Below are 115,343 nucleotides of genomic sequence, written 5' to 3' on the forward strand. Positions count from 1 at the left end.
TACTGCCTACTGCCTACTGCCTACTGCCTACTGCCTACTGCCTACTGCCTACTGCCTACTGCCTACTGCCTACTGCCTACTGCCTACTGCCTACTGCCAATGGCCAATGGCCTCCCCCAAATCCCTCATGAACTGTCCCAGGATCGCTTCCTGACTCAGGTTCTCGACTGCGTACTGCCGCGCGGCTTTGCCGAGCCGCACGCGGGTCGTTTCATCAGCGGCCAGTGACTCAATCGCTTGCCGGAACGCATCGCCATCGTCGGGCAACACGACCCGCCCTCGGCCTGTCACCACGTCGGCGATCTGGGTGCCAGGGCTGGCACACGCCACCACGGGGCGTCCCGTCGCCAGCATCCCGGTCAACTTGGACGGCATCACCAAATCGGCTGCCCCGCCTCGCTGCGGCAACAAATGAATGTCGGCGCAGTTCATCAAGTCATTGAATTTCTCAAAGGGCTGGACCGGCAACATCTGCACGTTGGCGAGCGGCGCGCAGGCCTCCGCCAAGGAATCGTGCGAGGCACCCGTTCCACAGATCACATAGTGCAGCGGCAGCTCGCTGGACGCGTGCCGGGCGGCCTCCACGATCAGTTCCAGCCCCTGCTTGGCGCCGATGTTCCCGGCGTAGAGCGCCACGATCTTGCCCGCCGGGATCTGGAATTCAGAACGCAGCGCATCCATCCGCTCGCGAGCCGATGACATGGATGGCTGGTCCTCGGTCACCACCCGCTGCGTCAGCAAGGCCTTTTCATCACCCTCTCCCTGGGAGGGTCGGACCGTTTCGGGCCGGGGAGGGTGAAGGTGGGATTCGCTGGAGCTGGCAAGCTGAGCAAGCGGCACGGCTTCTTCCGCCGTGTCCGCCGACGCCTCGCCGGGCCAGAGCAGTGGTTTCATCGCGTCGCAGTCGACCCAGTTGGGGAACGAGACCACCCGTTTTTCATCCACTCCTTTTTGGACCACCTTCAACAGCATGTTCGGCGAGATGCTGCTGACACGATCGAAGCGGCGCATCAAGAAGGCTTCCGCCGCCAGCACCATCCGTTTGAGAATCGGTTGTTTCAGGATCCCCAATTCAAAGGCCGCATCGACCTCAAAGTCCTGGACATGCAACCAGCACTTCGCACCGCACAAACGGGACGCGATCCACGTCGTCGGCATGCACATCGCAGCGGGCTCGACCGTCAAAATCACCTCCGGCCGGAACGAGATGGCTTTCCAAAGCACAACCGGGACACTCGACAATCCAAAGGAAGCCAAGTGAATCACACGCTTCAGCCCCGAAACCTTCGCCGGCACCCACAAAGGGCACCGAATCACCGCGACACGCGAATCGCGTGACGACGGTGAGTCGTCAGTCGTCAGTTGGCAGTCGTCAGGGGCGCCCTTTGGGCTTGAGTTTTCTGCATCCAGTTGAAAGTCGTCAGAACCAGAGCGGTGACGGGCCGTTTCGTCCCCCACTGACAACTGCCCGCTGCCCACTGACAACTCCCTCTCCTCTGCCAACTGACAACTGCCTTTCCTCTGCCAACTGCCGACTGACAGCTCTCTCGTATACCTCCACCCCGAATACCCTTCGCCGATTTTCCAGCGTGGGTAATACGGCGGCGTGGTCACGACCACGACTTCGTGCCCCGCGGCGGCAAGCTCCGCGACCATTTCTCCCGAGTACTTCCCGATCCCGAACTAAACAAAAGGGAATTTTAATTCGCAAAGCCAAACTCTGAAGTGACGCGACCTCGTAATTGGAACCTACTGGACGTATAGCCGACGAATTCGAAGCGTGGCGTTAATCGGTTTACTATGCGACCAGTTTCCGCTCGGCCGGATGATTAGTTCATAGTCGCAGAATATCCGCTCGCCACTTGCTGAGCACGATCTCACGATCAAATTGCAGAACGGACTCGAAACCTCGCTTACCCATTGCATCCAGAGAGTCGCGCATCGACATCAGTTGCCGGATGCTAGCTGCAATTGATGACACGTCATCGTATGGGCTCACCAATCCACACTCGCTATCTGCAACAACTCTTGCTAGTTCCGACTCCGGGTCGGCGGCAACGAGCAATGGTTTCGATCGAGCCATTAGCCCCAACAACTTTGATGGAAAAAAATTATTTCCCGCACCGCTACGTTGCGCGACAAAAATCACGTCGACATCTGACAACATCGACTGATACTCAGCGGGATCAAGGAATGGCAAAAAGGTGACGTTTTTCACGTTGAGTTCAGCTGCCTGAGTCATCAAGTTCGATTTATCGGCCCCCTCTCCAATCATAAAGACATGTAAATTTGTCTCGGCTTCAAGCTTTTTCGCGACGCGAATCAATACATCGACGCCTTGTTTAACACCTATATTTCCAGCGTAGGCAACGGTGAATTTATTCGCTGCCTCGGGGAACCGAGGAAGGAAGTTTCCAGCCTCGGCTCCACGTGCTGCAGCGTGAGCATCAATCCAGTTTGGCACTAGGAAAAGACGCTCTGGCTTAACACCCTTGCTCGCGATGGTTGCCACCATCGAGTCCGAAATTGAACAAACCATATCCGCACGGCGATAGGTCCAAGCTTCTAAGCTTTCAAAGACTCGGGCTAAAAACCCACGCTTCATCATTCCCAAGGCGACCGCAGCATCCAGCGGCAAGTCTTGGACATTGATTACCAACTTCGCTCGCCAAAGCCATTTAAAAATAACAGCGACCAAAGCGAGAAAAAGAGGTGGAGTGAAGACAACGACTGAATCTGCTCGACCTGCGCGGAGAAAATTCAAGAATGCGAAAGCACTGAACGAAACCTCGTGCAAGAACCGCCTGACCGCATTTAACTTGCCTTGGGGAACATAAAGGTATCCTCGCAGGACACGTACGCCGTGATGCGATTCGGCCGCGAAGAGTCTGCGTTTGTCTTCCTCTCGTTTATGCCATCTTGGATAGTACGGAAACCCTGTGACTACTGTAACCTCGTCTCCGGACTCCTCTAGAAAAAGCGGGAAGTCAGAGCTATAGACGCCAATGCCAGCGTGGTCCGGCGAAAAATTGATGCTTGCAACAACTGTCTTCATTGATCCGAACCTGGTTTCAGAGCGGAGCCTTGTTTCGCTCGAGCATGCCAAGCCTCAACGATTTCTGATATCGTTTGGTCCAACGATTTCGTGATTCCCCATCCCGGATAATGAGCTTGCATCTTGCTAAGATCGGAATAGTAGCAGATGTGATCTCCAATGCGATTCCCGTCTTGGTATGCGTACTTCTGAGGTTTTCCCGTAATATTCTCAACGCGTGCGAAAGCCTCTAGAATCGACGTACTGTTATCCTTACCACCCCCGATGTTGTAAACCTCACCGCGGCGAGGCGAATCGACGAATGCGTGAATAAAGCGTGCGACATCGAGCGAGTGGATATTATCACGGACCTGTTTTCCCTTGTATCCAAAAACGGTGTACTCCTTTCCTTCTAAATTACACTTAACGAGGTAAGACAGAAAACCATGGAGCTCAACACCTGCGTGATTGGGCCCCGTGAGGCAACCACCTCGCAAACAGCAAGTTGGCATATTGAAATATCGGCCGTACTCTTGAACCATTACATCAGCAGCCACCTTTGACGCACCGAAGAGCGAATGCTTCGACTGATCAATCGTAAAACTTTCGGAGATCCCTTTTTCGAATTCGGGATCCGCATAGTCCCATCTTGTCTCCAACTCTTCCATCGCAATTTGATTTGGTGCATCGCCGTAGACTTTGTTTGTACTCATATGAACGAACGGAGCTTCGGGGCATGCTCGCCGAGCGGCTTCGAGGAGATTCAGCGTACCAACGGCATTCGTATCGAAATCGTCGAACGGAATATCGGCCGCCCGATCGTGAGACGGCTGAGCGGCAGTGTGGACGATCGCTGAGGGAGAGATCGACTCCATCAAGCAGATCACACCCTCTCGATCACGGATATCAAGTTCGTGATGTCTAAAGAGGCTTAGACTCGATTCCAAACGGCGTTGATTCCATCGAGTGTCTCCTTGCGGCCCGAAGAATTGCGCCCTTTGATTATTATCAACTCCGTGAATCTGATAACCCAGCTCGGAAAAATGGACACAAACCTCAGAACCAATAAGTCCAGAGGAACCGGTAACTAGAATAGACTTTTTCATTTGACTTCCCATAACCAAGGGCAACACAAAACATAACCTAGCAAACACTTCGAACCAAGACAGCTGTGATCATTGCTTAAAGAACCAGACTGTTGGACAGTGCGAAGCGCAATAACGACCTGGCAGAACAACCAAAAACACGAACCTAGTACAGCAGCGCATTGCAAGCGAATCGACGACCAACGCATTGCTGTCGGCTCCAGTGCAACAGCGTCGTTGACCGTGGACTTTGAAACATGCCGCAATTCAATAACGGCGCACAAGATGCCGCCTAAACACAGGCAACGTAGAGGCATATTTCGGTGAACGACTCATGCTTGTCAGTCGCCTTAACTCCTTAATCCTGTCACTGCGGATAAAACAACCGCGTGATCACAACAATGCAATGATCTCCCGCCTCAACCAATGTATCGACCATACCCCCGTAGCGTTGTCCGACCCCAATTTTCTCAGACGCGTAGTTCAGACCGTGCAACAAGATTTCCCAATGACCATCAGCCCGTTACGAGCAACCAAAACCAGAGAATCGAGCGAGGCATCCGTCCCTTGAACTCACAGATTAACAACAAAGAACAACGCAGAAATGCGGGTTACACCACCGTTGCCAACCGCTCGGACGAGGCAACCTCAAGCGACGCACTGGCAATCGACGGAGCGTCTGGTGCGCATTCCTCGTCACAACCCGCTGTGTCAGCCAGGCATCTTTTTCGATCACGTATATCCAACCACGAAACACACGAACAAGCAGCCACAATGATCGAGGTGCCGCGTGCGAACAGACTGGAACAGCACAACCGGACACAACACAAGCAAGAAACGAGCGACCCCTTTCGTGTTTTTCGCGTCTTAGACGTCACCATGGGAATCAGGCCCAGCTGCCTGGCGTGCTTCCCGAATCTTACAATACACCTGAGTGAAATAAGACATCTTCAAGAGCGCGAACACGAACCCGCGTGAGCCATCCAGAAAACCACGCAGAAAGAGATAGGCCCCGACAAAATAGACGGGCCCGGCGAGTGGCGATGTCACCATTCTGTACTTCAGCTTTTGTTTCCACGTCATCGACGCACGATCTTCCTCCGACCGAACTAGGAACCGCGCTGCTTCCCAAGAAGAATACTCGTTGTGCTTGGCAATATAGTGGTGTAGCGGACGAAAGTCCCGGTGATCGATCTTAGATCGAATAGTCCCCAACGTGCCATCCAAAATTGGATGTTCATGGATCTCCATGTCCAAGTGACTCCAACCGTCTTCCTCGATCCGCTCGTACTCACCCGCCCCGACCTGAAACAACGCCAGTTTGTCCAGCGGGTAACCATGCTTGAGTTCACGCCCCAGAAAATAAATTGTGTAGTGCAACCAGAACCCGACGTGCGAGGTTGATGGCAAGGTCTGGGAAAGCTCCGACTTAAAGGCGGGCGTGAGATGTTCGTCCGCGTCCAAGAACAGCACCCACTTAGTAGCAGGCGTATGCTCCCGTAAATACCAATTGCGCTTCTTCGGGAACTTCCCGTCCCAAACAAAACCAACGACCTCCGCCCCCCAGTCATTCGCGATCTGGCAGCTTGCGTCCGTGCTGCCTGAATCCACCACAACAACCTGGCTAGCGAAGTCCGTCCCAATCGAATCCAGGCAATCGCCGAGGGAATCTGCTTCATTCTTTACCGGAATCACGATTGTCAAATCAAGCATTCATTCCATCCGTTCCGGTACGACGTTTCCGAATCTCTCTCGCAGGATTCCCAACATAAATTCCGTTCGCATCTGCGTCTTTAAACAAGCACGCTCGTGCGCCAACGACAGCGCCAGCTTCAACAATTACTCCCGGCCCGATGAACGCTTCTGCCGCCACCCATGCACCACGTCCTATTTCAATCGGAGCCACTGTTAACTGAAAATGCTGGTCATCAACGTCGTGACTGGCCGCACATAGTGACGCATCTTGGGAAACAATGGCACCCTCACGCAGCGTGACATTCCCCATGCAATAGCAATTGGATCTCGGCCCCAGACAACTTCGTGATTCCATCTTCAAGTTACAGGGCAACCAAATCTTAGCACTGGCGTAGATATTGGCGTCCCACGCAATATCCCCACCAAAGAGACGAGTAAGCCAAACCCGATATTTACGCATCGGGGGCGGAGTCCACGAGGCCAATACTTTCCATGCTGCAATCCATACCACACGTTTCACACGGTTGGACAAAGAGTAGCTCGGCCCTCCTTCTAGCGGTCTCGTAGACTGAGCATCAAGAATTTCAGACTGAATCATTTGGCTCTCCTAATGCACTCAGAGCATGGCTTCCCGCAAACTCCGTGTGTCATACTGCACCACAAACACCGGGCAGTTTCTGCAACCAACTGCGGTTGCCGCGATACCAATCCACACATCGCTGCAAGCCCTCTTCCAGGCCAACTGTTGGCTCCCAGCCCAGCAAGGCTTTCGCATTGGTTGCATTAGCCCAAGTCGACTTCATATCCGCAACGTGCGCACCTTGACAATCTACGACCGCACTCTTACCCAACATCACCTCAAGACTTCTGACTACGTGACCAATGGAAAACGGCCGAATTCCTCCACCCAAATTAACAATCCCATAGCCCAACCTTTTGGCAGCAAGAACCGCCCCCCCCCTGGCGATATCATCAACAAACGTGAAGTCACGCGATCGTTCACCGTCGCCGCAAACGACAACAGGAGTGCCAGTCTCGATCGCATGGATAAATCGCAAATAGCTCATACCTGACCGTCCAGCAGGTCCGTACACCGCAAAGCACATCGCCACAGAGACATCGATTCCGCACAAATGATGGTAGGTGCAGGCTATCGACTCAGCGGCATTCTCCGTCGTCGCACTGGGCGATATTCGCGAGGCAACAGGCAATGACTCCCAAAACAGCATCGCCTGGCCTGAATTCAACGAAGAAGTGGAGGCAAGCACAAACTCCCCTGCTCCTTGCAACCGAGCCTCTTCAAGCAAATCCAAATTACCAGTAGCGTTTGCCTGAATGTACACATACGGATTCTCCATGCTATAGCGAACGCCAGCACGCGCAGCAAGATTCAACATGTCATCAAACCTATGCTCCCGAAATACGGCAGAAACAGCATTCCGATCCCGATATCGACGCAGCGGAACCGGACCCCCTTCGACTGCCTCAATGATCCTAATCGGTGAAATCCCAGAGCGACATCGCAGTAACCGTTGAGATTGTCAATCCAGACAATGCTGCCCCGCTCCAAATAGCGGTTCGCCACACGGGCCCCACTAAATCCGGCGCAACCAGTGACGAGTATCTCCTCGCTAAAAACCTTACTATTCATCACAACTCTCAGCAGCCATTCCAAGCCCCTACAATTCACACAGAATGAAAACCAATAAAAACACATGCTCCACAACAATCAAAGCATAGAAGACCATCAGACGCCATAGAGAAATCCCAAACCGTCATCTCTTCCGAAATCGCTAACCGCTGTGCGACCTGGAGACTACAACTCGTTCAACGGACGCCAAGTTCCTCATATTGATCGACAACTCGCTCCAAAGTAAAACGATTCTCCACCAAGCGTCTAGCCTCCTTCCCTGCCTGTTCAAGATCAGTACGCAAGCAAAAGTCTTCTAGTGCCTGGTACAGTTCCTCGGGTTTCAAAGTGGTTTGAAGCCCGGCATTTTCCGCGGCCACTTCGGGGAAGTTACAACCGGGAGTGACAATTGCTGGCACCTGCCAAGACAGGGCTTCTACAACTGCGTTTGGGAACCCCTCGCTGTGACTCGGAAGAACGAACCCATCGGCAATCTGGAAGCACGCATTTTTACGAGCACCGCTGACCTCGCCTAAAAAATGAATATTCGCGTCACTTCCACGTGCAAGTGTTTCAATTCGCTCCCGGTACACTGCGTCGCTATATGCCCCTGCAACAATCAAATGCCACTCTGGATTCTTTTGAATGAGCCGAGAGAACTGTGGCAGAAGACGATCGAGCCCCTTTTTGGGGTCAATACGCCCGAGGTACAAAAGCAATCGTGCGCCTTGCGGAATCTCAATCCCTAGCTGGCAACCGGCCGAATCTCGATCCAGCCGCTCGACGCCAGGCAACACCACACCATTCGGCACAACTTTCACATTAGCGTTTGGATACATTTCTTGGATATATTTTTGCTCGATAGCCGTATTGGCTAAAATCGACGCAGCGCGGCCCAGGTTTCGATCGACGTAACCAGCTCTCGCAAGCCGCTTCTTCCACGGCGACCTTGCTAAAATATAGTCTTCGAGCATTCCGCAGGATCGAATATAAAGCTTCGCCGATTCAACATCAGCCAGCCTCAATGCCAATCCGTCAATCGCCCCCCAAATCCCACTGACGACAATCACATCAGCCTGCCTTGCCAACTCCCGGATTCGTCGACTAGCTCCAAACGCGGAACGAACGCCAGCACCCTTAGAAACATACTCAACCGCAACGGCGGGTGACAACGCAACAGCTTCTGAATCAATTGGCACCGAAGCAATCGTGAGCTGATGTCCACGCTCAACCAACTGATTTGCGATCGCGGCTGCCACACGAGGAGGCCCCCCCGCTTTCACAGCGAGACTTTCCAACAGAAAACAATATTTCATACGACTACTTTTCACCACGTTTGCGCACAACCTTCGCAGGAGCGCCAACTGCGACACTAAAAGCTGGGACGTCGCGTGTAACTACAGAATTCGCGCCGATCACTGCCCCATCCCCGATACACACCCCCTTTGTAACAATCACACCTCGACCGATCCAAACGTCGGTTCCTATATGGATAGGCGCACCCAGAAACCCCTGCTCTCGTATGGGGATGGCAGGATCCTCAAAGGCATGATCGTAATCTCGAATACTAACAAATTCACCAATTCTCGTATCTCTACCAACACTAATTGAATGGACACTCGTAATCACACAATAGTCGTTCAGACCGACATTATCCCCAATTTCAATCACCCCCTTGTTAGCAAGCATATAGCACCCCACACCGATATGCGAACGATCACCTATTCTAATTTCGCCACACGGCCTACCGACACGCACTACCCCCTCAAACTTAACACCCTTCCCAATCTTACTAAACTTAAGTCGCCAATGAAGTTTGTGATAACACAACAACAACAAGTACTTAGCCTGAACGCTTCCAAACCAAAACGCCCAAACCATGCACCCAAGAGGTCCACAATCTTTGCTAACAGAAAGTGCGCGACCTAGCAATCTAAACACCATAAGCAATCACCACACGATAGAAAGCGACACCTTCGGCCCGCACGCACTTCTCGTAACGAACAGCCAACGCCCTAAAACAATTAACAACGCACGAACAAACAAAAAAGCGACAACTGGCCACAGCGCTACATCGAGAACATTGTCGCGATAGTCCTGATAGAATCAACTCCCGGACCCGCGTGACATTGGCGAACACAAGCAACTCAAAAACCTGCGTCTACAACGCATCCACAATACCTCTCAGTGACTGCGAGTAGTCCTCAAACTGAAACTTCTTGATAGCTGCCAGGGCATTCGCCGAAAGAAATGCGCGATGCTCCGCGTCAACTGATAGCCTCCGCAATGCCCGTTCAAACCCGTCCAAATCACCTGCCTGAAACTCGTACCCAGACTTGCCATTGGAAACAACCGCTCCTGCTTCACTGGTCGTGACGACAGCAAGGCCAAAGGACATCGCTTCGTACGTTGCGACTGAAGAGCCTTCGATATAGCTTGGCAGAAAAAACACATGAGACGCTCGGAGCTTTTCCGACAGATGGGAGTGCGACAATATTCCGGCATAAGTGACCCGAGCCTCAGGGAACTCGAGTTGCAGACGTCTAAACTCGTTTACAACCGAACCAACGATCTCAAACGTCATATTTGTCACTTCTCGTAAGCGATTGGCGACAACGAAAAGATCTCGCAACCCTTTTCGACAAGCGTCATTCCCTACAAAAAGAACCTTTATCTCCTGCGTATCTCTCTCAGGCAAAACAGCCAAAGGCGAAAAAGGTGTCCAATATGGCAATTTCACCACTTTACTTTTAGGCACCCCGAGTCGCACAAGTTCGTCAGTAACAAACTGCGATGGTGAGAGAATCGCATCTGCCAACGACCACTCAGCCTGTTCGGTTCTCGCTAGCGATTCGTAGTGCTTCCCCCAGTACTGCAGCTCTTCCTTGCTCCCATATTTGGCTAGCGCTTCAAACTGCGTTACACGAGGCGCCACACACTGCTCGAGTACCTTGAGCTTATCGCCACTATTTTCGAAACACTTCCTAGCCGCAGTATCAACGCAATACACTACATTCGCCGTACGTGGGCCGCGATCCCTAACACTGAGATAATACGATGCCAATTCATCCGCTGCCCACAGGTGTAACAAGTGCTTTTTCGAGTCCTCGATAGAATTCAATCTGATTTTATACCTTAGCCCGATACTCCGCCTGCATTTCACCCTGCCAGACTTCAGTCGCAAAACATACCTCTCAGCCGAAACACGAGAAGGAAGAATTTTCTTTGCAACATACTCTGATGCGAGAGCAAAATCTGTACACACTACATTCAATTGCCCCGTTTCGTCAAATGCTTTTGCCACATCAAAAGACCGTCGCGGCGTCAACTGAACCAGATCAACTTGTCGTGTCATAAAGAAACCATCCTGCAAAACCAAATAAACACCGGAGACGACTCCTACTTGACTGTTTTCTCTTGCTACCGCAAGAGCCGCGAGGACCGCCGCAAAAGGCTGCGTCCGCCCTCACTACTACCACTACCATGCACACAACCAAGGCTCTACTAAACATTTCTCGAGCCCGCTTTGGATCCTCTGTCCCTGACGCCGCCGGCGGACCGCCCGTGGATATGCTTGTGCCGCAGCAAAGCCAGCCCGTTGACGCGAAGCGCCATCAGCAATGCTCGGCAACCGCCACAATGACTCGGTTCAGCGACTCGCCCGCCCCAGATGCTCCCGGTCGTGGCGGCTAACGAAAGGTGAAGCGAGACACGCCTCCTAACAGGTCTGCCCCAACTCCGTACTGCAGAAGACCTAAACGCCTCGAACGCCACGCGAATGCCCCCAGACAACGAACCTTAATCCAATGGCCCCCTACCAGGCATCACGGCGAGGACGCACCCAGTAGACTTCGATTTCAGTATTATGGACGAGCGTATCATCGCCGACGAGATCGCCCTAGAACCGATCAGTGAACCGGACAACGAAATGGAACAACACCAAACAATTTTAATCGATTGAACCCCGCGAGGCTGTGAAGATTCGATGGCAGGCGCTGCGGCGGTTCATCGGCTCGGTTGCCCGAAATGCTCCGAGAACAATTCTTTACGCGGCAAAGATCGCCTCTATGATGAGCTTCCGAAACGATCCGACGTCAGGGCCGGCCATGGCGGAAGCAAAAACTAGCAGAAGCTGCAAAAATGACGCAGCAATGCGCACTAAAAAGTGCGTCTCCTCGCCTGCGCTTGAAAACACAGGCGAATTCCTGCAACCCGGAGGCGGCTTTCACAAGCATTCACTGCCAAATCGGATGAGAAGCAGGAAAGCCGAACCAAGAAAAGTGCTTCGCAGCAAATAAGAACGATCGCATGCAAGTCAGCCTCGAAGAACCCTCCTCGCGCTCATCAGCGACCGTCAGGCAAGACAGCGGAACCAGGACACCTAGCTAACTTGCGTCCCTTCCGTGCAACACGAGTCTTTGCCAAGTACTTCGGCACGAAATACAAGCAGAGATAGGAAAGCCCCCACCAAGGCAAAATCATGGGAATTGCACCCGAGATAGAATCGTAAACCGAAAAAGGTATAAAGAGCAGCAGCACGCAGTAGAGCATCCGCCTCCTGGGGTCGTTCCCGATAAAACAGTAGTTATAGAACTTACCGCAAGCAATTCCGAACACAAAAAAATACAAAGCGCCTAACCAGCCGAATGCGAGGAATGCCTGCCCAAACCCAAAACGCACCAAGTAGTTCTTCGATTCCGAATACGCTAACTGGGAGTTCGATGCTCGGTTTCTCACCTCGCCCATATTCGGCTCTGGTAGCGTAAACGCATCTTTGACGGCCTGACCAAAGATTGTCGAACTGACGTACTGAAACGTAAATTTATTTATAAACCGCACTCCATACGAGTACTCGCCAGTCCGGGCAACAGCATCCATGTCTTTTGCAACTTCAATAACTTCGTTTGTCCTGTCGCCTTCAATAGCCCGAGAGAGCTCTTCAGAGTAGCTTATCGAATACAGCTCTTCAAAGCTGAAATTCTTAGTGGATTCACGCATCACCGGAAGCAGAAAAAACACAGCCACCACGAAAAAGACCCCCAAGATCACCTGCTTTCGACTCACGACCACGCCGTTGAGTGCCCAAAGCGGCGCAAGGACAGACAGCGGCAAGAACAACGTATCACTGCGTCTTCCAGACACTAAAATAAACGGCGCTGTAACGGACAGGCAGATCGCAAAAACCAACAGGCAGTTCCTGCTTTTGGTTAGCGCGTAGCCACAGAAGGCCAAGACCTGTACAGGACGAAGCAACCTTGCGACGAACAAGAAAATCGCGAAGGAACCACCGCGGATATCTCCGTACTCTGTGGGATTAATCTGAGACTGTGCGAGCAATGCAAGGCACATTGGCGGGACTAAAGAGACGCCCAGGAGTTGCCCAGGAAATCTTGGCTCGCATTTACCGGGCGAGCGAGGGACATGCACGACGAGAGCATAGCCTAGCCTGGCCAAGGCCAGACACACCAGCATAAAACAGACGAAGCGAAGATACTCTGCATCTGACATATATAGACTGGTCGTGACATTCGCAGCCAGAGTAGGGAGAATCAACGCAGCGACCGTGGCCGATGTCAAGAACGGCAATTGAAACACTCGGCACCGATCCTTCAATGCAAGGTACATATCCGAAAGGATTAGCGATACAAGAAGCAGCAGGGGTGCGGCCTTTAGTGCACTGTCCATTGTGTTGTGTAACCTACCTCAAAACCACTCTTTACGACTTGCCACGCGACAGGAGCTTGCTTGTGCGAATTGCAGAAGATGCAATTCCTGTGCACCGACAGCAGAACTGCTGAAGAGTATCGCCAAGAATGCGAAGCGAACTCTGCAGTACAAAAACGGCCATAATCAACTCAAAAACGACTAGCCCAGTGGCGAGCCCCGAGACACCAAATGCCATACTCAAGTAGTACATACAAAACGCCGAACACGCAGCAGATGCAACCCCAAGGCTGTTTATCCTCCAGGGGCGATTAGACGCTCTGTGCACAACGCTACTCGTCCACCAGAATGAGTGGAGAACGAGCGACAGGCTCATCAGCCACCACGCAAATGGCGGGACGCTAAACATTCCCTTTGTCCAAACTTCATAAACCATCGGCCCAAAGAGCGACAAGGCAATGGCCATTGGAACAGACAGCACAATGGAAACCATGACGCCAGCTGAATGCAGCTCACGAGCTAATCCCACCTCATCTTTGGCGATTGCGTTTTGTAGCTCTGGTGCAATTGACTGGTTAACTAGGGTTAGCACCTGGTTTCCCGTACGGCATAGCGTTCTCAACGTCCCCCACTTAGCCGCACCTGTCGTGCCAAGCGTCAACGCGGCTACCCACAGAGTCCCCTGGAACAAAATCGCTTGCCAAACAGCACTAAGCTGGAAACCAATCCCCGAGACGAGCAGCTTTGACAAAACACCGAACGACACAGTCGCTCCCGCCCCCCGGTTCACCATGCTAAACGACAAGACCGCATAGAGAACTAGACAAGATAGCTTTGAGAACAGGATCCCGATCGAGACCGCGAATGCCATCCCACCTGACGCAACAACCGCCGCAGTAACTACAAGCTCCACAGCCACCTGTGTGCTGAGTATCATGCTTGAAGCAGCCGCTCGTTGTCCATGTATCCAATACGCTTCAAGCGGCGCACAGAGCTGCGTGGGAAAAACCGATCCGAGCAGAATTAGAAACACGGGCCAAGGGGCCCCAAGAAGCTCAAAGCTCGAAACGGGGAACTGAAAGCCCAGCAAAGCCAGAGAAGCCACGGCTAGCAGAAGAGGCCCCCCGAACAGCGCAATAAACACTATTGCAGTTAAGCAAAGCGAGTTTGCCTCGCGGTAGTTTTGAGCACCGAGCGCGAGCACTGCTCGAGTAGCGGCAGATGTCCCAACACCAAGGTTTGACATTGCCAAGAAACTCGGGATACTGCTAATAAGCAGCCACTCTCCAAAGTACTCTGGACCCCAAGCAGAGATAAACAGTGGCACGATTGCTAATTGCCTCGCTAGAATCAGCGACTTTGAATACATTCCGACGCTGAAATTCGCTGCCAAACGCCGCTTGCGAGTCATTTTGGGTATACCAGATTCATTAGTCTGCAATTCCGAATTCAGATGCTATCAGAGATGTTCTCCCAGCGAGCTTTCGAGGAATTGAGTCATAACAAAGAACTCTTTATCGAGAGTCGCTTGAGGAACCCGTATCTCACAGCCATAGCGAAGGTCGATGCCAAGACGCTCAAACACTCCGTTTCTTGCCGTCGTTCCATAGTACACGGCAGGATTCCCAAACGAAAGCGTCGGCAAAACAGCATGCACTCTATTTGAAACCGTAAGCTCGGTTTGCTTATACAACGAAAGATACGACAGTGGATTGTAGGACAGAAAGCTATTTGGCTTCGCGAAATTGAGGTGCGAAAACTTATAGCCAATATCATGCACAGGACGTATGATCTTCACACCATCTATATCCGATGGGTACCTTCGCATCCATTCAAGATGCCGCATCCATTTCCAGTGACGCTCTTTCTCAATACGCTTCCGCGGTGCATGTATTGCCCCGTCTTCACCAGCCTCAATTGGAGGCTCAAAGGCTTCGTAGAAACTGACGGTGACGTAACGCTCTGACTCACAGATATCTGCAACTGGACATGTCTTGGAAACCAGGGATGCAGCGCAAACTCCGTTCAGAGATTTCCCGCAACAGTCCTTATACAGTTCGTAGGTCTGGGGATCCCGGGATGAAAAAGCCACCGGAGAGTACCTGGACAGAAAATCCAGGTTCTCCTTTTGTGCCTTTCCGTTTCCGTGGACACTCAGAAGACAGTACTTCTTTCCGCTTGCAATTATCTTTTTAATTAGCCCACCATATTCCTCAATAAAAGATACGGACATAATGGGACCGGACAAGACAAATAAATCGGCCTCCTGTATCAGGTTCAGTTTAAAAGCGTTGTCTTTAAAATTCCGCGGGCGAAAAGCTCGTTCGATCGGCCCCTCTAGCATAGCAATATCAGCGTCAGCAAATACGCTCTTGAGCATGTAGTACAAACTGAATTGATAGAAACCATCACCTATATTGTTCCACGTTGAGTTTTCAACGAGCACTCTCATTATTCTTTCCGGTTAAAGGCGTGGTTGCACGCAAAGCGTATGCTTGCCCTGGGCGACCGATGTTTTGAACTTGGCTCTGCGGCCTTGGCTGAGATCCGCAACCCAGAGGCTGCGTTTCCATCAACGTGATCCACATGAGACTCATGCGTGTTAACTTGCGTCCACATGCAATCGCCTAGGCTGAAGATGGGATACCCAACAGCAGAACCTCAGGCTCCGACAGCCGCCTGATGTAGTGGTTCGAAAATCCATTCTAGCGACCTGTTTCATTGCCATCGGCCAGACGACTTGAGTTTTTTACTCTGCCGCTACATGAACGCTGTGCCCATGCTGCTTGAGCAAGGCATGTCGCCGGGCGATGTCGAGGTCGCTTACGACCATTTCGGCACACATTTCTTCGACGGTGATCTCGCATTCCCAGCCGAGCTTTTCTTTCGCTTTGGCAGGATCGCCGAGCAGGGTCTCGACTTCGGCAGGACGGAAGTAGCGGGGGTCGACTTTGACAATGATGTCGCCCACGGAGATCGCGGGGGCTTTTTCTGAATCAGTGATCTTGGTGACGGTGGCGATCTCGTCGACACCCTCCCCACTGAATTCGACTTCCATCCCAGCTTGCTCCGCGGACATGCGGACGAATTCACGGACGGTGATCTGCTTGCCAGTCGCGATCACAAAGTCTTCGGCCACCTCTTGCTGCAACATCATCCACTGCATTCGAACGTAGTCCTTGGCGTGGCCCCAATCCCTGAGCGCGTCCATGTTGCCGAGGTACAGGCAGGGCTCGAGGCCCTGAGCAATGTTGGCCATCCCGCGAGTGATCTTGCGGGTCACAAACGTTTCGCCGCGACGGGGGCTCTCATGGTTGAACAAAATCCCGTTGCAGGCATACATCCCGTAGGACTCACGGTAGTTGACCGTGATCCAGTACGCGTACATCTTCGCGGCCGCGTAAGGTGAGCGAGGGTAAAACGGCGTGGTTTCCTTTTGCGGGATCTCCTGCACCAAACCGAACAACTCCGACGTGCTGGCTTGATAGAACCGGGTCTTCTCCTCCAGCCCCAGGAACCGGATCGCTTCCAGCAATCTCAAGGTGCCCAAGCCGTCGACGTCGGCGGTGTACTCGGGGGATTCGAACGAGACCGCGACGTGGGATTGGGCCCCCAAGTTGTACACCTCGTCGGGCTGGACCTCTTGCATGATCCGGGTCAGGTTGCTGGTGTCGGTCAGGTCGCCGTAGTGCAGCTTGAAGCGAGCGTCTTTGGCATGAGGCGACTGGTAAATGTGATCGACACGCTGTGTGTTGAAGGAGGACGCGCGGCGTTTGATCCCGTGGACTTCGTAGCCTTTTTCCAGCAACAGCTCCGCGAGGTAGGAACCGTCTTGGCCGGTCACGCCGGTGATGAGCGCTTTTTTCATAGTTGCGAGTTGCGAGTTGCGAGTTGCGAGTTGCGAGTTGCGAGTTGCGAGTTGCGAGTTGCGAGTTGCGAGTTGCGAGGGGCGAGGGGCGAGGGGCGAGGGGCGAGGGGCGAGGGGCGAGGGGCGAGGGGCGAGGGGCGAGGGGCGAGTTTCTCGCGACTAGCCGCTCGCTACTTTTTCTAACCGCTACTCTCTTTTGTGTCGTTGAATCAATGCCCCCAGTATTCGGCCGAGCTGCAGGGCTTCGTCTGCCCATTGTTGACCGTCGGGCTTTTCAATGTAACCGGCTTCGATTCCGATCAGGATCTGCGTTCGGAGTTCGCCAGCCGAACCTTTGGCGTAGGTCAAGAATCTCGCAATCTCTTTGTCGCTGTCTCGCTCATAGCCCTCGGCGATGTTGGACGGGACTGAAAGTCCACTCCGAGTGAGCTGGTCTCGAAAACCAAAGTCCCGCAAGTCTTTCGTTTGCTGATAGAGCGTCGCCGAAAGCCGAGCCGAGCGTCGCCAGACGTCAAGGTCTTCGTAGGACACGGGAGAGGCCTTTGTTTTTTAGATAGCGGCGAGCGGCGAATTGGATGTAGCCGGATTCGCCGAGAATTCGGAAGGGAGAGAGGCAATTTCTCGTTTCTCGTTTCTCGTTTCTCTTAACACGCCCCCTCCCGAAAGAGGGCGGTTTTGATGGTTCGCCAGAGGATGAAGATGTCTCCGGTGACGGACCAGTTGTGGAGGTAATACCGATCGAAGTGGATTCGCTGCTGGTACGAGGTGTCGTTGCGGCCGCTGACTTGCCACAGCCCCGTGATTCCGGGGCGGACCATTTGGTACATCTCGAACACCTCGGGGTGCTCCTGGATGTACTCCCGGTCGTAGTTGCCGCAGTCGATGATCGGCCGGGGGCCGACCAGACTCATCTCACCACGCAGCACATTCCAAAGCTGCGGCAACTCGTCCAGGCTGGATTTGCGAAGGAAATCACCGATCCATGTGATCCGTGGATCGTTTCGCAATTTGTGAGTCGCTTCCCACTCGGCTTTCATCTCCGGCCGTGTGTCGAGGTACTCCCGCAACTTCTCATCGGCGTTGCAAACCATGCTGCGAAACTTCATGGCTTGGAATGGTTTTCGATAACGCCCCACTCGCGATTGGCAGTAAAAAACGGGGCCAGGATCCATGACCTTGATCGCCACACCGATCGCGGCCATTACGGGCAACCAGAATGGCATCGAACCGATCACCAGAATCAAATCCATCGCTCGCTTGACGACTTGCGCTTTCGGGCAGGTCAGCGTCGTCCGGCAGTGCATTTCGATCTTGCCGTCGGCTTCGATCAAGCGGACTCGCTCGGTGGGATGCCGTTCGATCTCGGTTGGAATTGCGACATGCGGGATGCCATGGAACTGCTGGAACGCGTTGCGGGCAGCTCGATTGCGTTCTGCGATCACGACGCGGCACGCCTGCGCGTCTTGTAGGATTTCTTCGAGGGCGCCGATTGGCCCAATGTGGACGCGGTGGTCGCCGCCGGCCCGCTGGGCGATGGATTGACACCACTGCATCTCTCGCTGCATCGATTGCCGCGTGTCGGCAACACCGCTTTCGTGGCGATCGGAATCCCAGTGCGGCATCGGATCGAAGACGATTCCCACGGGGCGGACGCCTTCTGTTTTGGCACCCGAAACACGCTCGAACAATCGCGCTGCCCGCTCGCCATTGCCAACCACAATCACGGGCTGGGTCCACCACTGAAACTGACACAACCAGCGTCGCATCATTGGCCGGACGGCGCTGAGCAGGAAGCACAATGAAACACTCAGGACCGACCATCCCAGCCAAGGGAATTCCAACAGGCCGGTTGTGAACAACATCCCCAGCCCCAGGGCCACGCAGACTTCCACCGTGGTTTTGAGAATCCGCCGGAATTCGACCGAGTAGGTGATCCCGACCCCGGGATACAGACCGTGCATGTGGTGCAGCATCACGGAGAGCGTCACCACGGCGACGGCAAACCAAGTCCCGGCCAGGGAACCGGTCCCGATCCCGGCCAGAATCGACAAACCAGCGGCGGCGGCGGCGGCGATCATGTCCGCCACCAGCAAGGGCAGCGTCGTCCGAACGTCGTACCAGGCTTGCAGCCGGCCCATCTGAATCGCAACCGGGGTGCTGATCCGTTGGGACTGGCCAGCCGGGCGGGGGCGAGCATGCTCCGCATGCCGCATGACCACGCGGCTCGGCGGCACATCCGCGTGAACCACACCGGAATCGGTCGAATCGTCTAACGCGATGGCGCTCATACTGTTCTCATCCTTGGATGAAGTGGAAGCGTGCTGACGGAAGAAGTTGGGGAGAAGAAGGCAAAGTTGCGAGTGGCGAGTTGCGAGCGGCGAGTAGCCGGATTCGCCAAGAATTCGGTAGGGCTAGTCGCTCGTGGTCTGTCAAAGTTGAAAGTGAGGGTTGATCGTAGTGGACGAGGCGACGAGTCCTTGGTTTTGACGCCAGTTCAGGACTCGTTGCCTCGTCCACTACCCTAAAAACAAGTCGTGACAGACCACTCGTTGGCGGTTGCGTGTAGCTGGATTCACGCAGAATTCGGAACGGGCTTGGTAGCCGGACTCGCGCAGAATTCGGATCGGCTTTGGTGGGACGCTGGGCCGAATGCTGGTGATGCGGGATTGCATCGGGGTGGGCTTTGGAATCACAGGCTGGAAGCCTATGCCGCAGGGGCCGAATTCTGGCGAATCCGGCTACGGGTGGGGAATCACTGTCAAAGCTAAAAGTGAGGGTTGGTCGTAGTGGACGAGGCCACGAGTCCTTGGATTCGACGCCAGTTCAGGACTCGTGGCCTCGTCCACTACCCTAAAAACAAGTCCTGACAGACCACTACGTGGTGGGGTGGCCGTTGGAGGATCCGTTGACGGTGGAACCGTTGGCGACGTGGCCGTTGCTGGAGGCGGCTTCGGGGATGGGAAGCGAACGGGTTGACGCGGCCGCAGTTCGTTTGCTGGATGAACGTTTGCGACGCGGGGCAGAGCCGGCATCATCATCGTCATTCGCTTCGTAGTACCGACGGTAATTGGCCACGTAGCCGTATTGTTTCTTGCCGTAGTAATCGTACGAACTGTACGCGTAATGGTTGCTACGCGAGTCACGGCTGTTGACGATCACGCCTTCGATCGCGATGCCTTTGTCGGTCAAGACTTCCGTGGCCCGTTCGACCAACGTGCGATTGTTCTTTTCGATTCGGACCGCCAGGAAGACACCATCGACTTCGTCCGCCACGATCGAGGGGTCGGCCACGGCGAGCAACGGCGGCGTGTCGATCAAGATCACGTCGTAGGTTTTGCGGGCCAAATCCAAGAACGCCACCCACTGGTCCGATTCCAGCAACTCCGAGGGCTCGGACGTCCGTGATCCGGAGGTGCACAGCGTCAGGCTGTCTTGCTCACTCGCCTGAACACATTCGGCGAGCGTTGCCGGGTTGATCGGGCCATCGTGACTGAGCAAATCCGACAGGCCAGGCGATCGTTCGACACCGAAGTTAGCGGCCACCGTCGGGCGACGCATGTCCGCGTCGATCAGCAGCACGCGTTTGCCCGTCTGGGCGACCGAAACGGCCAGGTTCGCAATCGTGGTCGACTTCCCATCCGAAGGACTGGGGCTGGTCAGCAAGAACACCTTCTTGGATTGGCTCTTGGTCAGGAACAACAGGGACGTCCGCAAAACTCGGAACGTTTCCGCCTCCGTGCCTCGGGGCAGGTGGAAAGTCGGGATCATCGCTGAGATGCCCGACCCTTCTTTGACCTTCTTTTTGAGAGCGGATTCCTTCAACCGGGGCACGTGTGCCAGAATGGAAGCCCCAACGATGCGTTCGACTTCCGCGGGATCGTGGAAGGTGCGGTCCGTCATTTCCGCCAGCAGGGCCAACGCCAGCCCCAACATCCCTCCGGCCAAAATCCCCAGGGCCGCAATTTTCGTTCTCGATGGCCAAACAGGAACACTCGCGGGCAGGGGCATCACAATCAAGTCCGTTGAGAAACCCGAGTAGTCATTGGTGAGGTTGATTTCGTGCAAGCGTTGAAACACCTCGTCATAGCGTGCTTGAGCACGATCCAGATTGGCTTTCAAGGAACTGCCGAGCAGAAACGTCGTTTCGACTTCTTTGGCCAGCTTGGACTCCTTTTCGGAAAGTTCCAGCAACTGCTCTTCACGCTTCTCCATCTCGGAGATATCGCTCTGAAGGACTTGATAGTAGCTAGCCAGAATATCAGCCGGCTTGGCTTCGACTCGCTTGTCTTCCTCGGGGCGGTTCTCCCGGCTCTCATCCACAAAACGCCGCATATTATCTAGTTCGGTACGCAGGGCACGAACGCTGGGGTGATTTTCACCGAACTCCGCCGCCATCAGACGTTCTTTGCTGGAGAGTGTAAGCAACTGTTGATACTCGGTCCGCGTCGATTCCTGCATGACCGCACGAGAGAGCATCTCATCATTGGTTTGATCATCGCGATTGGCAGAGATCGCCAAAAACGCATTCACCCGGTCAATTTCGTCAGCGTCCAGCAGCGACATCACGTGCACATCCGACAACGAATCCGGATCCTTGCCCTTCACAAACTCTCGAATCACAACTCGACGCGACTTCGCATGGGAAAGCGATTCACGAATCCCACCCAATTGCTGTTCGATGTTATTGAGGCGTAGTCGGTGGACATCTTCCAGAGAATCCCGGCCGTTGATGTTGCTGGAGATGAGCGCGGGGACTGACGCCACGAACTCACGGTATGCTTGATCCGCTTCTCGCAGGGCCTTCTCATTCTGAACCTGAGCTCTCGCAATCAATTCCGCCGCTTCGTTCCCGACACTGCTGGTTTGCTCGTCGATGTAGTCTTGGTAGCTATCGAAGATCGCTTGCAGAGCAGCCGCAGCCACCTCAGGATCGGGGTCCTGGTAAGTTGCCTTCAAAACACTTGCACTTTTTGCTAGTCCGTCCCCACCTTTGCTGACGGACAGATTCTCCGCCAAATCACCAACTTTGACGTTGAGACCAGCAATCTGAATCGCGTTTTCCAGAATTTTGGGACTGGCAAACAATTCCATGTGGGTCGAGAGCACGTCCTCCTGCATGGACGCCATGTCTTTGGCCCCGTTATTCACCCCCGTGTTGGCCACTTCCCCGGAACGCTGGCCCACTAAAACGGCAAGCTTGGATTCGTAGATCGGGACTTGGTTGACGAAGTAGATCGTCGCCAGGGTAACGCCGACAAAGATCCCCAGGGCGATCAGGTGGTAGCGTCGCCGGACAATCCCCAGCAGATCCAGATCAATGTCCAGTTCGTCGCCGTTGACGTCGTCAGCAGATGGGTTGGATCGAATCATGATTTTTAGAAACTCGATTGACTGGTCGGCGAAGAGCACTGACCGCGGCTCGCGACCAAGGAACTCTCAAGTCCGTTCCGTTCCGGCGAACAGATCACGCGAAAGGATGTTTGGAACTTGGGCAAGAGCCACACATCATTTGTACAGGTTGTGGAGCCCCCTCAGAAGGGAAACGCGTCAAATTCAACCCAGCACCGCACCTTTGGTCGCCAAGAAGAACTGCCGCTGCAGGGATTGCATCTCTGATTCTAGGTGCCAAACGAGCGTGAAGTATTGAAATGCCTTCATTTTGCGCGCACTTCGTGCTCTTGGGTGACACCACACCCCACCTTCGGCGGGCTCGTCTCCGAACCCCATCGAGTCGAAACGAGAATAGACCGGAATGACCAAGATTCAATCCCCATCTGGGGCCAATTGGGGGATTCAGGAATAAGGGCGACGATTTCGCAGCGTCGTGAGACAAGGGGGACTGATCCTCCCCAAATTCAGACGCGATTCCGATCCCACCAGCACGACACCCCCGTGCACATCCGCTCACTCCCCATTCGAGCTACGAGCTACGAGCTACGAGCTACGAGCTACGAGCTACGAGCTACGAGCTACGAGCTACGAGCTACGAGCTACGAGCTACGAGCTAACTGCTAACTGCTAACTGCTAACTGCTAACTGCTAACTGCTAACTGCTAACTGCTAACTGCTAACTGCTAACTGCCCATCACACCCCGAACGCGCAACGGCTTGTTGATTTAGTCAGCCGGAACGCGACAGCGTCCGGTTCGTTTCCGGTAACCGTGGGCTAGCGCTGGACTGCTGAACGCTTGGGCTTGGAGAGTATGGTCGCTTGCGCGAGTTTTCATCCCGGTAGGGATGCAAGATGGTAGCCGTCGGTAAGCGATCGCGCCACCGATGGACATGCAAACCCCACGCCGCCACTCTCCATCCCGCCGTGGCCGATGGCCACGGCGGGATGGAGAGTTTTTTGGGAGGCACGGTTTCCGGAAGTGCGCTGCTACGCAGCGCCCCCCAGCTACCATCTGACATCCCTACCGGGATGAAGAAAGACAGGATCTGCGAAACGTACTGAATCAACAGCCTGGTGAGCGATCGACCACCCCGAATTCCTCGCGAATTCGGCGACAGGGAGAAACGAAAAAAGCAGGGGCTGTTTCCAACCCCTGCTTGATCCACTCGAAGATTTGATCCCAGGCCTAGCAGGCCAATGCCTTCTGTCCTCGACGGCGTCGGTAGGCTACGACACCGGACCCGATCATTCCCAGCATGACAAAGCTGGCCGGTTCAGGCACGGCAGTCACGCTGATCGTACGAGCGGCGCCCAAGCTCGCGTCGAACTCGTTGAAGGGAAATGTCTCGCCATCTTCCGAGAAATTGGCGCTGTTACGCCCCACCCCGGCGACGAAATCAAAGGTGGTGTCGCCGACCGCACCGGCCACGTAACTGAACTCAAAGAGGCTGGTGCTGGTACCCGCCGAGAAACCGTACCCAGGAGCAATCCCCGCGAAGCCAATCCCGCCGACAGCCGTCAAATCGGCCCCGGTGGCGTTGGTGGAGGCAGCGAACAGCGGGTTGAACGCCACGGGCAAACCTATGTTGGGCTCTGCATTGCTGCTCGAAATCGTCGCCGTGAACGCTTGCAGCGTGTCATCGGTGAAGTCGGGATCCGATACACCAAGATCAACCAAGTTCACCCGCACGGTCACGACGTCGCCGGACACGAACGATGTCGTTGAATCGACGCCGTTGAGTGTATCAATCTCAAAAACAAAGGCAGCAAATGCATTGCTGGTCACCAGCGTCATGCTCAGCACCGTGAAGAATCGTATCATGTGCATCGAATAATCTCTTTGTGGGTTGGTGGTTATAAGTGACAATCATAGCCACCCGGGTAAGCCATGGCCCACCCGAGTGTCATTTTATTGCGAAATGATCGCTCGCCTTCAGTTCGCAGAATCGCTCAGCAGCAGCACTTCTGAATCCAGCTGACCATCCAGATCAGAAAGCACTTCATCCACGGCGGAGGCGTACTCTCCTAGGCTGGAACCTCCGGAAATGGCGTCCAAGTCGGATTCCGTTCCTTGGTTGGGTGCTGCTACCAAGGTTGACTCGGAAGCGGCGTCCAATTCAGGATCGCTCTCTTCTGATGCATCGATTCCCCCTGAAACACTTGACTGCAGACTTGCAATCGAACTGGGGAAACTGGCCGGTGGCATCCCATTGAACAAGAAGAACACAATCCCTGCGTCCGAGCCATTCAAGACCCCATTGCCATTGATATCAGAGAAAATCGAGTAGAAGACCTCCCCTGGCTTTTTGTCAAAGGCGAAGTAGATGTTCCCAGCGTCGCTCCCGTTGACCACGCCGTTCTGGTTGGCATCACCGGGATTGACCGAGAACTCAAAATTGAAAGCGAAACCTTCCATCAGGTCGCCTGACGGGAGCGAGTCCCCTGTATTGAACTCGCCATCAAGCTGGGCACCCGAGGTACTCAACACCGTGTCCAGCAATTCCAGACGCAGATTGGCGGCGGGAATTGCCTTGTTCAGCGTGAGGACCAGGGCACCATCCGTGTCAACGAAAGGCGTTCCCACAATGATCGGCGGAGTCCCTGCATTGACGGTGCTGTGCAGGATCACATTCGCGGACGCCCCGGCCACCACGACGGTCGACAGGTCGACATCTTCGGTGAACTGAACTCGCAATTGATTGATACCGCTCCATGGCAACACCTTTGTCTGATTCAGGCCCGTTGGGATGGTGTATCCCTTTCCATCGCCGCTGCCAATCAGATCCATGTCCGCGGCGTCTTTGAAGTCCGGAGCCCAGGTCGTTGAACTCACCTGCACACCTGACACTTGCAGAGTCGCCAGGCTGTCGTCATCCAGGATGGTCCCAAACGCGAGGTCGGACACATTTGCCACAATGCCAACCACACTGGTTGTTGCTGACATCGAGATGCCGAAGACTTCGATGGGCTCAACATCCCCGTTGTCAACGATCGGCACAGCGACGCTCTGAGTCAGGGAACTCAGGGAGTTGAAAGTCAAAGTCGTCGAGGCCGGGAGATTGAAATCACTGCCAAGGGTCGCTGTGAAGGCACTGTTTCCGGAGTCAAGGAAATTGAGTGTGACATCGATATCGCCAGCCGCAGCAGGAATCGCGTTGTCAACCGTCACGACGAAGACAGCCGTTCCGTCATCTTCGTTGACTTCGACATCCTCGATCGTGAATGTGAAGGGCGTCAAGACATCTTCGGTGGTCGTCCCTGCGACGACTCCTCCATCTTGATCGTCCACCTGCCAGTTGATCGTCAATGGTCCAGGTGCGCTGATCACCGATCCAGGGATGGTGAGAATCGGACTGAAACCAAAGTCATCAAAAATCAAATCGCCGTCCCAATCGACGCTGTAAATCAAATCCCCCGTGTCGGAGACAGAGGGATCCGTTGCCAAGATTTGGAAAGATCCGTCCTGACCAACCACAAAGGGGCTCAACGCTGCCGCTTGAGTGACACTGGGTGCGACATTGGCGACATCCAGGTTCTGTGTTCGGCTGTCGAGGAACGACCCAACGGCTTGGAACTGCAACAAGTTGCCCTGCGTGAAGGCGTCGACTTCCAGGTCAGGTGAATAGTCCGAGTCATCGTCGAACACATGATCCACCGTGATCGACAACCCGTTGTTCAGGTCATCAATGTCATCAACATCGTCAACCGTGGTCGTCGTCCCGTCGCCCCAGCGAATTAGAAGCGAAGTCAATGGGTCGACCAATCCATCGGCGTAACCGGTGATCGTCAAGAGGTAGTCACTCGGACCCTCATTGTGAACACCTGCGGTGCTGTTGTCGGACAAGGTCAAAGCGGGGGCTTTGTCCGTGACCACCAAATCGAGCGTTTCGGTGGTACTCTGAGCTCCGCCACTACCAACATTGCCAAGGTCATCGACCGTGAAGGTCAATGTCGCCGTGTCGCTTACCGCGGCACCTGGATCGACATCCCCAACCTCAAAGCGAAGCTCGGTTGCCAGCACGGTGTTGATGTCCGCTTTGGTCCCTGTCAGTCGGATGCCGCCAGCCACCGAAGACTCGGAGACCAGCCCAAGATCGGACGCCAAGCCAACCGCACCATCCGTGGAAGTGATGTCCAGCTGAATGACATTGGAGTTCAATGATCCCGCGTCATCGGAGTCGGCATCATCAACCGAGACTCCAGTGACCGTCAGAACATCGCCTTCGGTCCCCGTGGGCAGACCGGTCGTTGGGATTGTGATCGATGGAGCATCATTGACTGCTTCGTACGTGAAGTCGATCGTCGAAGAGGCGGCATTGCTACCGGTCACGGTGAAGTCGATCGACACCGAGCCAATGAAGTTGGCGTTCGGCGTGAACGTGTATTCACCTGATCCATCCGGGCCTGAAAGAACACCGTCGCTGCCCGCGTAATCGACATCTGTCACTGTGACTGTGCTATCCACATCAGTGGCTTGCAACTCCAATTCAGACACATTGAACGTCACCACCTCGTCTTCGTCGAATGGCCCCAGATTCAAGGCAACCACCGATGTCGGATCGTCGTCTGGCGTCACGGTGAAGGTGATCACGCTGGACGTCGTTGACTCAGCAGGCGTGCCCGCGTCTTCCGCTTTCACCTTGAAGGTTGCCGTTCCGTTTGCATCTGGATTCAGCGTGTAAACCAAGTCGCCAGCGGCATTGATGGTCGGCCCCGATGCGAACAGGCTCGAAGAGCTGTCATCCAAGTCGACGATCGAAAGAGCGACCGCTTCCATCTCATCGGCAGGACCAGCCAACACGTTGCTGACAAAGCCGGCGATTGGTCCGGCGGAGTCTTCGGCGACTGTCGGATCCGGTCCAACGTCAAACGTCGGAGCATCGTTGACCGGGGTGATGTTCACCGCCACGTTGCCAAGTGCGACGTTCGGCATCGCACCGCTGCCGGTGCTGCCGTTGTCGGTGACCGACACGTCAATCGAATCCGCTGGCAAGCCGTTGGCATCTGTGTCGCCGGTGAACTGAACCGCCGAAGCGTTGTCCAAGAAGGTGTTCAACGCTGCCGTGGTGCCCGTCAAAGTGATCGTTGACGTGCCTGTGCTGCCCACGGTGACGCCGCCGGCATCCACTGCTGACAGCGTTCCGCCGCCAGTGGTTGCCAAGGTCACCGTCAGCGAACCGCCACTGGCGTCGACATCGAACAGGTTGATCGCTGACAAGTCAACGTCGCCTGGCAGATCTTCGACAACGCTAACAGAAACAGGCAGCGTACCCAGGTTTTGCGGGGGATCGTTCACTGGAGTCACGATCAACCCAACCGAATCAGAAACCGAACCGGTTCCATCGGCAGCTGTGATGCTGAGTGTGTCGGTACCGTTGTAGTTGATTGTCGGTGTGTACAGCAGGCCATCCAGGGCTGCCGTGATGGCCGCTGGAGTTCCCGAGAAGGTCATTGTCGAGTCCGCTGTGCCATCACCGACAGTGAAGACTAGTCCCGTTGTCGAGGCCAGCGTCAGAACACCGTGGGCGACAGACAGGGTCGCTTCTGGAGATGAATCCACGTCGCTGACCGAGATCGCATTGGAATTTGCGACCGAGAACGTTTTCGAGGAGTCCTCCGCCAGTGTTTCTGCAGCAGGAACGGTAATCGCCGGGGCATCGTCGTCCGCCACCACGGAGATGTTCACCGTTTCCGAAACAGTTCCCGCTCCAGTGCCCGTGTTGCCGTTGTCATCCACATCGATGTCCAGCGTGGCTGGACCAAAGTAGTCCGCATCTGGATTGAACACCAAGGTCGCCAATGCCGCGTTGATGTCCGCCAGCGAACCGTCAAACGTCATCGTTGTGTCACTGTCCCCGTCACCGGTGGCAAATGCCAGTCCAGTGTTGTCCAGTGTCAGCGTGCCATTGGTCGCCGTTAAGGTGACCGTCGCGACCGCCGAAGCGGTTTCGTCAATATCGACATCGGCAATCGAAATGGCATCGCCAGCGGTGAAGCTCAGGGGCGAATCTTCGCCGACCGAGACCATCAAGGGAGCCGTGATCACAGGAGCGTCGTTGGTGGCCGTTAGGTCGACCTCAAACGTTCCCGCGGACACTTCGTATCCACCAACAGGTCCCGCACCGGTGTTGCCCTCGTCGCTGACGAGGACTTCGATCTCGGGAGCAGCCGCCGTGTTGATGTTGTTCTGGTCAGTGGGCCCTTGATACTGGATTTGGCCTGCCGTCGAAAGAATCGCATTCAGGGCCGCTTCCGTGCCGCTGAAGATCAGCGACGTGGGCGTCGACCCCGCTTCGGTGGCGAGCAGTGTCGACAACGTCCCGGCCGAAGCCGTGATTGTCATGGTCATCAAACCGCCTGCGTCATCCGAATCGTCGATTTGCAGCGTTCCGAAGTCCAGGTCTTCGGTGGCATCTTCCTCCATGGAAACGCTGGTTGGCAACGCGCCGGTGAACTCCGGTGGCGTGTTGATCGGTGTGACGTTCAACGAGATCGTATCAACGTCGTTGAGCGCACCTCCCGGTAAGACACTTGAACTGACTCCGGTGTTGCCAAGGTCATTCGTGGTAACGACCAAACTGTCGGGGCCTTCGTAGTTTGTCGTCGGGGTGTATTCCAAATTGGCAAGTGCCAAGTTGACATCGTCAAACGTCCCCATGATCGTCACGGTCGCCGATGCCTCGGCACCCGACGTGATCGAAACACCCGCTGGCAAGGTGCCCAGCGAAAGTGTGCCTTGGGCAACAGTCAGTTCGACTTCCACCGCATCGACTGCCGGATCAACGTCGACATCGGAAACGGTGATCGTGGTCAAAGCCAGCATCCCGTTTTCGTCCACGTCAATCGGCCCCGCCGGCACGGTATTGGTCGGATTGTCGTTGACCGCGATCACGTTGATGGGAATCGTCTCTGTGTCGGTCAAATCACCGCCCGTCAATCCGTTGTTGCCCTGGTCGTCGACGTCGATCGTCAGGGCGTCCATCCCGTTGAAGTTGGCCGACGGTAGATAGGTCAACGTTGCCAAAGCGGCGTTGATATCAGTCAGATCTCCAGTGAAGGTCATCGTCAAATTTGCTACCCCGTCACCGACGGTGAAATCCAAGCCTGTGCTTGTACCAAGCGTCAATGTTCCACTGGCAACGGCCAGGGTGACTTCCAAGTCATCGGCCCCTGCATCAACATCGCTGATCGAAACAGTACCAAAGCCGGTCGGAGTGGTTTCGTCTTCCAAAACCGAAACTGGAGTCACGACGGGACCTGTCATTGGCACGGAAATCTCCGGCGCGGAGTTCACCGATTCAATGGTGATCACAAATGTCATCGTCCCGGTGTCATTGCCACTGTGGGCAGACCCACCGTCATCGGACAGTGACACCGTCACCGTCGCGGTTCCGTTGGCGTCCAACGCGGGCGTGAAGGTCAGCGTCCCACTCCCATCGATGGCAGGTTGAACGGAAAATAGCAATGTGTTGTTGTTCGATACAACGACGGGATCCAACGTCTGAGGTTCCAACACTTCATCGGCCGGACCAACCGAAGCATTGCTCAAGAATCCGCTGATCGAAGCCGCACCGCTATTTTCATTCGCGGTTTGATCACCAAGCAAGTCAAATGTCGGGGCGTCGTTGACGGGGGTGACCGTGACATCGATGGAACCAAGGGCGACATCGGCTCCGCCACCAGCACCGTTGTTGCCTTGATCGTTGACCTTGACATCAATGGTGTCGAATGCAGGTCCGTTCGCATTCAGCACGACATTGGTGTATTGAACCGACGAAGAGTCGCCGAGGAACGTGTTCAGGTCGCCAACGGTACCCGTCAAAGTCAAAGTCGCAGTGCCATCACCACCAACCGTCACCCCACCACCGGTTGTTGCCGATAGTTGACCAGTCGCCGTCGATGAAATCGTCACGACGATTGGGTCGGTCCCCGCGTCGACATCCACCAAGTTGACCGAGGATAGATCCAAGTCCCCTGGTTCATCTTCGTTCACAGTCAATGTGGTTGGGAAACCACCCGAATTGCTGTCGCTCGGATCATCGTTGATCGGATCAACCGTGATATTCACGACTCGAGTGATCGTCAATGGATCAGCGACACCGTTGGTCGTCCCGTTGTCCTGCAACGTGATCGTGAACGTATCCGTGCCGTTGAAATTCAGGTCCGGCGTGTAGTCAATCTCACCACTGAGAAGGTCATAGACCACGGTGCCGTTTGCCGGCTGTGTACCACCAATCAGGGTCAACGACTGAGAGACTTCATTCGCTGGCCCTGGAGTCGCACCGACAAGCATGTCTGCATCTAGCAGCGGAATGTCTTCGTCCGTCGAGTACGCGTTCAATGGTGGTGCGATCGGAAGATCATTGACTTCGGTGACGGTGAAGCCGACTGACCCTGTGCCCGTCAGCGGCGTGCCGTCAAATCCGCTGGCGCCCCCGTCATTGACGGTAGCAGAGAGCGTTTCGGTGCCGTTGAAATCGCCGGTCGGCGAGTAGGTGACGTTGGCAGCCGACAAGTAGGCATTCAAGTCCGTTTGCGATCCGGTCAACGTGATCGTGCCGGTGCCAGAATCAGCGACCGTCACTCCGCCCGATCCAACCGCCGTCAGCGATCCGTTTGCGACCGAAAGTTCCAGGTCCAGTGGGGCCGCTCCGGCGTCAACGTCCGAAACGGTGATGCCAGTGATCGCATTGACAACGCTTGGCGAGAGACTGCCAATGCTGTCTTCGGCAACGTTTGGCAGACTGGCCGGCATCGTCACGGTCGGTGCGTCGTTGACCGCGTCAATGTCAACACTGATCACTCCGACAGTCACATCGAGTGCACCACCGATGCCGGTGTTGCCCAGGTCATCAAATTCGACCGTGATCGTGTCGGCGTCGGTGCCGATCGTGTCCGTTGCCCCGGTGTACTTGATCGCACCCACGCTTTGCAGCAGGGCATTCAAATCGGCCAAGGTTCCACTTGCAGTCAGAGCCTGTGGTGTTCCCCCCAGCGTAATCAAGCCGACGAGCGGGCCGGGAATCGCGATCGAGACCGCACCGTTCCCCGCACCTGTCGTGAGCGTCAGCATGGTCGTTCCAGCACCTGCATCGACGTCACTGATGACAGCGCCCGACATGTCGACTGCCGTGGTGGTTTCTTCGAACACGGTGATATCGGCTGGCAACGAACCCGTTACGGTCGGGCCATCATTGATGCCGTCAATCGAAACATTGACGGTGGCCGCGGTGATCGTCCCTGTTGCTCCAGTGCCCGTGTTCCCCAAGTCACTGAAGTCGACCGTGATGGTGTCGACGTTCGTTCCGACAACGTCCGTGGCTCCTTCGTAGCTAACTGCCGAAGTGTCTTGCAAAAGAGCATTGAGATCAGCCAGCGAACCGGTCAGGACGACCGACGTTCCCGATGCGGAAGCCGTCGCAACGTTTGTGTGTGATGCAAGATCAACGGAGATGATCCCGGCACCGGCACCCGATGAAATTGTCAATTCGGTGTCTTCACTGCCCGCATCAATGTCGGCCAACACAATCGAGGACAAGTCGACATTCGTATCGGTTTCTTCGTCCACGGTGATGTCCGCTGGCGTGCCAGTGGACGTCGGCGGATCGTTCTGCGGCAGAATATCAAGCGACAAGGTCAGATTGGTCACGCTGGGCAACGCAGCCCCGGGGTTGTGCCCCAAATCGTTCGCACTGACCGTGATGTCCACATCGGTGTCGTCGTTCGCGTCTGGCGTGAACGTGACCGCGCCGTTCGTGCCTGCTAGCAACGCATTGATATCGGCTCGTGAACCGGTGACCGTCAACACGCTGGCAGACCCGCTAACGGCTAGCGATGTGCCGGCAACCGAAAGTGATCCTGACGCAGCGGACAACGACAGTTCCATGTCGTCGGTCCCCGCGTCGACGTCTTGCAGTGTGACACCGGACAGGTCGAGTGCGGCACTGTCGTCTTCGCCAACCGTTTGGCCGGTCGGGAAGCTGCCAGTGAAGGTGGGGGCATCATTGACGGGTGTGATATTGATCGGGACGGTTCCCAGGATCACGCTACCACCACCGCCAGCACCCGTGTTGCCGTTGTCCGTGACAATCAACGTCAAGAAGTGTGTTGGCGACCCGTTGGCGTTGAGTGCACCTTGGAACTGGAGTGATCCTGTAGATCCTGCCAAGAAGCTGTTCAAGTTCGCGAGTGTTCCGGTGACGTTGACCGTTGAACTTCCGCTGCCGGTGATCGTCAGTGCAGGATTGGTCACAAACACCTTGCCACCAGCACTGGATGAGAATGTGACGGTCAGATTTCCAAGGCCGACATCCACGTCGTCAAGTTGAGCCGTGTTCAACCCGATGGTCGTTAACACATCTTCGTCAACGGTGATCGTTGCGGGGAGTGACCCGACGAGGTAAGGATCGTCGTTGACCGAGGTGACATTGAAACTGGCGATCGCCGTGTCATTACCACCGTTTCCGTCACTGACCGCGAACGAAAGTTCGACGAGGCCTTTGAAATTGCCAGCGGGCGTGAACGTCCAGTTGGGGCTTGAACCTGAGATCGATCCAGAGCCAGTCACCACGTTGACTGCTGTCACGGTTAACGTGTCGCCTGGCAAATCAATGTCGTCCGTATTGGCCAGCAAATCGATGTCGGTGAAGGTCAACGCGTTGTCTTCGGTCGTGTCCGACAGCGTTACGTCGCCCGCATCGGGATCATCATTGGCAGGGGCAACTTCGATTTCAAAGGTGTGGGTTGTCGAGTCAAAGCCGCCATTGGAAGTCGCACCATCATCGCTGACCACAACCGTCACAACCGCTGTGCCGTTTTGATTATCCGCTAGTTCGTAGGTCAGTTCCCCGGTCACCAGACTGATTGCTGGTTGTCCGGTTGCTGTGAACAAGCTTGAACTATCGTTGGAAACCGCGACGGTGAGCGTCTGGGACGACTCATTCGCAGCCCCGGCATCCAGTCCTGTCAAGAAACCTGGAACTGAAATGGATCCATCGTCTTCCGTATTGGACTGATCAGCCCCCAGTGTGAAGTTGGGAGCGTCATTGACCGCTGCGATGTTGATATCGATCGATGGCAGCGCGACAGCCGCCGCGACTCCATCGCTCAACGAGATGGTAAGCGTATCGCCGGGTGCCCCAAAGTCATCGGCCGCACCCTGATAGACAACCGCTCCAGGGCCATCCAGGAACGCATTGATGGCGGACTTGGTACCCACCAGCGTTACAGTGCTGGTGCCGGGGTTGGTCACCGTCACACCACCGCCAGTGGTGGCCGTCAGGATTCCGGAGCCGACTGCAAGGATCACGGAAAGATTGGTGGAATCCACATCCGCGACTTCAATTGCCGCCAAGTTCAATCCCGATGCAATGTCTTCGTTGACGCTTTGAGCCGCGGGCAACGTCCCCGCATTGTAGGGAGCATCATTGACAGCATTGACTGTGAAGCTGGCGGTCGCCGTGTTGGCCGAAGTCGCCGCCGATGGGGTTCCATCGTCCGTCACCTGGAACGTCAACTCGACCGGCCCGTTGTAATCGGTTGCCGGCGTGAAGGTGAATCCAGTGAGTGCGTCGCCGCTGATCGATCCAGACCCTACCGATATGACTGGCGTGGTCGCGATCAAGTTATCGAATTCCGGATCGGTGCTATTGGCCGTCAATTCGGCGCTGGTGATTGCCAGCGGGGTGTCTTCGTTGGTGTTGGCAAGCGTGACATCGACAGCGACCGGGGCGTCATTGACCGGATCGACAACCACATTGAACGTGCTATCGACCGTCAAACCACCACTGTCCTCTGCGGTCACTGTGACCGTGGTCGCCCCGTTCTGGTTCGCTTGGAAATCCAAGATCAGATCGGTGCCAACAATGTTGGCCGTCACGAGCGAGCCGTCCGCACTGATCGCCGTCAATGTCAACGGTGTGGACATTGCGTCGTCTTCCAAGTCAGCGAATACACCGCTTAGATCAATCGTCACGTCAGCGGAGTCTTCATTCACGGTGACGTCTGTGATTGGATTCGCGACCGTCGGATCGTCATTCACTGGGGTCACTGTGATTGCGACAGTGTCCGTATCAACCAGGACATTGACAACATCGCCGGTGTTGCCCAGGTCGCTGGTGACAATCGTCAGCAGGTCGGCGCCGTTGTAGTTGGCGGTTGGGCTGTAGGTCAGCCCTTCCAACGCTGTGTTGATTGCCAGTGCCGTCCCTTGGAATGTCATCGCCGAATCGGCAGATCCTGTACCACTGGAGAGGAACAATCCACCGATCCCGCTCAACGTCAGGGCACCATGAGACACGGACAGCGTGACTTCCAACAGATTGGTGCCGGCCACGACATCCACGTCCGAAACCGTGATTTCATTTGAAGTGAGGCTTTCGAATGTCAGCGTCCCATCTTCAACAACCGTTTGTGCCCCAGGAACGTCGTTGACCGGCGAATCGTTCACTGCTGCCAAGTTGAAGCTGGCCTGCGCGGTATCCGATCCCATCGGGGTACCATCATCGCTGACCGTGAAGCCCAACACGACAGGGCCGTTGTAATTGGCCGCTGGTGTGTAGGTCCAAACACCAGGACTGGTCAGTGCAATGTCTCCCCCGCCACTGAAAACCACGACCGAACCGACCGACATCGTATCGCCTTCGGTATCCGAAGAACTTGCTAGCAGTTCGGCTTCGGTGATTGTTTTCGCCGTGTCTTCTGTTCCTGACGTGAGCGTCACGTTCCCGGCATCCGGGGCATCGTTGTCCGCCGTGATGTTGATATCGAACATTTGTGCGTCGGCAGTGTCATCGGCGCCGACATTGGCAGTCCCGCCATTGTCGCTCAAGACAACGGTGACGGTCGCGGTACCAAAGGCATCGGGTGCCAAAGTGTAGGTCAAATCACCCGTCACCGAGTCGATCGACGGCTGGACGGTAAACAGCGCGTTGTCGCTATTGGTGACGGTGTAGGTCAGCACCTGCCCACTTTCGTCAGCAGGTCCCGCCGATTGGGCAGAGACAAAACCGGGGACCGTTTGAGGCGCCGCATCTTCGGTCACCGTTTGGCTGCCCCCGATCGTGAAGCTCGGTTCATCGTTGACTGCGGTGACATTGATGACGAACGTTTGCGTGGCTGTCGTGTCGAAACCACCGTTCAGGGTCCCGCCGCTATCCATCAACTGGACGGTCACCGTCGACGTGCCGTTCGCATCCGCAGTTGGCGTGAACGTCAAGTCACCGGTCACGGGATCAATCGCTGGCTGAGCACTGAACAATCCAGCGTTCGTGTTGCTGATGATGGTCGTCAGCGACTGCCCTGACTCGTTGGACGGTCCCTTCGAAATCGCCCCCAAGAAGCCGTTGACGGTCGTGGGGCCGGCATCCTCCAGAACGGTTTGGTCGGGACCGACCGTGAAGCTAGGCACGTCGTTGACCGGCGTCACGGTTACGAATGCGGTGCCCACCAGGCCACTGGCCAGGGTGAACCCAAAGCTGGCGGGCCCAAAGTAATCGCTGTCGGGCACGAAGCGTACGGTGCCACTGCCAAGGTTGAACAGTGTTCCATGGGTCGCGGCAGTGGAATCAAAAGCAGTGATGTTGGTGCCGTCAACGCTGATGTTGAAATCGACCGATTCCTCTTCCAGAACCGTCGCATAGACGTAACCCGCTGTGTTGATCGAGAACGCATCGGTTTCGGTATATGCCGCTTGAACGTTGCCAGCGATGTCTTGGCCGTCCGCGACGGCAATATCGACATCCGGCGTGAATTCATCGGCGTCCGTGACCGAGTAAACCAACGTCAGCGTTGTATCGGCGGCTGACCAAGTGCTGGATGTTTGCGTTGTCGTGCCAGTGATCGACGGGGAGACGAACGAGATATTCGGTGCAACCGCGGTGTCCATGGTGGTGTCGAAGACGATGACAACTTCCAAGCCACTGCCCACATTCGAATCGTGAATCGTGATCGGCGTGGCCGTCACGCTGGTGACGGTAGGCGTGTCCTTGTCCAACACCGATGTGTCGGTTGCAGCGACGCCTTCGTTGCCGAACGAATCGGTCAGGGTCAGGCTGTAAGTCAGATTGCCATTGTTGAGGCTGCTGACGTCAACGGGAATATTGAACGCGGCAGAAACGACAGTTCCCGACGCGACAACGTCTGTTCCACCACCGTCACTGCTGACCGTCAACGTGTAGCCGGTGCCGACCTCAGCGCCTGTCACATCCACGCTGTCGGCGGCCGCTTCGGCCGCGGTCAGGTTGCCATCGCCGGCGGCCATGATTCCATAACCCGCGGGGGCGATCGTATCGATTGCCGATGCAAGAGTTGTGGAGAGGCCCGTCACGGCAACCATCTCGTTGCCCGATCCAGCACCGCCAATGCCAGCGGCGTCTTTGGCACCGGAAATATCGAATTGAACGTCTGCTAGTTCAACGTCTGCATCAACGACGGTGTAGGCGACTTCGTACTTCTTGGGAGTGGCCCAGGAGCCCGAACCAAGCGTCAAAGTCGTGCCAGCATTCGAGGTGACCGTTGGAAGCACACCTGTGTCCATCGGCTCACTGAATGTAACCGTCAGCGTCGCTGTGTTTGAATCATCTGCCTCGCTGATGGCAGTGTCATCCAAAGACAAACTGCTAATCGTTGGTTTCACGCCATCGACTTGCAATCCAGCGAAGTCCTGGTTCAGGAAGTACAGGTTGGTGGCAACTGTTGCCAGGTTGTTGCCGGCCGCATCGGTGATGACGGATCCTTGCAGGAACTCATTGACCTGAACCAAATCGGATCGCAGCCCACGACGACGAACGCCATCTGTGTCCAAATCGCCTTCGACAACCGTGTACTGGAACGTTGCTGAGGTGGCAGTGGAAGACGTCATCGCCATGACTCGATTGTCACCGCCAAATCCACTTCCGAAGAACATGTTCAGTTGAGGCGAACCACCGGTTTCGTCAATCGTCACGGGCTCAGCAAAGTTCACAACAAACTCAATGGTGTCACCGATTTTGTAGGTGCCCAGACCGCTGGTGAGGTTGACCGAACCGACATCGGGCGCTTCGGTGTCAACGGCCTGAACGGCTTGAGTCGCGGCTAGATTGGGATTGCTAGCAGCATCCACTGCCACGCTGGCGGCGACATCGACCGTGATATCCGTGGTTGAGCCAGCATCGGGCGTTACAGCGAGCGTGTACGTGTTGCCGTCGACAGCCGTGAATGTGCCCTTGGTGCCACCGACAACATTCACATCGGATGCGTCAAATCCAGTCATGTCTTCGCTGAACTCAAACGTGAAGATCACATCACCACCAGCGATGTTGGCAACGCCCGCTTCGTCATCAGTGATGGCGACGGAAGGCGCCGTTGTGTCGACCGCCTGTACCGCTTGGGTTGCCGTAACATTGGGATTGCTGGCTGCGTCTGCAGCCACGCTGGCAGCAACATCCACGGTGATGTCCGTGGTCGAATTCGGATCGGGCGTCACAGCCAGCGTGTAAGTGTTACCGTCAACAGCCGTGAACGTGCTCTTGGTTCCTCCGGCAACGACCACATCGGTTGCGTCAAATCCGGTGACATCTTCGCTGAACTCAAACGTGAAAACCACGTCTCCACCAGCGATGTTTGCAACTCCGGCCTCATCGTCGGTGATGACGACCGTTGGAGCAACGGTATCAACGGCCTGAACGGCTTGAGTCGCGGCTAGATTGGGATTGCTAGCGGCATCCACAGCCACGCTGGCGGCGACATCGACCGTGATGTCCGTGGTCGAGCCGGCATCGGGCGTTACGGCAAGCGTGTACGTGTTACCGTCGACAGCCGTGAAGGCGCCCTTGGTTCCGCCGGCAACAACCACATCAGTGGCATCAAAACCAATCACATCCTCGCTGAACTCAAACGTGAAGACCACGTCACCACCTGCGATATTGGCAACGCCCGCTTCGTCATCAGTGATGGCGACGGATGGCGCCGTTGTGTCGACCGCCTGTACCGCTTGGGTTGCCGCAACATTGGGATTGCTGGCTGCGTCTGCAGCCACGCTGGCAGCCACATCCACGGTGATGTCCGTGGTCGAATTCGGGTCAGGTGTCACAGCCAGCGTGTAGGTGTTGCCGTCGACAGCTGTGAACGTGCTCTTGGTTCCTCCGGCAACAACCACATCGGTGGCATCAAAACCAATCACATCCTCGCTGAATTCAAACGTGAAAATCACGTCTCCACCAGCAATGTTTGCCACGCCAGCCTCATCGTCAGTGATGGTGACCGTTGGCGCGACACTGTCATAAGTGATCGATACAATATTGGAAGCAACGCTGTCGTTGTTGGCCGGGTAGTCGTATGCTGCCGCAGCATCAATCTGGACCGTGATCGGCCCTTGGCCGGACGGGACGACAAAGAAACTGTAGTTGTTGCCGCTGCCGCCAAGGGACCCGGGCTGAACCACGCCACCGGTGACCGTGATTTCGTTTTCTTGGAGGCCAAGGACGCTCTCGCTAAACAAGGCTTCAAAGGGGATCGGATTCGCATTGGTTGGACTGCTCTGTGAAGTCGACAAAACGACGGTAGGAGCGACTGCGTCCACCAACACGGCGGTGGTGGATCCAACGGAAACCAACGTGTTGTCTGCGGCGTTTCCGTTAATATTGGCGTCTTCCAGACCCGCGGACAGCGAATCGACCTCGATGCCGTTTGTATCAAGCTCGCCCGTCATGACCGTATAGCGGAACGTGGCTGTTGAACCGGAGACTGGGCCCAACAAGCTAGCGGAAACCGCGGTCGATCCGATCGTCAACCCAAGCGTCGGTGTTCCCGATACCGAAATGTCTTTATCGAAAGTCACCGTAAAATCGAGGGCGTCACCCGCGACATATGTGTTGTTGGCGGGGACCGCAACCGAGGTGATCACGGGCGCGGCAGTGCTTATCGTGACGTCAGCAAACTCTAGATTTTCAAAATCGGCGACCGTATCCGTCCCGTCGGTGCCAACGGTGTCAGCAACCGTGATGTCACCCGATGCCATCGTCAGCGTGTAATCCGCCAGGTTGCCGCTGAAAACAGCCGTTTCGTTGCTGGTTACTGAGCCGTTCAGGTCGTCATTTCCATCGCCGCCGGTGACGCTAATCGGCCCCGTGTACTCGGAGCTGATGTCCGACAGATTGATAGTGTCCGCACCAGACCCGCTATTGGTGATACTGAGCGTGGCCGTCGGGATCAGGAAATCGACCGACTCGCCGAATGTGTCTGAATCAATGAACAGGTCGAAACTGGGATTGGACGAAGTGGTCAGCGAAATCGTTTCGGCTCCGCCGGCAAAGTCAAACACTCGATTCGCGATGACCGCCGCATCTGTGATTGGCTCCAAACCGGTGTAAGTGATTGTGGATCCGCCATCGATCACGACACTGCCATCGCTTTCTGTGACGAAGTTGTGCGTTCCCAAGGTGTGAGACGTACTGCTAGAGTCGATGATCTCCAGCGTGTCGACTCCATTGAGTCCACCCTCGAAGACAACATCGATTGGACTTGTGCCGTCGGTCAAATCACCGATGTCAATCGTCAGCAGATCGCTAACATTATCCTGCCCAGTGACACTGATACCCTCGACATTGGAAGCGACGTGACTAGTGATGAGAACTGGATTTCCACCAGCGTCTTCGCCGTAGAATTCAATGTTGCCCGCGGGTGACTTGAGGACCGTCACATGACCATTGCCGGTCACGAACAAAGCTGCACCGAGTACAACCGACTCGGAAACGTCGCTCAAGTTGATCGTCACCGTTTCGGCAGCACTTGTCTGCCCGGCCGAATCGTCAACGGTGACCATCAGATCAAACGACGGCTGAAACTCGAAGTCCAAATCATCAGCATCCGCGATCGTAATTTCACCACTGGAGTCGATTGCAAATGGAAGGTTTGAGTCGCCATCAATATCAAGATTGCCCCCCGCGATTTGCCAGTTTTGCAGGCCAGACGTTTCCGTCGCAGTAAGCAAGAAAGGAGCAGAGAAGTTCGCTGAATGCTCTTGAACAGAGATCGCAGCGACGGAATCGATGACGGGGGCAACGCTGTCCTTCGTGCTTGAGTCACTGGCGGTCGCTGTATTCCCGCCGTTGTCCGATGCCACAATCGTGGCCGTGATGGGGCCATCGGCAAACGAACTCAAATTGACTGTGTCCGATCCGTTTGTGACTGTTAACTTGGTGCTGGTCGTTCCATCACTAAAAGTGACTTCCGCAGTGGCATCGCTATCTAGTCCAGATACGGTAAACCCGACTGACGCCTTCTCGCTGTCATCGATGTATTCATCAGTATCGCCAATCGTGACAGTCAGGTCGCTGTCGACGTCAGCGGTTGGGTCGAAGGCCCAGAAGCCGGGATTAAAGCTAGAAACCAAACCGCCAGAAACGCCCGCACCTGTCACACTGTCGTAATAGGTTGATGCTGGCATCCACCCACTGCCGGCGTCAATTTCGAATGTGACGTTGACCTTAAACTCGTCGCTCCCATTAAGGGTAACTGGGAGCTCAGCCCCCATATCGTTTTCCATCGCCGTCCGCGCACCCACCCATGAACCGCCACTCTCAGCGGTCAGGGTGAGCCGACCGAGCACCGTATAACTCACGACGCCGTTGGATGTCGTTTCTACAGGCACACCTGAACGCACCCACGTAGCAGACGAACCGGCTGCCGAGGCCAGGTGGGTTGAATCGAAAGGTACCGCGTTACTGAACTTTGCGAGACTAAAAACGGTATCACCATACCCGGACCCTTCTGAAATCGCCCAACTGAAATCTTCCAAATCATCCTTGAACGGGTTCGCCGAAAAATCATAGGTAAAAGTACGACCGCCAGGGTGCGCCGGACTCACGCCGCTTGCCGAGAATACATAGCCGCCAGGGATCGGATAAGTCGGATGATTGCTATCGATCGTGAAAGTGATCGAAGCTTCAGAGGCTAAAACAGCCGCCGCCGCGTCGGTGATTGAGTCGGAATCATCAGCGACGACATGTGCTGTGAAAGTTCCGTCCGCTAAGCCAAGTGGCGTAACCGTATCACCAATCGCCACATCGCTATCGTACTGAACAACGTTGCTGGAGCTGTCCAGTAAAACGAAATCCACTTTCGTGTCACTCGCGTCCGTTGAAAACTCAAATGATGGTGTCTTATCTCCTACGGTATCACCATTCAACGGAGTGTTATCCCAGCTGTTGCTCCCGGAAATATCCGCTGCAAGCAATTGTCGTTGCTCAAGCATTTCAGGACTTAGGCGGTTGCGTGTTGTGCTTTGCCTTCTATTGGCTTTACGACACTTAACCTTCTTCTTGTGCTTCAAGCTCAAGCCAAACGGCAACATGGCAGTGAAGGGAACCGTGGTTCGCTTTTCAATCGAGACGACAAACGGCGGGTTGGTGATGAAGTTCCAAATCGCCAACATGCCCAAACCGATCTTCGTGATCCAGCTGCCGCGGAAGGCGTCGCGATAACGCTCGATCCGAGCTTTTTGACGCTCGATGAACATGGACTTGCGTTCGTTGGCTTTGTGCTCCCAGCGATTGAAACGCTCTCGCATTTTCTGCATGCGTGCGACCGAGGTGTTCTGGGTGTTGCCGGCGAAGTTGTGATGACTGGGGCGAATCGACATGGGTATTCTCTGATTATGAAAGTCAAATGCATGGGGGGATGAAGCCTGGAGCGTTGGGCAAACGGCAGGCTTTGATTAGCTGTCGACGAGAATTCAACACTCGTCAGCGGTCGCGAAGCGAATTTTGGCGAACGCGGCCCCTCACTTGGGGACAAATCGTTCGGACACGCCTCACTCACGTGCCGCCCCGAGGCGGATGAGGCGGCCGGAAGACTTGCCAGCGTGACTGGCAGATTGGCCCCTGCGAGAGCGATAAAAAGGGAGGCAGCGACTGCTCGAAATCTTGTTTTCCCGCCCCATCGAACACCATGCGGCGCCGCTCAGGAATCGCGGTCGTATCGATGCACTCAACCATTGCGTCTTCTCACTCGAGGAAGATACCAACCGCCCGAAAAGCGGCTTCAATCGAACCAGCCCGACCAGACACACCCCCAATGCTTGCTAGCACTGAAAACGACCTGGCAACCCCTTGATGGGGGGAACCAGCCGAGCTTAGCGGAAGATCCTAACTGGGGGTTCTAGGGGAAACAAGCATTTGGATTGATAAATCCGGAAGAACTGTTCCCCCGTTCGAAAAAGTTCCCGCGAAGAGATTCAGCGACACTGCACAAAACACGACCAAAATCAATTTGACCCTTAGTTTTGCAGTCTTTTTGAATATACACCGCTTCAAGAAAAAAATTTTTCTTGAGTACATTTCGAGTGATCGAGCGTACGAGGCTTCGAAACAACCAGCCACCACCGCTCACGAACCCCCTTTCAGGCAGTGTTCACCCGAATCCTGAACGTAATTCACCGCCCATTTAGCGAAACCTTCCGATCACACCCATCCGTTGAGTTGACACAAATTTCTCGCTTCCACACGGGCCCCCTCTGTGATGGAACGCACAGCATCGCCAATCGACGCACACCCAGCGAACCACCTGCACGCCCGTTCACATCTCTATTCAGCGTTGACGAAAGGCCGGGAATGCCACTGATGATGGTTCGAAATCAACGCTCTCGCAGCCCACTCAACTTGGCGCCGGCTGACCCTCACTTCGCCCCTCACACACGAGGAGGTTGTGCGGCTTTGCTTCCCCCTCCCGATGGGAGCTTGTTGATGAAAGGCCTGGCGATTTGAGCAATGAAAACCGCACGACCTCCGAGAGCGTGGGGCCCGGCACATGACCGCCAACGGACGATGGCTGACGCGAGAAATGGGGGCCGGGAGATCGGCTAAGATGGGGCGGAAGCGTTCTCGCGCTCGCGATCCGAACCGCGGTCGCAGGACGCTTTCCCCACCCCACTTCCCACCCTTGGAGCAGAGCTGATGAATCGTGACGTGAATGCTGTTGACGGCCCCGAACTTTCCAATATGAATTCCGAATTCTTGGCGAATCCGGCTACGGGAACATCATCCGAATCCTTGGCACCGGACGGCTTGCGCCGTTCCGCTAACGATGGGGACGCGTTGGCTCGTCGCGGCTTTCTGAAATCAGCGACGCTGGCTGGTGGTGTTGCAGCAGGATTGACTCTGAATGCGCCTGCCGTGCATGGGCAGGAGACTCCGGATGTGATTCAAGTCGCTTTGGTTGGGGCGGGCGGCCGTGGGACGGGTGCTGCCAACGATGCGCTGCATGTCGACAACGCGAAGCTGAAAGTGGTCGCGGTCGCCGATGTCTTTCCGGAGAATGTCGCTCGCAGCGTGAAGGCTCTTTCGAATGAACACATCGATGCGCCGGAGAAAGTGGACGTGCCGGAGGAACGGCAGTTCGTTGGCTTCGATGCTTACAAGCACGCCATGGACGCGCTCAATCCTGGCGACATCGTGATCCTGGCGACTCCGCTGGCGTTTCGATGGGTGCACTTCCAGTACGCGATCGACAAGGGGCTGAACGTGTTCATGGAAAAACCGCTGACGGCGGACGGGCCTTCGTCCAAGCGGATGCTGGAACTTTCGGCCAAGGCCGACGCGAAGAATCTGAAGTGCGGCGTGGGTTTGATGGTGCGGCATTGCCGCGGACGACAAGAGTTGTTCGAACGCATTCAAGACGGCCAGATTGGCGACATCATCATGATGCGTGCTTACCGGATGCACGGCCCGATCGCGTCAGCGTTCACGAAACGCCGCTCGGACGACATGCCAGAAACCCTGTGGCAGATCAAGAATTTTCATAGCTTCCTGTGGGCCAGCGGTGGTTGCTTCAGCGATTTCTACATCCACCAAATCGACGAAACGTCTTGGATGAAGAATGCTTGGCCGGTCAAGGCTCAGGCTCTCGGCGGACGGCACTACCGCGGCGATTGGATCGACCAAAACTTTGACACCTACGCGGTGGAGTACACCTATCCCGACGGCAGCAAGCTGTTCTTCGACGGGCGCTGCATGACCGGGTGCCGCAATGACATGTCCAGCACGGTGCATGGCAGCAAGGGGTCGGCGATCGTGAGCACGTCCGGGCACACGCCGGGCAAGGTGCGGATCTTTGAAGGCCAAAACCAAAGTCGCCGCGAGGTGGCTTGGGCGTACCCGCAACCGGAGAAGAATCCGTACCGTCTGGAATGGACGGACTTGGTCGACGCGATCATCCACAACAAGCCCTACAACGAGGTGCCACGTGGTGTGCAAGCGAGCTTGGTGACCAGCATGGGCCGAATGGCGGCTCACACGGGCCAAGAGATCAGCTTCGAACAGATGCTGAATTGCCCGCATGAGTTTGCTCCCGGCGTGGCGGAGTTGACCGTCGACGGTCCAGCCCCCGTGATCGCCAATGCAGATGGCTCGTACCCGGTTCCACAGCCAGGGATCCTGAAAGAGGTGGAGTACGAGCTGTTTGACGTGTGAGCGGTGTAGCCGGATTCCTAAAACGTAGCCGGATTCGCCAAGAATTCGGACGGGCAACAATCAGGAACATCCGGATTCTGTCGAATCCGGCTACGGTGGCCTGACGGGTGCTGAGGATGAGTTTGGCCCTCGGCCAAGAACCCTCGAGGCGGACTTGCTTCGCATCCTGTTGATTTAGCATCAAACGGTGTTTAATTGTCGGCTTTCGTAGTGGACGACACTTATTGACCGCTCATTCCTTCGTCAGCCGTAACCCAGGGCGTTGCCCTGGGCTGTCATAGGGCTGCCCCGTTGGGGCGAAGTCGTGGAACAGAACTTGCGCAAACCAAGACGCTCCACAACATCAAACATTTCGCGGTCCAGGCGAGCGCCCGTCGTCTGATCGTTCAATCTTTGAAACGTCTTGAATCAACAGTCTGTTGGCCAGTGAGGTGAGCTGGCTGCATCATCTCGGTGAGCTCTGTGCTCTTTGTGGCAAACGACATGCAGTGGGCGAGATTGGGAATCTGCTGGACGCCTCGCTTCTGGCGAAGCATCGGCTGGGTGCCATGTGAGACATGGCCTACATTGGTGCCGGGAACCATACCTCGCCGGTGCGCCGGGAATGCGTCTGCGTCCGAATTCTGGCGAATCCGGCTACGGGCGAGACCGGAATGAAAAGGAAAACAGGTTTGTTTGAGTTGCGCTGTACAGTTCGAAATTGCGGGTTGGCTTTGTCGCCGGTGGAGGGTGGGCTGCGCTGTGAGAAGCGGCACCATTTCGATCGGGCTCGCGAGGGCTATTACAGCTTGTCCCAGCCACAGGATCGCAAGTCCAAACAACCGGGCGACGCCGATGCCGCTGTGCTGGCTCGTCATCGTTGGCTACAGCGTGGGCATGCCAGCGGATTGATCGATGCCTTGCGGCCTTGGACGGCGATGCAAGCGGGAAACGGCAACTCCCGAACGATCGACCTAGGTTGCGGCGAAGGCACCTTTGGGCCGGCTTTGTTTGGCGATTCGCCGGGCAGTTACTGCGGGATCGATCTGTCAAAGAAAGCGATCAAGCTGGCCGCTCGCGGGTGGCCGGAGGCGACTTGGGTTTGGGCCAACGCGGACCGATCGCTGCCGGTGGCGGATGCCAGTGTGTCGTGTGTGCTGTCGTTGTTCGGCCGTCGGCCGGTTGCCGAGATCGCTCGGGTGCTGACGGAAGATGGCATGCTGATCGTTGCCGTTCCGGGTGAAGAGGACTTGATCGAGCTGCGTGAACACGTGCAGCAATCCGGGCAGCGCCGAAGTCGATGGGAGAAGGTCGTCGACGAGATGGCGGTTGCGGGATTGAAACTGGTCGAACATCGGCTGTGGCAAGAACAGGTTGACCTGGACAGTGAAGCGATTGCCGATGCAATGGCAATGACCTATCGCGGCGTGCGTTTTTCCCAGAACGCTCGCGTGCAGACCGCCACCGCGATGCCAGTGACGCTGGCCGCGGATCTGATGTTGTTCCGGACGTAGCCGGATTCGCCAAGAATTCGGAGGGGCGACGAGCAGAGACATCCGAATTCTGGCGAATCCGGCTACCGGGTGGCCTGACGGGTGCTGAGGATGAGCTTGGCCCTCGGCCAAGAACCCTCGAGGCGGACTTGCTTCGCATCCTGATGATTTAGCATCAAGCGGTGTTTAATTGTCGGCTTTCGTAGTGGACGAGGTCACGAGTCTAGGACTGCTGGACTCGTAACCTCGTCCACTACGACACTTATTGACCGCTCATTCCTTCGTCAGCCCCACGCCCCAACGGGGCAGCCCTAGCAGACAGTCCCCCAAAAAACGTTAGGGCCGCCCCCGTTGGGGCTTTGCAATCTTGGCCCCGCCGTAACCCAGGGCGTTGCCCTGGGCTGATGGAAATGTTGGCAGGGTGGTAAGTGTGCAAACCGAATGCAACTCATTGAAAAAGTTAAATTGACAATTGAAAAATGCAAATTGATGCGATTTCATCCACGCATTCCGGCATTTTACAATTGTCAATTTGCACTTTAACTTTTTCAATAACGACAAACGCCGTATCAATACCATTCGTCGGAAACCGCCCAAACCGCCTGGTTGATTTCATTTTTATCAGCCCAGGCAACGCCCTGGGTTACGGCGGGACCAAGATTGCAAAGCCCCGTTGGGGTGTGGGACAGAACCAAAATGAACGCCACAACTCCAAACATGTTGCAGCCCAGCGTTAACGCACGGTTCCCGGAGACGAACCGGACGCAATCGCGTCCCGGTTGAGTCAATCAACAGCCTGGAACGCGGCGAGTGAAGCAAGGTCAATTCGTTCTCATGACACACGATGCGTCAGGGCAACTGTTCGTACTTGCGGTACAACTGCTTGTGCTTGTTTCCCAAGTCGACTTGGCGACCTTGCACATAGGCATCCACCACTCGCGTGCCTGATTCGAAGACGTCGCCATCGGCAATGATCAGCGTCGCATGATGCTTTGCTGCCAATGTCCCGACCAGATCTGCCACGCCTAGGATCTCGGCGGGAGACTGCGTGATGGCTCGGACGGCTTCTTCATGTGGCAAACCATGTGCGACCGCAACACCCGCCTGATAGGCCAGGTTGCGAAGATTCGACGCACCACCGGGATAGCCCGCACCCTCTCCAGCAATTGCGAAACGCACGCCGGACTCACGGAGTTGAGCTGGCAATGAATACAGTGCATCGACGGGGTCTGAACGCCGGCGTGGCAAGCGATACGTGGCGATCAAGATCACCGGGATATCGTGAGCGGCCAAGCGATCGACGCAGTGCATCGCGTCGGCACCGCCACACAACACCATCGGAATCCGTCGCGACGTGAAGAACGAAATCGCTGATTCGATCGCGCCCAAACGATCCGCTTGAACGAACACAGGACGCTCACCACGAATCACTGGAAGCAAGCTTTCCAATCGCAAATCCGTGGAACCGCTGTCGTCCGCCGCAATCGATTCACCATACCGGCGGGCTCGTTCGAGCAAATCATCCAGTTCCTGAATCTGTTCGTCATAACGTTTTGCCTTGTCCTTGGAATCACCGCCGCGAGGCATCACGGATTCCCAATTCACGCACAAACCGGCCGGGCCTTTGACCAACATGTCTTGGTACGACCAACCATCGAGCTGCATCACGCCGGATTGCCCTTGCAACAAACGTCCGCCCGGAACCACGTGTGCCAACATCACGCCGCCCGCTCGTGCCACCGGAATCAGTTCACTGTCCGGATTGAACGCGACCCAGGAACGAACATTCGGATTCAGTTCGCCACGTTCGACATTGTCGACCGTCACATCCACCGCCGTGATTTCTCGCAGTCCGATGTCGGTGTACGAGTCGATCAAACCTGGGTACACGTGTTTGCCCTTTCCATCGATCACGCGAGCCGAATCGGGTAGCCGGACTGAATCGCCGACTTCGCTGATCATTCCGTCCTCAAACAGAATCGAGCCATTGGATACGATCGATCCGTTGCCCAAGTGCAGCGTGGTATTGCGGATCACGATGGGTTGCTTTTGGGGCGAACCAGGAACGATGTCATGCGCCCGGAGGTTGACTTGCCAGCCTGTCTGGCTGCAGACCACCGCGAACGCGACAACGAGCAACGTCGAAAATGACCGGTTGTTCATGCAATTCTTGTTCATGGAATGGCTCATTGGACTTCCTCCGATCGTTGTGACTTCGCCGCTTGTTGGGCAGCTTGCCGGGCGTTTTGTTGAACACTTTGTTGAGCACCGCGAGAATTGCAGAACTCGTCGTAACGCAGCCAGCGTTCCTCCTCCTTCAGTTCCATCGTTTGGTGGTCTGCCAATGCTTTCTCATCGTCGTCCTTGGACGGTTCTTCCGAATCGGTCTTCGGCTTGCCATCAAGCAATTCCTGAATCAGTTCGTTTCGCCAGGCCTCGTCGCGAGCACGCAGTTTCGCCTCGTCCTGCAATCGGAACATCGGACGACCGTCGATCCATGTCTGTTCGCAACGCGAAGTCGTCGACATCGGGGGGCCACTCCAAACGACCAAGTCCGCCTCTTTGCCGACTTCGATCGAACCCACACGGTCTTCGATCCGAAGTTGTTTGGCCGGATTCAGCGTGACGAACTTCAACGCTTCCGTTGGTGGCACGCCGCCATACTTGATGGCCTTGCCAGCCTCGGTGTTGAGGTGCCGTCCCATCTCAGCATCATCGCTGTTGTAAGAAACCACGATGCCTTTGTTGTGCATCAAAACACCGTTGTAAGGAATCGCATCGTAGACCTCGAACTTGTAGGCCCACCAATCTGCGAAGGAGGATGCCATTGCACCGTGCTCCACCATGCGGTCAGCCACTTTGTAGCCTTCCAAGATGTGCTGCAAAGATCCAATCCGAATCCCGAATTCATCAAGCACATCCAGCGTCGCCATGATCTCGTCCTGGCGATAACTGTGACAGTGAATCCAACGCTTGCCATCCTGAATCTCCACCAGCGTCTGCAGCTGCAAATCCACTCGTGGCGGCAACGTGTCGCGTTGCCCCGAACTCCAGCGACGATGCGCCCCGGCATACTCGCGGGCCGCCAGGAATTGGTCGCGGAGCAATTGCTCGACTCCCATTCGCGTGTTGGGATAGCGCGACGTGTTTCGCTTGACGTTTTCGCCGAGTGCGAACTTGATCCCCAGCGGAGCGTCTTGGAACCGGAAGTCATCCATCGAATCTCCCCAACGGAACTTCACCACTTGGTTTTGGCCTCCGATCGGATTCGCAGAGCCGTGCAGGATATTCGCGGTCGTCACCCCACCGGCCAACTGCCGATAGATCGTGATGTCGGTGTTGTCGATGAAGTCACCGACGCGAACTTCCGACGTGACGACTTGTCCGGATTCATTGATGCCCCCGTCAGTCGCCGCGTGCGAGTGGCAATCGATCAGGCCCGGAGTGATGTGTTTGCCCGATGCATCGATGATCGTGCAGTCTTCCCCCGTCGGCACCGTGATGTGTTCGTCGACGGCGACGATTCGGCCGTTTTCAACCAGCACATCCATCGGTGTTTCCGGGACTCGGAGGTCGTCGCGATCCTCACAGGTCCAAACCAAAGCCCCTTGAAATAAGACTCGCGTCACGGGAGCGACCGGTTCGCTTCGCCCATAAACCCCGAGAGGACGAACAACTTGCAGTTCTTCAACAACAGGTTCGTCCGCCGCGGATTCTTCGGGGGCCTGCTCGGGCTCTGCCGATGCGACCTCAACTTCTGGAGGTTGTTCGCCATCCGCATCCTTTGAATCGTCAGAGTCATCGCTTTCGACGTCCTTGTCTTCAGGGGCCTCGTCCTCAGACGCCTTTTCATCCGTTGACTCTTCTTCGGGTGTCTTGTCGGAGTCCGTTTCGGGTTCAACCCAACTGGTCTCAAAACGCCGGGCTGGCTTCCCGATCGGATAGAACTCGATCGACAGCGGCTCGGATTCGGATACCTTCTCCAACGATTTGGCACCCGAACGAATCACCACTCGGTGCGTGCCTTCGGGCAATCCAAGAGCCTGGCACAAAGCGTCTTCCGAATCCTCGCAAGTGATCTGGCCAGCGAACTGATCCAATCGTTGAACGATCTTCTTCAGTTTTTGCTTGCTGGTCTGCTCCTTGGGTTCCTCGTCCTTGTTCTCTTTCGAGCCTTCCTCTTCCGATTTCGTTTCGTCTGAGGCATCGGACTCGCTTTCAGTGTCCGACTCTTCGTCGTCCGTTTTGCTGCTGGCGGTGTCGCCATCAACCGATTCGTCGCTCGACTCCTTCAGGTTTTCTTTCTCGCCTTCGAGCACTTCTTCGTCCGTCTCTTCCTTGGGGGTGGTGCCGATCAATTCTGCCGACAAGCGGCCGTCTTTTTGTGTGATCGCGAGCTTCACTTGGGTTGCCGAATCCGCCGGCATCCGAAGCTTCCACGAGCCGACCAGCGACGCCACTTTGGTCTCGGGTTCCTCGTTGACAACGAACTCTTGGCCGTCGACCAGGACCTTCCAAACCTTCGTGTCTTTTTCAAACAGATCGCCACTCGCGACAATCAAGTTCGCAGACATCCCGGCGGCGATGCGGCCATGCGACCGCTCCAGCCCCAGCATTCCAGCCGGTGTGGTGGTGAGCGCGGCGATGGCGTCGCGACGTGACAACCCTCGTTTGACTGCCGTTCGCAAGCGAGCCAGGAACTTGCCCGGATCATCCAGCCGATCGGTGGTCAAACAAATGGTCGCGCCTTGGCGAACCATTTCGGCTGGGTTCGTGGGAGCGAACTTCCAATCCATCAGGTTGACCAGGTCCACTTCACGAGCGGACTCGGGCGTCGCCACGTCGGGGGCCTCTGGAAAATCCAACGGCAACAACAGCACACGATCCAGAGCCGCGATCGCTGCCGCCTCGCGGTACTCTCGGCCGGACCCGCGGACGATGGATCGCAGCGAGAACTCGTTCGCAATCTTCTGAGCTCGCAGTGCCATTCGTTCGTTCGGGCAATCAAACACGAACGTCGATCCAACCAACGCCTGATGCAATGTCTGCAACGTTTCGCTGTGATCCGGTTGCGGCAACGACGGATTCGCGTCATGGGCCGCTGACGCATCACGGTACCACTGCGCGTCGTACAGCGACTGGCGAAGCAGAGCCACCGCGCCCATCGGTGAGTTGGGATATCGTTCCCCGGAATCGTTTCCGCGTGGCACGGACAGCGCGGCCGTCATCCATTTCAGATCCGCAATGCGTTGCGGCCCTGCGTGCGAGTTGTCGGGGTCGTCCTTGGATTCATTCAGCGACCACACCGAAGGCTGCCCGCCAAGGATGCGTCCTTTTGGTGCCAGCACCGTCGTCGTGAACCCTTGGCTGCGAAGCTTGCCGGCATCTGGAACGCTCGACAAATCGCGAACCTCGCGATTGGCCACGATATTTGCATTCCAATAGTCATCGCCTGAGGTCAATGAGTCACTGGGAACCTCTTGCCAAGCGTTGATCCATCCGGCGTAAATGGTCTTGCCCGAGCAATCCACGACGCGACACCCAGGTGGTGGTTCGATCGAATCACTCACCGCGACAATGCGACCAGCGCGGATCAGAACATCGCCCGTGGACGCGTTCTCATCCGAGTCCTTGGCTGAATCCTCCGACCCCAGGTCTTTCAGGTAGTGATCGGGATTGGCCACCAGCGTTGCTCCGGTCAGCAACACGTCGGTGGGAGAATGGGTGCGAAGCCCCACGACGGGGGCCACTCCACGAATGTCTTGGCCGTGAGCAACGACGGCGAGACACGCCACCGAAATGGTCAGCATCAGCCGACCCAAACAATTGGTAGATCTCAATGAACTCACTCGATTGAGGTTTGCGGACAACGATCGCCAGGCACATGCAATCCGTCTGCACCGAGCGCGGTAGGTCCGCCAGAAACGCAACGGTCGAGAACAGATTGGGCCGTCGCAGGATAATCGCTCCTGCAGTTCAACGCGAACCGCTCACTCCGAGGGCGTTTGAGCCCTCCGCAGAGCCTTGGTGAGCAACCGATCGAACGTGGACGCAAACGCCTTTTTGTCCTTGGGGCCATAAGGGGCGCTGCCGCCGGTTTCGACCCCCGCACCGCGAAGATCGTCCATGAAATTTCGCATCGAAAGGCGACTGGTGATGGTCGCGGGAGAATACTCTTCGCCGCGGGGATCGATCACAAACAGACCTTTTTCGACCAGCAATCCCGCCAGGGGCAGGTCCGCTGTCACCGCCAAGTCCCCTTTTTCACCGTGGTGGACGATGTACCGATCCGCTTGATCGGCTCCCTCGCGAACCACCACCGACCGAACGGTCGTCGCGTTGGCAGGCACTCCCACCGGGGCGTTCGCGACCAAAATCGTTACCACGTCCAAACGTTTTGCGGCACGGAACACAACGTCCTTGACGTCTCGCGGTGCCGCATCAGCATCGATCCAGATTTTCACTTCATCAGGTTCCGGTGTGAATGTCAGTTCCGTTGGGCTTGATTCACCCAATGGATGAACGAGAAACACCTGACGGCGCCACAACAGAGAATCGGTTTCGGTTTAAACTAGCCGCTTCCAACCGACCTTCCCACCTCTGACTCCGGCATCACCATGAATCAACTCCTGGTTTCTCGCCACGTTCCTCGCTGGACACAACGCCACGTCGCGTTTGTTCTCCTCGCATCCGCGTTGCTCGGGGGGATTCAGCCTCTCGCGACCTCCGCCGATGAGCCCGGCAAAGCCAAGCGGCCCAACATCGTCTTTGTGTTTTCCGATGACCATGCATTGCAAGCCATCGGCGCGTATGGATCCAAAATCAATCAAACGCCAAATCTGGATCGAATCGCCAACGAAGGCGCCGTGTTCCACAATTCGTTCTGTGCCAATTCGATCTGTGGCCCTTCGCGAGCCTGCATCCTGACGGGCAAGCACAGCCACATCAACGGTTTCCTTCGCAACGGCAACCGCTTTGATGGATCGCAAGTCACGTTTCCCAAACTGCTGCAGGACGTCGGCTACCAAACCGCGCTGATCGGCAAGTGGCACTTGGGCACCGATCCTGTCGGTTTCAATCACTGGGAAATCCTGCCCGGACAAGGCAATTACTACAACCCTGACTTCATCCAGATGGATGGATCACGTAAACGATACACCGGTTACGTCACCGACATCATCACCGAGAACACGTTGAATTGGTTGCAGAACGATCGCGACGAAGACCAGCCGTTCGTGTTGATGTGCCAGCACAAAGCTCCTCACCGAAACTGGTCGCCTCCACCACGTCACTTTGATTTGTACAAGGGTGTGGAGGTCGCCGAACCAGAAACGTTGTTCGACGATTATGCGGGCCGCTCCAAGTTGCTGCACGAAAGCGAGATGTCGCTGGAAAACCATTTCTATTGGGGGCACGACATGAAGTTCCATGGCGAGAGTTTGTTCCCTGAACAATTCTTGCCACGTCTGGGCAACGCGGAATATGGCCGCATGAACGAGGAGCAAAAAGCCGCGTGGGACGCCGCTTACGAGCCCGAGAACCAGAAGTTCATCGCTGACATGAAAGCTGGCAAACTGTCCAGCAAAGACGTCACCAAATGGAAGTATCAACGCTACATCAAGGATTATCTCGGTACCGTTCAGGCGGTCGACGACAGCGTTGGTGAATTGCTGGCCTACCTCGATGAATCAGGCCTCGCCGAAAACACGATCGTGATCTACAGCAGCGACCAAGGGTTCTACCTCGGCGAACATGGTTGGTACGACAAACGCTGGATGTTTGAAGAATCGCTTCGCATGCCGTTCCTGATTCGCTGGCCCGGCGTGATCGAACCTGGCACCCAGAGCACCGCGCCGATCCAGAACATCGACTACGCGCCCACCTTTTTGGAGGCCGCCGGAGCAGAAATCCCTGAGGCCATCCAGGGACGCAGCATGGTGTCGATGATGAACGATGGCTGCCGTGCATCCTCGACTTGGCGGGATGCGGTGTACTACGCGTACTACGAGAACGCGGCTGTGCACATGGTCCCCGTTCACGATGGCGTGCGAACCGAGCGCTACAAGCTGATGTTCTTCCCGCGAAGCCGCGAATGGAACTTGTTCGATTTGGAAACGGACCCCCTCGAATTGAAGTCCGTCCACGGCGAACCAGAATACGCCGAAATTTTGGCCGGCTTGAAAAAACGTTACGTCGACCTGCGTGATTTGTATGACGTCAACACAGCCGTCATTCCCGCCACGCGTGGCGATGAACCGGGCTGGCAAAAGCGTAACATGGCAATGTCCAGGCTGGCGAAAACAGCGAAGCCCAAATTGGCCTTCATCGGCGATTCGATCACCCAAGGCTGGGAAGGCCGTGGCAAGAAAGTCTGGGAAGACAATTACGCCCCGTTCGACACGATCAACTTGGGCATCGGAGGCGATCGCACCGAGCACATCGTGTGGCGGCTCACACATGGCAACCTCGGCAAAATTCAACCGGAAGTCGCCGTGCTGATGATCGGCACCAACAACACCGGTCACTTCATGCAGGACCCAACCCAGATCGCGGAAGGCGTGGAAGAAATCTTGTCGATCCTGCAAGAGAAATTGCCGGAAACCAAGATCGTGTTGCAAGCCATCATGCCGCGAGGCAAAACCAAGATGGACTTGATGCGGCTGAACAACATCGCCGTCAACGATCGGATCGCGAAGATGGCCGATGGCGAGAACATTGTTTACGTCGACTTGGGCGATCACTTCCTCAACGAAGACGGCACGATCGATCCCGCGATCATGCCTGATTACTTGCACCTGTCTGAAAAGGGGTACGAAATCTGGGCCGACGCCTTGGCACCGACGCTCGAGTCGCTTGGCCTCTGATGTGGCATAGGCGTCCAGCCTGTGATCGTCCTCTGCGAACCGAACGATGTGAAGTTCGGGCAACCCCCACCCAGGGCATCCATTTCGATGGGTGCCCTTTTTCGTGCGATTTCCGCAACTAGCCACGTTCCCTCGCCCCTCGAATCCGACGGATTGCCGTGGCGATGAAGCCTCGCTTCCCGGTAATCTCACCGAGCCATTCCGCCTCGACTTCCCGGATATCCACTCGCAAACCAAGATGAAAATCGCCCTGGCTTTCTCTGGTGGTGGCGTTCGCGCCACCGTGTTTCACTTGGGTGTGCTTGCGCGACTCGCACGCGAAGGCTTGCTGGGAAACGTCCAGATGATTTCCAGCGTTTCTGGCGGCAGCCTCGCCGCAGGGCTGGTGTTTTCTGCAACGAACAATCGCTGGCCAAGCAGCGAGGAGTATCTTCACGAAGTCGTCCCCAAAATCCTGCGTCTGCTGACCACCCAAAACCTGCAGCGATCCTATGTGATCAAGTCGTTGATGTTCCCCTGGCAAATTCTCAGTGGTCGCGCCGCAGTTTTGGGCGACGAGCTGGAACGCCGCTGGCAAATTCAAGGTGACTTGGCCGACCTGCCCGAATCGCCTCGCTGGTTGATCAACGCGACTTGTTATCAAACGGGAAAGAACTGGCGGTTCCAGCGTGATTTGATGGGCGACTATCAAACCAAGTACATAGTGGATCCCAAGTTTCGGCTCTCACACGCACTGGCAGCTTCCGCCGCCGTGCCTGGTTTGATCGGCCCGTTGATTGTGAAGGCCAAGCACCATCGCTGGCAAGAAATGCGAAACGATGAATGGCACACCATCCCGGCCAAGTACAAACGGCTTCACCTTTGGGATGGTGGCGTGTACGACAACCTCGGTGTGGAAGCCTTGTTCAAGCCGGGCACTGGTTTGGTCGACGGCACCGATTTCCTGATCGTCTGCGATGCCTCGCGACCACTGGGCAGTGAATCGCGTCGATCCAAGTGGCGTCCCGGGTACCTCAAGGCCTCGATGCGACTGGTCGATGTGGCCACCGATCAAGTCCGCAGCCTGCGTGCTCGGATGCTGATTGATCACTTCAAGAAAAACCCCGGCAGCGGCGCCTACCTGCGACTCGGCCTGAAGAGCAAGCGGTCAACGCTGCGTGCCCATCAACCCGCGGATGCTGCCGCCAGCACTTCCGGAATTCGCGAATCTCATTGGACGGAGCAGCCCTCGCTCACGGACGAAGAAGTCGATCGCGTCTCCAGAATTGAGACGACCCTTCGCCGGTTGAACCACCAAGAGTTCAGCCTGCTGTTTCGGCATGGCTACGAAGTCGCCAACGGAACGCTGGCTCGCTACGGTGGGGAATCGCTCGACCAAGTCCCCCGCAGCCGGGTCCTGTTGCGAGCCGCGTGAGTGGCACGCATCATCGCCAGGTTTGAGGCTGCAGTCGAGCGATGGTCCTGGGGCACTGTGCCACGGATGCCGCAGGGCATCGCGGACGGTTCGCCGTCCATCGCCTTTGTGGCCATGCCGTGGAAGCCGATCCTTGTCGTTGGCGTTTGTGGTCGTTCCGCTTCCCCGCAGCTTTCGCGGGCTGATAAAGTGGAGGACGTTTTTGTGTCTCTCCCTTTTGTAGCCTAGGATTTGCCGTGACGTGCTCGAATCAACTCCGTCGGAAACTCGTGTTGACCGATGGGATGTTCTGGATGGCGAGCGTCTTGGCATGCTCGCTTTTGAACGCCGCAGGCAACCCTGTGGCTGCCGCACCTCCTTTGGAGGCCGGTGGCCAAGCCAAGCAAGCCGATGATCGCCAGGGCTTTGTTGAGTTGTTTGATGGCAAAACGTTCGACGGTTGGGAGCACAGTGGCAACTGGCGAATCGAAAACCGGGCTTTCTTTCGTGCTGCTGGCGGTGGACCACTCACTTACAAGCACCAATCCGTTCCGGAAGACTTCGAGCTACGGTTCGATTGGAAAGTTTCCAAGGCTTGCAACAGCGGCGTCTATTACCGGCCCGGTCAAGTCGAATATCAGGTGCTTGATAACGTGGACAGTCCCTACGGAGAGAACCCACGGCAATCCGCGGCTTCGTTGTTCTTCTGCATGGCGCCTTCCAAGGATGCAACACGTCCCGTGGGCGAATGGAATCGAGGGAGGGTGGTCTGCCAGGGAACCGTGATTCAGCATTGGCTCAACGGGCAAAAGGTTCTGGACTTTGACTACACGGATCCAAAGTGGGCCGAGATGGTGGAGTTGTTGGCGATCCGGGGTGGCGATCTCACTGGCCGTGGCGGCGAGCTTTGGCTCCAGGACCACGGTCAGCCGGTTTGGTATCGCAACCTACGTTGGCGAGAAATTCCAAGTGGCGAGACCCTTCGCCCATCGCCCGATTTCCAGCCGATGCCAATACCGCCAGCGGCACTGGCGAAGGAGCAGCAGCGAGTGCAGGCCATGCTGGAAAAAGCAAAGTCGAATTGAGCGTGTCGGGAGTGAATCCACTGCTCGGAGCGATTTTCTGGATGGTGCCACCCACCATCCGGAAGGCGCACCATCCGGGAGGCGCACCATCCGGGAGGCGCACCATCCGGGAGACGAAGTTGCTTCAGTCCCGAAGGGACGACACGCAGTGGCCACGGGCGTCAGCCCGTGGAGTTGAGGCAAGCCACATTCAGCAAGCCCCGGAGGGGCGACAGGTGCCTGGATCTGGCGTGGAACCGGCCGTTCCTTCAGATGCAGACGTTGGGTGGCACCTTGCAGGATTTTCTGGATGGTGCCACCCACCATCCGGGAGGCGAAGTTGCTTCAGTCCTGAAGGGACGACACGCAGTGGCCACGGGCGTCAGCCCGTGGAGTTGAGGCAAACCACATTCAGCAAGCCCCGGAGGGGCGGCAGGTGCCTGGATCTGGCGTGAAACCGGCCGTTCCTTCAGGTGCCGAATGGTGGGTGGCACCTTGCAGGGTGGCGTTGTTGGCGCATGAAAAAAGCCCCGCTAAAAAGCGGAGCTTGATGGGCGATGAGGGACTCGAACCCCCGACATCCTCGGTGTAAACGAGGCGCTCTAGCCAACTGAGCTAATCGCCCGTTCAGAAAGTCATGGACTTTTCTGGGGTGTGCCCGGACTGGTTCAGCAGTCCAGGCCTGTGGCATCGGCCAGGTTCCGTTTTAACAACGGAGTGACTCGGCGCTGGTGGTTCTGTTCGCACGGTCGCAACTTGACGTGCGACAGCCGATCAGCGGGACAACATGCGGGTGCGTTTGTTGCGGCGTTCGGCACGCAGGCGGGCGCGGCGATTGGTTTCGCTCGGCTTTTCGTAGAACTCGCGGCGACGCATCTCTTTTTTGATACCGCTTCGCTCGACCAATTTTCTAAACCGGCGGACTGCCTCCTGAATCGTTTCCCGATCACGCACCAATAACTTTACCATTGCCGCTCCGTAAACCCTTTCAATTCAATCGTTTGCATGGTCCAAATCCTCCAAGTCGAGGAATGAAGTGTCGCGTCCGAGCAGCAGTAAATACCACACTCGTCGCGGTGAAGGCCGCGAATCATAACGACCTAACACCGCACCCCACAACCGAGGAAACGGAAAGTACGGCCGTTTTATGCCGAAAACGCCGCTTTCAACCTTGATCTGAAACCACTGTTTCGATCGTGCGTGAACCTGGGCGTTTTGGCGTCGCTGAGTCATCTCGGTTCATCGAGCCTTGAACGGCCGCGTCGCAATGCTGCGGGGCCGCCAAGACGCTTGTTAGCCGAGGCGTGATTCACCAGTTTCTGGTTTATCGGGTTCAGGCAGCGGCTCTCGTGAGGTTTTCCATCGGAACCGTTTCACACCGGACTCCGTCGACCCCGTAATAAACCATGGATTTGGTTTTGAGGTCAGCAATCGCGGTGAGTTTGACGCTTCGGGGACCGTGCAAGCAGAAGTAAAGGCCGCAGGTGGCTCCTCGCCGAACCACTTCCCGCTGAGTCAGCGGGAACTGATGGGGTTCAAGGTGTCCCAATTCGCACAGTTTGTCTTCGACTTGGCGACGCAGTAGCGGCAAATCGATCGTTTCGAGAGAATACCCGATCATCAACATCCTTTCGTCCAACGGGGAGTCTGATGCCGATGGTGTCACGCCTCCACGGCGTGACAGTTTGTCCCTGGGTAACAGGGGCCATCTGGTCACTGCGAGCATCAGACGCCGACGGTATCGACGCGCCGGGCGGAGAATCTTCGGGGCGATCTGGTTCAGGTCCGGTCGTGCGGCCAACCCGATTGAAATTCATTCCTATTGCACCCGTTGTGGCAGTCTTGCGCGATTAGACGGGGGGAGCCACTCCAGTCGATCAGACGGTTCACCCGCGTTGGTTGCTCCGGATCGCCGCCGCTTCAGCAAAAAACGCAGCGTCGGCCAGAATTTCTCAATCTGGATCCCCAGCTTCTCAATCTGGATCCCAGCTACTGGGCATTCTGGGCCGCGGTCACCACATCCTTGCGGGGCACGACGCGGTGAAAGTGCAGGTGGACTTCGCGATCGACCACGCGGCGCAAGCCTTCGACCAAACACGCCGGTTCATTCTCGGACTCGCCCTGAGCAATGATTTTGTCCAGGGGAGTGCCTGGAACGACTGAGAACGTTCGCTGGTTGATCGTTTGATTGCCAGCATCCAGTTCGGGAATGATGAAATGGCAGGTGGCCCCAAACGTCAGCATCCGGGCGTTGTGGGCGTCGTGATACGGGCGGAATCCTGGGAAACCAGGCAGCAACCCGTGGTGAAGGTTGATGATCCGTCCGCCTGCGAATTGCCAGCAGGCGTCGGCAGGCAGAATCCGCATGTAGCGAGCGAGAATCAGGTAGTCGATGTCGTATTCATCCAGGGTGGCCAGGAGTGCGGCGTCATCGACCGCTCCCGTGCCATCGCCGATCATCCGGAAGTCAGAGTCGAATTCGTCCGCGAGAAACCCGAGTTTCTTTCGGTTGGAGATGATCACCGGCACTTCGGCGGCTATTTGGCCGGAGGCAACTGCCTCCAAAACGGCTCGTGGTGTGTGCTCCACATAGGTGCAGGCCACGGCCAATCGTGGGCGACTCGAACGAGCGTCGGGGCTCCAGGCCCGGATGGACAACCCGGTGTGTTCGCCGATTTGTTTCATTTCGTCCTGCAACTGCGTGAACAATCGTTGCGGGTCGGGGCCAGCGTCGAACTGCAGGCGGCAGAGCATCGCGAAAAGTTCTTCCTCGTCGTGGTCATACATCTGGATTTCGGAAATCCGAGCCCCTCGCGCGGTGACGTGGTGAATGATCGGATCTGCCAAACCGGAGTGATCCGGTCCCAAGGCGGTGATGACGACTTCCATGTGGAGGCTTTTGCGAGGAAACTGTTGGCCCGACGAATTTGCAAATTATCACATTCGACCCAATCATGCCCACCGCATCCAAGTTGCCCGTCGCCACGCCGCCCTCGGTCACTGGCCGTCGCCGATCCGATTTTCCCGCCGATGCGAATTTGTGCGATCATTGCACAGCGAAGTGCTGTCATTACTTCGCGCTGCCGATCGACGAGCCGGTGACGCGAAAAGATTTTGACTTCATGCGGTGGTATTTGCTGCACGATCGAGCCACCGTGTTTGTGGACGAGGACACGTGGTACTTGCTCGTTCACACGACTTGCAAGCACTTGCAAGACGATTATCGATGCGGCATCTACGAAACCCGGCCTCAAATCTGTCGTGAGTACACCACGAAGGAATGTGAGTTCGAGGACGACTGGTGCTACGAGAAGTACTTCGAAACGCCGGAGCAAATCGACGAGTACGCTGATGCCCTGTTTGGCCCGCAGTTTCCCGAAGGAGCCGACCGGGACATCGACTCGATCCGCAGTCGACGGCCGACGGGACTCCCGGTCGTTGGGTAGCGGAACTCGTCAAGAGTTTCGGCAAATTTGGATGCAAACCGAAAGTCTTGACGACTTCCGCTACGACTCACACCCTCCACTTTCCTTCTTCCCACTCACCGACCCCCATGATTCAACCTCGCACGCTGAAGGGATTCCGCGATTACTTGCCCGCCGTGATGATTCCGCGGGAACAATTGATGCAAACCGCTCGCGAAGTGTTTCGCAGTTTCGGGTTCGCTCCGATCGATACACCGACGCTCGAACACCTGGAAATCTTGACTGGCAAAGGCAGCGATGAAACCGATCGTCAGCTCTATTCGTTTGAAGACAACGGCGGCCGTGCGGTTGGGATGCGATTTGACTTGACGGTGCCGTTGGCTCGCTTTGCCGCCCAGCACATCGGCGCGTTGGGAACCCCGTTCAAGCGTTATCACATCGCTCCGGTTTGGCGTGGTGAGAAACCGCAAGAAGGCCGTTACCGCGAATTTGTGCAGTGTGACTTTGACACGATCGGCACCACATCGGAACTCGCTGACATCGAAGCGGTTTGTGTGATCGATGCGTTGCTGCGGGCGATCGGGATCGACGCGTTCACGATCAGCATCAACAACCGGGCGATCTTGACCGGGTTGCTGGAATCGTTGGGCCTGGGTGACAAGACGACACCGGTGCTGCGAAGTCTGGACAAGCTTGGAAAGATCGGCCGTGAAAAAACAGCCAACGAGATGATTGAGTCGGCGGGGGTGACGGCCGAGCAAGCCGACGCGGTGTTGCGATTGGCAGAATGCGATGGCGATGCGGAATCCATTTTGGCATCGTTGCCCGAGATCACGGGCGGCAACGAAACCGCCGCCGCGGGCATTGAACGATTGACCCAAATCTATCGCGGTGCCTTGGCATCCGGTGTCAGCCCGGACCGCTTGAAGATCGATGTCTCAATCGCTCGCGGGCTGGATTATTACACCGGGGTGATCTTCGAAACGACGCTGGATGACCTGCCTGGCATCGGCAGCGTTTGCAGCGGTGGTCGTTACGACAACTTGGCGGGGCTGTACACCAAGCAACACTTGCCCGGCATCGGAGCGTCGCTTGGGTTGGACCGCTTGCTCGCCGCACTGGAAAGCCTCGGCCGATTGTCAGGTGTGAGCAAGCCGTGTGCTGTGTTCGTTCCATTCTTCGACAAGGGGCACCGCGACGATTACTTGAAGTTGGCAACGCAGCTTCGCACGGCGGGGATCGGCGTCGAGGTTTACCCCGAGCCCAAGAAGCTCGGCCAACAACTCAAGTACGCGGACTCGCAAGGATTCGCTGTCGCACTCGTCGCGGGCGGCAACGAATGGGAGGCCGGCACGGTGCAAGTCAAAACGCTCGCGTCGAAAGAGTCGCAAGACGTGACCTACTCGCACGATTCGCCGCAAGCCTTGATCGACGCGGTTCGAGCAGTAACGTCGTAAAGCGCTTTTGCATGGTTAGGACAGCGTTGGGCCGCTAAAACTTGAGGGTTGCCACAGAGAATGCGACGTTGATTTTTGTTCTGTCCTACGCCCCAGCGGGACGGCCCTAAGAAAGAGTCCTCAAAACCCGCTCGGACCGCCCCCGGTTGGGGCGAAGTCGTGGGACAAAACCTGCGCCGTCCAAAGCAGTGTCAAACCAAAGGATTTAGCAGCCCAGGGGAACGCCGAATCATTTCGGCGCACGAAAAACGGGTGCTCCCATTGGGAAGCACCCGTTGTCGTTGAGTCAATCATCAGACGTCTGGCTCGCCACAGCCAGGCGACTGGCCGAGCGAATCTTTAGAGTGGCGAGCCATCGGCCTTCAGGGCGAAGTCATAAACCGTTTGGCTGTCGCTGATCGTCGCCTTGATTTGCGAATCCTCGTTGTAGGCTTCGGGAACCTGTTCGTTGGGATTGCGTTTTTTCTTCTTTTTGCGTCGAGCAGCTGCGTCGTCGTCATCATCATCCGCGCCTTCGGTGTCCACTTCACCGGTCGACGCGGTCGTGCTGATTCGCACAATTTTGTCTCCGGGTGGAACGCCCATCACTTCGCTGTTGAATTTGATTTCATAGTTGCCATCGGCGTTGGTGGTGCCGTAGGAAAACGTCGTGTCCGGGGCTTCGAACATCACGACGGCGCCTTCGAGAGGTTGCCCGTCCAGAGTGACTGTGCCTGTGATCGGAACCAGTCCAATGGAGGCATAATCCGCGTCGTCACCTGATCCACAGCCGGTGCTGGTTGCCAAGGTGAGTGCAAGGCAACCGACCAGGGTTAGAGCGGCTGCTTGCTTGATTGCTGAGTACAGAACGATCATGGAAGTTTCAAAGAAGTGTTGAGTGGAATGATGGAGAGGAGGTGCGAATCAAATTTCGCCGGGGATTTCACCGCCGTCACGCGAGCCAAGAGCGTCGTAGACGTCTTCTGCCAGCGATTCGGTCAGGAATGCCACCGAGCCATCGCACTTCAAGAAATGGGCCCCACCGACGTGGTAGCTTCCAAACGCCAGTTCCATCAATCGGCCGCTCATCAATGGGGCTCGTTTGATAGCGTTGATGGGAGTGATTGTTACGCCAGCGACTTCCGAGAATTCCGTGCCTCCCGTTCCGCCGTTGCAACCGCAGGGGTCTGTTTGAGGGGCACCGATGTACCAGTAATCCATCCCCTGACCGTCTTTGACGAACTTGGGGTTGTTGTAGCTTTCGCCGATCATGATCGTGTTCGAAGTTCCGTCCAGAATGTCACGGAACTTGGTTTTGCTGCAGGCGTAGAAGATGCCGTCTTGGTCCAAGCTTTCCAACGAGATCGTGTCGGGCAGAGCGGTGCTGGTGTCATCCGACGTCGCCAAGGTTCCGGCGACACCGCGGTAACTGGCGGGAACGCGTTGTGGGATGCCGTTGTAATCCATGTGCAGTGGCAGCGCCATGCTGGGGCAACGGTAGGTTGGGATGACCGTCTCGCAGGCCTCTTCGTTGGGGCCGTCGTCGGTGGCCCAGTTGCCCAGGCCCGACTCTTGAAAGATCAAGGTTTGATACAGGTTGGCTTGTTCGATCTGAGGCAGGATGTGTCCGCTCCAGGTCATGCCGCGGTTGTCCCAGCCGTAGGGGAATTTGTTGAACGTGTCGTGATACACGTGAAGTCCCAAGCCAATTTGCTTGAGGTTGTTGCCGCACTGCATGCGACGGGCGGCTTCGCGAGCCGATTGAACGGCTGGCAAGAGCAAGCCAACCAACACGCCGATGATGGCGATCACGACCAGCAATTCAACCAGCGTGAATCCGCGGGGTGAGGTCGCTTGGCGGGCGGGGGTTTGGTTCTTGCAGGGTTGGGCTGGGGATCGGCGACTCAATCGGGTCGTCAGGCAAGTCATTCGTAAACTTCCGTCAAATTTTGTGAGGTGGGCAACGACGGGAAGCGGGGTCGCTGATGAGCCGCCGTTGAAGATTTGGCGGGACTGTATGAAAGCCCTGTGAAGAAACGTCGACGCTCTAAGTGAAGGTTTGATGAACCGAGGTGGGCGACAAATCAGCGAAAATCGACGTCTGGATTGCGTGCGTGCTAGCCGCGTTCAGGTGCGATTAATGTTTCGCTAAGCTTCATAAATGAAGCGATTGGTCCTGTGGCGGGGTTTCGGTCCATCGAGAAAATTTTCCAGGAAACTTTATTTCCGGAAGTGAAACCGGCTCTCAGGGTGCCGTTTGCGGCCCCCGAAGCTTGCTCGGGTAGTCCAACAGAAGCTGTTTGATCACCAGGCTCGGCAAGCCAGCGGGGACAAAGTGATCAAACGCGTGGTTCACGATCCGTTCGTTGTCAGCGTGAGTGACATCGTTCATGTGGGACGCCACATCGCCCTGAATGTCTTGGTCGATGTCGATTGCTTGCGGGGGCTGATCGGACTCGAAGGACAGATCATCCAGATCGATCCATCGTTGTTGGGGCGACGTTTGGGTTCGAAAATGAATCCGACGCTGCTCCGGCAGATAGACCAAATTCCACTGAGTCAGAGGGCCTTGCGCCACGATTTGCAAGCAGCGGTGGGCGTATTCGATCGGAGCCTGTTGATCGCCCAAGTCATTTGCCAGTTCGACCAAGCGAATGCCCCGGTCGTATCGCAACAGGCTGGTGTTGTTGGCTTGGTTGGTTTGGGAGTCTTCCCACGACGAGTTTGCCAGCACGCAGGTTCGCGTCTTGGGGTTGCCGTCGTCCATGCAGTAGTCGTCGCCGTGCCGAACGACTGCTTTGCCGTTGATGAATTCGACGACCGCGACATCGCCGCGTGCATCGGTGACAAAGTAGTGAACGGTTTCGACCATCGGTAGCATTGGGATGGGCACGACGGTGGAGAGGCTGTCGACCACTTCCGCGACGGTTTCGGCGGTATCGAGTTGATACTGGACCCACTGGATTGCGTTGACCGCGGTGAGTTCGGGATCTGCTTCCACTTTCACGGGATCCGGAAAGGTGGCTTGAGGCAAACGCAACAAGTCCACGGTCAGTCCTTTTTCGTTCATCCCGGCAAACGGAATCTCTCGGCCGAATTGGCAGAACGAAACACTGCCGTACTTGGAGGTCCAAGTCGCGGGTTTGATCGGCGCGAGCGAAGTTTTCTCGATGCCGCGCAGATTGGTGATCACGAGGGCTTCCCCAAACGGCCAGTCGTGATTGCGTGCGATGACCAATTGCCCGTGAATATTCAGTCGCATGACCGTGCAAGCGATGGCGGGCTGGGCCGAGGCTGTCAAAAGTCCCATCACCGCAACCACCGCAATCCATCCCATTTTGGCGAGCGATTGAAACAGACAAACCGGACGGCATTTGCGACGTGAGCACATATCGGTGGACTCCGGCGGTGAGTGGGGCATGAGGAGCGCGAACAGAAAGTCCGAGAGGTCCGCGAATTCATGGTAGCAAACTCGTTGAGCCGAGGTCGGGTGGTTTTTCGCGGGATGGACGGGGTTTGTTCCGTGAAACCTCGCCCGCGTGAAACTGCTGGCCGGCCGTATTCGTGCCCTAACCGGCAAAGTTTGCCAAAACGACTCAACCGTCACGATCGTCTCATCCGATACCAGTTCACGTGGCATCTGGTGTTGCGCGAGGTGGCGTGTGGACAACATGCAGCCGAGACGCGGGCCGGCCACTTCGATTCGCGACTACCCCCGACGATTGAATCCAAGCGAACTACCCCATGAACTCTTTGATCTGGCGCCGACTTCCCCGGTTAGCGAAACACTGTGTGGTCCTCGTGGCATGCCTGGCATGCTCACCGTTGGCTGCACAGGTCCGTGTCAAGAAACCGGACCGCAACACCTATCAAGCACCCGTCCGTGGCGGTGACGCGGCAATGACGGGCGATTGGGAATTGTATCCCGACGCCAGTTCGGACCTCAGTCGCATTCAGATTGACGAAGTCGGTTATGACGACGTGGCAGTTCCTGCGGACGCAGAGGACAACGGTTTGCAAGTTCTGGAAGAACCTCGCGGACTGAAGTTGCGAACGCTCGGCGCGACAGCCGGCTCCAAGGCTCAGCCAGCCAACGCCCAAATCGTCCGGCCTGTTTCGGTCATGTCGATTGATCGCGATGCGAATGCTGGTGGTGCTTCCATGCGACCGGCTCGTGTCATCCGCAAAGCATCTGGCACGGTCACCGTGATGGAACACCCCTCGTTTTCGGGTGAAACGATCATCGGATCGGGCACATCCATGGCATTGCACGGTCCCGGTTGTGGTCTGGAAGGCCCGGGGTGTGGCGTGGAAGGTTGCGGTTGTGGTTTCGACGTCAGCTGTGGGCTGGAAGGTCCTGGTTGTGGGCTGGAATCGTATGGCTGCGACAGTTGTGGCTATGGTGGCTGCGATGGCATGTGTGGGCCTGGTGGAGCGATTTGTGTCGATCCGAATCGTTGGTTTGGTTCAGCGGAATTGATGATCATGTTCCGCAAAGGCGATCGATTGCCAGCGTTGGTGACGACCGATACCGCGCCGGACACTGGATCGCTCGATACCGGGACGGTTTTGGCTGGGAATGATTCCGTGTTGAAAGACGCTGCTGCAGGCGGACGTTTGACGCTCGGTTTGTGGCTGGACCGCCATCAGTGCCGCAGTCTGGTCTTCCGAGGCTGGGTCGCGGGCGATGAAAACTACAGCTTCGGTGCTGATCAACGAAACTTTGAGGTGCTCGCGATTCCGTTCTTCAACGTCGCAACCGACGCAGAAGATTCCAACGTGGTCGTGTTCCCCAATGCTCCGGCCGATCCTGCGATCAACGGTCGCTTTGGTGCGGTCGGCGTCAATGCCTACAGCGAACTGCACGGTGGTGACATCTCGGTGCGTCAGTTTTGGCGAGGCGGTTTGGGAACCACGTTCGACGTGCTCTACGGTTACCAATACATGCGGTTGTCGGAAGGTTTGAATATCGCGTCCAGCTCAACGCTGACAGAGGGCACCGACGCGGGCAACTACATCTCGATTCGTGATTCCTTTGAAGCGACCAGCGAATTCCACGGAGCCCAATTTGGTCTGGCCGGTCGCTATCGCGAAGGTTGCTGGAGCTTCAATTGGTTGGCCAAGGCCGCGTTTGGCAACGTTCGTCGCACGGCGGATCGTCAAGGCAGCACTACGGTCGGTCCTCCCGACACCGCGCAAGAGGGTGGTTTGTTTGTCGACGCGGATACCAACGAAGGCACCTTCACCAGCGACACGTTTGGTTGGGTTCCCGAATTCGACGTCAACTTGGGCTGGCACCGATTCGACCACTTTGATGTCACGGTCGGCTATCACCTGATGGCCATGACGGACGCCATTCAGGTCTCTGGGATCTTCGACCGAAACGTCAACGACACCAACAATGTCTTGCCGTCATCGGCGATGCGAGACAGCACGTTCTACGTGCAGGGCATCCACTTCGGGCTGAGTTACACCCACTGAGTGGATTGCCGACCCAAGCAGGTCGGCAGGAGTCATTCGGCATTCGAGCTGTTTTGTCAAACGGGACTGTTCCCACGTGCGACCGGGGCCATCGCCCAAACGGCTCGCGTGGTTCTGCCCGCTCATTCCTGTTTGCCTGTTTCGTTGGTCGATTGGTGTCAACGGCATGCCGTCGGCCGCGACTCCGCGTCAAGCAGATTTGCAGTCATGATCTTCGTCGATCTCTCCCATCTGGGGGCTGTCACTGGTGCGTTGTTCGGCTGAACGGTTCGGCGAATGACGCGTGGAAAGTGGGTTGGGAGCGATTGCGGGAGTCAAATTTGCCGACTCGACCGGTGGCAATTAGGATGTGGGGCTGCTTTCTTGTTTCGCTCCACGACCCCCTCCTTTTCCGGCTGACCTGTCTCCCATGATCTATTTCATTTGCTGGGTCGTTTTCTTGCTCACGATGATTCTGGCGGTGGCCGTGGTTGGATTCAAAAACCGCAAGCCTCGACCTGCCGTCGCCGCCATGCCCGAAGGCGAAGAAGAAATGATGGCGGACGCCGAAGAAATCGAAGTGGTCGACGGGGATGAATTCGCGGCCGTTCCTGCGGAGGGCGATGATTTCGGCGGGGAGTTTGTCGCCGAAGGCGGTGACGACTTCGCGGCGTTCGAAGACGAATTCAAATGACCAGCGGATTCGGAGTTGCTTCCCGCTGACGCTTTCGGGTGATCACCTGAGGGCTCGGGCGAGTCATCGGAATTCTGGTTCTCAACTGAAAGCTGAAGCGTTGAAACATCGAAGCACCCGAGACGTCGTGGAGGATCTGCGCGCCGGAGGTCGGCTGATCACGGTCGAAGACGAAGTCGATCCGAATCTGGAAATGGCTGAGATCCAGCGCCGCGTTTACTTGCGAGGCGGACCTGCGATCCTGTTCACCAACGTTCGCGGCTGCAAGTTCCCGATGGCGTCGAACCTGTTCGCGTCGTTGGATCAAGCCCGCTATCTCTTTCGAGACACGCTTGAGCGTGTGCGTCGATTGATCGAGGTCAAGCTCGATCCATCCGCCCTGCCCAAGAGCCCGCTGCGATACGCCGGCGTGCCGATGACGGCGCTGACGATGCTGCCCCGGTTCACTCGCCGAGGGGCTGTGCAAGCGAATCAGTGCCGGCTCAGTGAATTGCCGGGGCTGAAGTCCTGGCCGATGGACGGCGGTTCCTTTGTGACGTTGCCGCAAGTTCTCTCGGCAGACCCCACCGCGCCCGAGAATCTGATGCGAGTCAACCTGGGCATGTACCGAGTGCAGCTCGCAGGCAACCAATACGATCCCGAGGCCCAAGTCGGACTGCACTACCAAATCCACCGCGGCATCGGAGTGCATCATCGCGAGGCTATGGATCGCAATGAGTCCTTGCAAGTCGCCGTCACCGTCGGTGGCTCTCCGGCGATGAGCCTGGCGGCCGTGATGCCGCTTCCCGAAGGCCTGACCGAGCTGACCTTCGCGGGGGCTCTTTCCGGGCGACGAGTTCGCATGATTCGAGGTTCGCATGCACCGGTGTATGCCGACGCTGATTTCGCGATCGTGGGACGAGTTGATCCGAACGCAACGATGCCGGAAGGACCGTTCGGGGATCACCTGGGGTACTACTCGCTGCAGCACCCGTTCCCGTTCATGAAAGTCGACCACGTTTGGCATCGCAAAGACGCGATCTGGCCGTTCACGGTTGTTGGCCGCCCTCCGCAAGAAGACACGACGTTTGGCCAGTTGATCCATGAACTGACCGATCCGATCATCCCGACGGTCATCCCGGGTGTGAAAGCCGTTCATGCGGTCGATGCGGCGGGCGTGCATCCATTGTTGTTGGCGATCGGCAGTGAACGCTACATGCCTTATTTAAGAGTCAAGGAGCCGCAGGAGTTGCTGACACAGGCCAATGCGATTTTGGGCAACGGGCAATTGTCGCTGGCGAAGTACCTGTGGATCACGGACGACCCGGACGACTCGCTCAAGATTCATGACATTGGCGCGTTCATGCAGCACATCCTTCGCCGAGTCGACTGGCGTCGCGATTTGCATTTTCAAACCAAGACCACGATCGACACGCTCGACTACAGCGGCACGGGGATGAATCAAGGTTCCAAGGTGGTCGTCGCAGCGACGGGGCAACCGATTCGAGAACTGGCGACGGAGCTCCCTGCGGGCTTGTCCTTGCCCGATGGAATGTCGGATCCGCGGTTGGTCATGCCCGGTGTGATTGCCGTTTCCGCCACACCATTCACTGGCGATTCATCGAAGGCGGACGTCAGAGCTTTGGCCGAGCGTCTGGCAGGCCAGGGCGACCTGTCCGGCGTGCCGCTGATCACGCTGTGTGATGATTCCGAGTTCGCCGCAGCGACGCTCAACAATTGGTTGTGGCTGACGTTCACTCGCAGCAACCCGGCGATGGATGTCGACGGTGTTGGTGTCCAGGTGGTGGACAAACACTGGGGATGTCGGGGGCCACTGATCATCGACGCTCGCGTCAAACCGCATCACGCTCCGCTGCTGGTGGAAGACGCCGAAGTGACCGCCAAGGTCGACGCAAGAGCGACTCGCGGCGATGAGCTGGCCAAGTACTTGTGAGCTTCGATGCCTCCGGCATTGTCTCGCCTCCCAATCACAACCCGGCGCGTTCGCAAGGTATCCTCGTCAGTAGGAGCGGAAGGGCGCGAGCGGTCTGTTGATTTACTGAGTCATTTGGCGTTCGCCATGGTTCCCACTCACAACCGGGGCGATCGCTGGGCTGTTCAATCTTTGGGGTGGTTGCGTTTCTGGTGTGCGCAAGTTTCTGCCTCGCATCAACAAGTCACCTCTCCCCCAACTTCGTCGGGGGAGAGGTAACAGGCAAGAAACTGTCCACGAATACGCGCCACAAAACCAAACTTGTCGCGGTCCAGGCTAACGCCCAAACGGCTCACGAGATTCAACCCGATCAGTCCTGCGTACCTGCTTACCGTGACGGGGTGTGACTGTCCGCGAGTTTCCTGCGCAGGTCACGCACTCGGTCTTGGATGATCAGCGGCAGTTTGCTTCGCAGTTGATTGCGACCGCCGAACCAATCCACCGGTTCGTGCACCACGAATCGGGCTTGCACAATGGTTGCCTCGGAATTCGTGCCTGCAATCTCAGCCGGCAATCGTGTCGCCGTGATCAGGCCGCCGAGACCTCGGTAAGGTTTCGCGTCGCCCGTGGTTTCTTTTCCCAGGTCGTCGCGTTCGATGGGACTCCACGAATTTTCGAACCGCGGGTCCAGGTGCCAAGCAACCGTCACAAAATCACCTGGGGCACCTTCGATGTGACGCTGCGTTTCCGCATGGATCACGCCCTCGACCATGACTCGATCGAGCAACGGGAAGCTGATCCTGCCAAACGATTCTGTTTCCGCCGTCGGGGCGATTCCAAGCTTGGCGAGTTCCTCAGGGCTGACTTGGCTCGCTGCACCAGCGTCCTCCGTTTCATCCGCTGACGGGTCGACTCCCAGCAATGAATTCAACGCATCGGAATCTTGCACCCAATCGAGCGGGGCGTGCACGATGAAGGTGACGTCCAACAGGTGCCCGATGCGTTGGCCTTCTGAATTGGAAATCGAGTCCGTGTCGATCGCAATGGGAGCGACGGCCGAGTTGCGGACGAAACGCTTGACACCACCAGCGCGAGCAAGTTTCTGCAGTCGTTTCTCGACTTCCGATGGAGGCAAGGTGTCATTCGATGAACCCAGGAATGTCGGTGCCGGAAGGGGAGCCGTGACGTCGTCGGTCAACGATAGGCCGTCTTTCAACATTTGGTGGAACAACACGTTGCCGTCTTGGGCCAGCACCGGTCCGGCGAGCAGCAGAATCAGGCTCGTGAAAACCAATGCAACGGAAAGCACGCGTGGTGGTGGCGTTCGATCAAGCATTTTTCAAAATCGGTTTCAAGACACGAGCGGGTTCGACGCCGGTCAAGCGAACATCGAGACCCTGATACTTCGCCGACAGTTTCATGTGATCGAGTCCGCAGGTGTGCAGCATCGTCGCGTGCAAGTCGCGAACGTGGGTCTCTTCGCCGTCTTTCAGGTAGCGGTAGCCGAGTTCGTCGGAGTTGCCGTAGGAGATACCGCCTTTGACGCCACCGCCGGCCATCCACAGGGAGAACGCGTTGATGTGGTGATCGCGACCGGAGCCTTGTTTCATCGGAGTGCGGCCAAATTCACCGCCCCAAATCACCAATGTGTCGTCCAGCATGCCGCGTCGCTTGAGATCTTGAATCAAAGCTCCTGAGGCTTGGTCGACTGCCTTTGCGCTGTCCTTCATGCCGGCTTCGAGGTTGCTGTGGTGATCCCACGCACGATGATAAAGCTGGATGAAACGAACGCCGCGTTCGGCCAACCGTCGAGCCATCAAACAGTTGCTGGCAAACGATCCATCGCCGGGTTTCGTGATCCCGTACAGGTTCAACGTTTCTTGGGTTTCGTCCGACATGTCCGACAGTTCGGGAACCGACGTTTGCATTCGGAATGCCATTTCGTACTGGCTGATCCGAGTCGCGATTTCGGAATCGCCGCGATCGGCCAGCAAGGCTTGGTTGAACGCGTTGACCGCTTCGATCGTGGCTCGCTGAGTCGTGTCGGTGATGCCACCTGGTGGGCGGACGAAGTGAACGGCGTCGCCTTGCGATTGAAATTGAACGCCTTGGAAGCGACTGGGCAGGAAGCCCGCTTTCCACTGACGCGCCGAAACAGGTTGCGCCCCGTAACGTCCTTGGCTGGTGAAGACGATGAAACCTGGCAGCGACTCCGTTTCCGCGCCCAGTCCGTACAAGAGCCACGAACCCATGCTCGGGCGACCCTTTTGAATCGAGCCCGTGTTCATGAACGCATGAGCTGGGTCATGGTTGATTTGCTCGGTGTGCATCGAGCGAATGATGCACAGGTCGTCGGCGACCGATCCGATGTTGGGAAACAGTTCGCTGATTTCAAGACCCGATTGGCCCCACTTTTTGAATTTGCAGAATGACCCTCGAGCGATCAACTTCGAACCTTGAAGCTGAGCCAACTGCTGGCCGTCGGTCATTGATGCCGGGAAGGGTTGGTCGTTGATTTTGTCCAGTTCCGGTTTGGGATCCAGCGATTCCATGTGGCTGGGGCCGCCGGCCATGCAGAGGTGAATGACCGTTTTCGCCGTGCCGGGAAAGTGTGGCTGAGGGGAACCGGTTTGGCTGGCTTGGCCTTCACGGGCGAGCATCGAACCGAGCGCGGCCATGCCGACGCTGTAGGTGCCGCGTTTGAGAAAGCTGCGCCGCTGAATGGAGGGAAATGTGTTCATGGTGAGATTCCAGCGTGACTCAGTAGCGGGTGATTGTTTCGTGCAGATTCAAGACGATTCGAGCCGTGGCGGTCCAAGCCGCCCATTCCGCTCGTTCGGGATGCGTGAGCGATTTGCCATGACGTGCGGCGGATTGGCCAACGCTGGTCAATTCCACTGACAAGGCTTCGTCGGCCAAGAACAGTTCGCGTTGCTGGTCCAGGAAGACGGACAGACGCTCGATCTCTTCGCTGGTCGCTTCGCGTTGCAGGGACCGACGAATCATGGCTCGCAACCGATTTTCATCGGAATCGGATTGTTCGTTCATGCTCCACGCCAGTTCGCTAGCCGCTTCGATGAACGTCGGGTCGTTGAGCAACGTCAACGCTTGTTGAGGCGTGTTCGCGTTGGCCCGAATTGCGACGCAGTCCTCCCGACTGGGGGCGTCGAAGTTCGCGAGCATCGGATGCAAGAACGTGCGCTGCCAGTGCATGTAAATGCCACGGCGATACTGGTTGTCACCCGTTGTCGAGCGATAGGTCCGGTTGGGGAATTGCAAGTTCGAATAGTAGCCACCGGGCTGATAGGGTTTGACCGAGGGACCACCGATTTCCAGGTTCAACAATCCAGAAACGGCAAGTGCATTGTCCCGAATGATCTCGGCTTCTAAACGTCGCGGCGGGTGGTAGCCGAGCAGACGATTTTCAGGATCGATCTCGGACAGTTCCGGTCGAACACGGCTGTCCTGTTGGTAGGTTTGGCTGGTCAGAATCAATCGAGTCACATGACGCAGGTCCCAACCGGATTCGATCAGTTCGATCGCGAGATAATCGAGCAGTTCTGGATGGGATGGCGGCTCGCCTTGAGTTCCGAGGTCATCGACAGCCATGGTCAGTCCAACGCCGAAGAATTGTTTCCAGAGTCGGTTGGCCACGACGCGTGCCGTCAACGGGTTGTCGCGGTGCACGATCCAGCGAGCCAGGTCCAAACGAGTCAAGCGTTTCGAATCAGAGTGGTTGGCATCAGCATTCTTGTCGGAGTCGATTCCGTATTGGCCTAAGAATTTGGGCGTGGCCGGTTGGACGACTTCTCCGGTTTCGTCTTGCCAGTTACCACGCGGTAGCACCCGCATTTCGATCGGGTCGGTGGCCTGCGTGACCATCGTCCACGTTCGGCCCTCCCGACAGGCGAGGTAGCGGTCGCGCCAATGGTTCTTGGCACCGGCGTCTTTGGTTTGTTTGGGGTTGGACATCATCCAGCTCAACAAAGCGTTGGGTTGGCTGACCGAGTCACAGACTTGGATCGCTTCCAATTCGGTTGGGTCAAACGGCCGCAATCGGATCAGCGGTGACGCTTCGAATGTCGCCTCGATGTCGGCGGGCAACCCTTTGATCTCAGCGATCAATGATTGGCCGTCTCTCAATTGCAGCGGTGCGGACAATTCAAACACGGCTTGCATCGGTTCGTCCGCGTGCTTGGACTGGTCAATCATGAATTGATGCGGTCGCTGTTTGGCCGCGTGCCCGTCGGCATCGGTCGCGGGAACCGTCCAACGCGAGGCCACGTTTTGCTGGGCCACTGTGTTGGAGAACGAAGGCATCCAGCGGTTCGCTCGTGCGAGTGAAACAGCGACAGTGGTTCGTTTGAGCTTCTTTTCATCCTCTTGGTTCTCCGCCGACTTGTCCGCGGGAACGGTTTCCAATTCCTCGATGTAGAAACGTACTTCCACCGCGAGCGGCGTTTGGTTCGGCTTGGTCGGCAAGCTGACTTGAATGGACTGAGGCGACAAAGATCCAGGCGAGGTCGAACTCGCATCCAGTTTCCATGCTCGTTGCTTCTTGTCGGCCGACGGGACGTTGGTCGTCTCAATGGATTGCCATCCGTCCGCGTTTTGTTCAAGCCAATCATGGACGTTCGCCAGCCATTGATTCGCGGCGGTTTTCTGATCGTCCGGCAATGCCTCGTGTTGCGAACGAGCCAGTTCGGTGAGTTCTTGCTTGGCTTGCGTTTGTTCCCGCAGCAACGCTTGGCTGGTGACTTCGATTTCGGGTGGGAACGGGAAGTTGTTGTTGTAGCCCTTCAGGTCCGGGTTGGGGGTGTAACCGTAATCGCTGTAGACACCCCATTGCTCGATGTCAGCAAAGAACGCACCGAGGGAATAGAAGTCCTTGGCCGTGAAGGGATCAAATTTGTGATCGTGGCATTCGGCGCATCCGGTCGTCAGTCCCATCCAGGCCATGCCAACGGTTCGCACTCGATCGGTCGCGTACTTGGACAGGTACTCGCCCGGTTGCGCACCACCTTCGCGAGTCATCATGTTCAGACGATTGAATCCGGATGCGATCAAGTCGTCTGTTTTGGGATTGGGAAGCAAATCTCCGGCAAGCTGTTTGATGGTGAATTCATCGAACGGCATGTTGTTCTGGAACGCTTCGATCACCCAGTCGCGGTAAGGGAAGATGTGCTGGTTTTGGTCCCCGTGGTAGCCAACGGTGTCCGCGAACCGAACAAGGTCCAACCAGAACGCCGCCCTGCGTTCGCCGTGGTGAGGATTCGCGAAGAGTTCGTCCAGCTTCTGATCGATCAACGCGGCCCGGTCATCAGAGGATGCCTGCGAGGTTTGAGAACGCTGGAAGAAGTCCTGGGTTTCTTTCCAGGTGGGTGGCAGGCCGACCAAGTCCATGTGCATCCGTCGGAGCAGACGGTCTGCTCGAGCTGGCCCTGAAAGATCGTGTCCCTTTGCGAGCAACCTGGCGCGAATGAAGGCATCGACCGGATGGACGGGATCCGAAACCACGGTCTCGTCCCACTCGCTCAGGTTGGGGATGTCTGGCCGGCGGATGGGGGTGAAGGACCAATGGTCTTCATAGATCGCGCCTTCCGCGATCCAGTCCTTGAGCAGCTGCTTTTGTTCTTCGGTCAGTGTTTTGTGTGAAGCTGGCGGCGGCATGACGGCGTCTGGATCGTCGTGGTCGATCCGGGCAACTAACTCGCTGCCTTCCACGTCTTCCGGAATGATGGCGGCAAATTCGATGGCTGCTTCACGGCTATCCAAACGCAAACCGGATTGCTGGTTGTTTTCGTCAGGGCCGTGACAGAAGTAGCAGTTCTCCGACAGGATCGGCCGGATATCGCGATTGAACGAGATCTGTGATTCATCCGCGTGTGCCGACAGGCCCAAGGAGCAGGCGAGTCCGAACAGGCAAACAGCCGTCCACCGGGAAAAATCAAAGAAGAACAAAGAAGAACGCATGGAGAGCAAGACCACAGCGATGGGCGGGACGGGAGGATGGCAGGCGGGAAACTCATTGTAGCAGATCGATGCAAATGCTCTCGCAAACGTTTGGAGTTCAGTCACCTTTGCATGGATCTGCGAAGCAAGCAGAAACCGCGTGAAACTCAATTGGCTCTATAGAGTGGCCGGGTTCTTCAAAGCCGGTTCTGCTCCGCCGCGTCTCCGATTGACCTAGCCACGTCGAATTTGACGGTTGTACTAAATATCAGTCCTCAAGATGCCGATGCTAACGAGGATTCCAATTGTTACATCCATCGATCAGCCGTGTGGTCCGGGTTTATGATTCTGTTTTCGATCAAGCTGCTCAGCAGTCTTCGCAAAGCGATTGCGGGGAGGAAGTATCCTTCTCAGCTCGCGTGGGGATTGGCGTTCGGACTTCTCATCGGGCTAATCCCGCACGGCAACCTGCTGGCGGTGGCGTTGGTGTTTGGCGTTTTGATGTTGCGTGTCAATCACGCGATGGTCGCTTTGACCGCGATCGGCGTGACGATGGTGGCACCGCGTTTGGATCCGATTTCGGAGCAACTGGCGCAGTGGTTCTTCGATCAAGAAGGCGTCTCACAAGTCATGGCACGAGCCTGGGACTTGCCCTTGGTGCCTTGGACGGATTTGAACAACACCGTTGTGATGGGAAGTTTCCTGATTGGACTGGCTTCGCTTGTTCCCACCTTCGCTGTGTCGTACCCGCTCTTCAAAGCGGTCTCGGGCAACGGGCGGGAAGACGAGGATCTCGAAGAGGAGTTGCTGGTGACGCCGGTTCGCAAGCGTCGGTCCAGCGAAACGTCGACAGCGCACGCTGTGGATCCCCCGCACACCCAGACACGTCAGCCTCACTTCTCGCCTGAACCAGCGTTCGTGTCGGGAAGCGACGAAGTGATCGAGGCCAACTCTGGACGTGTGTTTGATTTTCGCCGCGTGGACGATGCCGAACCCGTGCTCGCCAAGATCACGCCCGGTCGTGACGAAAACGCGAATGCGAAACGAGCCTTGGCCGTGAATGAAGCGTCGACTTCGGATGCTTCTTATGGAAAGCAAACCACCCACATCGAAGTGCTCGACGCAGATTCCAATCTGCAGACGGCTTCCAATACGAACACGATGGCATCGGTGTCTGGCGGTTCACGCCAACCCGATCCGGTTACGACGAACGACGACCAACACAAAATCGATGAAGCGCTCAGTTATTTGCTTCGTCAATTGCGCGATTCGCAAGACAAGGATGCAGCATGATTCGTTGGAGATTCTTACTGACACGGCTTATCGTTGTCGCGACCATTTTGATGCTGCTGTTTTGGGGCCTCGGCCCGATGGCCAGCTACATCACGGTCCGCGGGTTAGAAGCCTCGACGGGAGCTCGAGCCGATATCGGTGCGACTCGCGTGGGCTTGTTCCCGCCGCAGATCCAATTCGATTCGGTGCATGTCGCCGATCCTCGAGATGACAAGGAATTCCGGAACGCTTTCCAAGCGGACTCGGTGAACTTGGTCATCGATGGCGATGCGTTGTTGCGTCGTCGCTGGGTGATTCGCCAGGGCAGCATCGCTGGTTTGCAAATCGGCACCACCCGGGAATCCAGCGGGCACCTGGAAGAGGCACCGGAGGAAACGGAAGATTCCGGTCCATCCATGATCGGGAACTTGCTTTCATCAGCGACGAATGGACTCAGCGATCGCGCCGAAGCACTCGGCAAAGATCTGGAGACCGTTCGCACGGGCGAAGAGATTCGTCGTCGTTGGAAAAGCGAATACGAACGATTGGTGCAACAAACCAAAGAACTGGAACAACGCGTCGAAACCATTCGGGAAGCTGCCAGCGGCATCGACAACCCGTTGCGGGATTGGCCGGAGTTGCAACGCACGCTGGCGGAATCCGAAGCCGCTCGTGAACAGTTGATCTCGTTGCGAAACGCGATGAACGCGATGCCCGATCAAATGAAGGCCGATTTGGCTCGATTGGAAAGTGCCAAGCAAGCCGACCTCGACAAAGTCGATGCGTTTGTGCCAGGCGATCTGAGTGAGTCCAAGAACTTCGGCGTCGATTTGGTCAGCGCTGAAATTCGGCGTTCGCTCACCCAACTTCGAGATTATCTCGACAGCGGTCGTACGCTGGCCAATTACACCGTCGTTGCACCGGACACCGAGCGTGTTCGTGGCGAAGACTATGACTTCTTGGGACGCAATCGTCGTCCTGAGTTGATGATCCGTCACTGCGACGTCAGCGGCACCATGCGTGCCGATGGCAAGGTCTTCACGCTGACCGGCGTGGTCGAAAACATGACGCCCACACCGGAGTTGTTGGCCGATCCGACTCGAGCTCGCTTGCGTTTGGAAGGTCCCGAGACCGTCGATGTCGACTACATCCGTGATCGTCGACAAGGTGAGCAACTGGATCGTTTGACACTTCATTGGCCACAAATGGACGCGGACCCGATTCACTTGGGACGCGGCAAAGACGTTGGCGTTGCCATTGCAGGCGGCGTTCGTGAAGTGTGGGTTCAGCTGAGCAGTCGGGGTGAACAACTCGAAGGTCGTTTGGTCAGCAAGCAAACCGGCGTCAACATGCGTTTGGATGTTCAAGGTGAGGCGGGATCTTCCGCCGCGGCGATTCAAATGAACCAGTCCCTGGCCAACGTGGATCAAGTTGAAATCGATGCCGAGTTCAACGGGACTTGGGAAGACATCGATCTGAAGTTGAACACCAACTTGGGGCAAGTCTTCAACGACGCCGCGAAAACGGCCATCGCCAGCCAAATGGAAGCGTCCAAAGCCAAGGTCGCCGCCAAGGTCAACGAAGCTCATCGTGAGCAGATGTTGGAACTGAATGAGTGGATGCTCGCTCAACAGAACCAAGCTCAATCGTTGCTGGCCAAGGCTGATAAATCGGTGGAGGACCTCAGCCGAAAGATCCTGAGCGAAATCAATGGAGCGGACCAGTATCTTGGCAAGCTCAAGACCGCGTTTGGTTCGAGCTTGCGTTGATCACGATTCCATCCTGCGTCGATTCCGCCGAGTGCGTTTGAGTCGACAGGTTGAGTGACGGGCGGCGCGTTCAACGCGATCGTTCTGGCAAAGGCCGGAGGTGGGTGCACGAGTCAATCGTGCCTCGACCTCCGGCCTTTTTTCATGGGCTGATGATGGGAAACCGACGGGAGGATCTCTCGTCGCAAAGGGGCTGAAGTCTATAGCCCTGAGCCTGTTTTCTTTGGGGCCGGGTGCGTTGGCATCGGTGGCAACGCGAGGTTACACTCGCTGATTCTTGTTGCCCTGAAATCCATCCCCACCATTCAACCCCAAGAACTGCCACGATGCTGCCTCGTCGACGTTTAGGCCAAACGGACATGGAACTCACGACGCTCTCTTTTGGAGCGTCTTCGATCGGACAGGAGTTCCGAAGCGTCGATTTGGGTGAGAGTTTGCAAGCGGTTCGAGTGGCGCTCGAAAGTGGGATGAACTTCATTGACACCGCCGCATTCTATGGACGCGGGATGAGCGAAATGATGCTCGGCCGCGTCCTGCCAGATTTCCCGCGTGATCAGTACTACTTGGGCACCAAACTGGGACGCTACACCGGCGAGCACTTCGATTTCAGCGCCCGACGCGTCACCGAAAGCATCGACACGTCGCTCGAACGAATGAAGGTCGACCACCTCGACATCGTGCTCTGTCACGATTTGGAATTCGTCGAGATGTCGCAGATCGTCGAAGAAACCATTCCCGCGATCCGTCGCGAAATCGAAAAGGGCAAGGTCCGCTACGTTGGCGTCAGCGGCTACCCCATGAAGATGTTCCAGTACGTGATGGAAAACACGGACATCGATTGCCTGCTGACCTACAACCACTACACGTTGCAAAACGACATGGCGTTGGACTTGGTGCCGTTGGCCAAGGAGAAAGGAGTGGGGTTGATGAACGGCGCTCCGTTCTCGGCACGTCTGTTGACCAACGCAGAATTGCCGCCTTGGCACAAAGCCACACCCGAAGTTCGCCAGGTCGCTGCCGCCGCCGCCAAGCACTGCGCGGACCGTGGCAGTGACATCGCGAAAATTGCACTTCAGTTCAGCATTGCCAACGAAAATTTTGCGACCTGCATTCCAGGGTCGGCCAATCCAAAGCGAGTCACGCAGTGGGTTGAGTGGGCGCAAGAGCCCATCGACGAAGTCTTGGTTGCTGAAGTCCAAGAAATTTTGAAACCGATCCACAATTGGTTTTACATCGAAGGCCGCCCCGAAAACAACGACGAACCGGTCGCCTCCTGAGTTCAGCCTATGCCACTTCGAGTCCATCTCCCCTCAAAACTCTCTCACAAAGAAACAACATGACGTTTCAATCTGCCATCACGGTCAGCCTGGTCGAAGAAGCTCGCGGCGGTCCCTTCGTTTACTGGGACGGATTGCGAGACGCTTGCGAAAAGGCCTCGGCGCTCGGTTTTGACGCGATCGAAATATTCGCCCCCGGGCCTGACGCGGTGGATGAGGCCGAACTCAAAGGCCTGCTGCAAAAGCATGACTTGGTTGTCGCAGCGGTCGGCACCGGTGCTGGGATGGTCAAGCATGGGCTCAGCCTGACGCATCCCGACGCGGAGCATCGTTCGAAGGCTCGTGACTTCGTCAAACAAATGATCGACTTCGGTGGCGCCTACAACGCTCCCGCCATCATCGGATCCATGCAAGGCAAATGGGGCGGCGATGTTTCGCGAGATCAAGCCTTGGGGTTCTTGCGAGAATCGCTCGATGAACTGGGGCTTTACGCCACCCAGTATCACGTGCCGCTGTTCTACGAGCCACTGAACCGCTACGAGACCAACTTGCTTCGCACAGTCGAGGAAGGCGTCGAGTTTTGCAAGACATTGAAAACGGACAACGTCAAACTGTTGGCCGATTTGTTCCACATGAACATCGAAGAAGCCGACTTGGCCGCTGCCATCCGTGCTGGCAAGGGCTACGTCGGGCACATTCACTTTGTCGATTCCAATCGCCAAGCCGCTGGGATGGGGCACATGAACCACGCGCCCATCATCCAGGCTCTCAAAGACATCGACTACGACGGGTACCTGTGTGCCGAAGCGTTTGCGTTGCCCGATTCGGACACTGCGGCTCGCAACACGATCGAAGCATTCAAACGTTTGACCGCTTGAAGTTGTCGGACCCAACAGTGGCATAGGCTTCCAGCCTGCGAATCTTGTCGCATAGGCTGCTAGTGTTCTGTTGCAGCTAAAAGTTTGGAGTGATCGTAGTGGACGAGGCCACGAGTCCTTGGATTTGACGTCAGTTCAGGACTCGTGGCCTCGTCCACTACCCCAAGACGAGAGTCGTGACAGACCATTAGCCTGTGATTCGAGAACCCCCCTGCCATTCAGCAAAAAGTCGACGTCTCCACCATCCCTCCCCACCACGAGATGAACTGAATATGTCACACACTGCGATTGGGTCACGTGCCCTGATTTGGATGCTTGCCATTGCGATGGCACCTTGGGCGGTTGCTGATGAGCGACCCAACATTCTGTTTATCATGTCGGATGACCACACCAGCCAAGCGGTGGGGGCGTATGGCAGTCGGTTGGCCTACCTGGATCCGACGCCGAACCTGGATCGTTTGGCCAAGGAAGGCATGTTGTTTGAAAATGCATTCTGCACGAACTCAATCTGCACACCCAGTCGCGCTTGCATCATGACGGGGCAATACAACCACACCAACGGTGTGTTTGATCTGAACGGCCGCATCGAACCAAAGAATCAGCATCTTGCGAAAGAGATGAAGAAGGCTGGTTATCAAACCGCCATGATTGGCAAGTGGCACTTGAAAGCTGAACCGGCGGCGTTTGACTACTACTGTGTCCTGCCTGGACAAGGCAAGTACTTTGATCCTGAGTTCCGTGTTCAAGGTGACAAGCCGTGGCCGAAGAATTTGATCAAGAAGGAAGGCATGCACAGCACGGATGCGATCACTGACATCACACTGAACTGGTTTGATGAAGTTCGCGAAGATGACAAGCCGTTTTTCTTGATGCATCACTACAAGGCGCCACACGATTTCTTCGAGTACGCGCCACGCTATGAAGAGTATCTGGCCGAAATCGCGATCCCAGAACCCAAGAATCTTTGGAGTCAGCCGCTCTTCGGTTCCCTGGCGACCCGTGGTGCAGACGATGAATTGATGCCCTACATCGGCACCTCAATCGGACGCCGTAACCTGCGTCGGAATTATGTGGATCACTATGAAGTCGATTCGTGGCTCAGTGATGAAGACGCCAAACGTGAGGCGTACAACATCTACATGAAGCACTACCTTCGCTGTGTCAAAGGCGTCGACGACAACCTGGCTCGTTTGTTTGCAAAGTTGGAAGAGACCGGGCAAATGGACAACACCGTGATCATCTACACCGGGGATCAAGGGTTCATGCTCGGTGAGCACGACTACATGGACAAGCGATGGATGTACGACGAGTCGCAGCGGATGCCGTTCTTGGTTCGCTACCCCAAGTCGATTCCTGCCGGTTCACGCAGCAATGCGATCGTGGAAAACGTGGACTACGGACCCACCATGTTGGCGTTCGCCGGCGTGGAAACCCCTGAGTACATGCAAGGCAAAAGCTTTCGCGAAATTTGCGAGACCGGTCAGGAACCCGAGGGTTGGAAGCAGGAGGCGTACTACCGCTACTGGATGCACATGGCTCACCATGACAATCCCGGTCACGTTGGGATTCGCACCAAGACTCACAAGTTGATTTACTACTACGGCGTCAACTACGAAGGGAAGCTGCAAACGCCTCCCGGTTGGGAACTCTACGATTTGGTGAACGATCCGACGGAAGTGGTCAACCAAATCGACAATCCTGAGTACGCCGAAGTCGCATCGGACCTCAAGCAACGTTTGGCACAACTTCGCCAACGCGTGGGCGACGATGGGTCTCATTACCCTGCCGTGGAAGAGGTTGTCCAGGAATTCTGGGATGACAGTGACGAAGACCGTCAGAAGGCGATCGAAATCTCCCATGAGTACGTTCAGGCGAAGCAGTCCGAATCGAAAGCAAAGCCTCAAAATTAGCTTTGGCTTTCCGGTCGTTTAGCGGCAGGGTGCGAGTTCTCCGGTATCACGGCACCGGACGGCTTGCGCCGTTCCGCTAAGCAGGTAAGCAAGAATGATTGGCTCACATAACCGATGACACCTGCCTACCTGCTTAAGACGCTTCATACCAGCCGATTCCGAAGACGAATTCGGCAGGGTCGGAACAACTTCACCGTTTGGCGTGACTGCTACGCTCAGTGCGTGAATTTCGAGACGTCGCATTCTTGCCGTCCGAAGACGTGATCTTCCACTGACGGCCCGCACGGTTCAGCTATGCTTGTGGTGCGTCTCCCCTTCGTTTCATCCCTCCAGTTTGAGTTGCTTCTATGTCACGTTGGTTGTTTTGTTTGGTCCTGCTGTCCGTTGGTTCGTGGTCTGGAGGGCTGCTCGTGGAACCTGTTTCGGCGGCAGATCGTCCCAACGTGGTGATCGTCATCACGGATGATCAAGGCTACGGCGATTGTGGGTTCACTGGGAACACCGTTGTTCAGACGCCCAACATCGACGCTCTTGCAGCCGAGTCTTCGACGCTGACCGACTACCACGTCGCACCAACCTGCTCGCCGACCCGGTCTGCATTCATGACCGGTCACTGGACCAACCGAACCGGCGTGTGGCACACGATCAGCGGACGTTCGATGTTGCGAGACAACGAGGTGACTTTCGGTGAGATCTTCCGTGATGCCGGTTACCAAACGGGCATGTTTGGCAAATGGCACCTCGGCGACAACTATCCCTACCGAGCCGAGGACAACGGGTTCACCGAGGTCTATCGCCACGGGGGCGGCGGCGTCGGGCAAACGCCTGACTTCTGGGACAACGCGTACTTCGACGGTTCGTATTTCCACAATGGAGAAGCCGTCAAAGCCCAAGGCTTCTGCACCGACGTGTTCTTTGAACAAGGCAATCGATTCATTCGCGATTGTGTCGAAGCGGACGAGCCGTTTCTCGCTTACATCGCAACCAATGCACCGCACGGGCCATTGCACGCCCCGCAGAAGTACATCGACCTTTATCCCGAGATGAGCGACAACGTGGCCACTTTTTTGGGGATGATCACCAACATCGACGAGAACGTCGGACGGACCCGCGAACTGCTGCGTGAGTTGGGCGTGCATGACAACACAATCTTTCTGTTCACGACGGACAATGGGACCGCGGGCGGTGCATCGGTTTACAACGCTGGAATGCGAGGCAGGAAGGGAAGTCCCTATGAAGGCGGCCACCGTGTTCCCTTTGTGATGCACTATCCCGAAGGCGGCTTTGCCACTGCTCGTAGCAATGACACGCTGTGTCACGCGGTGGACGTGGTGCCGACGCTGTTGGAATTGTGTGACGTCGACGCTCCCGAACAAATCAAGTTCGATGGCACCTCGATTGTTTCGCTGTTGAAGGACGAACCAGAATCGTCGTTCACGCAGCGCATGCTGATCACCGATTCGCAGCGTGTGATCGACCCGATCAAGTGGCGTCAGTCATCCGTGATGCAAAACAAGTGGCGTTTGATCAACGGCACAGAGCTGTACAACATTGCCGATGACGCAGGGCAAGAGAACGACGTTGCGGGCGATCATCCGGAACAAGTTGCCTCGATGCGTGCGTTTTACGATGCTTGGTGGGCGGAGCTGGAACCCACGTTCTCGCAAACCACCGAAATGACCGTCGGTCATCCCGATCATCCCGTGGTCACGTTCACGGCTCATGACTGGATCGGACAAGCTCCGCCATGGAATCAGTCCGCGATCCGTGCCGCAGCGGCTGTTTTCCCGAAGAAGGCAAAGCAACGACTGACGCACCAAGGGCATTGGGCGATCCAAGTGCATGAAGCAGGGACGTTTGAAATTGCGTTGCGGCGTTGGCCGGAAGAGTCGGGGATTCCGATTGGAGCGGCTGTACCGCCTGGGCAAGACGTGCCCGGCTCTTCTCGCGCCTATCGAACCCAAGCAGGCCGGGCGATCCCCGTGAAGTCCGCCGAGGTGCGCGTGGATGGGAAGTCGATTGCGAGCACGAGCGTCGCATCAGATGACCTGGTCGTGACGATGGAGATCGAATTGGCGGAAGGTTCCCACCAGCTGGCTCCCGTTTTCAAACTTCCAAACGGTGAAGTTGGAGCGTACTACTGCACGCTCTCCCGAAAGAGCAAGTGAATGCTCTCTGGGAGACACAATGGCGCTGAATTTGTCACCCTGCGGAGGGGCGATTGTGCCGATTAGTCGGAATGCAGCAAATACGATTGTTAAGAAATATCGAGATTCTCTTGCTCGGCGATCATCAGCCGCACAATCGACACGACACGATCGATGAAAACTCTGTAAGGCGACATCAACCAATGGATTGCTTGGTGCTTTGATCAAACGAACGGAGTCTTGAATCGATGGAATCATCAACCTTGCGACGCGGCGGAAGCGTTGCCAGACGAACCCTTGCGGCTTTGGTCTGCTTGATCACCGGCGGTGGAGCAATTGCAAACGCCGACGAATGGTGGGCACCTGCGAACCAAGCCGGAACCGATTCGGTTCTCGTTGCACCTGAAACAGAGCCAACGCAGAATGGTTTTGACAGCATGCTGTCCAGCCGATACAGCGCCGCACCGATGCGTCCACAAGACAGCTTGATCGAAGGTTCAGTGCAATCGCTGCCTGCCGACGTGGATCAGGAGCCCTCCGGTCTCAGTTCCCAGGCAAGGGATGAGCAGAACCAAAAGGCTCTGGCTGAAGACGAGTCGTTTGAAGATCGTTTGGAAGCGTTTGCTTCGCGTTTGGATGCCCTTGATACACTCGATGAAGAGTGGACGGACTATCAGGACGAGTTGGCGGCCGAGGCCAAGGCGAAGAAAAAGAAGTCCACGCTCAAAATTGGCGGGCGAGTTCACATCGATCACTGGTCGTTCTCCAACACCGATCCGGGAATCAACCAAATCGAAAGCGGTCGGATCGGTGGAGTCGCCGGCGATCCCAATCAGAGTCCCGAGAATATCACTGGGTTCCGGCGTCTGCGTCTGGAACTTTCCGGGGACGTTCCTCAGAACATGCGTTATCGCTTGCAGGTGGACTTCAACAACCCGCAGACCCCCGAGATCAAGGACGCCTACATTGGCTGGTCGAACTTGCCCAACAATCAGGTGTTGTTGCTTGGCAACCAGAAGCGGCCGCTCGGTTTGGATCACCTGAACAGCTCTCGCTTCAACGTGTTCGCCGAACGCCCCTTGGCAGTGGAAGCATTCAACGAAGACGCTCGTCGGTTTGGTTTGACCATGTATGGTCACAACAATGAAGAGTCGATCGGTTGGGCGTACGGGATTTACAATCTCGAGAACATCAACACGGATGGACGTTTCATTGGTGACTCGGCCCAAGCCGGTGGATACTCGCGTCTTTGGGGATCGCCTTGGTACGACGACACCAGCGGCGGACGTGGGTACTGGCACTGGGGTTTGGCTGGTGCGGTTGCCAAGCCGGACGGCGATGCCGGAGCGAACGACACCAACAGCAACGAAGGGCGGTTCCGCACTCGGCCCCTTGCACGAAGCTCGCAACGTTGGTTGAACACCGGTCGCATCGACGGTGCAGACTGGTATCAAAACATTGGGTTTGAAAACATCCTGAACCTCGGTTCGCTGCAAATCACCGGGGAATACATCATGACTCCAATGCAGGTGGAGGATCCGGCTGCGGGGGTGGATGACAATTTGTTCTTCCACGGTGGTTACATCTACGCATCGTACTTCTTGACCGGCGAGCACATGCCCTACAACCGGTCGACGGGAACGCTCTCACGCGTGACACCCCACGAGAATTTCTTCTTGGTGGATCGCTGCAACGGATGTCGCGGCAATGGCTGGGGAGCATGGCAGGTCGCTCTCCGATATGACCACCTCGATCTAACCGATGGTGGTGTCAACGGCGGCGTGGGCAATCTCTACACGGCTGGTTTGAACTGGCACTGGACACCTTACTCGAAGGTTCAGAACAACTTGGTATGGGGTGAAATCAGCGAGAGTGGATTGGCCGCCAATGGCAACAATTCGCTTGACGCACCGGTGGAAGCCGGGAACTTCCTGATCTTCGGAACTCGTTTTATGGTCGACTTCTGAGTTGCCAGAAGCAAACCGTTGATCACAGAAGCATTCTACGTGCGGGGCTGAACACCAGCCCCGCACACCAACCGCACAGAACTGAAAAAGGAATTTCAAATGAGCCGATCCATTCAATTCGGTCGTGTCGCCTGCCTGGGACTTTTCGCGTTGACCGCCTCGGTTGTCTTCTCGAGCACCGCCAGTGCTTTCGGACCCGCCTGCTGTTTCTGCCAAGCCGGACGCTGCAACGTGGAAGTTGACAAAGAAGAAGTGGAGGTCACTTGCTTCGACGTCGAATGCGAAACCATTTGCATCCCACCGTTGCGTTTCCCATGGGAATGTGGCCCGTTGAAGAAGTGCGGCAAGGTTCGCACCGTCAAAAAGCTGGTCACGGACAAGAAGAAAAAGACGGTCTGCACTTACGATTGGTCTGCCATCACTTGCTGCCCCGATTGCCGTCACCGTGCCCGTGGTATCTTCGGATGCGGCAAGGGATGCAGCGCCGGTTGCTGCGACAGCGGAAGCTGTGATGCGGGATGTGAATCCGGTTGTGATGTTGGTGGCTGCGAGATGGGATGCTGTGCCAGCATCGAAGCCGCCGCGTCATTGCCACCGGCCGCGTTCGCCAACAACGCTGGTGAAACGATGCAACTGGACCAACAAGAGTCCGTCGCGTTGGCATCGGCGATCAGTCGTGCGGAACCCGACGCCGAAGGTTGGGTCACGATCACCAACCCCAACACCACGTCGCTGCAAGCCGAAGACGATCTGATCGAAACCTCGGTCGAAGTTCTCAGTCGATAAATAGCTCTCGACAAGAGCAAGGTCCGGAACACAAACCACCGGCACGACTTAGTCGTGTCGGTGGTTTTTTTCGTGCGCTGCTGGAGCGTGAATCTGTGAGCAACGAGTGATGATTTAGGCGGTGCGGCGCAAGCCGCCCGGTGTGAAACCGGAGGGCTCGCGCCCTTCCGCTATGTCACTCGTTTTCGACTGGATGCGTTAGACCGGTGACCTTCGGTTGCGATGGAGCAACACATAGACGCAAGGAACGAGAATCAACGTCAGAAGCGTTGAGACCACCATCCCGCCCAGCAACGCACGAGCGAGCGGAATCATGGCTTCATTTCCCGGTGCCAGTTGGAACGAAAGCGGCAACATCGAGGCGACCAGCGTCAACGAGGTCATCAGGATGGGGCGCAAGCGAACTTGAGCCGCGGACAGGGCGGCCTCTCGAGGTGTCACCCCAGTGGCAAGTCGTTGATTCGCGAATTCGACCAGGAGAATCGAATTGTTGACGACGACACCGATCATCATCAACGTGCCCATCAAGGACTGGATGTTGAGGTACGTGTCCGTCAGATAAAGAGAAATCAAAACACCTCCGATCCCCAGCGGGACGGACAACATGATGATCAGCGGATCGAGGAACGATCGGAATTGGGCCATCAGAACCAGGTAAACAAGCAGCGTTGCCACTGCGAGCCCGGTTCCCAGCATGTTCATTTCCCCACGCATCTTTTCAATCGGCCCGCGAAGAGCGACGGAGACCCCGTTTTCGAATTCCATGTCCGCCAGCACGGCGTCAATGTCTGCCGCGACGCTTCCCAGGTCTCGCCCCGCGACGTTGACATGGATGTCGTTGACCCGTGAAATGTTGTAGTGGGCAATCTCGCCTGGAATCGTGACTCGATTGACAGTGGCAATGTTTGAGAGCGGAATCGTGACGGGGCCGTCGGGGGTGTCGAGCGAAAGTGGCATGTTCCGCAACTCATCCAGCGATTGGAACTGATTGGACGCGTACTGCACTCCCATGAAGAAGTCGACACCGCTCTTCGGGTCAATCCAAATGGTCGGTGAATAGCCCACGCTGGATCCCAACGCGGTCAGCACGGTTTGCGCGACTTGTTCTTGATCGACCCCCAAGTACTTTGCCCGTGTTCGATCGACTTGCACATCGAATTGGGGATAGTCGAGCGACTGGGCGATCTGGACATCTCGTGTGCCTTCGATCGGAGAGATTTCCCTGACGATTCGTTCGGCTGCGTCGCGACACTGTTGCAGTGTGCCCGCGGAAATTTGGACATTGATTGGAGTGGGAACACCATCGTTGAGGGCCATGTTGACGATGCCACCCGAAACAAACAGGAACTGTTCCAGCGGGTATTCGTTGTTCAGCTTTTCTCGCAAGGTGTCAATGTAGGTCTGAGTGTCGACCGACTGATTTTCCTGCTTCAGATTCACGATCAAGTAGGCTGTGTCTGGGCCCGAGTTGGAACTCAAGACGGTGGAGAATCCGGCTCCCTTTCCAACCGGCAAACCGATGTTCGAGATGATGGTGTCGATGGATTCCTCAGGGATCACTTGTTGGATGGATTCCTCGATCTTGGCGACCAATTCCTCGGTTTTCTGCAAGGAGGTTCCGGGGACTGTTTTCAGGCGGATTTCGAAGCTGCCCGAATCAACATTCGGGAACAGCTCTGTTCCGATGTGAGGCAGCAAAAAGAACGAGCCGCCTACCCCAATGATGATGATCAACGCTGACAACGCGGGTGATCGCATGGCGGTTGTAAGCAAGCGTCCATACAGCCCCGAGGGCTTGGTTGAAGACGCCTGCTGATCGTCTGGCTGCGTCGCTTGCGTTTTGGCTTGCACACGTTCCCGGACGAAGGTCGCACAAAAAGCGGGGACAACGGTCAACGCCAAAATGTAGGAGGCGCCAATGGTGAGGGTGGCGGCCAACGAGAGCGGAGCGAACAGATACTTGATCATTCCCGTCAAGAAGATTGCAGGCAAGAAGACGGCCAGGGTCGTGATGGTTCCTGCGAGGATTGCGCCTGAAACTTCCTGGGTGCCATCGCGTGCAGCCTCCATGGGGGATTTGCCCATTCGCCCGTGACGGATCACGTTTTCGACGACCACGATTCCGGCGTCGACCACCGTGCCGATCGCCAGTGCGATTCCCCCCAAGGTCATCACGTTGATGGTTTGGCCGGAGAATGCGAATCCCAAGGCACCAATCAAAATGGCCAGCAAAATGGTCGAAACGATGATCACGGTGGGAAGCAGGCGTCGCAAGAAGATGAGCACCACGAGCGCGACCAGCACGGAACCGAGACCAATCTGCGACATCAAATTCGACATCGCTTTGCGGATGTAAATGGATTGATCCGAGACCAGCGTCACGCTGGTCGCTTCTGGAATGTCACCACGCTCTTTCATCTTGGGAATCTCTTCCGCGATCCCGTCGTAGATGCGGTCCACCACCGCGATGGTGTTCTCCCCGGGTTCTCGAAGCAGTGGGCAGTAGACGCTGCGTTTTCCGTTGACTCGAACGATGTTGTATTGCAACGCCGCGTCGTCTTTGACGGTTGCCACGTCGCGGATGAAGATCGGGCGATCGTCGCGAACGGCAATGGGAATCGCTGCGATTTCTTCGATATCAGGCAGGGTATTCCGAGGGTGAATTTGGTAGTCCGTTCCGCCCATCGTTGCGGTGCCACCTGCGAGCACCAAGTTTGACTTCTTGAGCGCGTCGACCACATCGGTCGCGCTGATGTGGTAGGCCTGAAGTTTAGCGGGATCGACATAGACCATCATCTGGCGGAACTTGCCACCAAACGGGTGCGGGATCTGCACGCCTTTCAGTCCGCCCATCTTGTTGCGAACTGCGTAGTAGCCGATCGAGTAGAGCTCGGATTCACTGAGTCCCTCGCCGGAGATCGCTGCCAGCACCACAGGCAGGTTGGACGGTTCGCTCCGCAGCGTGAACGGCCACTCAATGCCCGGCGGCAGGTGGAACATATCGCTGGCTTCCAAGTTGACGATGTCGTTCATCGCCGAACTTGGGTCAGCACCGGGTTGGAAGAAGACTTTGATCACCGCGGCGCCAGGAACCGTTCTCGATTCTTGGTGCTCGATCTTGCCCGCCAGCGTTAGCGCACGTTCGACACGTGAGGTGACCGATTTCTCCATGTCCAAGGTCGGCAGACCAGGGTAGGAGAAGTAGCTGACAACAACCGGCTTTTTGAAATCCGGGAGGATATCAATCGTGATGCCCGGGATGACGGTTGCACCGAGCACACACAAGGCAATGGATGCAGCCAGAACCGCAAATCGATTGCGAAGGGAAAATTGGATCAACGACATCAGTGAGTGGCCCCCACGACGGCGACTTTTTGCCCGTCGATGAAGCGGCTCAGGTGAGCGTCCACGACCGATTGGCCTGGCTCGACACCGGAGAGGACCTCGATGAAGTTGCCGTCGTCCACTCCGGTCGAGATTTCTTGGATCGAAATCGTGTCGTCGCTGGCGACCACGTACACAAAGGCGTTGCCAGATTCGTCGAAGCGAATCGCTTGGGCGGGCAGCAGGTTGGCGGCGGTCTGCGTGGTCAGTTCGATCGAGGCTTGTCCGAACATCCCGGGGATCAGCTTGCCATCCGTGTTGTCGATTTCGACTTCCACCATCATGGTTCGTGATTGGGCATCGAGACTTCCGCTGCGCCGGGTGACCTGCGCGGTCAGGGGAGGTTCGGATGCGAAGGATGGAAACGTGAGACGGACTTCGTCGCCTGGATCCACCAGGGGAGCATCCTTTTCGGGGACGGGGATTTGCACGCGGACTCGGTCGATCTGACAGAGAACAAACAGGGGCTTGCCAAGTCCGACTTCGCTGGCGGCGCGGACCAAGTCACCTGGTTCGATATTTCGTTCCGTGACGATGCCCGAGAACGGAGCCTTGATCTCGGCGTAGTCGATCCAGACATCCAGTTCATCCCGTTCTCGCCGCGTGACTTCGGTTTCCGCTTGTGCCGTCTCGAGATCCGCTTGTGCTGACTCGACCCTGGCGGACGCGACTTCGACGTCCGCTTGTGCTGAGGCAACGGCTGACTCCACCGCCTGTTTGCGAGCCGACTCGCTGTCGCGTTTCATCCGGGCCTCGTCCAGCATCCGGTTTTGCAAGGAGCCTCGATTGACCAGGTCTTCCGTTCGATTGAATTCCGCGTTGGCTGCGGCCAGGGAAGCTTCCACGGCGGCGCCTTCCGACTTGGCTTGAGCCAGCTTGGCTTGTGCGGAGCGTTTGGACGCCTCTGCCAATCGGACTCCTGCGGCAGCTTGTTTTTCCTGGGCTTCCAAGCGACCAATCCTGGCTTCGATCACCCGCCGTTGTTGGTGCTTCTCTGGAACCGAAATGGTGGCCAGGACGGTGCCTGCTTCGACGTATTCGCCGATGTCCGCAGTGAACGATTCGACATAGCCCGACGCTTGCGAGCGGAGTTCGGCTCGGTAGTAGGCGTGAACCGTCGCGGGCTGAACGCTGGTCCGTGTGACCTCGGTGGGCGTGACGGCCACCGTTTTGACCGGGGTGGCCGGCTGCGGCTGAGTTTTCTTGGCCACGCGATTCGCGTCGGAACAACCGGTCAGAAAGCACAGCACCGCAACTGTCGCGAGTGGAGGAGAGAGTCGAGGCGGGATTGCGAGAGGCATTGTGTGAATCGAGGACTGGCGTCCTTGGCTCCGCTGGAATATTTGGGGGAATCGGAAGAATCGATCTGACCGGGCGCGGTTCGCCAAGCGGTCGATGCAGTCTAGTTCGCGCAATGAGCGTTTTCGATGCGCAGCGGACAGGATCTGACTATTCCAAGGCATTCAATCGTTACCATCTGGATCATCATCTGCCGAAGTGCATAAGTAGAAACTGATGCGTTCCGGACGAGCTGAGCAAGGCGAACGAACGCTGTCTTCCGAACAGATGAACCAGGAGAACATGGATGTCCCGTTCGTTCCTATACACGCTGATCGCCCTTTCGAGCACCGTTCCAGCGATCGGGTGTGTGGGGCACATGAACCAGGAATCGGTGCAGAGTTCCCCTCTGCCAGCGGCAATCACCGGGAGTTCCGCCACGGTGGTTTCCGGTGTTGAAGCGGCCACGGAAGAAACCACGCTTGCCAAATCGGAGATTCGCCCGGTGGCCCATCGTGATTTCGGTGAGCCCGCCGCCGATCAAGCTTCGACGACCGACTCGGTTCTGACGATCGACGGCAAACGATACCGGTTGCAACCTCTCGTGGAAGAATCCGTCGCCCGCAGCAGCGATCATTCGTTGGCCGCCTATGAAAGTGCACCTCTGTTGGAGGTGCCCGAAAGCGGTTTGGTGGGGCTGACTCCAGAACCGGTGGTCCTTGATTCGATGGGACAAACATCCGGTGTGGCGATGGTCTCGCCGCAAACCGTTCAGATGAACCTTCCAACGGCGCTCGCGATGATCGACTCCCAGCACCCCGCGGTCGGCTTGGCACAGTGGCGAACCCGTGAAGCGTATGCAGCGCTCGATCAGGCCAAGGTACTGTGGTTGCCCTCCATTCAAGCCGGGTTCAGCTTTCATCGCCACGATGGCAATTACCAATCCAGCAACGGTGACATCGTGGACGTCAACCGGAATTCGTTTCAGTACGGGTTGGGAGCGGGTGCCACCGGTGCGGGAACCACCAACACGCGACCAGGGCTGGTGGCTCAATTTCACATGGCGGATGCAATCTTCCAGCCCAAGGTCGCAGAGAAAACGGCCTGGGCACGTGGGCACGCCGCCGCGGGTGTTTTGAATCAGCAACTGTTGCGGGCTGCGACCGCTTACACAGAATTGCTGGAGGCGTACCAGGACGCTCGCGTGTTGGAAGAGTCTCGGGAACGGGTGAGGCAACTTGCACGAATCACATCTGATTTCGCCGAAGCGGGGCAAGGGATGCAAGCGGATGCGGATCGCATGCAAACGGAACTCCGATTGATCGACAGCCGATTGGTGGGCGGGCAGGAACGCGTCGCGGTTGCGTCCGCACGCCTTGCCCAAGCCATCAGCATGCACTCGGGCGAGACGCTTCTACCCATGGATGTCACCGTGGTGCCATTGGAGTTGATGGCCGCCGGAACTGACAAAGCCTCGCTGATCAGCACCGGTTTGGCTTCGCGGCCGGAACTGAAAGAGTCGCAGTCGTTGGTCGCCGCCGCCTGTGAAGCCTACAAACGCGAACAGTACGCTCCGTTTGTTCCAAGTGTTTTGCTGGGGTACAGCACTGGCGGTTTTGGAGGAGGCTTGGGCAACGACCTGAGTGACGTGGACGGTCGCTATGACTTTGACGCCGTGGTGACTTGGGAAATTCGAAACTTTGGACTCGGTGAACGAGCGGCTCGCAATCGGACGTCCGCGCGGGTTCAGCAAGCCAGGTATGAGAAGCTTCGTGTGATGGACCAGGTCGCTGCGGAAATCTCCGAATCGGCAAGTCAGGTCGAATTCCGTCGCCAGCAAATGGATTTGACGCAGCAGGCGATCGCCACCGCCGAACGATCCTATCAATCCAATTCGGAACGAATCCAAGATGGCGAGGGTTTGCCGATTGAAGTGCTGCAAGCGGTCCAGGCATTGGAATCTGCACGCCGTGCTTACCTGCAAGCAGTCACCGCTCACAACCAAGCCCAATTCCGTTTGCAGTGGGCATTGGGTTGGCCCGTAGGTGACGACCAGACCTTGGTGACTCACTGAACCGTTGGATGGGGTGGTTCGGCCGCCGTTGATGATAAAGAGCACTTTCACGTGCATCTGCGGTCGAAAAGCGATGAGCTCAAGAAGATTTTTGGTGACGTCAATGAATCGCCGTATTTCCCGGGCAAACTGGCCCAGAAACTGAAGTTGCTCCAGCCTGAAGATGCAAGTGAAATCGTGATCACGGATTAGACCCGAGCCACCACTTCGTGCTCTTCGCGTCCTTCGTGGTTTTGAGATTTGCTACGATGAATCAATCGTCGATCCATCCACGTCGGGTGGTTTCAAGCGTGGGGAGGCGGTGCGTTGAGGGGGGAGAAAGATGGAATTCGATGAACTGTCTCACCGAGTGATTGGGTGCGCGATTGAAGTGCATCGCGAATTGGGGCCTGGGTTGCTGGAGTCTGCCTATGAGCAATGCCTTGCCCATGAGCTCCGTAAGAGCTCCATTCAGTTTCAGCTCCAGCACCCGCAGCCTGTTCGCTACAAAGACGTGGCGTTGGATTGTGGCTATCGGATCGATTTGTTGGTGGAGGGCTCCATCATTCTCGAACTGAAGAGTGTCGAGAAATTGAAGGGAATTCACGAGGCACAATTGCTGACTTACATGAAGTTGGCGGGAATCCGGACGGGGCTTTTGATCAACTTCAATGTGACACGGCTCAAGGACGGGCTTCGTCGTTTTGTGCTTTGAATCTGATGTCGCCGGCTCGTGAGTAGGGGGATGAGTCGAATGCAGATCTTCGTGTCACCACGAAGAGACGCAGCGAACGCGAAGGATAACGTTCGCGGACGGTTGGCAACATGTTCACGTTCACACTGAACCTTCGTGCCCTTCGAGTCCTTCGTGGTGCATTTGCCGGCGAATATTCTTCACCACGAAGGGCACAGAGAGCACGAAGATTTCGGTTCGGCTGATTTGCATGAACCAGTCCGATGCGAGTTTCGAGGTGGTGATCGAGGCTCAGAATTGGCGAGGAAGAATCACGCAGCTCGAGGAACACGTTTATATTGGCTCATCCGACGGAAGCGTGCGCGGTACCCTGACTTCAGGTTTTTGGAGGGATTTCTCCGATGCCCGAAGTTTGAACAGACCATTTCGAGGCGTTCGAATTGAGTTGCCAAGTGAAGCGGAAGCAAGCTCTGCTGAGGAGCAACTTGCCAAGGAATAGCTTGGTCTCCGATGCGCCGAAGGTGCTTCGCGGCCCACCGGCATGCTCGCCATGCCGGTGGGTTGTTTTCAACACGGACGCCGTCCATCGTTGAACATTCGGACATCGGTGCATGCCTTGAAAACCTCGGACGCACCCTTCCGTCGGATGAGCCGAAACATTTGGGACGCCCTCCTCATCCTGATTGTCTCGAGGACACCGTTTTGTCAGAGGTTGAGGCTTCTCTTCGAAAGCGATTGATGCGGATGAAGAATGGAAACCGACTGCAATGGTTTGGAATCGCTGTGTTTGTGCTTGGACTGCTTCTTCTCTTGATGCATGCTTGGCAACGCCAGCAATTAGGGAATGCGAGAGAGCGTGTCCGAGATCGGATGGACGCCTTGGAGGCCTTCGTTGCGCAAGCGGAGTCAAACACGATGACAGCCCAAGAAATCCATCAGCTAGGAAGCCAGTTGGACTCTATTAGCAGCGACTTGCTGGCTCTGGGTCGAGAATCCGACTCACCGTGGTCAGCATGGAACGTTTCGTTCATGTCCTACATTGCGTGTTCGCTGATTGGATCCGTGCTGACGATTGTGGGATCGTCGCAGTTGCGTCGCAGCAGAAAACCAACGGTGACAGGACCGCAGGATGATTGAACCCGACTCATACCAGAATCGGGATGATTCCGATTTGAACGCCAAGCGGAACTCAGCGAGAACCGAAGACCCAGTCGTCAACCTGATTGCAGGGGGACTGCTGGGATCGGTTGGCGGTGCGGGGCTGGGATTCTCGGTCTCGCTGGCGTTCACCGGATGGGCCGTCGTTGCATTTTTTGCTGGCGGCGTTGCCGGTGGAGTTTTGGGCATGGCCTTGGGCTACTTCCGCGGTGACGGCTTCACTGAGTGGCTCAAGGAGAATCTTTGGCGATTCTGGTAGCGGAAGGAAGCCTGTTGAAGCAAGCTTTCCAACAGGCTTCCGGATCACCCAGATTGGGTAGTGGTCTGTCAGGACTTGTTTTTAGGGTAGTGGACGAGGCCACGAGTCCTGAACTGGCGTCAAATCCAAGGACTCGTGGCCTCGTCCACTACGATCAACCCTAACTTTTAGCTATGACAGACCAGTAGCGTCTATTCCTCGACTTCGACGAACGGGATGTTCAGCGATTGGAGGGTGAGGAGATAAAGCATGTACAAGACGGGGATCAGCAGCAGCACCAAGGCGGTGGCGAGCATCAATCCAAAGGCAAGACTGCTGGCCATTGGGATCAGCAATTGAGCTTGGAAAGATCGCTCGGTCAGCAATGGCACCAAGCCCGCAATCGTGGTCATGCTGGTCAGCATGATCGGTCGGAAACGTCGACGGCCCGACTCCAGCAAGGCTTGGATGGGGTCGTCACCCGCTCGGACGCGTGAGTTGATGAAGTCGATCAAAACGATCGAGTCATTGACGACGACACCCGCCAAAGCAACCAGCCCAAACATGCTGAAGAGCGTCAGCGGCAGGTCGAGAAGTGCATGTCCCCAGACGGCACCGATCATGCCAAAGGGAATGATCGCCAAGATCAACAGCGGCTGCATGTACGACCGGAACTGAAGGACCAGCAAGACAAACATGCACAGAATCGCGATGGCGAAGCCGACCATCAGGCTGCCCACCGATTCCCGGCTTTGTTCTTGTTGACCTTCCCAACGAAGGGAAACGTTCGGGAATTGGGCTTTGAAATCATCCATCTGTTCTTGCAGGCTGGCGATGATCAAATCGGCGTTGGCGGTGGTCTCATCGAGGTCCGCCGAGATGGTGATGCTGCGTTGTTGATCGACGCGGTTGATCTCAGAAAATCCTCGTTGCAAATTGATCTCAGCCAACTCGCTGATGGGACGTTGCATGCCATCGGCACCTCCGACGCGAATCTCTCGGAAGTTGACGAGCGACGTGCGTTCTTCCGGTGGGTAGCGGACCATCAACTTCACTTCGTGACGACCGCGTTGCAGACGCATGACTTCGGCGCCGAAGTAGGTGTTGCGAACAGTTTGTCCGAGATCCGTCGGCGTGACACCGGTTGCCAGGGCGCTGTCTTTGACGCGAAATTGGAATTCCCACTTGCCGGGCGTGTTGTCATCGCTGATGTCGAAAACACCAGCGAAGGTGCCGACCTTTTGCTTCATGACTTCGGTTGCGGCCAGCAACTCGTCCACGTGTTCACTGGAGGCGAGCAGTTTGAATTCAATGGGGGTTCCGGCGGGGCCGGTGCCGATGCTGCCGTAGGTGATTCGTTCGACGCCGGCGATTTCGCCCACTTCACGTCGCCAACGAGCGATCAGTTGGTCGCTGTGAATGTCACGGATTTCGGTGCCGTGGAGTTCGGCAAAGATCTGGCCGGCGTTGCTGCCGCTGGATCCTTGCCCGCCCATCGGGCCGGCGGTGTTGCTGATCGAGCCGACTTCGCGGTAGGCGAAACGGACCGGGCCGACATAGTCACCTTCTGGGAGCGGGTACAGTGATTCGAGCGGCTCCTTCGTTTTGGCGGCGCGTTCCAACGCGATCTCTTGGCTGACCTTTTGAAGGGCTCGTTCCATTCGCTGGGTGGCAACTTCGGTTGCGGTGGCAGGAGTGCCGTTGGGGAAGACGACGGAGGCTTGCAGGTAGTTGTTGTCCGATTTGGGGAACAACACGGTCGTCACGACGCCCCCGCGAATCATGCCGATGGTGCCGACAAACAACGCGATGGCGACGGCGATGGGGAGGACTGGATTGAGCAAGCAGAAGTGGAGCGTGGGCACATAAACTTTTTCAGCGAACCATTCCATCGCGGTGCTGGCTTTCGAATTGAACCAGAACAACAGCAGCATGAATGGACGCAGCGGGTAGGTCACGATCGTCGCGACTCGGAAGAAGCCTGAATGGCTGTGGGCCAAGTGACATGGCAACACAAACGTGCTTTCCCAGAGCGAGACCAGCAGCATCGCAATCACGGCGAACGGGATCACCGCCATGAATTTGCCCATCACCCCAGACACGAAGAACATGGGGGCGAAGGCGATGACGGTCGTGGTGATCGAGGCCGCCACGCTGGGCAACACTTCGGTGGCCCCGTCGACCGCCGCGTCGTGCAGCGATTTGCCCATCTGCCGGTGGGCGTAGATGTTTTCGCCGATCACGATCGCGTCATCGACCACGATCCCAAGAGCGATCAAGAACGAAAACAAGGAGAGCATGTTGAGTGTTTGGTCGCCCCAGGAGAGAGCGGCACCGGCACCCATGATGGAGATTGGAATTCCGAGAGCCACCCAGAATGCCAAGCGGACCTCCAAGAACAGGGCCAGGACCAAGAACACCAGTCCCAGACCTTGGACACCGTTGCGAAGCAGCAATGCCATCCGGTCACGGACGTCGGTCGAGGTGTCGCCCCATAGGACGAATCGATACCCAGGGGGAGGTTCGGTGCGGGCGACGTAGCCCCGCACGTTGTCGACGAGGTTCAGCAGGTCCTCTGATTTGGTGCGTTGAACATTGATGACCATCGCGGGTTCGCCGTTGATCTCCGCCACCGCCGTGACGTCTTCGAATTCATCGCGAACGCTGCCCAAATCGCCCACCGTCAGGACGACGCCGTCTTGGCGAGTGATCAGCGGGATGCGTTCAATCTCGGGGCCGACGCGGCCTTTGTTCTTGGCACGCAGCAGGATTTCTTGACCGGATGATTTGAGTTGACCGCCCGGCAACTCCACGTTGTGTTGCCGGATCTCGGAGGCGACTTGATCCAGCGTCAGGCCATAGGAACGCAGAGTTGCCTCGGGGATTTCCACGTCGATTTGATAGTTGCGTGTTCCCATCAATTCGGCGACCGTGACGCTGGGCAGCATCAACAATTCGTCTCGCACGGACTCGGCGACTTCGCGGAGTTTCAGTTCCCCACGCCGGGATCGGTCATCAGGTCCGATGATTCCTAGGCGGATGGCCGTGTCGCGGAACGTGATCTGTTCGATCTCCGGATCTTCGGCGAGATCAGGGAAACTTGGGATGCGGTTGACTTCGCGATCGATCTCCGACATCACCTTTTGGACGTCTTGAATATCGCTTTGCAGTTCCGCCAAGACATAGCCGCGGCCTTCCATGGCGATGGAGGTGACCTTCTTGATCCCGTCGATGGACCGAATGGCTTCTTCAATCTTTTGACAGATCGCTTCTTCGGCATCTTGTGGGGTGGCACCGGGGTATGGCACCGAAATCATCACGACTTCGAGTTCGAATTCGGGGAACACTTCCCGACGCATGCCGACGAATGCGGAAGCACCCACAATCATCAACGCCAGCATGATGACATTCATGCCGGGCGCGTTTTCGATGGCCCAAGCGAGGACACGTTTCATCGAAGGTTCTTTGAATGGAAGGAATGGCGGAAGAGTGTCGGTTGGCTGCACAGCGAAAGGTGCTTGTGAGCGGCAGCGGTGGTCGTCAAGACGATCGCTTTCTCAGGGGATCGAAACTCCAGAGGAGTATGGATCGCTGTCCAGGTTCGGCGGCGTCAAAGATCGGTGATTGCTGCGGTCAGAGACGCGTCCGATTTTGCATCGATTGGTGGCGTCAGATTTCGCTTGGGGGCGCGAACTGGGAACGTGTCCGCTTCGATGCTGCCCAGTGGTGAGACAACCACAAAGCTGTTGCCGGTGACCGATTGGTTCGGCACTTCGCAGATCCACTGATCGGAGCTTCCACCGACCGCCGTCAACAAATCGATGGGGCGAACGTCATGGCGAATCACCAAGCGTCCCGCGGACCAATTTTCAGCCACGAAGGCAAGTTCCGAATCGGCCTGTGGTGCGTCTGATTCGTCGTCGCCCTGCTTGGCGACGTTGTCCGCGAGATTCGTTTCTGAATCGGCGACGGTTTCGGCCGTCTGTTCCGAGTTTGGACCCTCGGCGTCAGCGGTTTTTTCGTCGAGTGCCGGAAGGTCCAGAACGGAATCGTCGGGGATGAATTCCCAAACCCGATTGCCCGGCTTGAGGGCTTCGGACGGCAGGATGACAAGTGGCACAGCGGGGTGCAGTTGCAATTGCAAACGCACGAACATGCCACGCACGAGCGCGGTGGGGCCGGTCGAAACGACGTTTTCGGAAGTGGTCGGGGCGAGCGACTCATCGTCAATTCGGCGTTGGATTTCAAACATCTGAGGTTGGTCGACAACCACTCGAACGGGGACGGTCCGAGTTTGTTCGTCCAGCCCAATGCCGTCATAGCCGGTCAACTGGCCATCCCAGACGTACGTCACATCGTCGCGGCCGGACAGTTGGTATTGCACCTTCACTTCCGTGGGCGGCAACTTGTAACCGCGGTGAGCGCCGTTGGCGGGTGCGTTCAATTCTTCCATGGGGGATTGCGTCGTTTTCTGATTCAGCACCCAGTACAGTTGGTCGGTTCGCAGACTGGTGGCCACTTCAACCTTGGAAGTGTCTTCCATCGTGACGACGGGATTGCCGCGGGAAACGAATGTGTTCAGTTCGGCTTGTTCGCTGGCGATGACCCCGTCGATCGGGGCTCGGATTTCAGTCCGTTGCAGATCGATGCTGGCTTGTTTGAGTTGCGTGGCAGCAAGCTGTTCGGCCAGTTCCAATCGGGTGCGTCGTTTCTTCAGCAAATCAATTTGGTTTTGGACCGTCACCTTTTGCTGTTCGGCTTGCAAGACGCCTCGGCGTGCCGCGTCGACGTCGCGGCGGGCGGCAAAGTCTTCTGGCAATGAATCCAGGCGTTTGGCTTCGCGGCTTTGGAGCTCGATGTCTGCGTTGGCAATTTCCAACAAACGAGCCGCGTTGATCAGTTCCTGGTCGACTTCGTTGATCGCTTCATATTCGGATTGCTGAGTTTGTTCCAAGCGACGCACGGTGAGTTCGTAATCGGTCGGATCAATCCGCATCAGCACGGTGCCAGCGGTGACGTATTGGCCGGCTTCGCATTGCGGCGACTTTTCGACAATGCGGCCGGCGACTTCAGTTGCCAGAATGACTTCGCGAAACGGGACGACGGTGCCGTCGGTGTTCAGGTGCAGGATCTGGCCGCTGTCTGCGAGCGACTGAATCGGAACCACATCCACGGCCGGCAAGGCTTGGAGTCGTCCGGCGAGTGTGTTGTCGGCAGGCGGACGGGTCGAGGGTTGGACCGACCCGAGTGCGTAGACCAAGCCACCGGCCACGGCGAGCAGCAACAGCGGCGCACCGATGTTGAACAGCACCCACTGCATCGTGTTGGACGAATCGACGAGCTGGACAACGTTGTCGTCCCGGCGAGTCGAGTCGACTTCGATCCCGGATTCGTACGGCGAGCGTGGCGGATCCGTTTTCGCCGGCACGGACGATGTCGAATCCAGTGAGGTTTTGGCCTCAGCGGAAGTTTCTTCGTCGGTCATCGTGGGCGTCGACTCGTTATTGTTGACAAGAGACATCGTGAGGCTCGTTGAGCGGCGATGGGAAGAGAAGCTTGTATTGATCGATCACAGTTAGATCGCCACACGCTGCCAGCGTGGACGCGGTGATCTGATTGCACAATGAATCCAACCCGTAGTGGGTTTGAATCAATTTGGGTGAGATCAAATGTGCCATCACGGGGCGCCCGATCCGGTAGTGAAGGCATTGACCGACCACGCCGAGAGCCATCTGGGGCACCAGGGCGCTGGTTTGCCACGCGGACTTTGAATCAAGCGGTGGCAGCAAGGACTCGATGGTTTTGCAAAGCGCTTCGTAGAGCGGTTGGAAATACCCGTGGATCATGCCTTCGAAGGCGGGCGTTGGGGTCTGCATCTCGCGCATCATCAACATCGCTTCCCAACCGGTTTCGTCGGCGGCGAGCATGCGTGAGAGCAGGGTGCGGATCAGCCGTTCCAGATCCTGTTGTGGGGTCTGTTTGCCAACTTCAGGCGTCGGGTAGGCACGCTCGCGTTTCTCCCGGATGGCGGTGATGACAGCGCGGTACAGGCCCATCTTGTCACCGAAGTAATAGCTGACCGCGGCCACATTGACATCAGCGACGTTGGCAATCTCTCGGACCGTCGCGCGATCGAAACCTCGCTCGGCAAAGACGGGGCCAGCGGCCGCCAGCAAACGTTGGGTCGGGTCGATCGTTGCGGGAGCGGGGGATTCAGTCATGAAGCAGCGGGACGAGAGTCTCGGGCAGAACGGTTGCCGCAATCATGATTTAAACAGTCGTTTTAAACAAGTGTTTAAATCGGGAGGGCTCGATCGCGGATTGGCCTTCTGTTTGACCGGATCACTTTGCAAAGCGACCGTTGAGAACGCAAGTCGGTTTCCGTATCGAATTGAATCGAGTCGCTCGATCTGTTGGTGGGGTCCAGCCACCTGGAAGAGCGGGGGGCCGTCACGCAAGTTCGGAGGCTGGGTGCCGCTCACGACATTTTGTGGGCGAAACAAGGCACTGAACGAGCCACGCCACCTCAGAGGGTTTCAAACATGCGGCGAAGTGCGTCGCGGTGGGCGTCTTCATCGAATGGGTTGGCCAGCGGTTTGGGCAAGACGCTGGCTGCTGACGGAGGATCGCCTGCGTACAACGGTTCGCCTGCGGGCACTGGTTCGTCCGTCGATAGCGAGGCGGATTCAATTCGCTCAAAGGTTTCGCTGTGTTCGAACCCACGAGCAATTCGCGAGGTCCCGTCGGCCCCGTTCCACTGGGTCAGTGAATCGGTGGTGTGCCAGGTGCCGCCGGGTTGAGTGACATAGATTCGAACGGTGTCATCGCCGCCAGCGGATGCTTTGGCGGTGACATCGTCGAAGCCGATCGCGGTGGCTCGATAGCCGCTGCTGCTGATCGTCGCGCGGGTTTGTGAAATCGACATCACGTCGTCGGAGGCGGAATCCCCGAGGTCGGCGGTGTCGTGGCCACCCGCTTCGGCATAAGCATAGACGCGTTCGAATCCAAACACGGCTTGCGTCTGTGTGTCGTTGCGAAGCGAGCTGAATTGTGGCCGGATGACCAAGCGATCGTCGCCGGCGGAATCGTTCAAATGCGCGGTGTCGTCACCGCCGGAGGTGGCGTGGGCGAAGAGTTTGGGAACGTTGTCGACGCGGAATTCAAAGCCAGCGCCGGACATGCGAGCGGTCTGGCTGGAGGCGGTCAGCACGTCGTCGCCGGTGCTGTCGTACATGGTCGCCAGATCGAGTCCGCCGCCGCCGACGAAGGTGATGTTTTCAAAGCCGCGAATTTCGATGACGCCGCCGAGGAAGGTCAAACGGCTGATCCCATCTTCGCTGGTCGGTGGGCGAAGGAGCAGGCTCTCGGCTTCGGCCGATCCCATGATTCGAAGCACGTCGCCACCGGCACCGCCGTCAATGACGATGGTTTGCGTTGTATCGAGCGTGTAGTTGCCGCTTGCATCGGAAAGCAGTGTTTTCCCGTCGACGCCACCGTTTGTGATCGAGGAGAGGTCTCGCAGGTCCAAGACAACTTCATCGGATCCCGAGGTGCCTTGGTATTCGCTGAGCGAAGAGCTCGCTGGCTCGCTGGGAGGCGTTGGTGTGGGGTCTGGCGTTGGAGTGGGGACTGGCTCGGGAGTCGGTGTCGGATTGGGAGTTGGGTCGGGGGAAGGGGTGGGTTCAGGTTCTGAGACCGAGAACGCGAGCGCGGCTTCCAGATTCAGGGTTTGGTATTCCATTCCAGTGACTGGATCGGTGTGTTGATCGGCGGTCTCCTGCAGTCGAGCCAGGATGGAATCGACGGTGGGCGACATGCCTGCATCCGTCATGGCTTGGCGAACCAAGACCGACGCACCCGCGATTTGAGGGCTGGCCATGCTGGTGCCACTGAGCAGCGCGTAGTCATTGACAAATCCATCTGCGCCATAAACATGTTCGGGGACGCTGCTTCGGATCGCTTGTCCGCCGGTGGCCAGGATGCCGTCTTCACGCTGGGAGAAACTGCTCAGGACATCATTGGCGTCCACGGATCCGACGCCCACGACGTATTGGCTGGACGCGGGGTACATCAACTCGTCGGCGGTGCCATGGTCCATCGTGCCGAAGGAGTTGCCTGCTGCCGCGAAAACCATGATGTTGGCTTCATAGAGCGTTTGCAGTTCGTCTTCCAGCATTCCCATTGCGTCGAATCGATTGGCATCGGTCAGTTCGGTGCCGAGCGACATGTTGACGGTGGTGATCGGATTCTCGAACGTGTCGTGGTTTTCAATCACCCATTGCAGAGCGGACTCGATCCACTGCAGGTTGCCGTTGCCGGCGTCGTCAAAGACGCGCAGTCCGACCAAGTCAGCGCCGGGCGCGAGTCCTTGGAAGGCCTCTCCCGAATCCAGGTTGCCGTTTCCAGCGATCAGCCCAGCGACGTGGGACCCGTGGTATCCGGCAGGCGCGTCATCGTACGGGTTGTCATCATTTTCAGCGAAGTCATAGCCACCGACGACCCGATAGCCGGGGCCGTAGCCTCCGCCCAACGCCACGTGGTCGTAGGCGATGCCACTGTCGATGACTGCGATGGTTTGGCCGCTGCCGTCCCAGTTGCTGCCGAACGAGCTTTCGCCGAGCAGTCCTCCGTTTTGACGAAGTGATTGGGCTTGCTCAAAAAGCGAACCCGCCGACTGCCCTTCGAGGAGGGTATTGAAATTGAGCGTCGTATCGTTGGTCGGGGTCAGGCTGCCCGGGGAAGCGTCCGGCTGCGAATTGAGAGCAGTGTCCGGGAGCGAGGGACCAAGAACAGGGGATTCGTTTTCCGCGATCGCGGGGGCAGGGACAATCGCCGCCGCGATGGGGATTTCGGTGGGGGCCGAAGCGTCCGTGGAGGGGGACGCCCAATGATCGGCAGAACACGCTGGCAGGGGTTGGATTGGATCCGCCCAATCTGCCAACCAAGCTCCCATCAACGAGGCCGACAGAGCCAAACGTTCTTCGCAGGGTTGGATCGCCGGTGTCGGCAATTCCAAAGCGTCGGAATCCGTTTGAGTGGGACTCAATGGCGAAGTTGAACGGTGTGACATCAGATAGGTCGGATCGATTGGCTGGCACGGAGTGAGTTTTTGAAGGGTAGGTCACAGAATGTTGCCGGCAGCCTCGAAACTTGGGGGGCGAAAAGTGCGGGGCTGGATTCAGGGGACGCTTTGAAACGCCTGGAATCCGAGGGGGAGTTTTTGAGTGGATGGGGCGTTCGATCTGTGCCGTGGCGGACCAGCGAGTTGTGAGTTGTGAGGGTCGGGCAATCAGAATCGATTGGATGGAGGAGGGGGTGTGGAGCCGCTTGTCGTCAATTTTTTGGTTTTTGGTGAGTCAAACTGGAACTATTCGGCCGCACAATCCGTCCAACCGCGACCAGCCCCACGTTTTTGTTCGCTCCACTGAAGCAAAGATTGATAAAGACGGTGGGCTAGGTAAGATGGACTTGCTTTTCAAAATTTCGCACCCGCCCAAAGTTTTTGGATTACGCTGGCGGTCCCGGCCGTGGAAGCGGTTTGCGGGAGCCCGTTCTAACTTTGCGCGGATCGCTGAAATGCCCGTCGATATCGGGGCGTTTTGACGAATGCGAAGACCCATCACATCGACCCAGCCCAACCATTCGAATTGCCGAGAAAACAGATGAAAAATCTGCGTCAACTGCTTCGCAGCGTGAGCCCGTCGTCATCACGAAAGCGAAGCGAAGACCGGTCGCGTGCTAACCGTTCCAACAAGCGTCGATTGCTCAGCGAATCGCTGGAAGCCCGACAATTGCTGGCTGGTGACGTTCCGTCGGTGGTTGACACGGCTCCTCAGGAAGAGAGCACTCACGCGGTCGCCCACAATTACTGGCGGGCCTACGATGTTGACAACAATAAATATGTGACGGCGTTGGACGCCTTGATGGTGATCAATCACCTCAACAGCCGTGGGGAAGGCGAAGCCCTGACCGAAGGCGATGAATTCACTGGTTTTGTCGATGTGACCGGTGACAATCGCGTGACAGCCTTGGACGCCTTGAGCGTGATCAACGCTCTGAACCGGGGCGAAGGCGAAGCGGACATGCCCTTGGTCGAGTTCGTGTTGGCGGCTCGTAACCTGGATGACACGCTGGTTGATAACACGACCGGAGCAACTGATGTCCTGCCTGACGACAACGTCGAACTGACCTACAACGTCGATGTCAACGAAGTCTTCAAGCTGGAAGTTGGCGTCAAAGACCTTCGCTCGCGGATGGAAACGGGTGTCTTCCGTGCTGTGACCGACATCATCGCCGATCAGTCGGGTGTGCTGGAACCAGCCGTCGGTGAGCTGCAACAGGTCGTGTTTGACAACACCATTTTCTCTGATGCTGGTGCTACCGACACGGTCACCTTCTCCTATGCGGACGGTTCAGGGACGACGACCACGAAGAACTTGCTCGATTTCTTAGGAGCCAACAATGCAGCGACCGAGGCCAATCTGGCGGAAGTGATTGTTGAATTGAGTCCTTTGGTTGATTCGGTCGACGACATCAACATCAGTGCGAATACCGACTCGAACTCGGGTGGACCCAGCGGTGGCGGAGCGTTCACGCTGGACATCACCTACAGCGGCATGGATTTGATCAACGTCGATGTTCCTCAATTGCAGGTCAGTGTGCTGTTGTCTGGATCGGCAGGGCCGGTCAACGTGGGGCAGGTCGACGTCAAGAACGCAGACGGCTCGTTCAACAGCGCACCTATCTTGGCAGCGTTGGAACTGAACAGCCGCAATGCGGACAACGCCCAAATCTACGGCAAGAACCGCGTCTTTGGTTCCTTCGAACTGAATCAAGACTTGGGCAGTGGGCCCGTTGACTTGTTCGACGAAATCGGTGCCCTCGGCCCAACGAACAACATTCCCGATGAGTTGGGATCCGAGTTCAATCCTGCTCTCGCTTACGACGTCTTCAGCATTCCCGTCCGCGCGGTCGCACCCACCACTGGGTTGGCGGTCAGCCTGGACGTGCCCGATGAGGGCGACAAGGTTCTGATTTACGGCACGGAAGTCGGCAATGAAAGCGTGCCGGATGACATGATTCAGTTGGACGCATCATCGCGATTCATCCTGAATGTCACTGGTGTGAGCTCCGGATTGACGGCTGCCAACAGCACCCTCAGCCTGACCGAAGACGACGCTGCGACGACGATCGATCTGGCAACGCTGAACTCGGGCAACCCCGCGGGAACGACCTACGCCATCTCGTCGGAAACCGAAAACCTAGGCGACTTCACTCTCAGTGGCAGCATCGTCACTTACACGCCTGACGCAGACGCGTTCGGAACCGGCGATCAATTGGTTTACACCGCCAGCGACGGCACCGACACGGTCACCGGCACCATTGCGGCCACCATCGCGGGTGTGAACGATGCACCGACCTTGGTCGACGACACCGCCAACGTGGAACAGGGCGAGTCGGTTTCGATCGACGTCTTGGCAAATGATTCCGCAGGACCAGGTGAGGACATCGCTGACTTGGTGTTGCAAGACCCAGCGACCACGATCACCACCGTCAACGGTGGAACAGCCATCATCTCCAATGGTGAGATCAGCTACACCGCTGCGGCTGGTTATTCCGGAACCGATTCCTTCACCTACACCGTGGCTGACGGAACCCTGACCGCAACAGCGAACGTGGTGGTGACGGTCACGAACAGCCAAGTTGGCATCAACGCCGCGAACAAGACCGTCACGATCGATGAAGACAACGGTGGCGGGACCACCAGTGAAGTCTTGGTCGCTGACCTCAGCGCCGACAACCTGATCACCATCAACACCGGTGGCAGCACGTTCACGCTGGACAACGCCGTGATCACGAGCGGCAACGGAAGCGTCGACTTCAGTGGCGACCAAATCTTGTTCACCCCCGCTCAAGATGACTTTGGCACCACGACGATCACCTACACGGCCAGCAATGACGTTGGCAGTGACACCGGCGTCATCACCGTCAATATCACTGCTGACAACACCGATTTGACTGCCACCTCGGATGATTTCCCTGTCAACGAAGGTGCGACGGTCACGCTGGATGTGCTCGCGAATGATTTCGACGGTCCCGGCGAAAACGGTGTGTTGACCATCACCTCCGTGACCCAGCCTCCCTTGGGAACGGCGACGATCACCGAGAATGGCACGCGAATCAGCTACACCTCGACCCGTTCTGTTTCCGAAGGCGATGACTCGTTCAGCTACACCATCAGCGACGGCCAGGGCGGTACCTCAACCGCTGTTGTGAACATTGACATTCAGGATGTCTTGGACGCTCCGGTTGCCGGCAACGGTTCGGAAACCGTCGATGAAGATTCCGGGACATTGACCATCGACCTGAGCAGCTTTGTCACCCTGGAAGGCAGCGACACGGTCACGTTCAGCAAGGTCAGCGGCACCGACGCGATTGGAACTTCCGCGGTTGCAGCCAACGGAACATTGACCTTCACTCCGGTTCTGAACGCCAACGGCACCGCGACGATCGTCTACCGTGCGACCAGCACGCAAGGCACGCAGTTGTCCGATGAGGGCACCATCACGATCAACGTGACGCCCGTCAACGATGCCCCCACAGCGACGGATCGGACCGTCACCGTGTTGGAAGACAACAGCATTGAAATCGATCTGAATGGCAACGTCGCGGATGTCGACAGCACCGGATTGACCATCACGGTGGCAGTCAATCCTAGCAATGGATCGGCCACTGCTCTGGGGAACGGCGTGATTCGTTACACGCCCAACACGGACTACAACGGGGTCGACTCATTCACCTACCAAGTCACCGACGGCGACCGGACGACCACCGCAACGGTCACCGTCAATGTCACCGACGTGGTTTCGCCACCGGTTGCTAACAACGGTTCGTTGTCGGCCACGGAAGATGCCGGAACGGTCACGTTGGATCTGTCGACGTTGATCAACTTGGACGCGGGGGACTCGGCAACGATCTCGATCAGCACCTCGCCTGTCAATGGCAACGCCAGTGTCAGCGGCACTTCCGGGGATCTGACCAACTCGACCTTGTCGTACACGCCTGACGCGGACTACTTCGGAAGCGATTCCCTGGTTTACACAGTCACCAACTCACAAGGTGCCACTGACACGGGGACGATCAGCATCTCTGTGGCGGGAGTGAACGATGCTCCGGTTGCCGGCAACGACACCGCAACCACGGTACGCAACCGTGCGGTGACGATCGACGTCTTGTCGAACGACTCGCTCGGACCAGCCAACGAGAACCAAACCGCGACGGTTTCGGTGCCAACTCAGCCTGCTGACGGAACAGTCACTGTCAACGCCGACAACGAATTGGTCTTCACGCCCGACACGGACTTTGTCGGTACCGTGACGATCACCTATCAACTGAGCGATGGTCAGTCGACGGACACCGCAACAGTCGAAGTCACCGTCAATGACTTCAGCCCCTCGGTTGTGTCGGGTCAGTTGTTCGTTGATGCGATCACCAACATTCGGGATGTGATCGACCACGGTGCTGATCCAGTCCGCAATGGGGTTCGCGATTCTGGTGAAACCGCCTTGGGTGGTGTCGCAGTCCGCTTGGTCTCACCTGCCAGCGACAATGAACTCGGCGAAGACGTTGACTTGGTTGTTCTGACGAACCTGGACGGTGAATACACCTTTGAGGACGTTGCACCGGGTAGTTACCAAGTGATCTACATCCTGCCTAACAATGCGGTTGCGGCCGGAGAGGCAGCGGACGGGATCATCCCGATTGAAATCGGATCGGAAGGCGGAGCCTCACCTGTGGGAACGTTCGCGTTCGCAAGTTTGGGTGACGCCGGCCAAGGCAACAGCTCGATTCTGTCGACCAACACCAACGGCGGCAGCGGTGTTCCCGAAGGCGTTGAAGATGGCGAAGGCGGATTTGTTTCATTCGGCAGTGGTGGCGGTCAATCGATGTTCTTGGCCGGCAGCGGCTTTGAAGGCGTCGAGTACGCGGAATTGGCCATGAATCGGAACAACGACGCGGCGTTGCTCACCATCATCGAAGAAGATGGCGATGTGCGAACGGCACAAGTGAGTGGCGAACACCTGCGAGTCAACGCGAGTGGAACCGCGGTTCAATTGCTCGGCGGAGTCAATGACTTCGACTTCGATGCCAGCCTCGAAGATTTGGTCGAGAGTGAATACCCTGCGTTCCGTGACGCGATCGACATGATCCTCGGCAACAGCTGAGTTCGAATCCGAACCTTGAGAACAACGAAAGCCCCGTCGGTTGAATCCGGCGGGGTTTTTTTGTGATGTTCACCGAGTTGATCACCTCCGGAGTCCGGGGAATCGTCACAACCGGTGCGGATGACGCGACCGGTGAGCTTTCCGGACTTGATTCGAACTACCTGATCGGAATCAATTTCGATCCCCCCGAGTGCGAGTTATATAAGTTGCGACGTGGAGTTCGACTCGGGCTCCGGCAAAACCAACCGTCCAAGCTGATGGGTTCATGTTTGTCATGGCCATCGCTCTTTTCGAATCTCTTGAGGTATCCCTGTGAAGAAGTTGTTCTATTCGTTCGCGATTGCACTGACCGCAATGGCTTACGGCACGACCGCCAACGCTCAATGTTGTGGCGCCCCTGTTCCTGCTCCCGCCTGTGGTGGTTGTGGTGCCGTCGTTTCAGCATCGCCTGCGGAAGGTGCTCCTGCTGCTGACGCTGCAGTTGCTCACGCCGCGGTTGCCGAAGGTTGTGGTCCTGCCATGACGACTCAAACCATCATGGTGCCTCAACAGGTTACCGAAAAACAGATGGTCACCGTGACGGAGATGCGGCAAGAAACGCGTCAACGCAACTACACCGTTGTGAAATCAGTGCCTCGCACTGAAACTCGCACTCGGATGGTGACCAAGCAAGTTCCTCGCCAAGTCGTGAAGACTGAGAACTACACCGTCATGGTCCCATCGACCAAGACCGAAGAATACAGCGTTCAAGTTCCTGTCACGAATGAAGTCGAACAGACTTACACCGTGATGGTTCCGAAGACGAGCACCGTGGAAGAAACCTACACGGTTCAAGTTCCTGTCACGACCGAAGTCGAAGTGCCTTACTCGGTTCAGGTTCCTTACACCGAAACCGCGACTCGCACTTACACCGTCAACGTTCCTTACACCGAAATGGTCGAAAAGAACTACTCGGTTTGCGTTCCTGTGACGGAAAACGTCGAGCGTACCTACACCGTTCGCGTCCCAACCACCGAGCAAGTTGCACAAACCTACACCGTTCGCGTGCCTTACACCGAAACGGTTGAGCAAACCTACACCGTTCAAGTTCCTTACACGGAAACCTTGACCGCTTCGCGTACCGTTTGCAAACGCGTTCCTGTCACCAAGACCCGCACTGTCTGCAAAGACATGGGTAGCTTCCAGTGTGTGACCGAAGAAGTTCCTGCCGGCAACGGTTGTGGATCGAGCTGTGGTGGATGCGGATCGTGCGGCGGATGCTCCGACGCATGCGGATGTGGCAGCAGCTGTGGCGGATGCACTCAAACGATCACCAAACGCGTTTGGGTTCCTAACTTGGTCAGCGAAGAAGTTCCTTACACCGAGTACGTCAGCGAACGTTCGGAAGAGCCTTACACGTACACCGTGAACAAGTGCCGCACCGAAACTCGCACCCGTCCTGTGACGGTTTGCAAGTACCGCAACGAAACAAAGACCCGCATGGTCAACGTCACCAAATGCCACTTGGAAACCCGTACTCGTATGGTTCCAGTGACTCGCATGACACGTGAAGTTCGCACTCGTCAGATCCCTGTTCGTCGTTGCCGTCAAGAACAACGGACGCAAGAGTACCAAGTCACCAAGTGCCGCACCGAACAACGTGTTCGCAAAGAGCAACGCACCAGCTACACCAGCGAAACTCGTACACGTTCGAAAGAAGTGTGCACGATGGTTGCCGAAACTCGCACTCGCATGGTTCCTCAAACGACCATGACAACGGAAGCTCGGACTCGTGAAGTCACCGTCATGGTTCCTGAAGCCAAGACCCGTGAGTACACCGTCACCGAGTGTGACACCGTCACCGAAGAAGTCCCTTACACCGTCACCGTGATGGACCAAGTCAACGAAGAAAAGACCGAAGACTACACCGTTTGCGTGCCAGTCCAAGTTGAAAAAGAAGTCGAAGTCACCAAGACGATCATGGTTCCTCAAACGGTTGAAGTCCCCGTTTCGAGCGGATGTGGATCGGCTGCCGGAAACGGCGGAGCTGGTTGTGGCGGATGCAGCGGATGCGGTTCGGCCGCACCAGTTGCATCGGGCTGTGGCTGCTGAAGAGCGACCTTCGACCGTCGGTCGAATTGAAACCATCTCTCACGTTCACGTGAGTTCGAATGAGGCCAGCAATCTTCGGGTTGCTGGCCTTTTTTCGTTCTCGGTTGCAATTTGTCTGCTCTCTGCCCGCAGTTCCAAGGTCAGTCTTCTTCCCCGCATGTGGTTGGAAGCCCGGGGATTCGCTCCGTTGGAACCGGCCCTGTCCGGCGGGGCATTGCCGAGCACGAAAGGCTTGGTTCGGATACGCGACTTGGCGGCGTGAAGCAGGTCGGCAGGAGTCATGGGGGGCAACCATGTGAGCCGTTTGGGTGTTCGCTCCGGTTGTGCTTGAGGACCGTGGCGAACGCCAAACGGCTCCCATACCCGAAGACCTCTGCAGGCCTGCTTAGAATGAACCGAACTGGACATCGCAAAGGATGAATCGCATGAAGATCACATTGGTTGGCACAGGACGGGTTGGGTCCGCGATTGCATTTGGATTGACGATCAATCCTCTGGCCAGCGAATTGTTGCTGCTCAATCGTTCACGCGAGAAGGCCCAAGGGGACGCGATGGATTTGACGCACGCCGCGGCGCTCGTCAACAGCAACATGAAAATCTGGGCGGGGGAAATCGCAGATTCGAAAGATTCCGATGTGATCGTGTTCACCGCCTCGGTTCCATTTCGGTATCCCGGTCAAACACGTTTGCAAATGGGCCAGGACAACATGCCCATCCTTCGGGAATGGATGCCGGCGCTCGCCAAGGCGAGCCCCAACGCGATCATTGTGATGGTCAGCAACCCGGTCGACGCCTTGGCCTACGAAACCATCCGGTTGACAGGGTTCGATTCCACTCGCGTCATCGGCACAGGAACGTTGGTGGACAGCATTCGATATCGAGCGTTGTTGTCGACCGAATTGCAAATCCACGCCGAAGACATCCGTGCGTACATATTGGGCGAGCACGGTGATTCACAATTTGCCGCATCATCCATCGCGATGACAGGTGGCGAACGGTTCTACCCCAGCGACACGTCCCGGCGAATGTTCGAAGAAACCAAAGCGATGGGATACGAGGTGTTTCGTCTGAAAGGACACACCTCGTACGGGATCGCCATGGCGACGATCACCATCCTGGACAGCATTGTTTATGACCTGCGACACACCCTGCCGGTCAGTGTGTTGGTCAATGGATACTTGGGCGTGAAAGACGTTTGCCTGTCTTTGCCGGCAGTCATCGGACGCCAGGGAATCACTCGCGTGTTGCGTCCAACTTTGTCCGACGATGAACAGGCGGCGTTCCGCCATTCGGCCGAGGTCGTCAAGCAAACGTTGGCGGAAATGGAAAGCGGTTGCTAAGCAACGCACGGAATCCCTGTCGTAGTGGACGAGGCAACGAGTCCTTTGGGCATGACACGTTGGAGGATCCGAGTAGAACAGTTGTCCTCAACTGTTCCGTCGGGCAGTTCAGGATTGCCAAACTTCATCGCAACCAAGCCAAGTTCCAACCGTTTGAATTATCTTGCTCCACTCCAGCAACCAACTGATCGAACATCCGGAAACCGAGGTTCTGGACTGCTTCTTGCCCTCGGACCTCGCTCTGGCATTTTGAAGTTGCGCTTTTTGCATTCGGTTTTCTTGGCCAAAGGCCTTCGTCATCGTAGCCTGGGGCATCGCCCCAGGGATCGAGAATGAAGGGGAATTGGTTGGCCAACGGCCAACATCAACTCACACGTTTTGAATTGAATTT

Annotated in this window: 63 protein-coding genes and 1 tRNA gene; 27 read left to right on the forward strand and 37 right to left on the reverse strand. The window is 56.6% G+C overall.

Annotated features, from left to right (window positions below; genetic code table 11):
* Positions 1–90 precede the first annotated feature (90 nt).
* The 18 genes from RISK_RS26065 to RISK_RS26150 form a co-directional block, all read right to left on the reverse strand.
* Positions 91–1,656, reverse strand: coding sequence for a glycosyltransferase (locus tag RISK_RS26065; RefSeq protein ID WP_053061313.1), 1,566 nt, complete (start codon positions 1,654–1,656; stop codon positions 91–93).
* 178 nt (positions 1,657–1,834) lie between these two features.
* Positions 1,835–3,055, reverse strand: a complete 1,221-nt coding sequence (locus RISK_RS26070) for a glycosyltransferase family 4 protein (RefSeq protein WP_047817276.1) — start codon at positions 3,053–3,055, stop codon at positions 1,835–1,837.
* Positions 3,052–4,140: an NAD-dependent epimerase/dehydratase family protein gene (locus RISK_RS26075; RefSeq protein WP_047817428.1), complete on the reverse strand. Its 1,089-nt coding sequence runs from the start codon at positions 4,138–4,140 to the stop codon at positions 3,052–3,054. Before RISK_RS26075 ends, RISK_RS26070 begins: the two co-directional genes overlap by 4 nt.
* 846 nt (positions 4,141–4,986) lie before the next feature.
* On the reverse strand, positions 4,987–5,832 hold the full coding sequence (locus tag RISK_RS26080) for a glycosyltransferase family 2 protein (RefSeq protein ID WP_047817277.1): 846 nt from the start codon (positions 5,830–5,832) through the stop codon (positions 4,987–4,989).
* Complete coding sequence (locus RISK_RS26085) at positions 5,825–6,412, reverse strand: LbetaH domain-containing protein (RefSeq protein ID WP_047817278.1); 588 nt, start codon at positions 6,410–6,412, stop codon at positions 5,825–5,827. The genes RISK_RS26080 and RISK_RS26085 overlap by 8 nt, the downstream gene beginning before the upstream one ends.
* A gap of 49 nt (positions 6,413–6,461) precedes the next feature.
* Positions 6,462–7,211 (reverse strand): NAD-dependent epimerase/dehydratase family protein, encoded by a 750-nt coding sequence (locus tag RISK_RS26090; RefSeq protein ID WP_315852667.1) that lies wholly within the window; start codon positions 7,209–7,211, stop codon positions 6,462–6,464.
* Between the two features lie 430 nt (positions 7,212–7,641).
* Complete coding sequence (locus tag RISK_RS26095; RefSeq protein WP_102017677.1) at positions 7,642–8,760, reverse strand: glycosyltransferase; 1,119 nt, start codon at positions 8,758–8,760, stop codon at positions 7,642–7,644.
* A gap of 4 nt (positions 8,761–8,764) precedes the next feature.
* The gene (locus RISK_RS33460; RefSeq protein WP_083435185.1) at positions 8,765–9,388 is read right to left on the reverse strand and encodes an acyltransferase; all 624 of its coding nucleotides are present in this window, start codon (positions 9,386–9,388) and stop codon (positions 8,765–8,767) included.
* A 217-nt stretch (positions 9,389–9,605) separates the two neighbouring features.
* The gene (locus RISK_RS26105; RefSeq protein ID WP_047817280.1) at positions 9,606–10,799 is read right to left on the reverse strand and encodes a glycosyltransferase family 4 protein; all 1,194 of its coding nucleotides are present in this window, start codon (positions 10,797–10,799) and stop codon (positions 9,606–9,608) included.
* A 989-nt stretch (positions 10,800–11,788) separates the two neighbouring features.
* Positions 11,789–13,039 carry a hypothetical protein gene (locus RISK_RS26110; protein WP_150122709.1) on the reverse strand — a complete coding sequence of 417 codons (1,251 nt, stop codon included), beginning with the start codon at positions 13,037–13,039 and terminating at the stop codon, positions 11,789–11,791.
* A gap of 121 nt (positions 13,040–13,160) precedes the next feature.
* Positions 13,161–14,519: a lipopolysaccharide biosynthesis protein gene (locus tag RISK_RS26115; protein ID WP_150122710.1), complete on the reverse strand. Its 1,359-nt coding sequence runs from the start codon at positions 14,517–14,519 to the stop codon at positions 13,161–13,163.
* Between the two features lie 48 nt (positions 14,520–14,567).
* The gene (locus RISK_RS26120; RefSeq protein ID WP_160311506.1) at positions 14,568–15,554 is read right to left on the reverse strand and encodes a polysaccharide pyruvyl transferase family protein; all 987 of its coding nucleotides are present in this window, start codon (positions 15,552–15,554) and stop codon (positions 14,568–14,570) included.
* Positions 15,555–15,857: 303 nt separating this feature from the next.
* On the reverse strand, positions 15,858–16,976 hold the full coding sequence (gmd, locus tag RISK_RS26125; RefSeq protein WP_047817284.1) for a GDP-mannose 4,6-dehydratase: 1,119 nt from the start codon (positions 16,974–16,976) through the stop codon (positions 15,858–15,860).
* Positions 16,977–17,162: 186 nt separating this feature from the next.
* A complete protein-coding gene (locus tag RISK_RS26130) occupies positions 17,163–17,507 on the reverse strand; it encodes a four helix bundle protein (protein WP_047817285.1) in 345 nt (114 codons plus the stop codon).
* 113 nt (positions 17,508–17,620) lie between these two features.
* Positions 17,621–19,264, reverse strand: a complete 1,644-nt coding sequence (locus tag RISK_RS26135; protein WP_053061315.1) for a sugar transferase — start codon at positions 19,262–19,264, stop codon at positions 17,621–17,623.
* A 586-nt stretch (positions 19,265–19,850) separates the two neighbouring features.
* A complete protein-coding gene (locus RISK_RS26140) occupies positions 19,851–22,346 on the reverse strand; it encodes a polysaccharide biosynthesis tyrosine autokinase (protein WP_150122711.1) in 2,496 nt (831 codons plus the stop codon).
* A gap of 1,208 nt (positions 22,347–23,554) precedes the next feature.
* A complete protein-coding gene (locus RISK_RS26145; RefSeq protein WP_160311507.1) occupies positions 23,555–24,190 on the reverse strand; it encodes a PEP-CTERM sorting domain-containing protein in 636 nt (211 codons plus the stop codon).
* A gap of 111 nt (positions 24,191–24,301) precedes the next feature.
* Positions 24,302–40,792 (reverse strand): beta strand repeat-containing protein, encoded by a 16,491-nt coding sequence (locus RISK_RS26150; protein ID WP_160311508.1) that lies wholly within the window; start codon positions 40,790–40,792, stop codon positions 24,302–24,304.
* Between the two features lie 2,506 nt (positions 40,793–43,298).
* Between RISK_RS26150 and RISK_RS26160 the strand changes: the two genes are divergently transcribed.
* Together RISK_RS26160 and RISK_RS26170 are read left to right on the forward strand one after the other, a co-directional pair.
* Positions 43,299–44,813 (forward strand): Gfo/Idh/MocA family protein, encoded by a 1,515-nt coding sequence (locus RISK_RS26160; RefSeq protein WP_047817290.1) that lies wholly within the window; start codon positions 43,299–43,301, stop codon positions 44,811–44,813.
* 671 nt (positions 44,814–45,484) lie between these two features.
* The gene (locus RISK_RS26170) at positions 45,485–46,306 is read left to right on the forward strand and encodes a methyltransferase domain-containing protein (RefSeq protein ID WP_047817431.1); all 822 of its coding nucleotides are present in this window, start codon (positions 45,485–45,487) and stop codon (positions 46,304–46,306) included.
* An 828-nt stretch (positions 46,307–47,134) separates the two neighbouring features.
* On the opposite strand, the gene RISK_RS26175 is transcribed toward RISK_RS26170, so the two are convergent.
* The 3 genes from RISK_RS26175 to RISK_RS26185 form a co-directional block, all read right to left on the reverse strand.
* Positions 47,135–48,463: an amidohydrolase gene (locus tag RISK_RS26175; RefSeq protein ID WP_236696724.1), complete on the reverse strand. Its 1,329-nt coding sequence runs from the start codon at positions 48,461–48,463 to the stop codon at positions 47,135–47,137.
* 8 nt (positions 48,464–48,471) lie between these two features.
* On the reverse strand, positions 48,472–52,095 hold the full coding sequence (locus RISK_RS26180) for an amidohydrolase family protein (RefSeq protein WP_236696725.1): 3,624 nt from the start codon (positions 52,093–52,095) through the stop codon (positions 48,472–48,474).
* A 180-nt stretch (positions 52,096–52,275) separates the two neighbouring features.
* Positions 52,276–52,749 (reverse strand): YaiI/YqxD family protein, encoded by a 474-nt coding sequence (locus tag RISK_RS26185; protein WP_047817434.1) that lies wholly within the window; start codon positions 52,747–52,749, stop codon positions 52,276–52,278.
* A gap of 153 nt (positions 52,750–52,902) precedes the next feature.
* Here RISK_RS26185 and RISK_RS26190 point away from each other — a divergent pair, with 153 nt between their 5' ends.
* The 3 genes from RISK_RS26190 to RISK_RS26200 all read left to right on the forward strand — a co-directional run bounded on the left by RISK_RS26190 (position 52,903) and on the right by RISK_RS26200 (position 57,627).
* Positions 52,903–55,149: a sulfatase/phosphatase domain-containing protein gene (locus RISK_RS26190; protein ID WP_047817292.1), complete on the forward strand. Its 2,247-nt coding sequence runs from the start codon at positions 52,903–52,905 to the stop codon at positions 55,147–55,149.
* A 238-nt stretch (positions 55,150–55,387) separates the two neighbouring features.
* The gene (locus RISK_RS26195; RefSeq protein ID WP_047817435.1) at positions 55,388–56,563 is read left to right on the forward strand and encodes a patatin-like phospholipase family protein; all 1,176 of its coding nucleotides are present in this window, start codon (positions 55,388–55,390) and stop codon (positions 56,561–56,563) included.
* 236 nt (positions 56,564–56,799) lie between these two features.
* A complete protein-coding gene (locus RISK_RS26200) occupies positions 56,800–57,627 on the forward strand; it encodes a 3-keto-disaccharide hydrolase (protein ID WP_236696726.1) in 828 nt (275 codons plus the stop codon).
* Positions 57,628–58,157: 530 nt separating this feature from the next.
* Here RISK_RS26200 and RISK_RS26205 read toward each other — a convergent pair.
* From RISK_RS26205 to RISK_RS26225, 4 genes are all read right to left on the reverse strand, one after another.
* Positions 58,158–58,231 (reverse strand) — tRNA-Val (locus RISK_RS26205).
* Between the two features lie 149 nt (positions 58,232–58,380).
* Positions 58,381–58,575 (reverse strand): 30S ribosomal protein S21, encoded by a 195-nt coding sequence (gene rpsU, locus RISK_RS26210; RefSeq protein ID WP_007338941.1) that lies wholly within the window; start codon positions 58,573–58,575, stop codon positions 58,381–58,383.
* Positions 58,576–58,939: 364 nt separating this feature from the next.
* Positions 58,940–59,227, reverse strand: a complete 288-nt coding sequence (locus tag RISK_RS26220) for a hypothetical protein (protein WP_236696727.1) — start codon at positions 59,225–59,227, stop codon at positions 58,940–58,942.
* Between the two features lie 368 nt (positions 59,228–59,595).
* Positions 59,596–60,495, reverse strand: coding sequence for a formyltransferase family protein (locus RISK_RS26225; protein WP_047817294.1), 900 nt, complete (start codon positions 60,493–60,495; stop codon positions 59,596–59,598).
* Between the two features lie 65 nt (positions 60,496–60,560).
* On the opposite strand from RISK_RS26225, the gene RISK_RS26230 reads away from it, so the two are divergent.
* Both RISK_RS26230 and hisS read left to right on the forward strand, forming a co-directional pair.
* Positions 60,561–61,052, forward strand: coding sequence for a YkgJ family cysteine cluster protein (locus RISK_RS26230; RefSeq protein ID WP_047817295.1), 492 nt, complete (start codon positions 60,561–60,563; stop codon positions 61,050–61,052).
* A 107-nt stretch (positions 61,053–61,159) separates the two neighbouring features.
* Positions 61,160–62,488, forward strand: coding sequence for a histidine--tRNA ligase (gene hisS / locus RISK_RS26235; RefSeq protein WP_047817296.1), 1,329 nt, complete (start codon positions 61,160–61,162; stop codon positions 62,486–62,488).
* A gap of 339 nt (positions 62,489–62,827) precedes the next feature.
* Here the strand turns inward: hisS and RISK_RS26240 are convergent, their stop codons facing one another.
* From RISK_RS26240 to RISK_RS26250, 3 genes are all read right to left on the reverse strand, one after another.
* Positions 62,828–63,343, reverse strand: a complete 516-nt coding sequence (locus tag RISK_RS26240; RefSeq protein ID WP_236696728.1) for a carboxypeptidase-like regulatory domain-containing protein — start codon at positions 63,341–63,343, stop codon at positions 62,828–62,830.
* A 48-nt stretch (positions 63,344–63,391) separates the two neighbouring features.
* Positions 63,392–64,396 (reverse strand): DUF1559 domain-containing protein, encoded by a 1,005-nt coding sequence (locus RISK_RS26245; RefSeq protein ID WP_047817297.1) that lies wholly within the window; start codon positions 64,394–64,396, stop codon positions 63,392–63,394.
* A 316-nt stretch (positions 64,397–64,712) separates the two neighbouring features.
* The gene (locus tag RISK_RS26250; protein WP_390173970.1) at positions 64,713–65,804 is read right to left on the reverse strand and encodes a linear amide C-N hydrolase; all 1,092 of its coding nucleotides are present in this window, start codon (positions 65,802–65,804) and stop codon (positions 64,713–64,715) included.
* A 407-nt stretch (positions 65,805–66,211) separates the two neighbouring features.
* Between RISK_RS26250 and RISK_RS26255 the strand changes: the two genes are divergently transcribed.
* The 3 genes from RISK_RS26255 to RISK_RS26270 all read left to right on the forward strand — a co-directional run bounded on the left by RISK_RS26255 (position 66,212) and on the right by RISK_RS26270 (position 70,554).
* Positions 66,212–67,948 (forward strand): BBP7 family outer membrane beta-barrel protein, encoded by a 1,737-nt coding sequence (locus RISK_RS26255; RefSeq protein ID WP_236696729.1) that lies wholly within the window; start codon positions 66,212–66,214, stop codon positions 67,946–67,948.
* A gap of 409 nt (positions 67,949–68,357) precedes the next feature.
* Positions 68,358–68,621 (forward strand): hypothetical protein, encoded by a 264-nt coding sequence (locus RISK_RS26265; RefSeq protein ID WP_047817299.1) that lies wholly within the window; start codon positions 68,358–68,360, stop codon positions 68,619–68,621.
* A 100-nt stretch (positions 68,622–68,721) separates the two neighbouring features.
* The gene (locus RISK_RS26270; protein WP_236696730.1) at positions 68,722–70,554 is read left to right on the forward strand and encodes a UbiD family decarboxylase; all 1,833 of its coding nucleotides are present in this window, start codon (positions 68,722–68,724) and stop codon (positions 70,552–70,554) included.
* Positions 70,555–70,921: 367 nt separating this feature from the next.
* Here the strand turns inward: RISK_RS26270 and RISK_RS26275 are convergent, their stop codons facing one another.
* From RISK_RS26275 to RISK_RS26285, 3 genes are read right to left on the reverse strand one after another with little or no spacing between them, the layout of a single operon-like run.
* Complete coding sequence (locus tag RISK_RS26275) at positions 70,922–71,869, reverse strand: hypothetical protein (RefSeq protein WP_047817300.1); 948 nt, start codon at positions 71,867–71,869, stop codon at positions 70,922–70,924.
* Complete coding sequence (locus RISK_RS26280; RefSeq protein ID WP_047817301.1) at positions 71,862–73,274, reverse strand: DUF1501 domain-containing protein; 1,413 nt, start codon at positions 73,272–73,274, stop codon at positions 71,862–71,864. The genes RISK_RS26275 and RISK_RS26280 overlap by 8 nt, the downstream gene beginning before the upstream one ends.
* A gap of 19 nt (positions 73,275–73,293) precedes the next feature.
* Positions 73,294–76,611, reverse strand: a complete 3,318-nt coding sequence (locus RISK_RS26285; protein ID WP_236696731.1) for a PSD1 and planctomycete cytochrome C domain-containing protein — start codon at positions 76,609–76,611, stop codon at positions 73,294–73,296.
* A 216-nt stretch (positions 76,612–76,827) separates the two neighbouring features.
* Here RISK_RS26285 and RISK_RS26290 point away from each other — a divergent pair, with 216 nt between their 5' ends.
* The 8 genes from RISK_RS26290 to RISK_RS26325 all read left to right on the forward strand — a co-directional run bounded on the left by RISK_RS26290 (position 76,828) and on the right by RISK_RS26325 (position 88,491).
* Positions 76,828–77,778 (forward strand): DUF2062 domain-containing protein, encoded by a 951-nt coding sequence (locus tag RISK_RS26290; RefSeq protein ID WP_047817302.1) that lies wholly within the window; start codon positions 76,828–76,830, stop codon positions 77,776–77,778.
* Positions 77,775–79,526, forward strand: a complete 1,752-nt coding sequence (locus RISK_RS26295) for a TIGR03545 family protein (RefSeq protein WP_047817303.1) — start codon at positions 77,775–77,777, stop codon at positions 79,524–79,526. The genes RISK_RS26290 and RISK_RS26295 overlap by 4 nt, the downstream gene beginning before the upstream one ends.
* A 326-nt stretch (positions 79,527–79,852) precedes the next feature.
* The gene (locus RISK_RS26300) at positions 79,853–80,803 is read left to right on the forward strand and encodes an aldo/keto reductase (RefSeq protein WP_047817304.1); all 951 of its coding nucleotides are present in this window, start codon (positions 79,853–79,855) and stop codon (positions 80,801–80,803) included.
* Between the two features lie 59 nt (positions 80,804–80,862).
* Positions 80,863–81,681 (forward strand): sugar phosphate isomerase/epimerase family protein, encoded by an 819-nt coding sequence (locus tag RISK_RS26305; RefSeq protein WP_047817305.1) that lies wholly within the window; start codon positions 80,863–80,865, stop codon positions 81,679–81,681.
* Between the two features lie 272 nt (positions 81,682–81,953).
* Positions 81,954–83,591, forward strand: a complete 1,638-nt coding sequence (locus tag RISK_RS26310) for a sulfatase family protein (protein WP_047817306.1) — start codon at positions 81,954–81,956, stop codon at positions 83,589–83,591.
* Between the two features lie 347 nt (positions 83,592–83,938).
* Positions 83,939–85,759 (forward strand): arylsulfatase, encoded by a 1,821-nt coding sequence (locus RISK_RS26315; RefSeq protein ID WP_047817307.1) that lies wholly within the window; start codon positions 83,939–83,941, stop codon positions 85,757–85,759.
* Between the two features lie 227 nt (positions 85,760–85,986).
* The gene (locus RISK_RS26320; protein ID WP_047817308.1) at positions 85,987–87,705 is read left to right on the forward strand and encodes an OprO/OprP family phosphate-selective porin; all 1,719 of its coding nucleotides are present in this window, start codon (positions 85,987–85,989) and stop codon (positions 87,703–87,705) included.
* Positions 87,706–87,804: 99 nt separating this feature from the next.
* Entirely contained in the window at positions 87,805–88,491 is a 687-nt protein-coding gene (locus RISK_RS26325) for a hypothetical protein (RefSeq protein WP_047817309.1), read from the forward strand.
* 198 nt (positions 88,492–88,689) lie between these two features.
* Here the strand turns inward: RISK_RS26325 and RISK_RS26330 are convergent, their stop codons facing one another.
* Positions 88,690–91,836, reverse strand: a complete 3,147-nt coding sequence (locus tag RISK_RS26330; protein ID WP_047817310.1) for an efflux RND transporter permease subunit — start codon at positions 91,834–91,836, stop codon at positions 88,690–88,692.
* Positions 91,836–93,176 (reverse strand): efflux RND transporter periplasmic adaptor subunit, encoded by a 1,341-nt coding sequence (locus RISK_RS26335; protein WP_236696733.1) that lies wholly within the window; start codon positions 93,174–93,176, stop codon positions 91,836–91,838. Before RISK_RS26335 ends, RISK_RS26330 begins: the two co-directional genes overlap by 1 nt.
* Before the next feature lie 284 nt (positions 93,177–93,460).
* On the opposite strand from RISK_RS26335, the gene RISK_RS26340 reads away from it, so the two are divergent.
* The 6 genes from RISK_RS26340 to RISK_RS26360 all read left to right on the forward strand — a co-directional run bounded on the left by RISK_RS26340 (position 93,461) and on the right by RISK_RS26360 (position 97,317).
* Positions 93,461–95,227 carry a TolC family protein gene (locus tag RISK_RS26340; protein ID WP_047817311.1) on the forward strand — a complete coding sequence of 589 codons (1,767 nt, stop codon included), beginning with the start codon at positions 93,461–93,463 and terminating at the stop codon, positions 95,225–95,227.
* A 51-nt stretch (positions 95,228–95,278) separates the two neighbouring features.
* Positions 95,279–95,419, forward strand: a complete 141-nt coding sequence (locus RISK_RS32380) for a hypothetical protein (protein ID WP_160311509.1) — start codon at positions 95,279–95,281, stop codon at positions 95,417–95,419.
* Between the two features lie 130 nt (positions 95,420–95,549).
* Positions 95,550–95,921 (forward strand): GxxExxY protein, encoded by a 372-nt coding sequence (locus RISK_RS26345; protein ID WP_047817312.1) that lies wholly within the window; start codon positions 95,550–95,552, stop codon positions 95,919–95,921.
* A 229-nt stretch (positions 95,922–96,150) separates the two neighbouring features.
* Positions 96,151–96,399 (forward strand): hypothetical protein, encoded by a 249-nt coding sequence (locus tag RISK_RS26350; RefSeq protein WP_047817313.1) that lies wholly within the window; start codon positions 96,151–96,153, stop codon positions 96,397–96,399.
* A 245-nt stretch (positions 96,400–96,644) separates the two neighbouring features.
* Positions 96,645–97,037, forward strand: a complete 393-nt coding sequence (locus tag RISK_RS26355) for a hypothetical protein (RefSeq protein ID WP_236696734.1) — start codon at positions 96,645–96,647, stop codon at positions 97,035–97,037.
* Positions 97,030–97,317: a hypothetical protein gene (locus RISK_RS26360; protein WP_236696735.1), complete on the forward strand. Its 288-nt coding sequence runs from the start codon at positions 97,030–97,032 to the stop codon at positions 97,315–97,317. The genes RISK_RS26355 and RISK_RS26360 overlap by 8 nt, the downstream gene beginning before the upstream one ends.
* Before the next feature lie 191 nt (positions 97,318–97,508).
* On the opposite strand, the gene RISK_RS26365 is transcribed toward RISK_RS26360, so the two are convergent.
* From RISK_RS26365 to RISK_RS26380, 4 genes are all read right to left on the reverse strand, one after another.
* Entirely contained in the window at positions 97,509–100,751 is a 3,243-nt protein-coding gene (locus RISK_RS26365) for an efflux RND transporter permease subunit (protein WP_047817315.1), read from the reverse strand.
* A 155-nt stretch (positions 100,752–100,906) separates the two neighbouring features.
* Entirely contained in the window at positions 100,907–102,817 is a 1,911-nt protein-coding gene (locus RISK_RS26370; protein ID WP_236696736.1) for an HlyD family secretion protein, read from the reverse strand.
* On the reverse strand, positions 102,798–103,517 hold the full coding sequence (locus RISK_RS26375) for a CerR family C-terminal domain-containing protein (protein WP_047817316.1): 720 nt from the start codon (positions 103,515–103,517) through the stop codon (positions 102,798–102,800). The genes RISK_RS26370 and RISK_RS26375 overlap by 20 nt, the downstream gene beginning before the upstream one ends.
* 305 nt (positions 103,518–103,822) lie before the next feature.
* Complete coding sequence (locus RISK_RS26380) at positions 103,823–106,366, reverse strand: S8 family peptidase (RefSeq protein WP_047817317.1); 2,544 nt, start codon at positions 106,364–106,366, stop codon at positions 103,823–103,825.
* 592 nt (positions 106,367–106,958) lie between these two features.
* On the opposite strand from RISK_RS26380, the gene RISK_RS26390 reads away from it, so the two are divergent.
* The 3 genes from RISK_RS26390 to RISK_RS26405 all read left to right on the forward strand — a co-directional run bounded on the left by RISK_RS26390 (position 106,959) and on the right by RISK_RS26405 (position 114,952).
* Positions 106,959–111,521, forward strand: coding sequence for an Ig-like domain-containing protein (locus RISK_RS26390; protein ID WP_236696737.1), 4,563 nt, complete (start codon positions 106,959–106,961; stop codon positions 111,519–111,521).
* Between the two features lie 312 nt (positions 111,522–111,833).
* Positions 111,834–113,612: a hypothetical protein gene (locus RISK_RS26395; RefSeq protein WP_047817320.1), complete on the forward strand. Its 1,779-nt coding sequence runs from the start codon at positions 111,834–111,836 to the stop codon at positions 113,610–113,612.
* A gap of 425 nt (positions 113,613–114,037) precedes the next feature.
* A complete protein-coding gene (locus tag RISK_RS26405; protein WP_047817322.1) occupies positions 114,038–114,952 on the forward strand; it encodes a lactate/malate dehydrogenase family protein in 915 nt (304 codons plus the stop codon).
* Positions 114,953–115,343: the final 391 nt, after the last annotated feature.

The sequence above is a fragment of the Rhodopirellula islandica genome, from assembly GCF_001027925.1.
Classification (GTDB): Bacteria; Planctomycetota; Planctomycetia; order Pirellulales; family Pirellulaceae; genus Rhodopirellula; species Rhodopirellula islandica.

Coding starts and splice junctions, on each gene's coding strand:
- RISK_RS26065 (WP_053061313.1), bottom strand. CDS start 1,656: ATGGTCGCGGAGCTTGCCGCCGCGGGGCACGAAGTCGTGGTCGTGACC.
- RISK_RS26070 (WP_047817276.1), bottom strand. CDS start 3,055: ATGAAGACAGTTGTTGCAAGCATCAATTTTTCGCCGGACCACGCTGGC.
- RISK_RS26075 (WP_047817428.1), bottom strand. CDS start 4,140: ATGAAAAAGTCTATTCTAGTTACCGGTTCCTCTGGACTTATTGGTTCT.
- RISK_RS26080 (WP_047817277.1), bottom strand. CDS start 5,832: ATGCTTGATTTGACAATCGTGATTCCGGTAAAGAATGAAGCAGATTCC.
- RISK_RS26085 (WP_047817278.1), bottom strand. CDS start 6,412: ATGATTCAGTCTGAAATTCTTGATGCTCAGTCTACGAGACCGCTAGAA.
- RISK_RS26090 (WP_315852667.1), bottom strand. CDS start 7,211: ATGTTGAATCTTGCTGCGCGTGCTGGCGTTCGCTATAGCATGGAGAAT.
- RISK_RS26095 (WP_102017677.1), bottom strand. CDS start 8,760: ATGAAATATTGTTTTCTGTTGGAAAGTCTCGCTGTGAAAGCGGGGGGG.
- RISK_RS33460 (WP_083435185.1), bottom strand. CDS start 9,388: ATGGTGTTTAGATTGCTAGGTCGCGCACTTTCTGTTAGCAAAGATTGT.
- RISK_RS26105 (WP_047817280.1), bottom strand. CDS start 10,799: ATGACACGACAAGTTGATCTGGTTCAGTTGACGCCGCGACGGTCTTTT.
- RISK_RS26115 (WP_150122710.1), bottom strand. CDS start 14,519: ATGACTCGCAAGCGGCGTTTGGCAGCGAATTTCAGCGTCGGAATGTAT.
- gmd (WP_047817284.1), bottom strand. CDS start 16,976: ATGAAAAAAGCGCTCATCACCGGCGTGACCGGCCAAGACGGTTCCTAC.
- RISK_RS26135 (WP_053061315.1), bottom strand. CDS start 19,264: ATGAGCGCCATCGCGTTAGACGATTCGACCGATTCCGGTGTGGTTCAC.
- RISK_RS26140 (WP_150122711.1), bottom strand. CDS start 22,346: ATGATTCGATCCAACCCATCTGCTGACGACGTCAACGGCGACGAACTG.
- RISK_RS26145 (WP_160311507.1), bottom strand. CDS start 24,190: ATGATACGATTCTTCACGGTGCTGAGCATGACGCTGGTGACCAGCAAT.
- RISK_RS26150 (WP_160311508.1), bottom strand. CDS start 40,792: ATGCCAGCATCAACCTATTACGACAGTGTGACAGGTGCGGGCGTTTCT.
- RISK_RS26160 (WP_047817290.1), top strand. CDS start 43,299: ATGAATCGTGACGTGAATGCTGTTGACGGCCCCGAACTTTCCAATATG.
- RISK_RS26175 (WP_236696724.1), bottom strand. CDS start 48,463: ATGAACAAGAATTGCATGAACAACCGGTCATTTTCGACGTTGCTCGTT.
- RISK_RS26180 (WP_236696725.1), bottom strand. CDS start 52,095: ATGCTGACCATTTCGGTGGCGTGTCTCGCCGTCGTTGCTCACGGCCAA.
- RISK_RS26190 (WP_047817292.1), top strand. CDS start 52,903: ATGAATCAACTCCTGGTTTCTCGCCACGTTCCTCGCTGGACACAACGC.
- RISK_RS26195 (WP_047817435.1), top strand. CDS start 55,388: ATGAAAATCGCCCTGGCTTTCTCTGGTGGTGGCGTTCGCGCCACCGTG.
- rpsU (WP_007338941.1), bottom strand. CDS start 58,575: ATGGTAAAGTTATTGGTGCGTGATCGGGAAACGATTCAGGAGGCAGTC.
- RISK_RS26220 (WP_236696727.1), bottom strand. CDS start 59,227: ATGATCGGGTATTCTCTCGAAACGATCGATTTGCCGCTACTGCGTCGC.
- RISK_RS26225 (WP_047817294.1), bottom strand. CDS start 60,495: ATGGAAGTCGTCATCACCGCCTTGGGACCGGATCACTCCGGTTTGGCA.
- RISK_RS26230 (WP_047817295.1), top strand. CDS start 60,561: ATGCCCACCGCATCCAAGTTGCCCGTCGCCACGCCGCCCTCGGTCACT.
- hisS (WP_047817296.1), top strand. CDS start 61,160: ATGATTCAACCTCGCACGCTGAAGGGATTCCGCGATTACTTGCCCGCC.
- RISK_RS26240 (WP_236696728.1), bottom strand. CDS start 63,343: ATGATCGTTCTGTACTCAGCAATCAAGCAAGCAGCCGCTCTAACCCTG.
- RISK_RS26245 (WP_047817297.1), bottom strand. CDS start 64,396: ATGACTTGCCTGACGACCCGATTGAGTCGCCGATCCCCAGCCCAACCC.
- RISK_RS26250 (WP_390173970.1), bottom strand. CDS start 65,804: ATGGGATGGATTGCGGTGGTTGCGGTGATGGGACTTTTGACAGCCTCG.
- RISK_RS26255 (WP_236696729.1), top strand. CDS start 66,212: ATGAACTCTTTGATCTGGCGCCGACTTCCCCGGTTAGCGAAACACTGT.
- RISK_RS26265 (WP_047817299.1), top strand. CDS start 68,358: ATGATCTATTTCATTTGCTGGGTCGTTTTCTTGCTCACGATGATTCTG.
- RISK_RS26275 (WP_047817300.1), bottom strand. CDS start 71,869: ATGCTTGATCGAACGCCACCACCACGCGTGCTTTCCGTTGCATTGGTT.
- RISK_RS26280 (WP_047817301.1), bottom strand. CDS start 73,274: ATGAACACATTTCCCTCCATTCAGCGGCGCAGCTTTCTCAAACGCGGC.
- RISK_RS26290 (WP_047817302.1), top strand. CDS start 76,828: ATGATTCTGTTTTCGATCAAGCTGCTCAGCAGTCTTCGCAAAGCGATT.
- RISK_RS26295 (WP_047817303.1), top strand. CDS start 77,775: ATGATTCGTTGGAGATTCTTACTGACACGGCTTATCGTTGTCGCGACC.
- RISK_RS26300 (WP_047817304.1), top strand. CDS start 79,853: ATGCTGCCTCGTCGACGTTTAGGCCAAACGGACATGGAACTCACGACG.
- RISK_RS26305 (WP_047817305.1), top strand. CDS start 80,863: ATGACGTTTCAATCTGCCATCACGGTCAGCCTGGTCGAAGAAGCTCGC.
- RISK_RS26310 (WP_047817306.1), top strand. CDS start 81,954: ATGTCACACACTGCGATTGGGTCACGTGCCCTGATTTGGATGCTTGCC.
- RISK_RS26315 (WP_047817307.1), top strand. CDS start 83,939: ATGTCACGTTGGTTGTTTTGTTTGGTCCTGCTGTCCGTTGGTTCGTGG.
- RISK_RS26320 (WP_047817308.1), top strand. CDS start 85,987: ATGGAATCATCAACCTTGCGACGCGGCGGAAGCGTTGCCAGACGAACC.
- RISK_RS26325 (WP_047817309.1), top strand. CDS start 87,805: ATGAGCCGATCCATTCAATTCGGTCGTGTCGCCTGCCTGGGACTTTTC.
- RISK_RS26330 (WP_047817310.1), bottom strand. CDS start 91,836: ATGTCGTTGATCCAATTTTCCCTTCGCAATCGATTTGCGGTTCTGGCT.
- RISK_RS26335 (WP_236696733.1), bottom strand. CDS start 93,176: ATGCCTCTCGCAATCCCGCCTCGACTCTCTCCTCCACTCGCGACAGTT.
- RISK_RS26340 (WP_047817311.1), top strand. CDS start 93,461: ATGTCCCGTTCGTTCCTATACACGCTGATCGCCCTTTCGAGCACCGTT.
- RISK_RS26345 (WP_047817312.1), top strand. CDS start 95,550: ATGGAATTCGATGAACTGTCTCACCGAGTGATTGGGTGCGCGATTGAA.
- RISK_RS26350 (WP_047817313.1), top strand. CDS start 96,151: ATGAACCAGTCCGATGCGAGTTTCGAGGTGGTGATCGAGGCTCAGAAT.
- RISK_RS26355 (WP_236696734.1), top strand. CDS start 96,645: ATGAAGAATGGAAACCGACTGCAATGGTTTGGAATCGCTGTGTTTGTG.
- RISK_RS26360 (WP_236696735.1), top strand. CDS start 97,030: ATGATTGAACCCGACTCATACCAGAATCGGGATGATTCCGATTTGAAC.
- RISK_RS26365 (WP_047817315.1), bottom strand. CDS start 100,751: ATGAAACGTGTCCTCGCTTGGGCCATCGAAAACGCGCCCGGCATGAAT.
- RISK_RS26370 (WP_236696736.1), bottom strand. CDS start 102,817: ATGTCTCTTGTCAACAATAACGAGTCGACGCCCACGATGACCGACGAA.
- RISK_RS26375 (WP_047817316.1), bottom strand. CDS start 103,517: ATGACTGAATCCCCCGCTCCCGCAACGATCGACCCGACCCAACGTTTG.
- RISK_RS26380 (WP_047817317.1), bottom strand. CDS start 106,366: ATGTCACACCGTTCAACTTCGCCATTGAGTCCCACTCAAACGGATTCC.
- RISK_RS26390 (WP_236696737.1), top strand. CDS start 106,959: ATGAAAAATCTGCGTCAACTGCTTCGCAGCGTGAGCCCGTCGTCATCA.
- RISK_RS26405 (WP_047817322.1), top strand. CDS start 114,038: ATGAAGATCACATTGGTTGGCACAGGACGGGTTGGGTCCGCGATTGCA.